114 protein-coding genes (2 of these 114 running past the window's edge) are annotated in these 115,343 nt (G+C 34.5%); 76 read left to right on the top strand and 38 right to left on the bottom strand.

What is annotated here, in order from left to right:
• From Q0845_RS14310 to Q0845_RS14300, 3 genes are all read right to left on the bottom strand, one after another.
• On the bottom strand, positions 1–1,069 hold the 5' portion of the coding sequence (locus Q0845_RS14310) for a glycoside hydrolase family 2 TIM barrel-domain containing protein (RefSeq protein WP_298514430.1). 749 nt of this gene lie to the left of the window's left edge; 1,069 of the gene's 1,818 nt are visible here — the first part of the coding sequence; its start codon is at positions 1,067–1,069; its stop codon lies beyond the left edge, outside the window.
• Between the two features lie 285 nt (positions 1,070–1,354).
• Positions 1,355–2,029 (bottom strand): hypothetical protein, encoded by a 675-nt coding sequence (locus Q0845_RS14305; protein WP_298514427.1) that lies wholly within the window; start codon positions 2,027–2,029, stop codon positions 1,355–1,357.
• A gap of 32 nt (positions 2,030–2,061) precedes the next feature.
• Complete coding sequence (locus Q0845_RS14300) at positions 2,062–2,520, bottom strand: hypothetical protein (RefSeq protein ID WP_298514425.1); 459 nt, start codon at positions 2,518–2,520, stop codon at positions 2,062–2,064.
• 250 nt (positions 2,521–2,770) lie between these two features.
• Here Q0845_RS14300 and murC point away from each other — a divergent pair, with 250 nt between their 5' ends.
• On the top strand, positions 2,771–4,126 hold the full coding sequence (gene murC, locus Q0845_RS14295; RefSeq protein WP_298514423.1) for a Mur ligase family protein: 1,356 nt from the start codon (positions 2,771–2,773) through the stop codon (positions 4,124–4,126).
• 98 nt (positions 4,127–4,224) lie between these two features.
• Positions 4,225–4,872, top strand: a complete 648-nt coding sequence (locus Q0845_RS14290) for a hypothetical protein (protein ID WP_298514421.1) — start codon at positions 4,225–4,227, stop codon at positions 4,870–4,872.
• Positions 4,873–4,913: 41 nt separating this feature from the next.
• Here Q0845_RS14290 and Q0845_RS14285 read toward each other — a convergent pair whose 3' ends face one another.
• Together Q0845_RS14285 and Q0845_RS14280 are read right to left on the bottom strand one after the other, a co-directional pair.
• Positions 4,914–5,519 carry an FMN-binding negative transcriptional regulator gene (locus Q0845_RS14285; RefSeq protein WP_298514418.1) on the bottom strand — a complete coding sequence of 202 codons (606 nt, stop codon included), beginning with the start codon at positions 5,517–5,519 and terminating at the stop codon, positions 4,914–4,916.
• 1 nt (position 5,520) lies between these two features.
• The gene (locus tag Q0845_RS14280; protein ID WP_298514415.1) at positions 5,521–5,976 is read right to left on the bottom strand and encodes a DUF1569 domain-containing protein; all 456 of its coding nucleotides are present in this window, start codon (positions 5,974–5,976) and stop codon (positions 5,521–5,523) included.
• A 179-nt stretch (positions 5,977–6,155) separates the two neighbouring features.
• Here Q0845_RS14280 and radC point away from each other — a divergent pair, with 179 nt between their 5' ends.
• The 7 genes from radC to Q0845_RS14245 all read left to right on the top strand — a co-directional run bounded on the left by radC (position 6,156) and on the right by Q0845_RS14245 (position 12,035).
• Entirely contained in the window at positions 6,156–6,857 is a 702-nt protein-coding gene (gene radC / locus Q0845_RS14275) for a DNA repair protein RadC (protein ID WP_298514412.1), read from the top strand.
• Positions 6,858–8,153 carry a polysaccharide deacetylase family protein gene (locus Q0845_RS14270; protein ID WP_298514409.1) on the top strand — a complete coding sequence of 432 codons (1,296 nt, stop codon included), beginning with the start codon at positions 6,858–6,860 and terminating at the stop codon, positions 8,151–8,153.
• On the top strand, positions 8,137–8,820 hold the full coding sequence (locus Q0845_RS14265) for a YjjG family noncanonical pyrimidine nucleotidase (protein ID WP_298514406.1): 684 nt from the start codon (positions 8,137–8,139) through the stop codon (positions 8,818–8,820). The genes Q0845_RS14270 and Q0845_RS14265 overlap by 17 nt, the downstream gene beginning before the upstream one ends.
• Before the next feature lie 193 nt (positions 8,821–9,013).
• A complete protein-coding gene (locus Q0845_RS14260; protein ID WP_298514403.1) occupies positions 9,014–9,568 on the top strand; it encodes a hypothetical protein in 555 nt (184 codons plus the stop codon).
• 15 nt (positions 9,569–9,583) lie between these two features.
• Positions 9,584–11,011 carry a DUF5723 family protein gene (locus Q0845_RS14255; protein ID WP_298514401.1) on the top strand — a complete coding sequence of 476 codons (1,428 nt, stop codon included), beginning with the start codon at positions 9,584–9,586 and terminating at the stop codon, positions 11,009–11,011.
• Between the two features lie 52 nt (positions 11,012–11,063).
• Positions 11,064–11,867, top strand: a complete 804-nt coding sequence (locus tag Q0845_RS14250) for a hypothetical protein (RefSeq protein ID WP_298514398.1) — start codon at positions 11,064–11,066, stop codon at positions 11,865–11,867.
• Positions 11,868–11,912: 45 nt separating this feature from the next.
• Entirely contained in the window at positions 11,913–12,035 is a 123-nt protein-coding gene (locus tag Q0845_RS14245) for a hypothetical protein (protein ID WP_298514395.1), read from the top strand.
• 442 nt (positions 12,036–12,477) lie between these two features.
• Here the strand turns inward: Q0845_RS14245 and Q0845_RS14240 are convergent, their stop codons facing one another.
• On the bottom strand, positions 12,478–13,755 hold the full coding sequence (locus Q0845_RS14240) for a replication-associated recombination protein A (RefSeq protein ID WP_298514392.1): 1,278 nt from the start codon (positions 13,753–13,755) through the stop codon (positions 12,478–12,480).
• A 107-nt stretch (positions 13,756–13,862) separates the two neighbouring features.
• A complete protein-coding gene (locus tag Q0845_RS14235) occupies positions 13,863–14,708 on the bottom strand; it encodes a hypothetical protein (RefSeq protein WP_298514389.1) in 846 nt (281 codons plus the stop codon).
• A gap of 179 nt (positions 14,709–14,887) precedes the next feature.
• On the opposite strand from Q0845_RS14235, the gene Q0845_RS14230 reads away from it, so the two are divergent.
• On the top strand, positions 14,888–15,643 hold the full coding sequence (locus tag Q0845_RS14230; RefSeq protein WP_298514386.1) for a rhomboid family intramembrane serine protease: 756 nt from the start codon (positions 14,888–14,890) through the stop codon (positions 15,641–15,643).
• 3 nt (positions 15,644–15,646) lie between these two features.
• On the opposite strand, the gene rlmB is transcribed toward Q0845_RS14230, so the two are convergent.
• From rlmB to Q0845_RS14180, 10 genes are all read right to left on the bottom strand, one after another.
• Positions 15,647–16,384 (bottom strand): 23S rRNA (guanosine(2251)-2'-O)-methyltransferase RlmB, encoded by a 738-nt coding sequence (gene rlmB / locus Q0845_RS14225; protein WP_298514383.1) that lies wholly within the window; start codon positions 16,382–16,384, stop codon positions 15,647–15,649.
• A 72-nt stretch (positions 16,385–16,456) separates the two neighbouring features.
• Positions 16,457–17,302 carry a hypothetical protein gene (locus Q0845_RS14220; protein ID WP_298514380.1) on the bottom strand — a complete coding sequence of 282 codons (846 nt, stop codon included), beginning with the start codon at positions 17,300–17,302 and terminating at the stop codon, positions 16,457–16,459.
• Between the two features lie 11 nt (positions 17,303–17,313).
• Positions 17,314–18,153: a hypothetical protein gene (locus Q0845_RS14215; RefSeq protein ID WP_298514377.1), complete on the bottom strand. Its 840-nt coding sequence runs from the start codon at positions 18,151–18,153 to the stop codon at positions 17,314–17,316.
• Positions 18,154–18,171: 18 nt separating this feature from the next.
• Positions 18,172–19,593, bottom strand: coding sequence for a RagB/SusD family nutrient uptake outer membrane protein (locus tag Q0845_RS14210; protein ID WP_298514374.1), 1,422 nt, complete (start codon positions 19,591–19,593; stop codon positions 18,172–18,174).
• Between the two features lie 15 nt (positions 19,594–19,608).
• Positions 19,609–22,722 carry a SusC/RagA family TonB-linked outer membrane protein gene (locus tag Q0845_RS14205; RefSeq protein ID WP_298514372.1) on the bottom strand — a complete coding sequence of 1,038 codons (3,114 nt, stop codon included), beginning with the start codon at positions 22,720–22,722 and terminating at the stop codon, positions 19,609–19,611.
• A gap of 360 nt (positions 22,723–23,082) precedes the next feature.
• Positions 23,083–24,714, bottom strand: coding sequence for an aryl-sulfate sulfotransferase (locus Q0845_RS14200; RefSeq protein ID WP_298514369.1), 1,632 nt, complete (start codon positions 24,712–24,714; stop codon positions 23,083–23,085).
• A gap of 139 nt (positions 24,715–24,853) precedes the next feature.
• Positions 24,854–25,756, bottom strand: coding sequence for a hypothetical protein (locus Q0845_RS14195; protein WP_298514366.1), 903 nt, complete (start codon positions 25,754–25,756; stop codon positions 24,854–24,856).
• A gap of 10 nt (positions 25,757–25,766) precedes the next feature.
• Positions 25,767–27,452 (bottom strand): SusD/RagB family nutrient-binding outer membrane lipoprotein, encoded by a 1,686-nt coding sequence (locus Q0845_RS14190; protein ID WP_298514364.1) that lies wholly within the window; start codon positions 27,450–27,452, stop codon positions 25,767–25,769.
• An 11-nt stretch (positions 27,453–27,463) separates the two neighbouring features.
• Positions 27,464–30,703, bottom strand: coding sequence for a SusC/RagA family TonB-linked outer membrane protein (locus tag Q0845_RS14185; protein WP_298514361.1), 3,240 nt, complete (start codon positions 30,701–30,703; stop codon positions 27,464–27,466).
• 113 nt (positions 30,704–30,816) lie between these two features.
• On the bottom strand, positions 30,817–32,502 hold the full coding sequence (locus tag Q0845_RS14180) for a BamA/TamA family outer membrane protein (RefSeq protein ID WP_298514359.1): 1,686 nt from the start codon (positions 32,500–32,502) through the stop codon (positions 30,817–30,819).
• Positions 32,503–32,685: 183 nt separating this feature from the next.
• Here Q0845_RS14180 and rpsL point away from each other — a divergent pair, with 183 nt between their 5' ends.
• From rpsL to Q0845_RS13985, 39 genes are all read left to right on the top strand, one after another.
• On the top strand, positions 32,686–33,060 hold the full coding sequence (rpsL, locus tag Q0845_RS14175; protein ID WP_007094992.1) for a 30S ribosomal protein S12: 375 nt from the start codon (positions 32,686–32,688) through the stop codon (positions 33,058–33,060).
• 23 nt (positions 33,061–33,083) lie between these two features.
• Positions 33,084–33,560, top strand: coding sequence for a 30S ribosomal protein S7 (gene rpsG / locus Q0845_RS14170; RefSeq protein WP_298514356.1), 477 nt, complete (start codon positions 33,084–33,086; stop codon positions 33,558–33,560).
• Between the two features lie 18 nt (positions 33,561–33,578).
• On the top strand, positions 33,579–35,711 hold the full coding sequence (fusA, locus tag Q0845_RS14165; RefSeq protein WP_298514354.1) for an elongation factor G: 2,133 nt from the start codon (positions 33,579–33,581) through the stop codon (positions 35,709–35,711).
• 10 nt (positions 35,712–35,721) lie between these two features.
• Positions 35,722–36,027 (top strand): 30S ribosomal protein S10, encoded by a 306-nt coding sequence (gene rpsJ / locus Q0845_RS14160; protein WP_007094989.1) that lies wholly within the window; start codon positions 35,722–35,724, stop codon positions 36,025–36,027.
• 135 nt (positions 36,028–36,162) lie between these two features.
• Positions 36,163–36,780, top strand: coding sequence for a 50S ribosomal protein L3 (rplC, locus tag Q0845_RS14155; RefSeq protein WP_298514351.1), 618 nt, complete (start codon positions 36,163–36,165; stop codon positions 36,778–36,780).
• Entirely contained in the window at positions 36,780–37,409 is a 630-nt protein-coding gene (gene rplD, locus Q0845_RS14150) for a 50S ribosomal protein L4 (protein ID WP_298514349.1), read from the top strand. Before rplC ends, rplD begins: the two co-directional genes overlap by 1 nt.
• An 8-nt stretch (positions 37,410–37,417) precedes the next feature.
• Positions 37,418–37,708: a 50S ribosomal protein L23 gene (gene rplW / locus Q0845_RS14145; RefSeq protein ID WP_007094986.1), complete on the top strand. Its 291-nt coding sequence runs from the start codon at positions 37,418–37,420 to the stop codon at positions 37,706–37,708.
• Positions 37,709–37,721: 13 nt separating this feature from the next.
• A complete protein-coding gene (rplB, locus tag Q0845_RS14140) occupies positions 37,722–38,546 on the top strand; it encodes a 50S ribosomal protein L2 (protein WP_298514346.1) in 825 nt (274 codons plus the stop codon).
• Positions 38,547–38,549: 3 nt separating this feature from the next.
• Positions 38,550–38,828: a 30S ribosomal protein S19 gene (rpsS, locus tag Q0845_RS14135; protein ID WP_072303192.1), complete on the top strand. Its 279-nt coding sequence runs from the start codon at positions 38,550–38,552 to the stop codon at positions 38,826–38,828.
• Between the two features lie 9 nt (positions 38,829–38,837).
• Positions 38,838–39,245 (top strand): 50S ribosomal protein L22, encoded by a 408-nt coding sequence (gene rplV / locus Q0845_RS14130; protein ID WP_298514342.1) that lies wholly within the window; start codon positions 38,838–38,840, stop codon positions 39,243–39,245.
• Between the two features lie 11 nt (positions 39,246–39,256).
• Positions 39,257–39,979, top strand: a complete 723-nt coding sequence (gene rpsC / locus Q0845_RS14125) for a 30S ribosomal protein S3 (protein WP_290683539.1) — start codon at positions 39,257–39,259, stop codon at positions 39,977–39,979.
• 19 nt (positions 39,980–39,998) lie between these two features.
• On the top strand, positions 39,999–40,418 hold the full coding sequence (gene rplP / locus Q0845_RS14120) for a 50S ribosomal protein L16 (RefSeq protein WP_298514338.1): 420 nt from the start codon (positions 39,999–40,001) through the stop codon (positions 40,416–40,418).
• 13 nt (positions 40,419–40,431) lie between these two features.
• A complete protein-coding gene (gene rpmC, locus Q0845_RS14115) occupies positions 40,432–40,623 on the top strand; it encodes a 50S ribosomal protein L29 (RefSeq protein ID WP_298514336.1) in 192 nt (63 codons plus the stop codon).
• 18 nt (positions 40,624–40,641) lie between these two features.
• Positions 40,642–40,899: a 30S ribosomal protein S17 gene (gene rpsQ / locus Q0845_RS14110; RefSeq protein ID WP_007094979.1), complete on the top strand. Its 258-nt coding sequence runs from the start codon at positions 40,642–40,644 to the stop codon at positions 40,897–40,899.
• A gap of 2 nt (positions 40,900–40,901) precedes the next feature.
• Positions 40,902–41,270 (top strand): 50S ribosomal protein L14, encoded by a 369-nt coding sequence (gene rplN, locus Q0845_RS14105; protein ID WP_161416048.1) that lies wholly within the window; start codon positions 40,902–40,904, stop codon positions 41,268–41,270.
• Positions 41,271–41,283: 13 nt separating this feature from the next.
• Positions 41,284–41,610 (top strand): 50S ribosomal protein L24, encoded by a 327-nt coding sequence (gene rplX, locus Q0845_RS14100; protein ID WP_298514332.1) that lies wholly within the window; start codon positions 41,284–41,286, stop codon positions 41,608–41,610.
• Positions 41,611–41,612: 2 nt separating this feature from the next.
• Positions 41,613–42,164, top strand: coding sequence for a 50S ribosomal protein L5 (gene rplE / locus Q0845_RS14095; protein ID WP_298514329.1), 552 nt, complete (start codon positions 41,613–41,615; stop codon positions 42,162–42,164).
• Between the two features lie 2 nt (positions 42,165–42,166).
• The gene (gene rpsN, locus Q0845_RS14090; RefSeq protein WP_076620346.1) at positions 42,167–42,436 is read left to right on the top strand and encodes a 30S ribosomal protein S14; all 270 of its coding nucleotides are present in this window, start codon (positions 42,167–42,169) and stop codon (positions 42,434–42,436) included.
• 60 nt (positions 42,437–42,496) lie between these two features.
• Positions 42,497–42,895, top strand: a complete 399-nt coding sequence (rpsH, locus tag Q0845_RS14085) for a 30S ribosomal protein S8 (protein ID WP_298514326.1) — start codon at positions 42,497–42,499, stop codon at positions 42,893–42,895.
• A gap of 19 nt (positions 42,896–42,914) precedes the next feature.
• A complete protein-coding gene (gene rplF / locus Q0845_RS14080; RefSeq protein ID WP_298514323.1) occupies positions 42,915–43,457 on the top strand; it encodes a 50S ribosomal protein L6 in 543 nt (180 codons plus the stop codon).
• A gap of 9 nt (positions 43,458–43,466) precedes the next feature.
• A complete protein-coding gene (gene rplR, locus Q0845_RS14075; RefSeq protein ID WP_298514320.1) occupies positions 43,467–43,820 on the top strand; it encodes a 50S ribosomal protein L18 in 354 nt (117 codons plus the stop codon).
• 6 nt (positions 43,821–43,826) lie between these two features.
• The gene (gene rpsE / locus Q0845_RS14070) at positions 43,827–44,351 is read left to right on the top strand and encodes a 30S ribosomal protein S5 (RefSeq protein ID WP_108115107.1); all 525 of its coding nucleotides are present in this window, start codon (positions 43,827–43,829) and stop codon (positions 44,349–44,351) included.
• A 12-nt stretch (positions 44,352–44,363) separates the two neighbouring features.
• Entirely contained in the window at positions 44,364–44,543 is a 180-nt protein-coding gene (gene rpmD / locus Q0845_RS14065) for a 50S ribosomal protein L30 (protein ID WP_290683561.1), read from the top strand.
• A gap of 15 nt (positions 44,544–44,558) precedes the next feature.
• On the top strand, positions 44,559–45,011 hold the full coding sequence (rplO, locus tag Q0845_RS14060) for a 50S ribosomal protein L15 (protein ID WP_290683563.1): 453 nt from the start codon (positions 44,559–44,561) through the stop codon (positions 45,009–45,011).
• A 15-nt stretch (positions 45,012–45,026) separates the two neighbouring features.
• Positions 45,027–46,367: a preprotein translocase subunit SecY gene (gene secY, locus Q0845_RS14055; RefSeq protein ID WP_298514317.1), complete on the top strand. Its 1,341-nt coding sequence runs from the start codon at positions 45,027–45,029 to the stop codon at positions 46,365–46,367.
• A gap of 2 nt (positions 46,368–46,369) precedes the next feature.
• On the top strand, positions 46,370–46,585 hold the full coding sequence (gene infA / locus Q0845_RS14050) for a translation initiation factor IF-1 (protein WP_007094967.1): 216 nt from the start codon (positions 46,370–46,372) through the stop codon (positions 46,583–46,585).
• A gap of 6 nt (positions 46,586–46,591) precedes the next feature.
• Positions 46,592–46,708, top strand: coding sequence for a type B 50S ribosomal protein L36 (gene ykgO / locus Q0845_RS14045; protein WP_007094966.1), 117 nt, complete (start codon positions 46,592–46,594; stop codon positions 46,706–46,708).
• A 2-nt stretch (positions 46,709–46,710) separates the two neighbouring features.
• Positions 46,711–47,085 carry a 30S ribosomal protein S13 gene (rpsM, locus tag Q0845_RS14040; protein ID WP_290683571.1) on the top strand — a complete coding sequence of 125 codons (375 nt, stop codon included), beginning with the start codon at positions 46,711–46,713 and terminating at the stop codon, positions 47,083–47,085.
• A gap of 11 nt (positions 47,086–47,096) precedes the next feature.
• Positions 47,097–47,486 carry a 30S ribosomal protein S11 gene (rpsK, locus tag Q0845_RS14035; RefSeq protein WP_108115112.1) on the top strand — a complete coding sequence of 130 codons (390 nt, stop codon included), beginning with the start codon at positions 47,097–47,099 and terminating at the stop codon, positions 47,484–47,486.
• A gap of 82 nt (positions 47,487–47,568) precedes the next feature.
• Positions 47,569–48,174: a 30S ribosomal protein S4 gene (gene rpsD, locus Q0845_RS14030; RefSeq protein ID WP_298514310.1), complete on the top strand. Its 606-nt coding sequence runs from the start codon at positions 47,569–47,571 to the stop codon at positions 48,172–48,174.
• A 25-nt stretch (positions 48,175–48,199) separates the two neighbouring features.
• Complete coding sequence (locus Q0845_RS14025) at positions 48,200–49,192, top strand: DNA-directed RNA polymerase subunit alpha (protein WP_007094962.1); 993 nt, start codon at positions 48,200–48,202, stop codon at positions 49,190–49,192.
• Positions 49,193–49,252: 60 nt separating this feature from the next.
• Positions 49,253–49,729 (top strand): 50S ribosomal protein L17, encoded by a 477-nt coding sequence (rplQ, locus tag Q0845_RS14020; RefSeq protein ID WP_298514306.1) that lies wholly within the window; start codon positions 49,253–49,255, stop codon positions 49,727–49,729.
• Positions 49,730–49,835: 106 nt separating this feature from the next.
• Complete coding sequence (locus Q0845_RS14015) at positions 49,836–50,666, top strand: FkbM family methyltransferase (protein WP_298514303.1); 831 nt, start codon at positions 49,836–49,838, stop codon at positions 50,664–50,666.
• Between the two features lie 9 nt (positions 50,667–50,675).
• Entirely contained in the window at positions 50,676–51,788 is a 1,113-nt protein-coding gene (gene carA, locus Q0845_RS14010) for a glutamine-hydrolyzing carbamoyl-phosphate synthase small subunit (protein WP_298514301.1), read from the top strand.
• Between the two features lie 17 nt (positions 51,789–51,805).
• The gene (locus Q0845_RS14005; protein ID WP_298514299.1) at positions 51,806–52,408 is read left to right on the top strand and encodes a hypothetical protein; all 603 of its coding nucleotides are present in this window, start codon (positions 51,806–51,808) and stop codon (positions 52,406–52,408) included.
• A gap of 342 nt (positions 52,409–52,750) precedes the next feature.
• Complete coding sequence (eno, locus tag Q0845_RS14000) at positions 52,751–54,040, top strand: phosphopyruvate hydratase (RefSeq protein ID WP_298514297.1); 1,290 nt, start codon at positions 52,751–52,753, stop codon at positions 54,038–54,040.
• A gap of 265 nt (positions 54,041–54,305) precedes the next feature.
• Positions 54,306–54,464, top strand: coding sequence for a hypothetical protein (locus tag Q0845_RS13995; protein ID WP_298514295.1), 159 nt, complete (start codon positions 54,306–54,308; stop codon positions 54,462–54,464).
• Between the two features lie 72 nt (positions 54,465–54,536).
• On the top strand, positions 54,537–54,725 hold the full coding sequence (locus Q0845_RS13990) for a hypothetical protein (protein ID WP_298514292.1): 189 nt from the start codon (positions 54,537–54,539) through the stop codon (positions 54,723–54,725).
• 37 nt (positions 54,726–54,762) lie between these two features.
• Entirely contained in the window at positions 54,763–54,978 is a 216-nt protein-coding gene (locus Q0845_RS13985; protein WP_298514291.1) for a hypothetical protein, read from the top strand.
• 87 nt (positions 54,979–55,065) lie between these two features.
• Here Q0845_RS13985 and Q0845_RS13980 read toward each other — a convergent pair whose 3' ends face one another.
• Both Q0845_RS13980 and Q0845_RS13975 read right to left on the bottom strand, forming a co-directional pair.
• Positions 55,066–55,332 carry a hypothetical protein gene (locus tag Q0845_RS13980; RefSeq protein WP_298514289.1) on the bottom strand — a complete coding sequence of 89 codons (267 nt, stop codon included), beginning with the start codon at positions 55,330–55,332 and terminating at the stop codon, positions 55,066–55,068.
• A 108-nt stretch (positions 55,333–55,440) separates the two neighbouring features.
• Complete coding sequence (locus Q0845_RS13975) at positions 55,441–56,640, bottom strand: hypothetical protein (RefSeq protein WP_298514287.1); 1,200 nt, start codon at positions 56,638–56,640, stop codon at positions 55,441–55,443.
• Positions 56,641–56,874: 234 nt separating this feature from the next.
• On the opposite strand from Q0845_RS13975, the gene Q0845_RS13970 reads away from it, so the two are divergent.
• The 14 genes from Q0845_RS13970 (at position 56,875) to Q0845_RS13905 (ending at position 80,832) form a co-directional block, all read left to right on the top strand.
• A complete protein-coding gene (locus Q0845_RS13970; protein ID WP_298514285.1) occupies positions 56,875–57,915 on the top strand; it encodes a hypothetical protein in 1,041 nt (346 codons plus the stop codon).
• Positions 57,916–57,927: 12 nt separating this feature from the next.
• Complete coding sequence (locus Q0845_RS13965) at positions 57,928–58,449, top strand: hypothetical protein (protein ID WP_298514283.1); 522 nt, start codon at positions 57,928–57,930, stop codon at positions 58,447–58,449.
• A 154-nt stretch (positions 58,450–58,603) separates the two neighbouring features.
• Complete coding sequence (locus Q0845_RS13960; RefSeq protein ID WP_298514281.1) at positions 58,604–61,234, top strand: glycoside hydrolase family 9 protein; 2,631 nt, start codon at positions 58,604–58,606, stop codon at positions 61,232–61,234.
• 278 nt (positions 61,235–61,512) lie between these two features.
• Positions 61,513–61,752, top strand: a complete 240-nt coding sequence (locus Q0845_RS13955) for a hypothetical protein (RefSeq protein WP_298514278.1) — start codon at positions 61,513–61,515, stop codon at positions 61,750–61,752.
• Positions 61,734–65,690: a hypothetical protein gene (locus Q0845_RS13950; protein WP_298514276.1), complete on the top strand. Its 3,957-nt coding sequence runs from the start codon at positions 61,734–61,736 to the stop codon at positions 65,688–65,690. Before Q0845_RS13955 ends, Q0845_RS13950 begins: the two co-directional genes overlap by 19 nt.
• A gap of 389 nt (positions 65,691–66,079) precedes the next feature.
• Complete coding sequence (locus tag Q0845_RS13945; protein ID WP_298514274.1) at positions 66,080–71,893, top strand: hypothetical protein; 5,814 nt, start codon at positions 66,080–66,082, stop codon at positions 71,891–71,893.
• Positions 71,894–72,226: 333 nt separating this feature from the next.
• A complete protein-coding gene (locus Q0845_RS13940) occupies positions 72,227–73,516 on the top strand; it encodes a citrate synthase (protein WP_298514272.1) in 1,290 nt (429 codons plus the stop codon).
• A gap of 78 nt (positions 73,517–73,594) precedes the next feature.
• Entirely contained in the window at positions 73,595–74,509 is a 915-nt protein-coding gene (locus tag Q0845_RS13935; RefSeq protein WP_298514269.1) for a dimethylarginine dimethylaminohydrolase family protein, read from the top strand.
• Positions 74,510–74,554: 45 nt separating this feature from the next.
• Positions 74,555–75,367: a hypothetical protein gene (locus Q0845_RS13930; RefSeq protein ID WP_298514267.1), complete on the top strand. Its 813-nt coding sequence runs from the start codon at positions 74,555–74,557 to the stop codon at positions 75,365–75,367.
• A gap of 211 nt (positions 75,368–75,578) precedes the next feature.
• Positions 75,579–76,514: a citrulline utilization hydrolase CtlX gene (gene ctlX / locus Q0845_RS13925; RefSeq protein WP_298514265.1), complete on the top strand. Its 936-nt coding sequence runs from the start codon at positions 75,579–75,581 to the stop codon at positions 76,512–76,514.
• Between the two features lie 113 nt (positions 76,515–76,627).
• Complete coding sequence (locus Q0845_RS13920; protein ID WP_298514263.1) at positions 76,628–76,771, top strand: hypothetical protein; 144 nt, start codon at positions 76,628–76,630, stop codon at positions 76,769–76,771.
• A gap of 436 nt (positions 76,772–77,207) precedes the next feature.
• The gene (locus Q0845_RS13915) at positions 77,208–77,621 is read left to right on the top strand and encodes an Rrf2 family transcriptional regulator (protein ID WP_298514260.1); all 414 of its coding nucleotides are present in this window, start codon (positions 77,208–77,210) and stop codon (positions 77,619–77,621) included.
• Positions 77,622–77,699: 78 nt separating this feature from the next.
• Positions 77,700–79,610 (top strand): arginine--tRNA ligase, encoded by a 1,911-nt coding sequence (gene argS / locus Q0845_RS13910; RefSeq protein ID WP_298514259.1) that lies wholly within the window; start codon positions 77,700–77,702, stop codon positions 79,608–79,610.
• Positions 79,611–79,719: 109 nt separating this feature from the next.
• Positions 79,720–80,832, top strand: coding sequence for a hypothetical protein (locus tag Q0845_RS13905; protein ID WP_298514257.1), 1,113 nt, complete (start codon positions 79,720–79,722; stop codon positions 80,830–80,832).
• Here the strand turns inward: Q0845_RS13905 and Q0845_RS13900 are convergent, their stop codons facing one another.
• From Q0845_RS13900 to Q0845_RS13880, 5 genes are all read right to left on the bottom strand, one after another.
• Entirely contained in the window at positions 80,833–81,330 is a 498-nt protein-coding gene (locus Q0845_RS13900; protein ID WP_298514255.1) for a hypothetical protein, read from the bottom strand. It abuts the gene before it with no gap.
• A gap of 224 nt (positions 81,331–81,554) precedes the next feature.
• On the bottom strand, positions 81,555–82,010 hold the full coding sequence (locus Q0845_RS13895; RefSeq protein WP_298514253.1) for a hypothetical protein: 456 nt from the start codon (positions 82,008–82,010) through the stop codon (positions 81,555–81,557).
• 121 nt (positions 82,011–82,131) lie between these two features.
• Positions 82,132–84,438, bottom strand: coding sequence for a TonB-dependent siderophore receptor (locus Q0845_RS13890; RefSeq protein ID WP_298514251.1), 2,307 nt, complete (start codon positions 84,436–84,438; stop codon positions 82,132–82,134).
• Complete coding sequence (locus Q0845_RS13885) at positions 84,431–85,327, bottom strand: FecR family protein (RefSeq protein WP_298514249.1); 897 nt, start codon at positions 85,325–85,327, stop codon at positions 84,431–84,433. Before Q0845_RS13885 ends, Q0845_RS13890 begins: the two co-directional genes overlap by 8 nt.
• A 133-nt stretch (positions 85,328–85,460) precedes the next feature.
• Positions 85,461–85,976 carry a sigma-70 family RNA polymerase sigma factor gene (locus Q0845_RS13880; RefSeq protein ID WP_298514247.1) on the bottom strand — a complete coding sequence of 172 codons (516 nt, stop codon included), beginning with the start codon at positions 85,974–85,976 and terminating at the stop codon, positions 85,461–85,463.
• Between the two features lie 128 nt (positions 85,977–86,104).
• Between Q0845_RS13880 and Q0845_RS13875 the strand changes: the two genes are divergently transcribed.
• On the top strand, positions 86,105–88,111 hold the full coding sequence (locus Q0845_RS13875) for a LamG domain-containing protein (RefSeq protein WP_298514245.1): 2,007 nt from the start codon (positions 86,105–86,107) through the stop codon (positions 88,109–88,111).
• A 149-nt stretch (positions 88,112–88,260) separates the two neighbouring features.
• Here the strand turns inward: Q0845_RS13875 and Q0845_RS13870 are convergent, their stop codons facing one another.
• Positions 88,261–88,920, bottom strand: a complete 660-nt coding sequence (locus Q0845_RS13870; protein ID WP_298514243.1) for a hypothetical protein — start codon at positions 88,918–88,920, stop codon at positions 88,261–88,263.
• A 454-nt stretch (positions 88,921–89,374) separates the two neighbouring features.
• Here Q0845_RS13870 and ffh point away from each other — a divergent pair, with 454 nt between their 5' ends.
• The 7 genes from ffh to Q0845_RS13835 all read left to right on the top strand — a co-directional run bounded on the left by ffh (position 89,375) and on the right by Q0845_RS13835 (position 96,418).
• Positions 89,375–90,706 carry a signal recognition particle protein gene (gene ffh / locus Q0845_RS13865; RefSeq protein WP_298514241.1) on the top strand — a complete coding sequence of 444 codons (1,332 nt, stop codon included), beginning with the start codon at positions 89,375–89,377 and terminating at the stop codon, positions 90,704–90,706.
• Between the two features lie 208 nt (positions 90,707–90,914).
• The gene (locus tag Q0845_RS13860) at positions 90,915–91,805 is read left to right on the top strand and encodes a bifunctional 5,10-methylenetetrahydrofolate dehydrogenase/5,10-methenyltetrahydrofolate cyclohydrolase (RefSeq protein WP_298514238.1); all 891 of its coding nucleotides are present in this window, start codon (positions 90,915–90,917) and stop codon (positions 91,803–91,805) included.
• Between the two features lie 134 nt (positions 91,806–91,939).
• Positions 91,940–92,380 carry an SRPBCC domain-containing protein gene (locus tag Q0845_RS13855; protein ID WP_298514236.1) on the top strand — a complete coding sequence of 147 codons (441 nt, stop codon included), beginning with the start codon at positions 91,940–91,942 and terminating at the stop codon, positions 92,378–92,380.
• 87 nt (positions 92,381–92,467) lie between these two features.
• Positions 92,468–92,893 (top strand): hypothetical protein, encoded by a 426-nt coding sequence (locus Q0845_RS13850; RefSeq protein WP_298514233.1) that lies wholly within the window; start codon positions 92,468–92,470, stop codon positions 92,891–92,893.
• Positions 92,894–92,897: 4 nt separating this feature from the next.
• The gene (locus Q0845_RS13845; RefSeq protein WP_298514229.1) at positions 92,898–93,398 is read left to right on the top strand and encodes a hypothetical protein; all 501 of its coding nucleotides are present in this window, start codon (positions 92,898–92,900) and stop codon (positions 93,396–93,398) included.
• Between the two features lie 219 nt (positions 93,399–93,617).
• Positions 93,618–94,391 (top strand): hypothetical protein, encoded by a 774-nt coding sequence (locus Q0845_RS13840; RefSeq protein WP_298514226.1) that lies wholly within the window; start codon positions 93,618–93,620, stop codon positions 94,389–94,391.
• Positions 94,391–96,418, top strand: coding sequence for a tetratricopeptide repeat protein (locus Q0845_RS13835; protein WP_298514224.1), 2,028 nt, complete (start codon positions 94,391–94,393; stop codon positions 96,416–96,418). Before Q0845_RS13840 ends, Q0845_RS13835 begins: the two co-directional genes overlap by 1 nt.
• A gap of 131 nt (positions 96,419–96,549) precedes the next feature.
• Here the strand turns inward: Q0845_RS13835 and Q0845_RS13830 are convergent, their stop codons facing one another.
• The 3 genes from Q0845_RS13830 to Q0845_RS13820 all read right to left on the bottom strand — a co-directional run bounded on the left by Q0845_RS13830 (position 96,550) and on the right by Q0845_RS13820 (position 100,638).
• Positions 96,550–99,258 (bottom strand): carboxypeptidase-like regulatory domain-containing protein, encoded by a 2,709-nt coding sequence (locus Q0845_RS13830; RefSeq protein ID WP_298514221.1) that lies wholly within the window; start codon positions 99,256–99,258, stop codon positions 96,550–96,552.
• Between the two features lie 69 nt (positions 99,259–99,327).
• Positions 99,328–100,146 carry a GLPGLI family protein gene (locus tag Q0845_RS13825; RefSeq protein WP_298514218.1) on the bottom strand — a complete coding sequence of 273 codons (819 nt, stop codon included), beginning with the start codon at positions 100,144–100,146 and terminating at the stop codon, positions 99,328–99,330.
• 105 nt (positions 100,147–100,251) lie between these two features.
• Entirely contained in the window at positions 100,252–100,638 is a 387-nt protein-coding gene (locus Q0845_RS13820) for an HU family DNA-binding protein (RefSeq protein ID WP_298514215.1), read from the bottom strand.
• A 382-nt stretch (positions 100,639–101,020) separates the two neighbouring features.
• On the opposite strand from Q0845_RS13820, the gene Q0845_RS13815 reads away from it, so the two are divergent.
• The 3 genes from Q0845_RS13815 to Q0845_RS13805 all read left to right on the top strand — a co-directional run bounded on the left by Q0845_RS13815 (position 101,021) and on the right by Q0845_RS13805 (position 103,073).
• Complete coding sequence (locus tag Q0845_RS13815) at positions 101,021–102,229, top strand: DUF4365 domain-containing protein (RefSeq protein ID WP_298514212.1); 1,209 nt, start codon at positions 101,021–101,023, stop codon at positions 102,227–102,229.
• A gap of 95 nt (positions 102,230–102,324) precedes the next feature.
• On the top strand, positions 102,325–102,552 hold the full coding sequence (locus Q0845_RS13810) for a hypothetical protein (RefSeq protein ID WP_298514209.1): 228 nt from the start codon (positions 102,325–102,327) through the stop codon (positions 102,550–102,552).
• 359 nt (positions 102,553–102,911) lie between these two features.
• Positions 102,912–103,073 carry a hypothetical protein gene (locus Q0845_RS13805; protein ID WP_298514207.1) on the top strand — a complete coding sequence of 54 codons (162 nt, stop codon included), beginning with the start codon at positions 102,912–102,914 and terminating at the stop codon, positions 103,071–103,073.
• Positions 103,074–103,166: 93 nt separating this feature from the next.
• Here the strand turns inward: Q0845_RS13805 and Q0845_RS13800 are convergent, their stop codons facing one another.
• From Q0845_RS13800 to Q0845_RS13770, 7 genes are all read right to left on the bottom strand, one after another.
• Positions 103,167–103,739, bottom strand: coding sequence for a hypothetical protein (locus tag Q0845_RS13800; RefSeq protein ID WP_298514204.1), 573 nt, complete (start codon positions 103,737–103,739; stop codon positions 103,167–103,169).
• Positions 103,740–103,929: 190 nt separating this feature from the next.
• Complete coding sequence (locus Q0845_RS13795; protein ID WP_298514200.1) at positions 103,930–104,106, bottom strand: hypothetical protein; 177 nt, start codon at positions 104,104–104,106, stop codon at positions 103,930–103,932.
• A 396-nt stretch (positions 104,107–104,502) separates the two neighbouring features.
• Complete coding sequence (locus Q0845_RS13790; RefSeq protein ID WP_298514197.1) at positions 104,503–105,255, bottom strand: LytTR family DNA-binding domain-containing protein; 753 nt, start codon at positions 105,253–105,255, stop codon at positions 104,503–104,505.
• An 81-nt stretch (positions 105,256–105,336) separates the two neighbouring features.
• On the bottom strand, positions 105,337–108,372 hold the full coding sequence (locus Q0845_RS13785; RefSeq protein ID WP_298514195.1) for a two-component regulator propeller domain-containing protein: 3,036 nt from the start codon (positions 108,370–108,372) through the stop codon (positions 105,337–105,339).
• A 24-nt stretch (positions 108,373–108,396) separates the two neighbouring features.
• The gene (locus Q0845_RS13780; protein ID WP_298514193.1) at positions 108,397–109,239 is read right to left on the bottom strand and encodes an SH3 domain-containing protein; all 843 of its coding nucleotides are present in this window, start codon (positions 109,237–109,239) and stop codon (positions 108,397–108,399) included.
• A 284-nt stretch (positions 109,240–109,523) separates the two neighbouring features.
• A complete protein-coding gene (locus tag Q0845_RS13775) occupies positions 109,524–110,573 on the bottom strand; it encodes a hypothetical protein (protein WP_298514191.1) in 1,050 nt (349 codons plus the stop codon).
• Between the two features lie 377 nt (positions 110,574–110,950).
• Positions 110,951–111,166 (bottom strand): hypothetical protein, encoded by a 216-nt coding sequence (locus Q0845_RS13770; RefSeq protein WP_298514189.1) that lies wholly within the window; start codon positions 111,164–111,166, stop codon positions 110,951–110,953.
• Positions 111,167–111,547: 381 nt separating this feature from the next.
• Here Q0845_RS13770 and Q0845_RS13765 point away from each other — a divergent pair, with 381 nt between their 5' ends.
• Positions 111,548–113,083: a hypothetical protein gene (locus tag Q0845_RS13765; protein WP_298514186.1), complete on the top strand. Its 1,536-nt coding sequence runs from the start codon at positions 111,548–111,550 to the stop codon at positions 113,081–113,083.
• Between the two features lie 175 nt (positions 113,084–113,258).
• On the top strand, positions 113,259–113,435 hold the full coding sequence (locus Q0845_RS13760; protein ID WP_298514183.1) for a hypothetical protein: 177 nt from the start codon (positions 113,259–113,261) through the stop codon (positions 113,433–113,435).
• A gap of 88 nt (positions 113,436–113,523) precedes the next feature.
• Here Q0845_RS13760 and Q0845_RS13755 read toward each other — a convergent pair whose 3' ends face one another.
• The 3 genes in view from Q0845_RS13755 to Q0845_RS13745 are tightly spaced (at most 23 nt apart) and all read right to left on the bottom strand, a layout consistent with a single transcriptional unit that may run on beyond the window.
• Positions 113,524–113,895, bottom strand: a complete 372-nt coding sequence (locus Q0845_RS13755; protein WP_298514180.1) for a cupin domain-containing protein — start codon at positions 113,893–113,895, stop codon at positions 113,524–113,526.
• A complete protein-coding gene (locus tag Q0845_RS13750) occupies positions 113,885–114,475 on the bottom strand; it encodes a hypothetical protein (RefSeq protein WP_298514177.1) in 591 nt (196 codons plus the stop codon). The genes Q0845_RS13755 and Q0845_RS13750 overlap by 11 nt, the downstream gene beginning before the upstream one ends.
• A 23-nt stretch (positions 114,476–114,498) precedes the next feature.
• Positions 114,499–115,343, bottom strand: the 3' portion of a protein-coding gene (locus tag Q0845_RS13745) for a helicase HerA-like domain-containing protein (RefSeq protein ID WP_298514174.1). 676 nt of this gene lie beyond the right edge of the window; the window shows 845 of its 1,521 coding nt (coding positions 677–1,521); its start codon lies off the right edge, out of view — the gene reads right to left on this strand; the stop codon is at positions 114,499–114,501.

Genomic DNA, 115,343 nt, shown 5'->3' with positions numbered 1-115,343 from the left:
CATCTGAAACCTCTAACGTAACTGGAATCCAAGTTGTACTTTGTAGTGTTGTATCTGGTAATTCAAAGCTGTTGATTTTAGGAATGGCATTCGTCGGTTCTTGTCCAGTATAAGCTTTGCGAATTCCCCAATAGGTTGGACGATACAAACCTCTGTGATGTGTAAATAACCAAGGAGATGCATATTCGTTGCCGTCGCCATAATGAAAGACGTATACACCTAAGCAATTCGATTTATTTTTAATCCAGTTATTGTAACCATCAACAATCGTAGTATATTTTTCTTCGTCAGAAGGTTCTACTTTAAAACCATTTTTGAAGTCCTTAATATCCCATTCGCCAGTGACATTAAACTCGGTTATAACATACGGTTTGTCAATATTTCGTTTTTGTAATTCTTCTTGAAGAAAATTAGCGCCAGCACCATAACAGTTGATACCATAAATATCGATTGATGGAACATGTTTTTCCCACCATTCCAAACCAAATGTCCATGCTTCCGTAGAAGAAATAAGATGGTTTGAATCTATTTTTTTGATGTGACTACATACACGTTCTAAAAACTTGGAATACGCTTCTTTTTCAGCATCTGTTGCCATATTAAGATAGACTTCATTTCCAATGCCCCAAGTTAACACGGCAGGATGATCTTTATACATTTCTACCACTTTGATGGAAGTTTTATACATTACTTCCATGCCTTCGGTATCTTTTAAATAATCGAAACTATCATCATCTTCCATGCCTGGTCGCCCATGTCGCATCCAAATACCAATCATAACTTTGATGTTGTATTTTTCGGCAGCATCTAAAAGTTTCTGAGTGTTTTCTCCAGTTGCCCAAGTACGAATTGTATTGACACCAAGTGCTTGTAAGTCCTTAAAATAGCGATCGTAATTTGCTACGTCGTTTTCGCTTCCAAACGTAACACCTTTTATGTCAAAAGACTTTCCGTCAACTACTAAATTCCAAATGGAATCTTTTTTTTCAATTGTTACTTGTGCATTCGCCATAAAACAACAAAAGTAGAGTAGGAGTATCGTAATGATAGAAGTATTTGTTGTTTTCATAGATCGAAAAGTTATAAAAGTTCGCTTCTATAAAAATACGACTTATTGCTGACTTTTCTTGGGAGGTTTCCCAAATCCCCACACAAAATATAAAGCGACAAAAAAATAGATGATAATACTCGAAACTTCGAATTTATATTCTAATACGAATTGCATGATTGTAAATATTAGCGTCATAAGACCAACAGTGCGCAAGGTCCAACTATTTTTAAGGAAGTTGATAATTTCTTTCATGGTAACGGTTTTAGTGTATAAATTAGTTGTTGTATAGTATCGTTTGTTACACTATTTCCAAAATTTCCAAAACGACTTTTTAGAAACTTCTTTTTTTTCAGGTGAATGCTCTTTTTGTATAATGGAAAATACACGATTGTAGTTATAGTCAATACCGTCGTATGCTTTTTGCCAATTGATGTTTAAAATTTTAATGCGCGTTTCAACAGAATTATTCCATGAGGTTTGAAAATTATTTTCTTGGAGTAATTCTATAATTCTATTGGCAATCTCAAGCGCAACTTCATCATTAAAATTTACACTGTCAAACCCTATGAATAAGACTTCTTCTTCCATAACGCGTTCTGCATCTTGCGTATGATAATAGCAATATCCTTTTGCCTGAATGCCCAAATTGCTGAGTTCATCTATAATTTCGCGACAATCACCTTCCGCATCTTGTCGTGTATAACCTGCTCTGTGAAGACTTACAATTTTTTCTTTGTTGAGTTGATCAAATACAGAGACAAGTCTGTCAAAATCTGTTGGCTTTTGCCATTGCTGACTTGTCTTTTGATGATGCGTAAACTGTTTTCTAATCTCTGCATTGAGCCAATCAGAATCAAAATTTTCTACATCATAAAATAAATCCTGAATAATTTCTGCAATGGTAGCTTCATCATAAAAACCCAAAAGAATTTCTTTTTGAATTTGTGCTAATGCTTCGTCTTTTATAGCTTGTGTCAAGAAAGTTTATTTTAAATTAATTTACAGATATATTATTCTTTAATTCTACTTTTTAAGTAATTCAAATATAAAAATAGACCTGCTAAAGCAAAAAACACAAATTTTAAAATGATTAAGAAGGTTTTCATTCCGCTTATGCTAGAAGAATGTTTAAAATAGTATAAAACAGATTCTATATCAATCCAAAATATACAAGCAATTAGAATGCTAATACCAATTTTTCCAAATAATAAATTTAGGTTTTCTGTATGTGTAAATGCTTTTCCTTCTCGTTTGGTTAAGAATGCTTTTTTGAAAAAGATCATTTCTAATAAAACTCCCAAAACCCATGAAACTGAAGTTACGATTAAAAATATAGTAAGACCTTGCCCTGTTGAAACACCTATAAATGTGCTCAGCACAAAGAAGAGAATTAATCCTGGTACAAAGTTAAGTATGAATTTATCGAGTAGGATGTCATTAAAAAATGAATTGATCTTATTATTGTCCATGATGGTATTATTAGTGGTTATTTTCTTAGTTAGAATTGATTCTCTTCTTTAAAAGTAAGAAATTACAATGTAAGTATGGAGATTAACTGTCGGTAATATGGAATGGTATAGAAAATAATCATGATATATTGTGATGAATTCAGTCTGAAGCTTTGATTTTATAAAACATATTAAAAATGGAGTTTCACAAATTAAAATTCCCAAAAAACAAAAAAGCGGTTTATCTTTACATTTTAGAATTCTACAAAACATGCGAATACATTTTATAGCAATTGGCGGAAGCGCAATGCACAATTTAGCACTAGCTTTACATGCCAAAGGATACCAAATTACAGGAAGTGATGATGTGATTTTTGAACCTTCAAAAGGACGATTGGAAGCAAAAGGATTGTTGCCAGAAACGTTTGGTTGGTTTCCAGAAAAAATTACCACCGATTTGGATGCTATTATTTTGGGAATGCACGCAAAGCCTGATAATGCTGAATTATTGAAAGCGCAAGAATTGGGCATTACTATTTATTCGTATCCAGAGTTTTTGTACGAGCAATCAAAATACAAAACACGTGTGGTTATTGGTGGAAGTCATGGAAAAACAACCATTACTTCGATGATTTTACATGTGTTAAATTACCACGATATTGCGGTCGATTATATGGTTGGAGCACAATTGGAAGGATTTGATACGATGGTGCATCTGACGGAAGAAAATGATTTTATTGTGTTGGAAGGTGACGAGTATTTATCATCTCCTATTGACCGTAGACCAAAATTTCATCTGTACAAACCAAATATAGCTTTGCTCAGCGGTATTGCTTGGGATCATATCAACGTGTTTCCAACCTATGAAAACTATGTAGAACAGTTTCAAATATTTGTAGATTCTATTACCAAAGGAGGAAGCATCAATTATAACGAAGAAGATGCAGAAGTTGTAAGAGTTGTAGAAGCTTCCGAGAATCCAATTCGTAAGCTAAGTTACAAAACACCAAAGTATACGATAGAAAACGGAGAAACCTTACTAGAAACTCCAGATGGTTTAATGCCAATAGAAGTATTTGGAAAACATAACCTCAACAATCTTGCAGGTGCCAAATGGATTTGCCAACATATAGGTGTTGATGAAGACGATTTTTATGAAGCTATTTCAACATTTAAAGGAGCTAGTAAACGTTTGGAAAAAATTGCAGAGAAAAATTCTACCGTAGTATATAAAGACTTTGCACATTCGCCAAGTAAAGTAAAAGCAACCACACAAGCTGTCAAAGAACAATATACAGATAGTACTGTATTTGCCTGTTTGGAATTACATACTTATAGTAGTTTGAATGCTGAGTTTTTAAAAGAATACAAAGGTGCTTTAGACGCAGCAGATAAAGCAGTTGTGTTTTATTCGCCACATGCGGTAAAAATCAAACAATTGGATGAGGTTTCAGAAGCGCAAATTGCAGCAGCTTTTCAACGTGATGACCTCATTATTTACACAGATCCAGCAAAATTTAAAGAATATTTATTCAGTCAAAACCTAGAGAACACGGCAGTATTACTCATGAGTTCTGGAAATTATGGCGGTTTAGATTTGAATGAATTTACAGAACAGATACACTAAAATAAAAAAAGCTACGTTTCCAATATATACGAACCATTAAAACCAACGCGCATATTTCATAATTACTTTTTTACTAAAACCAATAAAATCGACTAATTATGAAAAATCACCTTTTCTTAGCGTGTCTTGCGCTAACAATGTGCTTCATTTCCTGTTCCAATGATGATGAAATTCCTGTTGAACCCGAAGAAAGCTTTTATGGCTTACGTGTGGGGAATTCTTGGGTATATCAACACTTTCGTAGAGAAAACTCACAATCCGAAATCTTTAATGACACTGGAGTTATTGATTCTGTTCAAATTACAGGAACAGAAATCATAAACGGGAATGAGTTTTTTAAATATCGCATTCGCACTTCTGGAAATGAAAACAACATCGCTTTTTGTTCGCCAAATGGAGAACGCTTCGAGTATTTACGAGACTCTCTAGGCTTTTTGGTGAATGAATTTGGAAAAGTACAATTCTCCACCGAAAGCACCGAAGAGTTTCGATACAACAATAGCGATTCTTTCTTCATGTACACAGCGCGTGGCGAAGAAAATGAAATTATTGCAACGCCCGCAGGTGAGTTTGATAGTGAATATATGAAAGTATATGCACGTCCGCAACCTGGCGAAGTTCCACATCCGGGACTTGACAAATATTATTATGTACAAGGTGTTGGAAAAGTGTTTAATACACTGTCGTTCATCAGTACAACCATACATACCATGGAACGTCGTTTGATCTCTTACGATGTCCAATAAAATGATTTACTTTAAGTAACTTGTATAGAAGTTAGTGTTATCTATACGATGTTGTCGAGAAAAGCCGTAATATCCTTGCGGCTTTCTTGTATTAAAACCTCTTTGGCAAGCTTTGTATCTTTGGGCAATTTGTCTTGCGATAACTTAAACTTACCTTCCCAAGAAGTAATTTCTAATTTTACGCCAACAATATAGTCTAACAAGGCTTGAGCTCTCGGATTTTCCTTGTCTAATACATACGGATGCTCAGAAGTTTCCAAAACGGAAGTCATGTGTGCAATAGAAGCAATGACATCGTCATTATTTGAAATTCGTGTAGCTTTCGCCGAAATATGTACTTTCACATAATTCCACGTCGGAAACTGTGTTGTGCTATACGTATTTGGAGAAATATAGCAATTAGGCCCGTGAAATATCGCTTGCGCGGGAATGTGCTCTTGTAACAATTCAATATGCGGATTAAACTTATCTACATGGCCAATCAAAGTGCCAAATTCACCTTCTGAAGCATCGTATATCAGTGGAAGATGCGTGGTGAAAATTTCACTGTCTTTTGCCGAAATCAACGTCGCTAACGGATATCGTTTGATCGTTTCAACAATATTCTTAAAATCAGTTTCCTGATGGTGTTTTGGAGGATAGTTCATCTTATGCGCCAAATTGTGATAAATGATGGTGCAAATGCTTGTATTGCATTTTTCCCCATTGTTCATGTGTAAACTTTCCAAACATTGGATGTAATGGCCATTCCTTTGCTTCTTTATGTCCGTGGAAGCTAGTTACCAATGCTGCTAATTTTCCTTTTTCAGCAGTAAGTTCTCTTTCATCACTAATAATAAAATCACGTACTGTTGGTAAATTTTGACTCCACGCTTTATCATTATACATCAAAGGCTTGTAAATTTTAAAAACCAAACGTTTCATAAATCCCGGTTTCTTTCCACTGAGTTTCAAACTTCCCATGGCAACTTCTAAAGGTTTTTGACAATGTGTACACATTTGTGCAACGGACATTTTTCCCCAAGAAGGCGAAGATTCAACCGTTAAACTTTCAATTCGCTGCTGAATTTCTTCATGTGCGCTTTCGTCAAATAATGATTTCATGTTTGATGTTTTTTAATAAGATGAATACAAAAATAAGGTATGATATAAAGGTACTGCAATCACTGTACATCTAAAAATAATTCCTAAAAAATAACGCTTACATATTTTTTTCAACGCTTATAAACTTATATCGCCATTCAATACAAAAAAAGAGTAGCTTTAATGAAATTGTACGCAAAATGAAAGATAGGAATGCACACCTTCAATCTATAAAATACTGGTCTAAAGACGATCGTCCGCGAGAAAAATTGGAACTCAAAGGAAAGACTGCTTTAAGCGATGCAGAATTGTTAGCCATCTTGATTCGATTGGGAAACAAAGATGAAAGTGCCGTCTCACTTTCCAAACGAATTTTAGCATCAGTTGGCGGAAATTTGAACGAACTCGGGAAGTTATCTTCAGAACAACTCAAAAAGTTCAAAGGTGTTGGTTTGGTCAAAGCTATTACGATTATTGCAGCATTGGAATTAGGAAAACGCAGACAAATAGAAACTAAAGTAAAACGCGAAAAAATTACGTCAAGTAGAATGGTTTTTGAAATCATGCAACCGATTATTGGCGAACTGCCGCATGAAGAATTTTGGATTATCTATTTAAATAATTCCAATAAAGTGCTTAAAAAAATACGCTTAAGCAAAGGCGGAATTACAGGAACTTTGGTAGACATTCGTCTCGTTCTTAAAACTGCTTTGGAAGTTGGTGCCGTGGCCATTATTTTGGCGCACAATCATCCATCCGGAACTTTAAAAGCAAGTGCAGCCGACAAAGCGATTACCAAGAAATTGAGTTTAGGAGCCGAAAATTTAGATATAAAAGTATTAGATCATTTAATTATCACAGAAAAAGAGTATTTTAGTTTCGCTGATGAAAACTTACTCTAAATGCTGTTAGTATACACCAAAACTATTACGCCAAGATTACGGTATACATTCAAACATGTACTGACACGTATCTTAGGAATTCCAATTGATTTTACAACGAAAATCGAAACCTTTATTGCACATAATGAAGTGAAAATGTCGTATGTAAAACAACCATTGGGAGATGAGTTTTCGGTGAGAAGTCACGGTTTACTATTTGAACAAGGAATTGGAGAAGTAGATATTACCATTCAAAAATGGGACGATGTGCCGTGTTTTTTTCCTGCGGGAGAAAAAAGTTCAATTCCGTATGATATTTTTGCAGCAAGTTTCTACATGTTGAGTCGCTATGAAGAATATTTACCCTATGTAAAAGATGAACACGGACGGTATACGGCAGAAGAAAGTTTAGCATTTAAAAATAATTTTCTAACGATTCCTGTGGTAGATATTTGGGCGTATAAATTTTTGGAAATTATTTTAGAACGATTTCCTGATGTTGTGCCTGAAAAACGTGAATTTGTATACAAACCTATCATAAATGTTCCTGTGGCGTATGCGTATAAAAAACGTGGAATTCTTAGAACATTGGGCGGCTTTGCCACAGATATTGTACGATTTAAATTTTCACGTTTTATAGAACGTTTCGCCGTATTACTAGGAATGCGAGACGATCCTTTTGACAATTTCGAAGAATTTATCGCATTACACAAAACGTATCAGGCGAAAGCCTATTACTTCTTTCAAATTGGCGATTATGCAACCAACGATCACAACATATCTATTTATAAAAATGTCTTTGTTCGTTTGATCAAAAATGTAGCTGATTATAGCAAAGTTGGGCTGTTGTCGTCCTATGCTTCTTTTTCAGAAGTAGACAAACTGAAAATTGAAAAGAAACGATTGACGACTACCGTAAATAAACCTGTAAAACGCGTACGACAACATTTTAATATGCTGAGTGTACCGCAATTTTACAGAGCGCTCATTAATTTAGAATTTTCAGAAGATTATTCAATGGGTTATAGAGATGCCATCGGATTTCGCGCAGGAACTTGCAGTCCGTTTTACTTTTATGACATTGGTATGGAAATCCAAACACCTTTAAAAGTCAATCCATTTTGCATGCAATATACAGGCGCGATAGAATCGGAAATTTTTCCGAATGAAATCATGAAAATGGCAGCCGAAGTCCAAAAAGTAAATGGTACTTTTGCTGTAGTATTTCACAATGTAGTGCTTTCAGAACGCAATATGGAGTGGAAAGAATTGTATATCAATTTATTAAAAGCGTATAGCAATGCAGCACATCACTGATATTTTTTTTGATTTAGATCATACATTGTGGGATTTTGAAAAAAACTCTGGATTAACCTTCAAAAAAATACTTTCCGATAATAATGTTGACATAGAAATTGAACGCTTTTTAGCCGTATATGTGCCTGTAAATTTAGAATATTGGCGACTGTTTCGAGAAGAAAAAATCTCCAAAAAAGAATTGCGTTACCAACGTTTGTCCAAAACATTCAAAGCACTCGAATATGAAGCTTCCGATGATTTAATTGATCTTTTATCGGTACAGTATATTGAGTTTTTATCCACATTTAACCATCTTTTTGAGTACACAGAAACGTTGTTAGGAAACTTAAAAGAACGCTATAAACTTCATATCATTACCAATGGATTTCGAGAAGTACAACGAAAAAAAATAAAAGCTTCTGGTATTTTTGAGTATTTTGAACACATTGTTGATTCGGAAAGTGTAGATGTAAAAAAACCGAATCCTAAAATCTTTGAACATGCTTTAGAATTGGCAAATGTAGCACCCGAAAACGCACTAATGATAGGCGATAGCTTTGAAGCAGACATTTTAGGAGCCTTAAAAGTAAACATGAAAGTTATCCATGTTGATTTCGACAAAAAACACAAACATTTGCTTTGTCCAATAGTGCATCACTTGACAGAAATTGAAAAATTCCTGTAATAAAACTAAAAAAGCGTCGTTTTTTTAATAGAAAGTTGTTATAAAGAGGAAAAGTCGTATGCTTTTCTCCGTGTTGAAATAAGTTCAACATCCTGTCTTATATTGTATAGTTTTTTTTAGTGAATGAATCTGATTGAAAACTTTTCAATGTTATACACGTAGACATATCCTTAAATTTAAATCTTGATTGCAGATGTTACAAAAAATTGCGCCAATACTATTTGTACTTCTCTTCGCTTCATGCGTAAAAGATGTCGATTTTGAACAAGCAGAAGATATTGCTATTTCGCCTGTATTAGAAGCGAGCTTAATCTTTTTTGATTTTCAAGCTTCTCAGTTTTCAGAGCCTACAGGAACAGCCATTGTTGTAGAAGGAGACGATTTGGAATTAGATGTTTTTAACGATGAATTTTTTCGTGATAATCTAATTAAAGGAGAATTCTTTTTTGAAGTTACCAACACTATTGATCGCAACTTCAGAGCCGATATTATTATGTATGACGCCAATGATCAAGTAACACATGCATTTGCTATTGATGTTACTCCCGATGGAAATAATGAAGTTGTCACTACACATACGGAAGTGTTTGAAGATGTATTGTTAGATCAGTTGAAAAATACAACACGTCTCGAATTTATTTTAAGTATGTTTCCGAGTCCGACAGGAATTCCGCTGGATGAAAACAGTATCGGGAACATAAAAATGCGCTCTAAAGCTACTTTATTCTTTTTAATAGATAACGAATAATTAATTGCTCACTCTTTGAAAAAACTCAGTTTCATATTCTTACTTCTGACTAGTTTTGCGTTTGCTCAAAACAAGCAATTGCTGTATAACTATACTGATATCCCACAGTCACTGCTGCTCAATCCTGGTACAGAGGTAAATTATAAATGGCATGTTGGAGTTCCGTTATTATCGCACATTCATGCGAGTGCTGGAGCTTCTGGAGTAACCGCGTATGATTTGTTTGCAGATAATGGAGTGAATTTTAATGATAAATTGCGCCGTGTTGTCTATAACTTAGATCGAAATGACTATTTCACAATCAACCAACAATTGGAAATTTTGAGTGGCGGATTTGCCTTTGGAAATTCTTATGAACCAAACAAATACTTGTCTTTCGGATTGTATCAAGAATTAGATGTACATTTTTATTACCCAAGAGATTACGCCATTCTTGCCTTTGAAGGAAATCAGAATAATATTGGACGCAGGTTTGATCTCGGTGATTTAAATGGTAAAGGTGAGTTGATTTCAGTCTTGCATGTAGGTCTGACAACGAAAGTGAACAAAAAATTCACCTATGGTTTTCGTGGAAAAATTTATTCAAGTCTACTTAATTTTAAATCCACTAACAATAAAGGAAGTTTTATTACGGAAGAAGGAACCAATAACTTTTACAATCACAACTTTGATTTAGATCTACAGTTTCAAACGTCTGGCTATGCTTCTCTAATTGATTTGGATAATGATGGACAAAACGATTGGAATAAAAAAGCGATCAAAGAATTGCGCAAGCGTGTACTTTTTGGTGGAAATTTAGGTTTAGGACTCGATTTTGGTTTTACGTATCATCCAAAAGAACAATGGACTGTTACAGGAAGCGTTCAAGATTTAGGGTTTATTTACCATACCAAAGATGTAGAAACGTATACATTGAAAGGAGAATACAGCTTTGAAGGTGTCAATCCGTTATTTCCGAACAATGGTTCTGGACAAACGGCAGACGAATACTGGCAGGAAATCTCAGATACATTTGATGATTTATTTGAACTAGATACAATTTCGAAAAATTATATATCCTGGCGTTCACCAAAATTGAATGGTTCGGTTTCGTATCGTTATGGAAAGAAAACCATCAAAGAGTGCAATTGTACGGCAGATGAAGGCGATTATTTAAATGAAGCAGGATTGCAATTGTTTGCTATTGGAAGATCAAGACGTCCACAATTTTCGCTTTCTGCATTTTATCGCCGACAGTTATTTAATTTTTTAAGTGGAAAAGTAACGTATACTGTTGATGGATTTTCAAAGACCAATGTTGGTGTTGGACTGTCTACGCATGTTGGAAATATAAACTTCTATATTATGGCAGATAATCTACTGGAATATCAAAATCTGGCCAAATCCAATTACGCTTCGTTACAATTGGGCTTTAATTATATTTTTCCGATGGAGAAAAAGTAGTCAATTCCAATAAAATTCTTAATTTGGAAGCCTAACAGAAAAAAATATACAGATGAAACGTTTTTTGGCAAGTGTTGTTTTTCTTTTAATTGCATTTTCTTGTTTTTCGCAAGAACTAAATAATTACAAATACGTAGTTGTTCCTTATAAATTTGACTTTTTAAAGAAGCATGATAAATATCGTGTTAACACTTTAGTGCGCCATTTATTTAAAAAAGAAGGTTTCGTCGTATTATACGATACTGAAGATTTCCCAAAAGAATTAGGGGACGATCGTTGCATGGGAATGTATGTTGATATTAAAAACGATTCTAACATTTTTACAACAAAAATGTCTTTCATAATCCGCGATTGTTCGAATAAGATCATTCTAGAAACTCCTATTGGACGTTCAAAAATTAAAGCCTACGAGAAAGCGTATAATCAAGCATTGCGAAGCGCTTTTGAGAGTATTCAAGCTACAAATTATTCGTATGAACCTAAGAAAAAAGAAGTAGTGGAAGTTCCGCCACCGCCACCGCCTGTATCTGTTGTTGAGGAAGCACCTAAAAAAGTTGTGGAAACCAAGGCGAAAGTTGAGGAAACTGTAAAGGAAACTGTTGCTGAAAAACCAATGGTGAAGACAGTTACTGAATCTTCTGCTAAAACCGTTCTATATGCGCAACCAATTGAAAACGGATATCAATTGGTAGATACGACGCCTAAAGTAGTGATGATTCTACTGAAAACAGGTGTTCCAAATGTATATTTAGTCAAAGGACAAGACGCAACCGTGTATAAAGAAAACGGAAAGTGGATTTTGTCGAAATCTTCTGGAGAAGGAACAAAAAAGAAGGAATTAGATATTAAGTTTTAAGTTCATTTTTTTGAGTACGTTCTCTTGCCAAAAAATGAAACAAATATGAACGTAGGAAATAAGAAACATATCTCATTCGAATGGACAAAAAATGATCCATCACAAGAAGTGTTAGATTTAAATTTTTATTTGGGAAATAAGATGATTTCTAACGAATCAGTTTATTAGTCAACTTATATTTTATCTTTTCAGCGCCTAATTGACAATATAAAGAAAGAGCGATTTAAGAACATCAAGTTTAAAGGTGAATCAGTTGAAGAAGACTTTAAAACTCTACAGAATGAACGTGATTTAGATGAAGCACAATATTTCAAACATTTACTTTGTCTGGATGAAACGATAGATCAGTATACTATTTTTGTTTTTCAAATCAATGAACTAATACGTTTTGTTTGGACATGTCATGATGAACACCACTGTAATTCTGATCATGAATTTCTTGAAATTTACTCAGTTCAATTTCTAGCTGAAGAGCTAATTTCAACAGTAAATGTTTTAATAGATAGTATAAATATAAAAGTTAATAACTAATAGCTAAAAAAATCTAAAGACGAAGCAATCTAACGGCGAAGCGATCTAAATTCTAGTAGCAAAGCGGTCTAATATCTAATTAATACTCATATTTATCTTGCCAACGATTTTTTAGGAAATCACGGAGACTTTTTTCCCGTGGACTGCTTCCTGGATCGTAAATCTTTGTATTTGAAATTTCATCAGGCAGGTATTCTTGCGCTACAAAATTATGATTGTAATCGTGTGAATATTTATAATCTTCGCCATAACCCAAATCTTTCATCAGTTTGGTTGGTGCATTTCGCAAATGTAATGGCACTGACAAATCGCCTGTTTCACGGACAATAGCTTGTGCTTTTTTGATGGCCATATACGAAGCATTGCTTTTTGCAGAAGTTGCTAAATACACTGCGCATTGACTTAAAATGATACGTGCTTCTGGATAACCAATAATCGAAACTGCTTGAAACGTATTGGTTGCAATCACTAAAGCAGTTGGATTGGCAATTCCGATATCTTCACTGGCAGAAATTAGCATTCTACGCGCGATAAACTTAACATCTTCGCCACCTTCAATCATTCGGGCCAACCAATATACAGCACCATTGGGATCACTTCCGCGAATAGATTTGATGAATGCTGAAATGATATCGTAATGTTGCTCGCCAGTTTTGTCGTATAAAACCGTGTTTTTTTGCACGCGACTTAGTACTAAATCGTTTGTGATGACAACTTTTTCAGTTCCTTCAGAATTGATGAGCAATTCAAAAATATTGAGCAATTTTCGTGCATCGCCACCAGAAAGTTTGAGCAAGGCTTCCGTTTCCTTGAGTGTAATTTGCTTCTTGGAAAGCTCTGTATCTTCTTTGATGGCACGTTGTAATAACTTTACCAAATCATCTTTCCCGAAAGGATTCAATACATATACTTGACAACGCGACAGTAGTGCAGGAATTACTTCAAAGCTTGGATTCTCTGTGGTAGCGCCAATAAGTGTTACCCAACCTTTTTCAACGGCTCCTAATAATGAGTCTTGCTGTGATTTACTGAATCTGTGAATCTCATCAATAAATAAAATAGGGTTTTTCGTGGTAAACAAACCATTATCTTGTTTGGCACGTTGAATTACTTCACGTACTTCTTTTACTCCAGAACTAATTGCGCTAAGCGTATAAAAAGGTCTGTCGGAAGTAGTCGCAATAATATTTGCCAAGGTTGTTTTTCCTGTTCCTGGTGGTCCCCAAAGTAGGAGCGAAGGAATGATACTTTGCTGTATTTGGCGTGTAAGCACACCCGTTTCTCCAACCAAATGTTCTTGGCTGATATAGTCTTCTAATGTTTTTGGGCGAATGCGTTCGGCTAATGGTTCACTCATGCTGTAAAAATAAGGCAATTATACAAACTATACGTGAGAAGTTTGCATAAGATGCTGCAACTACAAAAGAAACTAGATACTGATGTGCTTATTTTTAAATTAGACTACTATCTGCGAACACCAGAAGATTTCTTTTTGGCATGTTTTATGGCGCAATCTAAATCTCTTCCGTCTAAAATGCCTCCGCAATCTCCACCAACTAAAAAACCGCCAGCATCAGCTCCAGCTCTTTTAATACCACGCCATATATCGCCAAAAAGACCTTTTTGAATTACTCCAGTTTTGTTGCCATTTCTATTGGCAGCATTTAATTGTGTTAAGCGATAGTTCCATGGGTGAGAATTATCAAGTGTGGCATTTACCCAATAGCTATAACTGCTTTTGGCAATGCTACATGCTCCTAAAATATTGGCGGCATAATTTCCTGTTTTAGTATTTGGATCATATACGATGGCGTTATTCGTCATGACAAAATTTTCAAAGGCTTCAATTTCGGCAGTAAACTGTTCAATGCTTTTATAGGAATTGTTTTCATAAGAAATAGCATTTTCAAAAATGGTAAAAAGCATATCTGTTAGTGGTACATCTTGTGGTGTAATCACGTTCATGCTTAAAAGTATGTTTGAAGTAGTAGTCATATCTTCATTCATTTGTTCTAACATGGTCATTTGCATCTCGTGAGTTTGCCAATCATTACATTGACAAGAATTATTCAAATAAGCGTCAGTGTAGGTATCTGCAAAATAGAAAATGTCTTCTAATGTAGCATTGTTAAAGTTCGGCATCGTAGCGATGTGGTCCATAGCAAGATTATGAGAGATACCATAATTGTCAAAATCGTATATAGATTTTAAGTTCGCTTCCTGAGTTATTTTATCAGGCATATTTTCTTCATGATTACAAGAAAAAAGTACTAAAATTAGTAAGACCGTAAGTGTTGATTTTTTTTTCATGGTGTTAGGTTTTATTGGTTACACTATAAGTTACTGCTTAAAAATCAGATAGTTATATGTGAATTCCATATTTTTTAAGAGGAAAAACCTTAATAATGAGTTACATGTTGCTAGCTATGACAATTTTTCATGTATGTACATCTTGGCTAATTTTTTGAATAGTTTGTATAAAATATGCTATGAATTCTAATAAGCAACCTTTTGTATTTACACCAGCAGTGATCTTACTTCCATTTCTGTTTATCTTTTCGATCTGGTTGGTATATTGGAGTGAAGTTCGTTTTGGATTTCGTTTCAATGACTATGGCGTGTATCCTAGGACACTAAAAGGATTGCGAGGAGTTGTATTGAGCCCTTTTATTCATGGAAGTATGCGTCACCTTTGGAATAATACTGTTCCGCTCTTTTTATTAAGTACTGCTGTCATTTATTTTTACCGATCGCAACGTTGGACCATTTTTATTGTCGGTTTGTTTGGTTCCGGAATTATTACATGGCTTATTGGTAGAGAAGCCAATCATATAGGCGCAAGTGGATTTATTTATGTGTTGATGAGTTTTATCTTTTTTAAAGGTGTAATTACTCGATATTACAGATTTATTGCACTTTCACTTATTGTCATGTTTATTTATGGAGGAATGCTGTGGTATTTATTTCCAATAGAACCTCATATTTCTTGGGAAGGGCATTTGGGAGGATTCATCACTGGATTTTTATTGGCTGTTTTTCTACCAGTTGTTTACAGCAAAGAAGTGTATGAATGGGAAAAGGAAGAATTTGTTCCTGAAGACGATCCATTCATGCGCCATTTTGATGAAAACGGAAACTTTATTGAAACATTGCCAGATGAAGTAGAGGAGAAGCCTATACTACCAACTAGGTTCAAAGTAAATTATATTTATGTAGGAAACCCTAAAACTTCTGAAGAAGAATAGTTTTTACAATCTTTGTCTCACAACTTCATATAAAAACGCTCCGCATGCTACAGAAACATTCAAAGAAGCAATTTCGCCATACATAGGAAGCTTTGCGTGATGATCTACTATCTTTAAAATAGAAGGAGAAACACCTTTTCCTTCGGATCCCATTACAATTGCCACTGGAACTGTGAAATCTATATCATAAACATTGTTTTCTGTTTTCTCTGTTGCCGCTACAATTTGTATCCCTGAACTTTGTAAATGGTAAATAGCATCTTTGATATGATCAACTTTACAGATAGGAATTTTAAAAATGGCACCAGCTGATGTTTTTACAGCATCTGCATTTACAGGAGCGCCACCTTTCTTTTGAATAATAATTCCATCGACTCCAGTACATTCAGCAGTTCTAATAATAGCTCCAAAATTACGAACATCGCTCAATTGATCTAAAATTAAAAACGTAGGAACTTTTCCAGATTCAATAACATTTAGGACTAAAGAATCTAAGTCGTAAAATTCAACAGGAGAAATTAATGCAATCACACCTTGATGATTCTTTTTGGTAAGTCGATTCAATTTTTCTGGTGGTACAAACGAAGTACTGATAGCATTTGCTCTTAAAAGGTGGTCTAATTCATTGAATAAATCGCCTCTAAGACCTTTTTGAATAAAAACCTTATCTATTGTGCTTCCGGAGTTAATAGCTTCTATAATAGCTCTTATACCAAAAATTTGTGTGTTATTGTTTTGCATGGGACAAATATAAAATAAAAAACCACCCAATTGGGTGGTTTTTACTATGTATTATTAATGTGATATTAATTACTATAGTGGTGTGTAAACAGATACTCCGTTTTCTCCGTATCCTTCACAGAACCAAGAGATAGTTACAACACCAGTTGCAATATCAACTTCGTTAACTCCTCCATCTAATGGAATAATAGCTCCCCAAGGGTCACTTTGTCCTTCCCATTGGATTTTGTTACAAGAGTTTCCGAATACTACATCCATACTAGTTGGACCAGTTCCATAAGCAGCACTATAAGGACCTCCATTGTAAAGACCTCCTGAGAAATCTTGTACGAAGAAAGTACCGTCACCGTTATCAACGATCTCCATTACTTCAGTATTTGGGTTGAAGCTTGGTAAGAAATCATGGTATCCATAGTTAGTAGTTACACTGTACATTCCACCTAAGTCTAATGTAAGGTCACATACTAAGTTTACTGTATGAACAGTTGTAGCAGAACCATCAGATAATCCAACTCCAATACCTCTTGTAGCACTTTGTAAAACGATATCAAAAGTGATATCAGAAGCTACTAATGCAACATCAGCACCTGGTACAATACTTAAGTCGATTGTCGCTGTATTTGTATTTGCAGCAATATTAACTGTTCCTGACGCTGAAATAGCATCACTTGAGTTACCTAATACATCTTGAATAGTATAAGAAACACTTACATTACTAAGATTAATTGGTGCTGTAAAATTAACAGGAATTGAAACAGTTTCTAATGAACTATTTACTGAAGTTGTAGTTGAAGCAGAAGGAAATTCAATCCATCCAGATTCTGGATTTGCTTGAAATCTGCTATCATCATCACTTACACAGCTATATGTAAGTACCAATACTAATGGTAGGATGAATAATTTTACGATTTTTTTCATAACAGGGTTGATTATAGTTTAGTTAATGTATATGAAGTTGTAGCTACAGAACCACAGATTTCAGCAGTGTCTTCTGCAAAAATAAGTGTCATGTTAGTGTCATCTCCAACTGTATAAGTACCTGGTGTAGATGGTCCAAATGCAATTGATCCTCCACATCCAACTCCTGATGCTTGTCCTTCAACAATACCATTAGCTACTGTAGTACCACAAACTAAGCTGAAAGAAAAATCAGCAGGAGGATTCGCGAATCCAAAGCTTGGGTAACATTTCACGTTAAAAATTCTTTCTGTAGAAGCAGTTCCTGGTGCTAAAGTAACAGTAACTCCTGTTCCTAATGCAGGTGCAAAACCTGCAGCTCCAATTCCACCAGATACAAAATTTAATGTATAATCACCAACTGCAAACGTAGCAGCAATTGGACAAATTTCTACGATAGATACTGAGTGTGTGATTGAACTTCCAACTCCACCATCATCGATTGAATCAATCTTTAATGATAATGTTTCTGGTGTTGTAGTTAATCCGTTATCTACAGCAGTTACAGTTAATGTTGTAAAGTACTCACCTGCAGGAATAGTTACTGTAGATGGGAAACTGTAGATGTCACTTGCAGCAGTAGTATTATCTGCATCAACAGAAATTGCAACAGATCTGTCAGATGTAGAAATAGTACTAGCTCCGATTTCAATATCAATAGTGTTACTATCATTGATTTCAACTTCTAAAGTCGAAGAGGTTCCATTAAAGTAAGCCAAAGTCTGGCTACCGTCGTATATAGGTGCTTCAGTCTCCTCACAAGAAGTTAACATGAATAATGCTCCTATAAAAAGTATTGCTATTTTTTTCATTACTTTTTTTTTTAGTTATTAGTATCCAGAGTTTTGAACCATATTAGGATTTGCGTTGATTTCAGCTTGAGGAACTGGGAATGTAAATTTCTCAGAAGAAACCGCTAAAGTACATGGTACTGTTTCACAATCAACAGGAAGTCTTTCGATTCCAGTGTTTAAGATGTTTCTATATCTCTTGATATCAACATATCTGAAACCTTCAAAACATAATTCAATTCTTCTTTCAGCTTTGATGTTTGTGATAGCTTCATTTAAAGAAGTATACGTAGCTACAGTTTGAGCAGAACCAAATCTAGCAGTTCTAAGTGCAGCAACATCAGCAGCAGCAGCAGCAAAATCAGGTGCAGCTTTTCTAGCGTGAGCTTCAGCTCTGATTAAATACATTTCAGAAAGTCTCATTGCTTTGTAGTCATTGATATAGTTAGTATCCGCGTTTGGTGGATACTTTCCAACAACTAATAATGTAGGGCTAGCCCCTGGATCACTAGTAGGATCAAGATTTACAGTACGACGAATATCACCTGCAGAAAATGAATTAAATAATCCATTAGACATTTCCATGAAACTACCACCTGTACCTGTAAAGATCCAGTTGAATGCGATAGCAGCATTGTTTCCTAAAACATTGTCAAACTTGAAGATTACTTCAGTTGTATCACCGTCTCCAGCAAACATTGAAGTATACTGAGCTTGGTTAGCAAGTGTATAGTTAGAAATGATAGTGTTAGCATTTGAAATTGCTGTAGTGTAATCACCAGTGTATAATGCTACTCTTGCTCTTAAGAATGTAATGAAGTCTTGAGTTGCAAAGTTTACATCAGTTGAACTAGCAGGCATTAAGCTTGCTGCTAATGTAAGATCATTTTCGATTTCAGTTAAAGCTTCTCCAACTGTATTTCTAGCTGGGAAACCTGAAGTAGCTACTACATTTTGGTAGTATACACCTAATGATGAAGGATTTAATAAATCTTCAGCATAGTATGTTAATAAATCAAAGTGTAAGTAAGCTCTAAAAGCATATGCTTGCGCTAAGATGTTATCATACGTGTCTTGTTCTCCTGCTTGAGGAGCGATAGTACTAGCAGCTGCTAAAAGACGGTTAAAGTTGTTGATAGCATTGTATCTGTCAGTCCAAGTTCCTTGGTCACCACCTTGAGAGTTTAATACTTGATTGATAAGCGCGATTTGCTGCCCACCGTTATCAACTCCTACTTTACAGTTATCAGTAAAGATAGAGTTAAATGCAATTAAACTTGCTAATCCACCTCCACGGTTGATACTGTTAATAGCTCCACGAAGTCCATTTTCTAAATCTGATACTTGTTGAAAGGCGGTTTCTTCAACTAATGTATCGACTGGAAAACGTTCTAATTGATCATCACAACTTACTGTGAAAAGTAAGGTAACAATAATTGGTATTAGAAAATATTTTTTCATTTTTTATTTTTTTATTTAAAAGTTTAAGTCAAATCCTAAAGAGAATGTTCTTGGAATAGGATAATCGAAGAAACCTCCAGATTGGTTACCTTCAGGATCAAATCCTCTCCACTTAGTCCAAGTTAATACGTTTGTACCTTGAACATAAACTCTCATTCCAGAAAAGATATTTGTTTTCTCTAAAACTTTAGAGTCAACTGTGTATGATAATGTAACATTTCTTAAACGCAAGAATGATGCATCTTCAATATAACGATCTCCAATTTCAGCACGACCTTGGAAACTCAATCTTGGAATATCTGTTACTTGACCTGGAGTAGTCCAAGCATTTAACATAGTGATAGATTGGTTAGCAAAACCAGCTAAAGAAGCATCTTCAATAATTGCTAAAGATCCATTACGTCTCCATCTGTCAGCTGCAAAAGAGAATAATGTATTTAAAGAGAATCCTTTGTAAGAAATGTCAGCTCCGAAACCTCCTGTATATGAAGGGTCAAAGTTTTTGTCTAAATAAACAGCATTATTAGGATCGTAATCGTTCGTAATGTTACCATTTATGTCATAGTATAGTGGTTGACCATTTGAAGGATCTACTCCCGCCCATCTTACATCATGCCATGTCAATGCTTGACGACCTTCTGTAGTACGTAACGTGTTTCCTGTAAATCCAACTGGTAATTCTTCAACTCTGTTTTTGTTGTAGTTACCATTTGCACGTACTGTAATAGCCCAAGGGTTAGTTTGAGACTTTCTTAATACATCATAAGCAATTTGTAAATCGAAACCAGAGTTTCTCATACTACCGATGTTTGTAATTACAGTATTGTATCCTGTTTGTGCAACAGATAATGGTGCATTGTTAGAGAATAACTCGTCTGTTAAGTTGTTATAGTAATCAAACTCTCCAGATAATCTATTATTCCAAAGTCCAAAACTTAAACCAATGTTTAACTGATTTGTTGTTTCCCATTTGATATCTTCATCTACTAATCCTCCTAAACCGTATCCAGTACCTAACTGGTAACTAGTTGGATTTGCAGCAACAGTTTGTAAACCTTGATAACGGCTACCAACTCCTTGGTTACCTACAACTCCATAACTAGCTCTAATTTTTAAAGCGTTGATGAAATCTACATCACTCATGAAGTCTTCGTTATCAATATTCCAACGACCTGCAACAGACCAGAATGTACCTGTTGAGTTCTTAGGGAAACGAGAAGTTTGGTCACGTCTGATTGTTCCAGAGAAACCGTACTTTCCATCATAATCTAAGTCTAACGTTGCGAATACAGAAGCTAAAGCAAGTTCGCTTTCAGAAGAAGCAACACCTGGAACATAGTTCAAAGCAAGTTCTGTTTCTGCATCTAAAATACCATCACCGTTTGTATCGTCTCCTTCTTGTGTGTTTCCACTAGTAAAACCAGCAGAAGAACCTGGTAAAGCAGGATTCAAACCAAATGCTGTAAATCCAGCAGATTGAGTGTTTGAATAGTTGTACTCACCATAAAGAGAAGCAGATAAACTTAATTTATCAGTAATGTCATTTTGATATCTTAAGAAAGCATTCAAGATAAAGTTAGCATCTCTAAAGAATGTTTCACTTTGAGACCCTTTAATCTCAGAACCTTGATTAGGAGTAATTAAACCTCTAATACTTCCTGGAGTAGTAATCTGTAATAATTCGATATTTGTATAGTCAATACCAACAGATCCACCAATAGTTAAATTCTTAGCAAAGTTGTAATCTGCATTAATACTACCTACTGCTTTAATTTCAGTTTCTTGGTCAGTATTAAATCTTGCAGTGTTTAATGCTAAGAATGGAGTGTTTAAGAATCCATTTGCATTCACTTGGTTTCCATTTGCATCAACTGCTCCACTTCGTACAGTACCGAAAGTATTTAAACTTCCATCAGGGTTATATCTGTTTAAGTAAGGAAGACCAATGTAAGGTACTAAGAACGGGTTATCTAACTGACCACCTGTATTTCCTCCTCTGGCAGCATCCACAATAAAGTTACTTACCGAGTGGTTTAATGTTAAAGTAGTACCATAGTTAAATTTCTTGCTCTCTGAACTTCCATTGAAGTTGTTTCTGAAAGAGAAACGCTTTAAATCACTACCAAGAGTGATACCTTCTTGCTTGTAGTATTGAGCAGATGTATATGAGCTTGTATTCTCATTACCTGTAGAAATACTAATCTCGTGAGAGAGAGTTGTTCCTTGTTGGAAAAACACATCTGACCAGTTTGTATTTGTTTGACCAGCAATAGCAGCGATCTGCGTATCAGATAATCCATCACCAAATTGTGTTCCTGGTAATAAATCTCTTTGGAAAGTTAAAAACTGGCTTGCATTCATAACCTCAAATCTAGTTTTAGGTTTTACAGCAACACCATAAAGCGTTCTGTACTGAATGTTTACTCCAGATCCTTTCTTACCTTTCTTAGTAGTTACGATTACAACACCACCGGCACCTCTGTTACCGTAGATAGCTGTTGCAGCCGCATCTTTTAATACTGATAAAGATTCGATGTCATTTTGGTTTAAACTTCTAAAGTTATCTTGATCTACTGGTACACCATCAATTACGAATAACGGCTCAATATCTCCTTGTAAAGATCCACGACCTCTAATGATAATTGTTGCAGATTGACCTGGTTGTCCAGAACCTGTGTTCACATTTACCCCGGCAGCAGCACCCTGAAGTACCTGGTCTAACGAGTTAATTGGAACTTGTTCGATTGTTGAACCATCAACCGTAGCAATTGCAGATGCTACCTTAGCACTGTTTACAGCTCCACCATAAGCGACAACTGTTACAGCTTCCAAAGCTTCACCTTGCTTTAATTGTACATTGATAGTTGCAGACGTAACCTTAATTTCTTGGTTTGTATATCCTACATAACTAAATACAAGCGTTTGCCCGTTATTAGCTTTAATAGAATAATTTCCATCGAAATCAGTAGTCTTACCTGTAGTAGTACCTTTAATCAAAACAGTTGCTCCTGGCAGCGGCATACCTGTGTCATCGGTAACCGTACCTGAGACAGTCTGTTGTTGTGCAAACAGAATTTGCACAAATAACGCTAGGAATAGCGTTAGAATTCCACTAAACTTTGTTCTCATTTTTTTAATTTATTTGAATTAGCTATCGCCAAAAATCCTAATTATATGTTAATAATCCAATTTTTTTTTCTTAAAAATGCTTTGATAGCGTAAGTTTTTTTGAAAAACGAGGTTTATTTTACACTAATTTATAAGGGTATAGGTGTAGAAATGAGGGTGATGCGGAGGTATTATTCTTAAAATTATCAAAGCGAGAAGCTTTTGTTAAATATTTTAACGGATTGATAAAAAACTGGTTAACAAGTCGATACTTTTCTGATTTTAGTATGAAATACAAAAAACTCAATAATTCAAAACAGATGAATTATTGAGTTTTAATGATGCAATTGACTAGAGTGTCAATTTTGTATAAAAGATTGTTTATTTTTTGATGATTTTTGAGGTCATTATTTTATTGTCTGAATAAATTTTGAGAATGTAAAGACCTGCACGTTGATTGCTAAAATCTATATTTCTTTTTTGGGTAGAATGTATTAGTTGACCTAAGGTAGAATAAATTTCTACTTTGTCTACAGAAATAGCACCTGTAATTGATATGGAGTTTTTTACTGGATTTGGAATGATGCTTAAGTCTGCAAGTTCTGATTCTGGAGTGCTTAGAATAGTACATCCTGTTAAATCAGGGTTTTGTTCAACAGCGGCTCCAGCTGTCAGTGTGCGTCCATCAAAAGCAGGATAGTCAGCAGCATATCGTAAAACTCTAAATGTTAAGTTTGGTGAAGCGGTTGAATCATCTCCTTGAGATAAAATTCCAGTTGGTGTAACGGGATTTATGTATTCCCATACAATTTCTTCATCTGGTGTGATTTCAAAAAAGTAGCCGTCATCTCCATCACAAATAAGTGTGTTTCCGTTTGGTAAACGTTGTGCACTAGATAGAATTCTTGAATAAAAATCTGTTTCAACGGCAGCTTTGTATGTATAATCAGTATTTATTGGGCCATAAGCTGTACCAGAAGTGTAGCTATAAACTCCTTCAGAATCTTCTGGCGGTGTAATAATATCTATTTGTGATACGCTTGGAATACGGTTAAAACCATTGTTAAACAAAATTATTTTTCGAGCATCGTCCAATCCATCTGGAATGAAATGAGGATAATGTTGACCGAATAGTTTTTGATCATCTGGAGTACCTCTTTTGTATGCTTGTGGATTTCCCCAACGATACAAAAAATCACCTCCTTTGCCGCGATCGCCGCCTGTATTGGTAGCAGCTTCAGCAGTTGTAGTGCTATGATCAATGATGTAAATTTCACTTAATAATCTTGAACTGATGACAATTTGATCTAGTCGTTCATCGTATTGAATCGAGTTATAATGGAGCCAATTGGCATTTCCTGCGGAATTCCCTAAAAAGTTTATATCTAATAATTGAGGATTATCTTCTACAACGCCATGATTATCTTTTGTTGGGTCATGATCTTGAATGAAATGATCGTTAACATTCCATTCCCAAACAATATTTGCACTGTCAGTTCCAACAGGTTCTAGTTCTAAAATTTGTTCATTGAATAATTTTCCTTGAGTAATATTAGCTGGATTTCTACCCGCTTGGATTGCCTCAGCTTCTGTCATTGTGGTTACCGCTAACATAAGAATATTGCCATTTGGCATAGGAAATACATCATGGTGTTGAGAGACTGTAGTGGTAGAGTAGGTGTATTCCCAAAGTAAATTACTGTCCCAATCAAATAGTTCAACTTTTCCACCAACACCTCCAAAGTTTATGTCAGGATTGCTGATTCTACCTGCTCTAAGTAGATTCCCGTTTTCAAGAAGATATACGGCATTTCCTGGAGCTACAGTACTTGTCCATTGATTGATAATTTCTCCACAATTGTTAATTAAGTAAGTTTCTGTATGACCTGCAGGTGCATAGAGTGTATATCCATTAAAAGTTCCTTGAGTATTTGTTATTGTGCCTATTGTATTCTGGGCTTTTGATGTAATAAAAAATAACAGGGAGCAACACAAAAAGAGTTTACTTTTCATTTGATTTTTCATAGCGTTTCATCTTGATAGAATCTAAGTCTTAGATTTTAGTCGCGAAAAGTAAAGAATAATAACTAAAAAAAAAACTGCCTTTGAATAAATTTCAAAGGCAGCTCTATTATATTAAAATCTATTGATTTTATTCATTACATAGGTTTAATGCAATAGGTCCAGCTCCTGAGCCAGCAGTTCCTGTAGCTACAGTACTACCACTTGGTCCATAGATTTGGAAAGACATTTCTCCCCAAAAATCACCATTAAATACCCAGTCACCACTTACTCCCGCAGGAATAGTAATAGTTGCAGTACCTGAACTAACTCCAGTTGTACATGGATATCCAGGTGGTTCATACGGAGTACAAAGTCCTATTTCAATAACAGTTCCGTCACTTAATGTAACAGTAATTCCAGGTCCACCACCATTACCGGTAGTTGGTTGCCATCCGTCACCATATGAATCTTGCATGTCAATTACCCAGTCACCAGCAGGCAACGTAGGAGAGTCACAAACTACAGTTGATGAAAAAGTATGATCAGCCGATTGGTTGTCAAAGTTAGCACTTACATCCGAAAATGTTCCTTGCGGATTTGTTAATGCTAATCTGTAATCGAAAGTATCACCACCTTCTAAATCTGCAGCATTAATTCCTAAAGCAGCAATTATAGAAGCTCCATCATACGCGATATTTACTTCAGGATATCCTCCGTCAGCATTTGTAAAGCTTGAAGATTCAAGAGTAGTTAATAAAGCTTCAGCCGCTGTAACATTTTGTCCAGCAATACTTACGTATACTTCAACTTTAGAAATATCAGTACCTCCAGCAGGAGAAATTAACTGATAATCTTTAGAGAAACCTGAGCTACCTGGGTCTAATTTATTTACGTTAGTAGAACCATTTGTTGTAATCTCCGAAGCAAAAGGGACTCCTGTATTGATCAAATCATCAAAATCAACAGGTAACGTATCGTCATCTTTACAGCTATAGAATGCTATGCAAACAGCACTCAAAGCTACGATTGTTTTTAAAAATTTATTTTTCATAATTTATTTTTTATTGAATAAATCCAGCAGGATTATTATCCCAAAATACTTGTACAGCAAGTCCTGGTTTTTGAGAAATATTTATGTTTCTATCAACTGTAACATTTGGATACAGGAATGATCTTGGGAATGTACTTGTACCTAATAAAGTAGGTTGTAAGTTTCCTGGAGCACCAGTTCTTCTGTATAAGTTATATCCTTCAACTCCATTACCATACATAGCAATCCAGTATTCTTTACCAATGATTTCCATTCTTTCAGCATTACTAGTAGCAGCCATATAAGCAGCCATTACAGTATTTACATAAGTGTCAATATCTGCAGCTGAAGCAGTATTTGTGAAATCTCCTGGGTTTGGTAAAAATGAAGTTACTGTTGCCATAGATGATCTGATTGCTTGCTCTAACATAGCAGAGTCACTATCAGAAGTTCCTAAGAATAATGCAGCTTCCGCTCTCATGAAGTATACAAATGAATCCATCATAATTGGCCAAATTCCAGCACCTTGTAATCCTTCATTGTCATCAATACCTTGTGCGTCATTGTCATCGAAACGACCTCCTACAGGGTAAACTCCAAAAGTAGTTCTTTTAGCGTTATCTGGTGGAATACCATCATTGTTACCATGATCTCTTCCCCAGTATCCATCACCTCGTGCAAATAAAGAACAATATGGTAATGGAACTGTTTGCATAGCATCAATAGCTGCGTAAGTTGCAGGTCTTGGGTTATTCCAACAATCGATTTCATTATTCAAAGTTGCCTCATCCGTAGGGAAAGAGTTAACTTGTCTGTATATGTAGTATCTTAATCTTGGATCATCAGCACCTTTTTCTTCAGTTAACGCCCATGATAAATAGTTAGGAATATATTCACCTGTATTTGCTGCAGAGTACTCTTCAACATAGTATGGGTGTCTACTTTGAGGATTTATTGATGTTCCAGAAGACCATTTAAAATCATCTGCACTTGTAGTGATAATATCTCCACCAGTTAATAAAGCATTGATTCCTGCAGTTGAACCTGTTGGGTCAATCAATCTTCTGTTTAAGTAGTACTTTAATTTTAAAGTATTTGCAAACTTTGTCCAGTTTGGCATCGTGTTACTTGCTCCTTCACTATAATATAAGTCATTAAAGTTAGGAGTGTTTCCATCAATATTTGCAAAATCAACTAAGGCTTGATCTAATTCAGCTAAAGCTGCATCGTATACATCAGAACCAGCATCTACTGCAGGGAATACTATTCCGCTGTCTCCTTGTAGTGCTTCTGTGTAAGGAACATCGCCAAAATAATCTACCATAGTCATCATGGTGTATGCTCTAATAATTCTAGCAACTCCAATATGTCTAAAACGTGATGAAGATGTCGCAATAGGAATTAATGCTCCTACTTCATTTAAAATGTTAGCATATGCAGTTGTCCACATTCCGCTGTTACTTGCGTTTGTGTTGTTAAAGTTTACGTCGTATTCATCAAACATATACTCTAAACGTACAGCTTCTGCTCCAGATTCAGTTGCATTTTCAAAGAATTCTGCAAGCTGAAATTGGATGAAATTCAAGTTTGTATCCGGATCCAGTGCTTCTGGACTTGGTACATTCGGATCAACTAGTAAATCTAATTCTGTTGTTTCACAAGAGAATACAAGTATTAGACCTAGCAACCAAAATAATTTATTACTTTTTATTTTCATTGTTAATTTTTTTAGAAAGTTACTTTTACGCTCATACCGTATCTTCTCGAGTTCCAAGAAGTTAAGTAGTCAAATCCTTGAGAGTTACCAACACCTAAACTGTTTAATTCAGGATCGTAGTTTACACTGTCAGGAGTGTTAAATGCTTTTACAAATAAGTTCTGACCTGAAAGTGTGAACGATACATTTCCAAATGGTGTTCTGTCTAACCATTTTCTTGGAAGTCTATAACTGATAGAAGCTTCTCTTAATCTTAAGTGTGAAGCATCGTAAATTAATACTTCGTCTACACCAAATCCAATATTGTTAAAGTATGCTTCAGTAGCAGTTACTTGAATATCATTTGGCTGTCCTGTAGATTGACGTACACCTGGTAATACAATACTTTGAGTTCTGTCAAAATCTGTATCTTCAACAAGTCCTCTACCTACTAAGGCACCAACTGTTGTAGCATAAATGTCTCCACCTTGTTGGTATTCCCATTGCATGTTTACAGACCAGTTTTTCCAAGTGATACCTGTGTTTACAGTAGTAAACCAGTCTGGATTAGGATCTCCAATAACACCGTTTTGAGGGTCTTGGATCCAATAACCGTTTTCATTTACTAAACGATTTCCTTCATCATCTCTTAAAATTCTACTTCCAACAATTACACCTAATGGTTGATCATTAATAGCGGCATTTGCAGGAGTAGCGAAGATACCTCCGTAAAGGATTTGTTCTCCATCATCAAGACCTCTTACAACACTTTCGTTTTGCGTGAAGCTACCAGAAATCTTTAGTTCAAAGTCTTCTGTCTTAATAGGAGTACCATCAAATGAGATTTCAAAACCTTCGTTAATTACATTACCAATGTTTGTAAATGTACTTGTATATCCTGTTTCAGGAGCTAAAGGTCTTTGGATAATCTGATCTTCTGTATCTCTGTTATAATATGTAAAGTCAATTCCTAATCTGTTATCTAACAATCTAGCTTCAAGACCAACTTCAAACTCTTTAGAAAGCTCAGGCTTTAAGTCTGGATTTGGTAAGAAGTTAGGAATACTTGTCGTAGTAGTTGAGTTTCCTCCAGGAGTTTGGAAGATGTTTGGTACTAATGAAATAACTCCTCTTGTATTGTAAGGACCAGGGAAACCTGGAGAAGTACCGTAACCAGCTCTTAACTTTAAGAAGTTTAATCCGTTCGTAGAACGCAATCCTTCAAAAGCAGAAGTTGGGATAAATGATAAACTCACACCAGGAGAGAATTGTGATCTGTTCTCTTGCTCTAATGTTGAATTCCATTCATTTCTTAAAGAAGTATTTAAATATAAGTAGTTCTTGTAAGAAAGTGTACCAGAAACATATGCTGCAACGTTGTTTTGTTCGCTAAATGTTTGGTATGTCTGATTGTTAGCAGCAAAAACTGTTCCTTCAATAATAGTACTTGAGTTGCTAAAGTTTAAGTGATTCCAAAGACCGTAGATAATTTGATCTCTACTCTCAGAACCATCACGTTCAAATACTTGACGCTTTGTTGTAGCACCAATAGTTCCTTGAATTGCAAAGTCTTCAGAAAGTTCTTTATCTAAACCAATTAATAAAGATTGATCCCAGATAGTAAATCTCTCAGAAGTTGTTTGTAAATATCCATTTGGATGTAAACCATCATTTGAACCTTTGTTAATTACACGTCTTGATCTTGTGTTTTGACTATCAATACCTAAACGGTAGCTAAGAGTCATCCAGTCAGCAGCTTCATAAGACGCTACAAAGTTTGTAAATACACGATCTGTACTATTCTTATCTTGTGTATTGTTAAGTACCCAAGCTGGGTTTGTACGGTCATTACCACCTCTATACCAAATACTTTCTCCAGTAATAGGATGCTGATTAGGTAATGTGATATCAACACTTCGTGGTAAGTAAAGAATGTTCCATACAGAAGCAATACCTCCAGTACCAGCAGTAGACGATGTTACGTCACTACCTGTAGAAGCATCTGTAAATGGACTTCTAATATCAGTTTTTGCTAAACTTATTTTACCAGATAAGGTAAACTTGTTTGACATTTTATAAGTTCCACCAACAGAGAAGTTATCTCTTCGTAAGCCGTTGTTAGGAATAAATGATTCATCATCAACATGTGCGTAAGATGCATTGAAGCTTCCTTTGTCTCCAAATGAACCTGCAACGTTTACAGAAGTACTAGCAATAGTACCAGTTTTAAAGAATTCTTTCTGGCTATCATACGCTCTGTATGTTACATTTTGAGCATCTAATCCAGGTCTGTCCGGGAATAAAACTGATGGCTCAACACCAAAGTTGTTTAAAAGTGACGTTCTAAATGCGTTGTCAATAGTCGCTTGGCTGTCAAAACGTGCTCCCCAGTTACTAAAGAAAGCTCCATATACGTTTTGGAAACCATTACCCCAAGTATTTTGGTAGTCTGGTAAAATAATACTGTTAAAGAAAATAGATTGGTTTATTGTAACCTCCATCTTCTTGTTAGCATCTTTTCCACTTTTTGTAGTAATTAAGATTACACCGTTACGTCCTTCACCACCATATAAAGCTGTTGCACTTAAACCTTTTAAGATACTTACACTTTCAATGTTGTTAGGGTCAATGTCGGCAAATCTACTTGCTACGTTACCTGATTGGAAAGCTCCTGAACTCGCAGATTGGTTTGCTCCACCTGAAGATCCATCAAATGGTACGCCATCCACAATGAATAACGGTTGGTTTCCACCTGTAATAGAAGACTGTCCTCTAATAATGATGTTAGAACCACTACCAGAAACACCTCCAGAACCAGTAATACGTACACCAGATGCTTTACCACGTAATATCTTACCGATATCAGTGTCAGCTTTCTGCTCTAAGTCTTTACTTTCAACCGTAGTTACGGCATAACCTAAAGCCTTCTTTTCCTTTTTAATACCCTGTGCAGTAATAATTACTTCTTCTAGTTGGTTATCTGGTTCTAAAGAAGCGTCGATAGTATTGCTTCCACCAACAACCACTTCTTTTGATTTGTAACCTACATAACTAAATACAAGTGTTTGTCCTTGATTTACATTGATGTTGTAATTTCCATCAAAATCAGTAGACGTACCTGCATTAGTTTCTTTAACGACTACGCTGGCCGCGGGAAGCGGAATTCCAGATTCGTCGGAAACAGTACCTTTGACTGTTTTTTCTTGTGCAAGCGCGAGCTGCACCATTAACGCCAGCAAAAGCGTCAACATTCCATTAAACTTTGTTCTCATTGTGTTAATTATTTGAATTAGCTATTCCAAAAATCATAATAATATGTTAATATTCCTATTTTTTTAAGGAAAAAAGTGACTGCTTTTCAAGAAAAGTAACGTGAAGCTTAATATTAGAAGGTGGTTGATAAACTTATATGAACCTTAGATTCAGATAGTTTAATGGTAGAATTGTCAGTTTTTCCAACAGCATAATTTATTTTCAAAAGTCCTGATTTAGATCGTATTCCTAGTCCAAAACCAAAACCATACAATTTTACGTCAGTTTGTGTTAAATCATCTTGAAGATACGTAAAATCTATGATGGAATGAACATATGAATTTCTGGATAAAATATATCGATATTCTGTATTGATTGTACTGTATAAAGTAGCTTCCAAGCTATTTTCGTTGAATCCTCTTATGGATTGAATTCCTCCCAAACGAAATTTTTCATTAGTTAAATATTGATCAGAAATTAGCGCTTCGGAAGTATTGTTAACATAAATAAAATTTCGATCGTTCAATTCCCATAAATAATTTCCGGTAAATGAAAACTTGGTCTGTTCATTCGTTTCGCTGTCATTTTTTCGAGTTCCAATCTGTGCTTCTGCGCTAGCAAAAATCTTAGTTGGAAAAATACTGTAATTATTATTCCTTTTGGAAAAAGTATATCCTGCGGTGGTAAAAAAACTTTTGTAGTCGTCAATAGAAGTGTTGGTATTGTCTTCTAAAAGATTATTGGATTCAATTTGTTGAATTCCTACATGAACTTGATTGTTTTGGTTGATTTGGTAAAACGTGTTCAATTTCGTGTTTACAACATTAAAAAGAGAATCGCGTCTAAAAATATCTAAACCTGCATTTATACCAAGAGGTGAATTGAAAATGTAGGGGATTTTTAAATCTGCCAAAAACTTGGTTTGCCCATTTCCGTCATTCTTCCATAAAATGTTAAACTGTTCACCTGCATTCAAATTATTGATAAGCTTCAAGTCTAAGTATCCGTTTAGTTTTAAATTTCCAGTGTCTTCATCAGAATTAAAACCTAAAAAGCCGTCAAAAAAATTACTCTTTACTTTTTCTATATATATATATAAGGTTGTGGAATCTTTCGAAAATAATATTTCTGGATCTTTTATTTGTCGTGCAAATGGTAATTGATCTAAACGTTTGGTTTGTTTTGTGATCTCTTCTTTATTGAAAACCTTAGAGGTGAGTCGTAAATAATGTTTGGTATATGATTTTGGAAACTTCTCGTATCCTTTTACAATGATTTTATCCAAACGGCGCTTTTCGGTAATAGTAATATCTAAGTTGGCAGTAATTGTTTGTTGTTTCTTGACGATATCTTTAAGTTGAACTTCCGCAAAGGGATTTCCTGTGTTTTGAAAATTCTCAACAATAGCTTCTAAAAAAGGAGTCAAATTTTCTGGAGTAATGGTAAAAGTGGTTTCTGTGTGAGATAAGTTAAATGCTTTTAAAAGACTTTCGTCTAATTTTTCGCTGTCGTAGTTAATTACTAAAGAAGTGTATTTTGCATTTAGGTTGAAAGTGCTTTGATAAATTGAATCACTAACCTTTTCTAATTTACTGTAGGAGGCGTCAAAATATCCAATAGTAAACAAAGCCTTTTGTAGAGAAGTTAGTTCGTCTACAATAGATTTTATATTTTCGTGCGATTTTTTATAATTCGTAGCATCAATAATTTGCTGCTCATTATCAGTAGTTCCATTAATTTGTAATGTTTGTCCATTGACAAGCCAAGAGCAAAAAACGGCAAAAAATAAAATTGAAATATGTGGAGTTGATTTTTTCAAGCTAAAAAATGAATACGATCATGCTTCAAAATAACGTAAAAAAACAGGAAATACTATGTGGAAACGCCTGAAAAAATTAATCTTATTGAAAATTAAGTTATTAAGATTTGAATTATAAGAAAAAAAACATACCTTTGCCGCCCTCAAAAGAGGGTTTTAAAACAAAATTATATTTAATAATAGATGCCAACAATTTCACAATTAGTAAGAAAAGGAAGAGCCAAAATAACTAAGAAGAGTAAATCGGCTGCTTTAGATTCTTGTCCTCAGAGACGTGGAGTTTGTACGCGTGTATACACAACAACACCGAAGAAACCGAATTCAGCAATGCGTAAAGTTGCAAGGGTTCGTTTGACAAACGGTAATGAAGTGAATGCTTACATTCCAGGAGAAGGACACAATCTGCAAGAGCACTCGATAGTATTAGTTAGAGGTGGAAGGGTAAAAGATTTACCAGGAGTTAGATATCATATCGTTCGTGGAGCTTTAGACACCGCAGGTGTTGAAGGTAGAACGCAACGTAGATCTAAGTATGGTGCAAAACGCCCAAAGAAGTAATTAAAAACTTTTAATGTAAAGACATGAGAAAAAGAAAGGCGAAAAAAAGACCTCTTTTACCGGATCCAAGATTTAATGATCAATTGGTAACACGTTTTGTGAATAACTTAATGTGGGATGGTAAGAAGTCTGTAGCATTCAAGATTTTCTATGATGCAATGGATATTGTAGATCAAAAGAAAACAGACGAAGAAAAAACAGCTTTAGAATTATGGAAAGAAGCATTATCTAATGTGATGCCGCATGTAGAAGTTCGCTCTCGTAGAGTAGGTGGAGCTACATTCCAAATTCCAATGCAAATTAGACCAGATAGAAAAGTATCTATGGCGATGAAATGGTTAATTAGCTACTCTCGTAAGAGAAATGAGAAATCAATGGCTTTAAAATTAGCTTCTGAAGTATTAGCCGCTGCAAAAGAAGAAGGTGCAGCAGTTAAGAAAAGAGTGGACACGCACAAGATGGCTGAGGCAAATAAAGCATTCTCACATTTTAGATTTTAATCAGATACAATTATAAAAATGGCTAGAGATTTAAAATATACTAGAAATATCGGTATCGCTGCTCACATTGATGCTGGTAAAACAACTACTACAGAACGTGTTTTATACTATACGGGTGTAAGTCACAAAATTGGAGAAGTGCATGATGGTGCTGCTACAATGGACTGGATGGAGCAAGAGCAAGAGCGTGGTATTACTATTACGTCTGCTGCTACAACTTGTACGTGGCAATTTCCAACTGAAAATGGTAAGCCAACTGCAGATGCTAAAGGATACCATTTTAATATTATTGATACTCCAGGTCACGTTGATTTTACGGTAGAAGTAAACCGTTCGTTGCGTGTATTAGATGGATTAGTTTTCTTGTTTAGTGCAGTTGATGGTGTTGAGCCGCAATCTGAAACTAACTGGAGGCTTGCAGATAATTACAAAGTTCCAAGAATTGGATTTGTAAACAAAATGGATCGTCAAGGTTCTAATTTTGCAATGGTTTGTGCTCAGGTGAAAGAAATGTTAGGTTCTAACGCTGTGCAAATTGTATTGCCGATTGGAGAAGAGATGGACTTTAAAGGTATTGTTGACTTAGTGAAAAACCGTGCTATTGTTTGGCATGATGAAACACAAGGAGCTACTTTTGATGTAATTGACATTCCAGAAGAATTAAAAGAAGAAGCGGCTGAAGCGCGTGCTCACTTAATTGAAGAGGTTGCAACGTATGATGAAAACTTGTTAGAGAAATTCATGGAAGATGAAAACTCTATCACAGAAGAAGAAATTCATGCTGCATTAAGAGCTGCTGTAATGGACATGGCAATCATTCCTATGATTTGTGGTTCTGCATTCAAAAACAAAGGAGTTCAGTTCCTTTTAGATGCAGTTTGTCGTTACTTGCCTTCACCAACAGATAAAGATGATATTAAAGGAACGGATCCAAATACTGGAGAAGAGGTTACTCGTAAGCCAGATGCAAAAGATCCTTTCGCTGCATTAGCATTTAAAATTGCTACAGATCCTTTCGTAGGACGTTTAGCATTCTTCCGTGCTTATTCAGGAAGATTAGATGCAGGTTCGTACGTATTGAATAATCGTTCAGGTAAAAAAGAACGTATTTCTCGTATTTACCAAATGCACTCTAACAAACAAAATGCAATTGATTTTATTGAAGCTGGAGATATTGGAGCTGCTGTAGGATTTAAAAGTATCAAAACAGGAGATACTTTATCTGATGAAAAGAATCCAATTATCTTAGAATCTATGGACTTCCCTGATCCAGTAATTGGTATCGCGGTTGAACCTAAGACGAAAGCAGATGTTGATAAATTAGGAATTGCTTTAGGTAAGTTGGCAGAAGAAGATCCAACATTTACAGTAAAAACTGATGAGGCTTCAGGTCAAACTATTATCTCAGGAATGGGAGAGCTTCACTTGGATATTATTGTTGACCGTTTAAGACGTGAGTTTAAGGTTGAAGTAAATCAAGGTGAGCCACAAGTAGAATACAAAGAAGCATTAACGAAATTAGCGCAACACAGAGAGACTTATAAAAAGCAATCTGGTGGACGTGGTAAGTTTGGAGATATTGTTTTCGAAATGAGTCCAGTGGATGAAGATTTCGAAGGTACAGGATTGCAGTTTGTTGATCAAATCAAAGGTGGTCGTATTCCAAAAGAATTTATTCCTTCAGTTGAAAAAGGATTTGCAACAGCAATGTTGAATGGTCCTTTAGCAGGATTCGAAATGGATTCTATGAAGATTGTCTTAAAGGATGGATCTTTCCACCCTGTAGATTCTGATGCATTATCATTTGAATTGGCAGCGAAAATGGGTTATAAAGCAGCGGCAAAAGCGGCTGGAGCTAAAATCCTTGAGCCAATTATGAAATTGGAAGTATTAACTCCAGAAGAAAACATGGGAGATATTGTAGGTGACTTAAACCGTCGTCGTGGACAAGTGTCTGATATGTCTGATAGAGCTGGTTCTAAAGTTGTAAAGGCAACAGTGCCATTATCTGAAATGTTTGGATATGTTACTTCATTAAGAACATTATCATCTGGTAGAGCAACTTCAACGATGGAATTCTCTCATTATGCAGAAACTCCTTCTAATATTTCTGAAGAAGTAATTGCGAAATCTAAAGGTGTAACTGCTTAAAACTAAGAAAATGAGTCAAAAAATTAGAATAAAATTAAAATCATACGATCATAACTTAGTTGACAAGTCAGCTGAGAAAATCGTAAAAACAGTAAAAACTACAGGTGCTGTTGTAACTGGACCAATTCCATTACCAACACACAAAAAAATCTTTACTGTATTACGTTCTCCACACGTAAATAAGAAGTCAAGAGAGCAATTTCAATTAAGTTCTTACAAGAGACTATTAGATATCTATAGTTCTTCTTCAAAGACAATTGATGCACTTATGAAACTTGAATTGCCAAGTGGAGTTGAAGTAGAGATCAAAGTGTGATAAAACACTTTTCGCTGAGCGAAAAATAAAATGTCCGGAGCTGCGAGCAAAGGAAAAACGGTAAAAATACAATTCAGGATGAAGCGTATTTTCATCCTGAATTTTTTTTAATAAATAAATTTTAAATTAATAAATATGTCTGGGTTAATCGGAAAAAAAATCGGCATGACTAGCATCTTTGACGAGAATGGAAAAAACATTCCATGTACAGTTATTGAAGCAGGTCCTTGTGTCGTTACCCAAGTCAGAACCAATGAGGTTGACGGGTATGAAGCTCTTCAACTTGGTTTCGATGACAAGGCAGAAAAACGTGCTTCTAAAGCGGCTAATGGTCACTTTAAAAAAGCAGGTACTTCGCCTAAATACAAAGTTGTTGAATTCCAAGGATTTGAAGGAGAGTATAATTTAGGAGACAGTATCACTGTAGATCACTTTGAAGAAGGTGAATTCGTTGATATTGCTGGAACATCAAAAGGTAAAGGTTTTCAAGGAGTTGTAAAGCGCCACGGATTTGCGGGTGTAGGACAAGCAACTCATGGTCAACACAACCGTTTGAGAGCGCCAGGTTCTATTGGAGCTGCATCTTACCCTGCACGTGTATTCAAAGGAATGCGCATGGCAGGAAGAATGGGTGGAGAAAAAGTGAAAGTTCAAAATTTAAGAGTGTTGAAAGTTGTTCCTGAGAAGAACTTATTAGTTGTCAAAGGGTGTGTTCCTGGGCATAAAAACGCTTATGTAATTGTTCAGAAGTAATGGAAGTAGCAGTTTTAGATATAAACGGAAAAGAAACAGGTAGAAAGGCAAACCTTTCTGATGCTGTTTTTGCTATTGAGCCTAATGATCATGCTGTATACTTGGATGTGAAGCAATATCTTGCGAATCAAAGACAAGGAACGCATAAGGCGAAAGAGAGAGCTGAAATCACGGGAAGTACTCGTAAGATTAAAAAGCAAAAAGGTACTGGTACTGCGAGAGCAGGTAGTATTAAAAACCCATTGTTTAAGGGTGGAGGTAGAGTTTTTGGTCCAAGACCGAGAAGTTACTCTCAAAAATTAAACAAAAATGTTAAGAAGTTGGCTAGAAAATCAGCACTTACATTAAAGGCAAAAAGTGAGTCAATTATCGTAATTGAAGATTTCAATTTTGAAGCTCCAAAAACTAAAAATTTCATCAATGTATTGAAAGCTTTAGGGTTAGATAGTAAAAAATCGCTATTTGTGTTGGGTGATTCAAATAATAATGTATATTTGTCGTCACGTAATTTGAAAACCTCTGAGGTTTTAACTAGCTCAGAATTAAGTACTTACAAAATTGTTAACGCAAATAGTATAGTTCTTTTCGAAGGCGCTTTAGAGGGAATTGAGTCAAACTTAAGTAAATAAGAAACCAAATGAGCATCTTAATTAAACCAGTTGTAACTGAAAAAGCTACTGCTGATAGTGAATTAAATAATCGTTATACTTTCTTAGTAAATGTAAAAGCTAACAAAGTTGAGATTAAGAAAACTATAGAGGCTACTTATGGGGTTTCTGTAGAGAAAGTTCGTACTATGAATTACGGACCTGATAGAAAAACACGTTACACCAAAACTGGAATCCAGCATGGTAAAACTAACGCTACAAAAAAAGCGATAGTTGATGTAGCGGAAGGAGATATTATTGATTTTTATAGCAATATATAAGTAAAGACAAAAAATGTCAGTAAGAAAATTAAAACCAATTACACCAGCTCAGCGTTTTAGAGTAGTCAATGGATTCGATGCCATCACTACTGATAAGCCGGAAAAGAGTTTACTTGCACCGAAAAAGAGGTCTGGTGGTAGAAACAATCAAGGTAAAATGACCATGCGTTACATCGGAGGTGGTCATAAGAAAAGATACCGTATTATCGACTTTAAAAGAGATAGAAAAGATGTTTCTGCAGAAGTGAAAACTATTGAGTATGATCCAAACAGAACTGCTTTTATCGCATTAGTACAGTATACTGATGGAGAAAAGCGCTACATCATCGCTCAAAATGGATTAAAAGTAGGTCAAACTGTTGTTTCAGGAGAGAAAGTTGCTCCAGAAATCGGAAATACAATGCCTTTAAGTAATATTCCATTAGGAACTATTGTTTCTTGTGTAGAGTTGCGTCCAGGACAAGGAGCTGTTATGGCTCGTAGTGCAGGAGCATTCGCGCAATTAATGGCTCGTGATGGAAAGTTTGCTACAATCAAACTTCCTTCAGGTGAAACTAGAATGGTGATGGCGAATTGTTTAGCGACAATTGGAGCGATCTCTAATTCAGATCATCAATTATTAGTATCTGGTAAAGCAGGTAGAGGAAGATGGTTAGGTAGAAGACCAAGAACAAGACCAGTAGTAATGAACCCTGTTGATCACCCAATGGGTGGTGGAGAAGGTAAATCTTCTGGAGGACACCCAAGGTCTAGAAATGGAATTCCAGCTAAAGGATACCGTACAAGATCTAAGACGAAAGCGAGTAATAAATACATTATAGAACGTAGAAAGAAATAAGACATGGCTAGATCATTAAAAAAAGGACCTTACGTTCACTATAGTTTAGATAAAAAAGTTCAGCAAAATGTTGAGTCAGGAAAGAAAGCTGTGATCAAAACTTGGTCAAGAGCATCTATGATTACTCCAGATTTCGTTGGGCAAACTATCGCTGTTCATAACGGTCGTCAGTTTGTTCCTGTGTATGTTACAGAAAACATGGTAGGACATAAGTTAGGAGAATTTTCACCAACAAGATCATTTAGAGGTCACGCTGGTGCGAAAAATAAAGGAAAAAAATAATAAGAAGCTATGGGAGTTCGTAAAAGAGAAAGAGCAGAGCAAATCAAAGAGGCTAAGAAGAGTATAGCTTTTGCAAAGTTGAATAACTGCCCTACTTCGCCAAGAAAAATGCGTTTAGTAGCGGATTTAGTAAGAGGTGAGAAAGTAGAAAAAGCGCTTCATATATTAAAATTCAGTCAAAAAGAAGCATCACGCCGTTTAGAAAAATTGTTATTGTCTGCAATCGCAAACTGGCAAGCGAAAAACGAAGATGCAAGTGTTGAAGATGCTGAATTGTTTGTAAAAGAAATCCGAGTGGATAGTGGAAGTATGTTGAAAAGACTTCGTCCAGCACCACAAGGTCGTGCACACAGAATTAGAAAACGTTCCAACCATGTTACATTGGTGTTAGGAGCTAATAATAACACACAAAGTTAAGATAAGTAAGTATGGGACAAAAGACAAATCCAATCGGAAATCGCCTTGGTATCATCAGAGGATGGGAATCTAACTGGTACGGAGGTAATGACTATGGAGATAAACTTGCTGAAGACGATAAAATCAGAAAGTATATCCATGCTCGTTTATCTAAAGCTAGTGTTTCTAGAGTAATTATTGAGCGCACACTTAAACTTGTAACCGTTACTATCACTACGGCACGTCCAGGTATCATTATTGGTAAAGGAGGTCAAGAGGTAGACAAGTTAAAAGAAGAGCTTAAGAAAATTACAGGTAAAGAAGTACAGATCAATATTTTTGAGATCAAGAGACCTGAACTTGACGCAAATCTAGTTGCTGCTAGTATTGCACGTCAAATCGAAAACAGAATTTCATACAGAAGAGCTATTAAAATGGCTATTGCGGCTGCAATGCGTATGAATGCTGAGGGAATCAAAGTGCAAATTTCTGGACGTTTAAACGGAGCAGAAATGGCACGTTCTGAATCATATAAAGATGGTCGTATTCCTTTATCAACTTTCAGAGCAGATATTGATTATGCATTACATGAAGCTCACACTACTTACGGTAGATTAGGAGTGAAAGTATGGGTAATGAAAGGTGAGGTTTATGGAAAGAGAGAATTATCTCCATTAGTAGGAATGTCTAAAAAGCAATCTGGAAAAGGTGGAAATAATCAAGGTGGAAAAGGAAAATCTCGTCGTAGAAAGTAATTTTTTAAAGTAAAGAAAAATGTTACAGCCAAAAAGAACAAAATATCGTAAAGTACAGAAAGGGCGTATGAAAGGGAACTCAGGAAGAGGTCACTTACTTTCTAACGGTATGTTTGGTATTAAATCATTAGATTCAAATTTCTTGACATCTCGTCAAATAGAGGCAGCCCGTGTTGCGGCAACTCGTTACATGAAAAGAGAAGGTCAATTATGGATTAAGATTTTTCCAGACAAGCCGATTACAAAAAAGCCACTTGAGGTACGTATGGGTAAAGGTAAAGGTGCTCCAGAATACTGGGCAGCTGTTGTAAAACCTGGAAGAATAATTTTTGAAGTAGGAGGAGTTCCTATTGAAGTAGCGAAAGAAGCATTGCGCTTAGCTGCTCAAAAATTACCAGTTAAAACTAAGTTTATTGTAGCTCGAGATTTCGAAGCTTAATTTTTAATAAGTTATGAAACAATCAGAAATTAAAGAATTATCTGTAGCTGAGTTACAAGAAAAACTAAAGGAGCTCAAAAAAAATCATTCAGATTTAAAAGTAGCGCATGCTATCTCTCCTTTAGATAATCCAATTCAGTTGCGTTCGGTAAGAAGAACAGTTGCGAGAGTAGCTACCGAACTAACTAAAAGAGAATTACAATAAATTGAATTCTACTGACAGATGGAAAAAAGAAATTTAAGAAAAGAGAGAATAGGTGTTGTTACCAGTAATAAAATGACGAAATCAATCGTGGTTTCTGAAGTTAAGCGTGTAAAACACCCTATGTACGGTAAGTTCGTGTTAAAAACAAAGAAATATGTTGCGCACGACGAAAAGAACGATTGTAACATTGGTGATACTGTGAAAATAATGGAAACACGTCCATTAAGTAAAACCAAATGTTGGAGATTAGTTGAAATCATTGAAAGAGCTAAATAATTATGTTACAACAAGAATCAAGATTAAAAGTTGCAGATAACACGGGAGCTAAAGAAGTTTTAACGATCCGTGTATTAGGAGGAACGAAAAGACGTTATGCTTCTGTTGGAGACAAAATTGTTGTTACTGTAAAAGACGCAACTCCTAACGGAAGTGTTAAGAAAGGACAAGTTTCTACAGCAGTTGTTGTACGTACTAAGAAAGAAGTAAGAAGACCAGACGGATCTTATATTAGATTTGACGATAATGCATGTGTTCTTTTAAACCCAACAGGGGAAATGAGAGGAACTCGTGTTTTCGGTCCGGTTGCTAGAGAACTTCGTGATAAACAATTCATGAAAATTGTATCATTAGCACCAGAGGTGCTTTAATACGTAGTTTAAGATGACAAAACTAAAGATAAAAACAGGAGATACCGTAAAAGTGATTGCTGGAGCTAACAAAAGTACTGCAGACAATCCTGTTACAGGTAAAGTATTAAAAATTCTTCGTGAAGATAATAAGGCAATTGTAGAAGGTGTGAATATCGTAAAGAAACACACAAAACCAAGTGCTCAAAATCCTCAAGGTGGAATTGTAGAGAAAGAAGCTCCAATTCATATATCAAACTTAGCGTTGATGACTTCTAAAGGAGAAGCAACAAGAGTTGGATATAGAGTAGAAGGAGACAAGAAAGTAAGGTTTTCTAAAAAATCTAATGAAGTACTATAGTTATGGGGTATGTTCCAAGATTAAAGCAAGAGTATAAGGATCGAGTAATCCAAGCTCTTACAGAAGAATTCAGTTATGCAAACGTAATGCAAGTTCCAAAACTTGAAAAAATAGTTTTAAGTAGAGGAGTTGGTGGTGCAGTAGCTGATAAGAAACTAATTGACCATGCTATTGAAGAGTTTGGGAAAATTACAGGACAAAAAGCAATCGCTACCATTTCTAAAAAGGATGTTGCAACTTTCAAATTACGTAAAGGAATGCCAATTGGTGCTAAAGTTACGTTAAGAGGAGAAAAGATGTACGAATTCCTAGATAGATTGGTTACTTCAGCCTTACCACGTGTAAGAGATTTTGGTGGAATCAAAGCAAATGGATTTGATGGAAGAGGTAATTATAACTTAGGAGTTACTGAGCAAATTATCTTTCCAGAAATAAATATCGATAAAGTGAATAGAATTGCTGGAATGGATATTACATTTGTAACTTCTGCATCGACAGATAAAGAAGCTAAATCATTATTAACTGAATTAGGGTTACCTTTTAAAAAGAATTAATTATGGCTAAAGAATCAATGAAAGCCCGTGAGGTTAAAAGAGCTAAAACGGTTGCTAAATATGCTGAGAAAAGAAAAGCTTTGAAAGAAGCTGGAGATTACGAAGCATTGCAAAAGTTGCCTAAAAATGCCTCTCCAATTCGTATGCACAATCGTTGCAAACTTACTGGAAGACCAAAAGGGTACATGCGTCAGTTTGGTATTTCTCGTGTAATGTTTAGAGAAATGGCAAATAAAGGATTAATTCCAGGAGTCAAAAAGGCAAGTTGGTAAAATTATAAACTGGTTTCAGGTTCGACTTTTGTCGAAAACCAAAACCGTAAATTCATACATATGTATACAGATCCAATAGCGGATTACTTAACAAGAATCAGAAACGCCAGTAGAGCGGGACACAGAGTTGTCGAGATTCCAGCTTCAAAGCTTAAAAAAGAGATGACCAAGATCTTATTCGATCAAGGATATATCTTAAGCTACAAGTTTGAAGACACAACTGTACAGGGAAGCATCAAAATCGCTTTAAAATACGATAAGATGACAAAAGAACCTGTAATCAAGAAAATTCAAAGAATCAGTACACCAGGTTTACGTCAGTACGCTGGAGCTAACGAACTTCCAAGAGTCTTAAACGGATTGGGAATTGCGATCGTATCTACTTCTCACGGAGTAATGACAGGAAAGCAAGCTCAACGTGAAAATGTAGGTGGAGAAGTTTTATGTTACGTTTACTAATTAATAAAGACTAGCAGAAATGTCAAGAATAGGTAAAAACCCAGTAAGTATTCCAGCAGGAGTTACTGTAGATATAAAAGATGGTCAGGTAACCGTAAAAGGTAAATTAGGAGAATTGACACAACAAGTTGACAGTATTACTGTTAAACAAGAAGAAGGTCGAATAGTACTAGAACGCCCATCAGACAGCAAAGATCATAGAGCAAAACACGGTCTATATAGAGCATTAATCAACAATATGATTGAAGGTGTCTCTAAAGGATTTACAAAAGAGTTACAATTAGTTGGAGTAGGTTACAGAGCAAGTAATCAAGGACAAAGACTAGAGTTAGCTTTAGGATTCTCACACAATATTGTTATGAACTTAGCTCCAGAAGTGAAAGTTGAAACAATATCTGAGAAAGGTAAAGATCCAATCATAAAATTAACTTCGCACGACAAACAATTGGTAGGACAAGTTGCGGCTAAAATCCGTGGGTTCCGTAAACCAGAACCTTATAAAGGAAAAGGAGTTAAGTTTGTAGGAGAGGTATTAAGAAGAAAAGCAGGTAAATCAGCTTAATAATTAATTATGGGATTATCAAAGACTGAAAGAAGACAAAGAATCAAAAACAGAATTAGAAAAATCGTTGGCGGTACAGAAGCTAGACCAAGATTATCTGTTTTTAGAAGTAATAAAGAAATTTATGCTCAAATTATCAATGATGTAGATGGTAAAACAATTGTTGCCGCTTCATCTAGAGATAAAGATATCAAAGCTGAAGGAACAAAATCAGAAGTAGCTGCCTTAGTAGGGAAGTCTATCGCTGAAAAAGCTTTAAAAGCTGGGATTGAAACAATCGCATTTGATAGAGGTGGATATTTATACCACGGAAGAGTAAAATCATTAGCAGAAGGTGCTAGAGAAGGAGGACTTAAATTCTAAGAAACTATGTATCAGAAATACAAAAACGCAGAATTAGTAAAGCCAGGTGGATTAGAATTAAAAGATCGTTTGGTAGGAGTACAACGTGTAACTAAAGTAACAAAAGGTGGTAGAGCCTTTGGATTTTCGGCGATCGTAGTTGTTGGAGATGAAAACGGTGTTGTAGGACACGGTTTAGGAAAATCTAAAGACGTTGCTACTGCAATTGCAAAAGCAATTGAAGATGCGAAGAAAAACTTAGTTCGTATTCCTTTGCAAAATGGTACATTACCACACGAGCAAAAAGGAAAATACGGAGGAGCTAGAGTATATATTCAACCAGCATCTTCGGGTACAGGAGTTATCGCAGGTGGAGCTGTACGTGCAGTATTAGAAGCTGTAGGAGTTCACAATGTATTATCGAAGTCTCAAGGATCATCTAACCCGCACAATGTAGTAAAAGCAACTTTTGATGCTTTATTACAATTAAGAGATGCAGGAATGGTTGCAAGACAAAGAGGAATTTCTTTAGAAAAAGTATTTAAAGGATAAATCAAGGATAAAATGGCAAAAATTAAAGTAACACAAGTAAGAAGCAAAATTAGTCGTCCTCAAAATCAAAAGAGAACGCTAGAAGCGCTTGGTCTTAAAAAGATCGGTCAGGTTGTAGAACATGAGGCTACACCAAACATCCTTGGAATGGTAAATAAAGTTAAACACTTAGTTTCTGTTGAAGAAGCTTAAAAATAACAACTGGTTATGGATTTAAGTAACTTAAAACCAGCTGAAGGTTCAGTTCAAAGTAATAACAAAAGAGTAGGTAGAGGACAAGGTTCTGGAAAAGGTGGTACCGCAACACGTGGTCACAAAGGAGCTAAATCTCGATCTGGTTATTCAAAGAAAATTGGATTCGAAGGTGGACAAATGCCGCTTCAGAGACGTGTTCCTAAGTTTGGTTTCACAAATATCAATCGTAAAGAATATCAAGGTGTAAATCTTGATAGACTTCAGGAATTAGTTGACGAAGGGAAAATCACAGATACTGTTGATTTAGACATATTAGTAGCTAACAGAGTAGCTAGAAAAACTGATTTAGTAAAAATCCTTGGAAGAGGTGAACTTAAATCAAAATTAAAAGTTACAGCTCACAAATTCACAGCTTCAGCAAAAGCAGCTATCGAAGCAGCAGGAGGAGAAGCAGTAACTTTATAATTTCTACATAGAAGCATGAAAAAATTTATTGACACAATAAAAAGTATTTGGAGTATTGAGGAACTAAAAAATAAAATTTTAGTAACTCTTGGACTATTACTAGTGTATCGTTTTGGTGCACAGGTGAGTCTTCCAGGTATGGACTATACAAAACTTGGTGAAGCATTTACTGGTAATTTTGATGACGGACTTGGTGGTCTATTAAACATGTTTACTGGAGGAGCTTTTGCTAAGGCTTCTGTATTTGCACTAGGAATTATGCCATATATATCTGCTTCTATTGTAGTTCAGTTGATGGGAATCGCAATTCCTTACCTACAAAAACTTCAAAAAGAAGGAGAAAGTGGTCGTAAAAAAATCACACAAATCACAAGATGGCTTACAATCCTTATCTGTTTGGTGCAAGCACCATTCTATTTATGGGGATTAGGAGCATTAGGTGTTCCAGACGCAGCATTTACAATTGGAAAAGGATTAGATTTCGTTATTCCTTCTGTAATTATCCTTGTAACAGGAACTATCTTTGCAATGTGGCTTGGTGAAAAAATTACTGATAAAGGAATTGGTAATGGTATCTCATTATTAATTATGGTTGGGATTATTGCACAAATGCCTACTGCATTCTTGCAAGAATTTGCTTCCAACTCAGGAAGACCAATGCTTATTCTTATAGAAATTGTAATATGGTTAGTAATTATACTTGCCAGCGTCATGTTGGTAATGGCAGTACGCCAAATACCTGTGCAATACGCTAGAAGAACAGCAACGGGAGGATATGAAAAGAACATGTTTGGAGCAAGACAGTTTATCCCATTAAAATTAAATGCATCTGGTGTAATGCCAATCATCTTCGCGCAAGCCTTAATGTTTGTGCCTACAGCAATAGGAAAAGGTTTAGGTACCGATTCAAGCTTAGGAGCATGGATGACAGCAAACTTTCAAGATGTATTTGGATTATGGTATAATGTCTTATTCGCATTCTTAATCATCATATTTACATACTTCTACACAGCTATCACAGTGCCTACGAATAAAATGGCCGATGACTTAAAAAGAAGTGGAGGATTTATTCCAGGAATTCGCCCTGGTGGAGAAACTGGAGAATACTTAGACAAAATAATGTCACAAATTACCTTGCCTGGATCAATCTTTTTAGCATTGATCGCAATTTTCCCTGCTATTGTAGGAACAATTATGGGAATACAACAAGGTTGGGCATTATTCTTTGGAGGAACATCGTTGCTAATTATGGTAGGAGTTGCCATAGATACCATGCAACAAATAAACTCATACTTGTTGAATAGACATTATGATGGTTTAATGAAAACTGGTAAAAACCGTAAAGTAGTTGCATAATTATGGCTAAACAAGCTGCAATAGAACAAGATGGAACAATTATAGAAGCATTATCAAATGCAATGTTCCGTGTAGAATTAGAAAATGGTCACATCGTAACGGCTCACATCTCTGGAAAAATGCGTATGCATTATATCAAATTATTACCTGGTGATAAAGTGAAACTAGAAATGAGTCCATACGATTTAACAAAAGCAAGAATTACTTATAGATACTAAAAAATCATGAAAGTAAGAGCATCAATAAAAAAGAGAAGCCCTGAGTGCAAAATTGTACGTCGTAAGGGAAGATTATACGTAATCAATAAAAAGAATCCTAGATTTAAACAAAGACAAGGATAGTTATGGCAAGAATCGCAGGAGTAGACATTCCAAAACACAAAAGAGGTGTTATCTCATTAACATACATCTTTGGAGTAGGTAGAAGCAGAGCAAAACAAATTTTAGCAACTGCTAACGTAAGTGAAGACACTAAAGTTTCTGATTGGACTGATGAAGAAATTGGTAAAATTCGTGAAGCAGTAGGAACTTACACAATTGAAGGTGAATTACGTACCGAAGTTCAGTTAAACATCAAACGTTTAATGGATATCGGTTGTTATAGAGGAATTCGTCATAGATCTGGACTTCCATTAAGAGGTCAAAGAACGAAGAACAACTCTAGAACAAGAAAAGGTAGAAGAAAAACTGTTGCTAACAAGAAAAAAGCAACTAAATAATATTTTGTAGTATGGCAAAGTCTAGCAAGAGTACAAAAAAACGTAAAGTAATAGTGGAGTCTGTTGGAGAAGCGCACGTAACAGCATCTTTTAACAACATCATTATTTCACTTACAAACAAAAAAGGAGATGTGATTTCTTGGTCATCTGCTGGTAAAATGGGCTTTAGAGGTTCTAAAAAGAACACACCTTACGCTGCGCAAACTGCAGCAGAAGATGCATCTAAAGTAGCTCATGAAGCAGGATTACGTAAAGTGAAAGTTTACGTAAAAGGTCCAGGTAATGGTAGAGAATCTGCTATCAGAACCATCCACAATGCAGGAATTGAAGTAACTGAAATTATCGATGTTACTCCATTACCACACAACGGATGTAGACCTCCAAAAAGAAGAAGAGTATAATTAATTTATTTTCACATTGAGAGATTAACGATTATCGAAGGACAGCCTTAATTCATAATCACTCTCATAATAACTATTAGAAATGGCAAGATATACTGGTCCAAAAACTAAAATTGCTCGTAAATTCGGAGAAGCAATTTTCGGAGATGATAAATCTTTTGATAAAAGAAATTATCCTCCAGGTCAACACGGAAACAACAGACGTAGAGGAAAAAAATCTGAATACGCAATCCAGTTGATGGAAAAACAAAAAGCAAAGTATACTTACGGTATCCTTGAACGTCAATTTAGAAATCTATTTGACAGAGCTAACAGAAGCAAAGGAATTACAGGTGAAGTATTACTACAATTATGTGAATCTCGTTTAGACAACGTGGTTTACAGAATGGGAATTTCTCCTACAAGAAGTGGTGCAAGACAATTAGTGTCTCACCGTCACATTACTGTAAACGGAGAAAAAGTGAATATTCCTTCTTACACATTAAAAGCTGGAGATGTAGTGGGTGTAAGAGAGAAATCAAAGTCTCTTGACGTAATTGATAGATCATTAGCAAATGCTAGCCACGTATATGAGTGGATTACATGGAATGGAGAAAAGAAGGAAGGTACTTATGTATCTATTCCGGAAAGACTTCAAATTCCTGAAAATATTAAAGAGCAATTAATCGTAGAATTATATTCTAAATAATAATAAATCAGAAAGTATTCTTAATATGGCATTATTAAACTTCCAAAAGCCCGACAAAGTTATCATGATTGACTCATCTGAGTTCGATGGCAAATTTGAATTTCGTCCTTTAGAACCTGGTTATGGGCTAACTATCGGGAACGCATTAAGAAGAGTACTTCTATCATCATTGGAAGGTTTTGCGATTACTTCTGTACGAATAGACAAAGTAGATCACGAATTTTCAACGATTTCTGGTGTTGTAGAAGATGTAACAGAGATTATTTTGAACTTAAAGCAAGTACGCTTTAAAAGACAAATAGATGATATCGATAATGAATCAGTATCTATTTCTGTTTCAGGTAAAGAACAACTTACTGCTGGTGATTTCCAAAAATTCATCTCTGGTTTCCAAGTGTTAAATCCAGATTTAGTTATCTGTAACATGGATGCTAGTGTGAACATTAACATGGAAATTACTATCGAAAAAGGTAGAGGGTATGTTCCAGCTGAAGAAAACAAAAAATCAAATGCTCCGTTAGGAACAATCTTTACAGATTCTATTTATACACCTGTAAAGAATGTTAAGTACAGCATAGAAAACTATCGTGTTGAGCAAAAAACTGACTACGAAAAGTTAGTTTTTGAAATCATCACTGATGGATCTATTCATCCTAAAGAAGCTTTAACAGAAGCTGCAAAAACATTAATTCACCACTTCATGTTATTCTCTGATGAGCGTATTACTCTTGAAGCGGACGAAATTGCACAAACAGAAACATATGATGAGGAATCATTACATATGCGTCAGTTACTAAAAACTAAATTAGTAGACATGGACCTTTCTGTAAGAGCATTAAACTGTTTAAAAGCAGCAGAAGTAGATACATTAGGAGACTTAGTATCTTACAACAAAAATGATTTAATGAAGTTTAGAAACTTTGGTAAAAAATCTTTAACTGAGCTAGAAGAACTAGTAAACGTAAAAGGATTAAGTTTCGGAATGGATTTATCAAAATACAAATTAGATAAAGATTAATTCCTTTGTAATTTGCTCCTCAAACGAGTTGCAGCAAGATAAAGGTAAAAAACAAATGTCATGAGACACGGAAAAAAAGTAAACCACTTAGGTAGAAAAACTGCTCACAGAAAAGCAATGTTAGCTAATATGGCTTGTTCTTTAATCGAGCACAAGCGTATCAACACTACTGTTGCAAAAGCGAAAGCATTAAAACAATTTGTTGAGCCATTAGTAACTAAGTCTAAAGAAGACACAACGCACAACCGTCGTTTAGTATTCAGTAAACTTAGAAACAAGTATGCAGTAACTGAGTTATTTAGAGATGTAGCTGTAAAAGTTGCAGACAGACCAGGTGGATACACTAGAATTATTAAGTTAGGAAATCGTTTAGGAGATAATGCTCAAATGGCATTAATCGAATTAGTGGACTACAATGAAACGTACAACACTGAGAAGAAAGCGAAAACAACTAGACGTAGTAGAAGAGGAAAAGGTGGTAATAAACCTGCAACTCCTGCTCCAGTTGAAACTAAAGCTTCTAACGAAGAAGAATAATGGAAATCAATTCATTACATATAAAAGGATAAACTTTATGAGTTTATCCTTTTTTTTATATTAGCGAAACTCAGTTTTATTAGTTTAGAAAACGAATTACCAAACAATGATCAAACTTGTAAAATCATTAGCTCCTAAAAAATTAAAGAAGTTTATTAAAAGAAAAGTCCTTAAGAAAGGATACGTTAGTAAACCTACTCATTTGACTTCTTTAACGAAGGATGAATTTACATTAGATTGTACAATTGCATACAATAAATACGGAGGGTATTGCACACCTTATGCGGTGCAAAAAGAATCTGTAGTGCAAGCAATTCTCAAAGGAGATGTATATGAGCCTCACACCATTCAATATATTATTGACCATTGTGGCGAAGGCGATGTAGTACAAGCAGGTGCATTTTTTGGAGACTTCCTACCAGGAATTGCTAAAAATATCTCCAAAAATGCCAAAGTATGGACATTTGAGCCAAGCTCAGAATACTACAGATGTTCAGAAATTACCATACTTATCAACAATCTAAAAAATGTAGAACTCTTTCAAGTTGGCTTGGGTGCTGAGAAATCAGAACAAAAGTTACAAGTTGCCACTGAAGATGGAAGACAATTAGGTGGCGCGAGTAGAATAATTGATTCAGAAAATGGTAAATTTGTACCGATTTTCATCGAAAGATTAGATAACATCATTCCAGAAGACAGAAATATCTCAATCCTTCAATTCGATTTAGAAGGTTTTGAAGTTCCTGCACTCAAAGGTGCTATCAACACAATCAAACGATGCAAGCCAATATTAATATTAGAAATATTATCACATAACGACATTTTAACCAATGATTGGTTTAAGGAAAACATTCTTTCTTTAGGTTATCAAATCACTGGAAAAGTACATAACAATACTATAATTACAACAAAACACAATACAACACAACTAAATTAGCATAGCGATATGAAATACCAAAATCGACAAAAAGCACTATTACTTTTGGAAGATGGAACAATCTTTTACGGAAAAGCAATTGGACAACCAGGAACGGCTTTCGGAGAAGTGTGTTTCAATACAGGAATGACAGGGTATCAAGAAATCTTTACAGATCCATCGTATTACGGACAACTAATGGTAACAGCAAATGTGCACATTGGAAACTACGGAACAGCCGAAGACGAAATGGAATCTGATAGTGTAAAAATTGCAGGGTTAATATGTAAAAACTTTAGTTACGAATTCTCAAGAGATGCAGCCGATAGTTCTTTAAAAGAATTCTTAGACAAAAACAATTTATTTGCAATCTCAGATGTAGATACCAGAGCTTTGGTAAGTTACATTAGAGATAATGGAGCAATGAATGCAGTAATTTCTACAGATGTTGACAATGTTGATGGCTTAAAAGCAAAACTAGCCGAAGTACCAAGTATGGCAGGATTGGAATTGGCTTCTAAAGTATCAACGAAAGAACCATACATCTACGGAGACGAAAATGCAACACATAAAATTGCAGCATTGGATATTGGCGTAAAGAAAAACATCTTACGAAACTTAGCAAAACGTGATGCCTGCATCAAAGTATTTCCATACAACGCTACTTTCGAAGAAATGAACGCATGGAATCCTGATGGATATTTCTTATCAAACGGACCTGGAGATCCAGAACCGTTAGAAGATGCTATCAAAGTAGCTCAAGAAGTTATCAAACGCGATTTACCATTATTCGGAATCTGTTTAGGACACCAAGTAATTGCTTTGGCAAATGGAATCTCAACGTACAAAATGCACAACGGACACCGAGGAATCAATCACCCTGTAAAAAACATGATTACTGGGAAAGGTGAAATTACTTCACAAAATCATGGTTTTGCCATCAATAGAGAAGAAACGGAAGCCAATGAAAATGTAGAAATTACACACGTACATTTAAATGATAATACTGTAGCCGGAATTCGTGTAAAAGATAAAAACTGTTTCTCAGTGCAATATCACCCAGAAGCAAGTCCTGGACCACACGATGGAGAATATCTATTTGATCAATTCATTGAGAACATTCAAAAAGTAAAAACCGTTTAAAATACAATCAACATAAAATGCAAAAAATCATCACATTCGTATTCGCAATACTATTGGTAGTTTCTTGTAAAAACGATCCAAAATCTGAAAAAGGAACAACTTCAAATTCTAGTACAACTAAAGTTGAAGAAGTAAAACTATCCACAGATCAAGATCAGTTTTTGTCTACAACAATTGCCTATTTTAAACAATGCAAAGCAGCGTCAACAAATAGAAACGATTGTAGAAACAGCATCACTAAAATGATCACAGAATTCTATAATATTGGCGATTTTCGAGCAACAGATGGTGGATTTGTCATTTATGATAGTATTCAACCAATAGTAAAAAAGTCAAATGCTTGGACGAAATTAGGAAATGCAAACGATCAAGAAGCATTAAACAAAGCACAACAAGCTGCAAATAATGGAAAAGCTACGATTGCGGTAGATGTGTCACAAACATACGGACAAGTAGCAATGGTCATTCCAGGGAAACTGACAAAATCAGGTTCATGGAAATTGAAAGTGCCAAATGCTGCAGCCTTGGTAAATTACAATGCAGAGAAGTCTTTTATGGACAAATCGCTATCGTATGCGTTCAAATCTGCCGAAAATATTGTGCTATATAGTAAAAAATAGTAGCTGAAATTCTCGAAGTATATCGTAACTGAGTTCATGATAGCGTGTCGAGACAAGCCTTTGGCATGATACATCTCGATTATCGAGTAAAAAATAGTTGCGGTATTTCTTGGGGAAAACGTTTTCGCATTTTTGAAAATCAAGCAAAACAAACACATTGCTAATATATCCGTAAAAGCAACGGCAAAGCCTATAAAACTTGGAAGAGTTTTGTAAATTAGCAACGAACTACTTCAAGGGAAATCCACGAAGTATTCAGAAAAACAGCTAAAAACATTTCGACGCTTTCGTCGGATCATTAAAATCTCGATTATCGAGTAAATGAGATAAAAAAGACAAAAAATGAGCAGAATTATTAACATTCACGCAAGACAAATATTAGATTCAAGAGGAAATCCAACAGTAGAAGTAGATGTAATTACAGAAACTGGAATATTAGGAAGAGCTGCAGTACCATCAGGAGCATCGACAGGTGAACACGAAGCAGTAGAATTGAGAGATGGCGGAAACGCTTATATGGGAAAAGGAGTGAGTAAAGCTGTTCAAAATGTAAATACAACCATTGCAGAAGAATTGATGGGAGTTTCTGTATTTGAGCAAAACCAAATTGACAAAGCTATGATCGATTTGGATGGAACACCAAACAAAGGAAACTTAGGAGCAAATGCAATCTTAGGAGTTTCGTTAGCCGTAGCAAAAGCAGCTGCAAACGAACTAGGAATGCCATTATATAGATATGTTGGTGGAGTTTCTGCCAATACGTTGCCAGTACCAATGATGAATATCATCAATGGAGGTTCGCACTCAGATGCGCCAATCGCGTTTCAAGAATTTATGGTAATGCCTGTAAAAGCGAAAAACTTTACGCACGCCATGCAAATTGGAACGGAAATTTTTCACAACCTTAAAAAAGTATTACACGACAGAGGTTTAAGTACAGCTGTTGGTGATGAAGGTGGTTTTGCACCAACTTTAGACGGAACGGAAGATGCTTTAGACACCATTTCATTAGCGGTAGCAAACGCAGGTTACAAACTTGGTGATGAAGTAATGATTGCATTAGATTGCGCTGCGGCGGAATTCTACGTAGATGGAAAATATAACTATGCTAAGTTTGAAGGAGAAACTGGAAAAATAAGAACATCGCAAGAGCAAGCAGATTACTTAGCGGAGTTAGCAGCAAATTATCCAATCATTTCTATTGAAGATGGAATGGATGAAAACGATTGGGAAGGTTGGAAATACCTAACAGAAAAAATCGGAGACAAAGTACAATTGGTGGGAGACGATTTATTTGTAACCAATGTAGAGCGTTTGTCAAGAGGAATTGAAAACAATACAGCAAATTCAATCTTAATCAAAGTAAACCAAATTGGTACATTGACAGAAACAATTGCTGCTGTAAACATGGCACACAATGCTGGATATACTTCGGTAATGTCGCACAGATCTGGAGAAACGGAAGACAATACGATTGCTGATTTAGCAGTTGCGTTGAATACGGGACAAATCAAAACAGGTTCGGCTTCGCGTTCCGACAGAATGGCTAAATACAATCAACTACTACGCATCGAAGAAGAACTAGGAGCAGTAGCGTACTATCCACAAGATAAAGCGTTCAAAATAAACTAATACTTCTTACATTCACATATGAAAAACGAGTTCCTGAAAAGGAGCTCGTTTTTTTTGTTTATGATAATTCACGGAATTGTAACAAATTTATTTTTGAGAGATTTTACAGGTTTTTGTTGCAAAAAAAACAGCTGGAATTCAAATTTTTAGGGTTTTCTATAATTCACGGAATTGTCGTTTGCTTTACTGTTTTCGTGTTGTGCTACGATATACATTTACATCAAAATTATTAATCACATCAACGTTTAACTTAAAGCTATACATTATGAAAAGACGCTCATTAAAATTATTGCATCTTAATAAGAACTCAGTTTCTAATCTAAATCTTGTTGGAGGCGCTTCTCCTTTACCACCTATACCTAGATCTCATGTACGTACAGGTTGTATGACATATCCACCTTCTTGTCATCCGTGTCGAGAGTAATGAGCAAATTAATATACGCTGGATAATAAGCTTAAAAACTATTAAAACTCAAAATAATCAAAACTATATATTATGAAAAAACGATCATTAAAATCATTAAATCTTAACAAGAAATCTGTTTCAAATCTAAATCTTACAGGTGGAGCTCTTCCAGCTTCAAGTAATACAAATGCTCGTACTGCTTGTATAAGTTGTACACGTTCTTGTCTTCCTTGTCCAATCACCTTAGCAGATGAAGATGGCTGTAAAAAAGAGGCTTAAATAGCAAATAATTAATATTAATCTAAAACTACACATTATGAAAAAACAAACATTAAAATCATTAAACCTTAACAAAAAATCTATTTCTAGTTTAAATCTTTTAGAAGTTACTGGAGGTCTTGCTTCAAGTAATTCTGATGCACGCACAAATTGTATGAGTTGTACTCGTTCTTGTCGTCCAGATTGTAAGATTACGTTAGCTGAAGAAACTTGTGAAGCACAAGGAGCAGGAGGACATCAACAACAAGGATAAAGAATCTTTGGGGGAAGATTCATATCCATGAATACCTGAAAAGGAAAACCGCTTACAAAAACGTAAGCGGTTTGTTGTTTTTTAATATTACGCGCAATTTACACACGTTAATTCTTCACATGCAGTTCTTACACACGTTAGTATACCTTCGGTCGGAGGTGGTATTGTCGGATCTGGACAACCACAACTTACATGCGGACAATATGAAAACACTCTTGTGTACTTCTCTGTAAAGTCTATAATAGTATCAATAATGCTTCCTACATCAATAGAACCATTGCCTCCGAATGTTTTATTCAAATTACTTACGGATTGTTTACGAAGCGATAAACTCTTCAAATTCTTTTTCTTCATAATGTTAAAGTTTTTGATTTACAGTAAGTTATAAAAAAATAGAATGATGGAGTTACGGTTTTTCCGTAAAATAGAAGTTTAAAAGTCGGTAAAACAGATGATTACATATTATGCGCCACCAGAAATTAAGCCAATCAAATCTTGTATACCACTACCCAATAAAGGTGCTAACATGGTTAAGATGACTTTGACATAATTGAAAAATCCAGCATGTTCTTTTAAATTTTCCTTGTCTTCAGGTGTAATGGAGTCATTTAATTGGATTCCTTTTTTGATACGACTAAAATTCGCTTGAATTCCAAAATAAATCAGCACTAAAAAGAAGGTTTGAATCAGTCCGTTGCTAAAAGCAAACTCTCTTGGGAACAATGTTGGTGCGTCAGGTCCTAATGCATTTAATGTGCTCAATAAAGTATCGGTACAAAAAATAGTAAATGCTAAAAAGAATGCAATCACTAAAAAATACCGTTCAACATCATCTTTAATCGCTTTGAATCTTGTGAGTAGTTTTTCTGAATTGGATGTATACAATTGAGAAATTTTAGAATTGACTGTAAAAATGAGAATCAGCCAAAAAATAGTACATACAAACGGAACGGTAGCGCCATACATGATGGCAAAACTTTCAAATCCTGTGTCAAAATAGATAGAAACATCGGTTGGTTTAATCAAAATGCCAGGAAATATAATCGAAGGCATGAACAAAGGAATAACTAAGAAGGCGAAAACAATCACAGCAAAAATGATATTACCTACGCGAATTCCTATGCTCAAATCTTTATTATACCTGCGAATTTCAGCATAAAAAAGCGGACTCAAGAAAAACGTAAATCCAACTGCAATAGAAATCAACAAAATCCAAAGTGCCATTTTAGGATTGCTATTCAAAAAATACGGATTAGGAATATCATTCTTTCCTAGCACTTTAGCGTACTTCAAATCTAAACCACTAATAGTAAAGTGTAAATAACTTTCATTTTCCGAAGAAAATAGGAGGTTTTCAAAAAGCCGTGACTTTTTATAAAAATGATTTGGACGCTCTATGTTATCAACCAAAATCACTTTCTCTGTATCTGCTTTATCTATGTTGGCTAAATCTTGTAAATAATGTTCTTTAAACGGTATACCAACGTTTGTATAAGTACTATCAACCATTAAATTAGCTTTTTCAATGGACTTGTATGCTGTATAAGTTGGTTTAATATTCGTATACATAATACCCGCAAAAACTAAGTAACTTACAATTCCTAATAAGATAGCAAACAAAATTCCTCTTTCGGCAAAAGGTCTATTCGATTTAAAAAACATGCTGTTGGTGTTAGTTTCTACAAGATACTAAAAATCCAAAACTCAAAAACAAACCCACAAACCCACAAATCAACGAATTAACAAAAAACCAAATCCACAAACAGATAAACAAACAAACAAATCAACAAACAGACAAACAAATCAACAAACAGACAACCAACCAACCAAATCCACAATCAAAAAAAAACAAATCCACAAAAAGATAAAAATCAAAAAAAATAATATCTTTAGCCTATGACCAACAACAAAAAACCAAACGGCTGTCTCGTGGGCTTTCAAAGGCTCTTTTCTGGACTCATGGCAGTTTTGGCGACTATATTTCTAATCATTGTACTGATACACCTAACGTATACGGTAAAAATACAAGGAATGACGCTCTTAGTGGTCACTGTAGCTGGTTTCTTTGTGTTGCGTTATCTTTGGAAAAAAGTAAAGCGAAAATCATCTTCAAACAAACAAGTAATAAAAGGTGTTTTTTCAGACTTCTTACGAACCGTTATTGTATTCGTAGTTTTCTCTGTTGTTATCATGATTCTGGGAGAAAATACAGGATATATCATAGATTCAGAGGACACAGAAGAAGACAAAGACAAAACCGAAATTGTCACCACCACAGAAGGTGGCAAAGAAACTCGATATATTGTAAACAAGCAATATTGGAAGGATTTTGATAGAAACTGGCATCGTATGGATTTCAAAATCGCCGAAAGCAGTGTCACAAAATCAAGAAACAATCGCCGTAGTTATAGATACACACGAAACTTTTCTTGGGGAAGTTTCTATAAACATATGGCAGATCACGATCGTACATTATTAGAACATTTATACACTTCGTTTAGTAAAATACAACAAGAGAAAAAGCTAAATCGTAGAAAATTTGCCGAATTAATTATTACCAGCATTCAAGACATTGAATACAATTACATAAAATCAACGCCGTGCAATGGAACTGAAGAATTTCCTTGTGTAGGTAATGTGCGACTCGGAATTTTTGCTCCTGCAGAATTCAGTGCCAACTTACAAGGCGATTGCGATTCGCGTACAGTATTGCTTTTTGTGCTTTTAAGAAAATTCAATTACAAAGTTGCCGTCCTAAACAGTGATGAATACAGACATTCGGTATTAGCAATCAACTTGCCATCACGCGGAACCTATAAAACATATAACAGAAGAAAATATTATTTCGTAGAAACTACTGCAAAAGGATGTCCAATCGGATATTTACCTCCAAAAGTGTCCAATGTAAATTATTGGGATTTTGTATTAGTCAATTAAAAACGTAAACTTATGAACACAGACGTATTCTATCTAGCATTAAGTCAACTAATACTATCCATCGTATTAGCGATCATTATATTTTTTATCTCGTATAAAATACTCATCAAAATCTTTAAGCTAAAAGAAGAAAACTTAAACGATTCCAATTTGGCATTAAGTATCTTCTTTTCAGGAATTATTTTTAGTACAGGATATTTACTAAGTGGCATCATTCCATCGATTATTAATTCGATAGGAATGCTAAAAATTCATGCAAAAGACACTTTATATGTTGAGGTGCTAAAATACTCTTCCATATCACTATTTGTCGGATTCTTATTAGCCGGAGTCATTCATTTTAGTGCGTTTATGCTTACCAAATCATTGACGAAACATGTAGATGAAGTTGGTGAATTAAAGAAGAACAATTTAGCTGTCGCGATTTTACTCACTACAATCATCATTTCAATTACAATTATAGCGAAAGACAGTTTGGTATTCTTGATCGAACTTTTCTTACCACAACCTGAAGCTGCAGAATCTATAGGCTGAAAGCACTAACATAGTCTAGATCATAAAAAATAATTATAATATTGATAGTCAGTATTATAGTATGCAAAACATAAATACATGTATTTTTGTTTAATCTTTTTGAAAATAAGTTAAACATTTAGTATATTTAAAGATACTAAACAACTTATTTGCCATGAAAAAAATTAACTTCTTCTTGAGTTGTCTACTCTGTATGAGTGCATTTGGGCAGCAACTTATCTCCATAACTCCTGTAAGTAGTAATACAATACTGCTACATTTTGATGAAGGAGAAAAAGACTTTACAAACTTTGACGAATTTTATTTCTACAGCGCGCCAAATGCTACGTATTACGGACAAATAAATGAAGCACAAGCGCTCATTCCTGCAAATTTCAACATTACAAGTGCCGACGATACTTTTTACACAACGGCACAACAAGCTACAGCAACATTTTTTAAAGCCAAAGAACAAGTTGCATTACTTGAATACTATGTCTATATCCGATTGCCCAACCCGATGGAAGCTGGTAAAACATATACAATAAATGTTGCCAATATAAATACACAACAAAACGCATACAATCTCACTTTTGATGCGTTTACAAATTTCTCTGAAAGTATTCATGTCAATCAAGTAGGAATGATAGCAAGTGCTACCGAAAAATTCGCCTATGTTTCTCAATGGCTTGGGAAAAATAATTTATCAAACAGTCATCATGAAGATTTTTCTAGTTTCATAGGCACAACTTGCCATATAGTACGCGTTTCAGACAATCAAATCATATACACAGGAACAGGAACCGACGGATTGCAATTTCGAGCTCCAAATACACTAGCAGATTATTCAGAAGATTTTGCAACCAAATATTGGTACAATTCTCCTATTTGGGAATTTGATTTCTCCGAAGTCGGAAACACGATTCCTGTAAGTGATTCAGAAGAATATAAAATTGTCATAGAGGGCATTGGAAGTTCGTTTCCATTCAAAATCTCTGATAAAGTCTATGATGACATTTACAAAACCATATCAAACAGTTTGCTATACCAACGAAGCGGATTTGATCGCGGAAGTGAATATGCACCATTTACAAAACCTGTAGATCATGTGCCAGGTGTAGATGGTTTTGAAATTACTTATTCCAATTACAGACGCATGGACAATGTCAATGGAGATGAAGAAAGTTTTGTGCAATTGCCAGCGCAAGCAACCTCATTTATCAATCCTACAAATGTACCTGTGTGGATGACTTCACCCGATGCAATGCCGTGGGGAAGTGGCGGACATTTTGATGCAGGCGATTTTGATGTGTACATTCAGCACTTAAACCTGCCAATTTATGCAAGTTTTCTATACAAACTAGCGCCAAACGGTTTCAAAGATGGAGACTTAAACATTCCTGAAAACAACAACGGAGTGCCAGATATATTAGATGAAGTACAATGGACACTAGATTTTTTTAAAAGAACCAAAGGACCAACTGGAGGAATTTGTGGCGGAAAAGAAACCGATGGTTATTACGGACCATCCTACAACGACGGTTCAGGGAATTCGTCATCAGAACAAATGTGGTATGTATACAAAGAAGATCCAACAGCATCGTATGTATATGCAATTGCGGCGGCTAACTTTTCGGAAGCTTTAAGTGTGGTTGGCGATCCAAACAACCAAGCGCAACTCTACAGAGATGAAGCTATCGCAGCGTACAATTGGGCAAATACGAATGAAACACTTGCCGATTTAGAACAACTATTTCAAGGAATAAGTTATGCAGGAAAAGTAAAAGATTTAAAATTAACAGCGGCGGCGGCATTGTATAGTTTGACAGGAATACAAGAATATTTAGACTTTTATAAAAACAATACCATCGTAACAACGCCCACAACTTTCTTATATCAATTTCAAATACATGATGAATCGTTGGCAAACTGGATATTTAGTGTCATCCCACAAGATAAATGGTCAAATTTTGATGCAGCAGCGATCAATTTGCAAAACATACAAATACAAGCCATCAACTATTGGAGTGATGTTTGGGGAACGGACGATATCAGTCTGAAACCAATTCGTTTCATAAAATCGCAATACCAACCACCAATCTTAGGAACTACAGGTTCAACACCGCAAATCATGCCGCAAATTATGTCGTACTATCACACACAAGACACCGATTTGCTCAACAAAATGTTGTCTAGCAACGATATGATGCTAGGCGGAAACCCAGAAAACAAAGTATATATTACCAGAGCCGATCTTTTTGGAGCAGAACGCTATGCAAGAGAAGTATTGCACGATGCTGCTTTTACAAATGCAGGAAATGCCATTCCGGGAATTCCGTTATACACACATCATTTAGACAGTCAAGAAAACTTTATTATGTCGCCACCAATTGCCGATTGGCCATATATGGAAATGAATTTAGATGCGCGTGTATACTTTTTACAATCAGAATTTACCATTCATCAAAATACCATTCAATCCATGATGTTTTACGGATACCTAAATTCACTATTCAATCCTGATTTAATTCTAAGTGTACCAGAAACAACATTAAATGATTCGCAAAAAATCACCATTTATCCAAATCCAAATAAAGGTATTTTTAGAATAAACTGGCAAAGCAATAGTACTTTTAAAGGTGCTTTATTATATGACATCAACGGACGAAAAATAGAAGTCAAACAAAATACTATATTTGGTGAAAACAGTATTAAAATCGAAACAGGTTTCTTGAGTGCAGGAATCTACATTCTAAAAATAAATTTAGATGATGACATCATCACACGAGAAATAAGCATTCAGTAATCATATGTAAAAGCGTCGTTTTATCTGTTGTGAAATGGCGCTTTTTATTATTTTAAGAGTCAATAATTTTGAAATAGTGACAGATTTAAGATATTTAATCTGCAAAATAAAATTCATTTAAGTACATTAGCTAAAGTAAATTTTTTCCCCATAGTTCGTATTTATTTAATACGTTATTATTACACAAGAAAAACAATAATCATTATTTGTTTCAAGGTATATTTATATATCGTCTTTTGTGCTATTTACGATTTAAAAAAATAACTAAATCCGTTCACATGAGATTAAAATTACTATTCGTATTCTTAACTGTTACTAGCATTCTTTTTGCAGCTTCAGAAGTTGCGTCACTTCCAAACAACAATTTTACCAATACACTTCCACTAATTAATGAAGATAACGATACTTCAAATACAGTAGAAGCAAGCACTGATGAAGTCAATGTCCCAGATACGGTCGAATTAGCCATACCAATTACGCCTTTACCAGAAGGAACAGGTTGTCAAACGATAACCTAATTGAACTCGATTTTGGAATGCCAGGTATAACTGATAGTGGTTTGGGCGGATGTAGATTTACTGGTTCTGGAACACTAGATCTATTTTTTACATGGACAGCAACAACCGATGGTTTAAAATTTGAGAGATTTGGAAGTAATGAACCTGTTGGAGTCATTGTTAGAAATGCAACGGCACCGTATGATATAATTGATTGTACAAGCCTAGGTTCAGGTAATTCCTCAGATATTATTTTTACAGGTTGGGAAGTAGGAGACAATCTCATCATTCAAGTAAATAGAACACGATTTCCTTCTGGTGGAACTATGATTTCACGTTTCTGTTTAGAAGAAAAAACAATTATTCCGCCACCGAACGATACAGCTGCTGGAGCAATTCCGATAACGCCAAGCGCTGTAGGAAGTGATTGTTCCATAACGAGTAATAACCTAACTGTACTTTTCGACACAGATACCTATACTACTACAGATAGCGGATTAGATAGTAGTTGTAGAGGTGAAAACACAGGTGCAGATCAATTCTTTACATGGACAACAACTTCTACAGGTTTGCTTTTTGGACCCAATACTGACTTAGTTGGAATTACAATTCGAAGTACTTCGGGGGTTGAATATGTATGTGCTGTAAGATCTTATGGAGATTCTGTGAGACTTAGTGGATGGCAACTTGGAGAAGAACTCATCATTCAAATACATTTATACAAATACACACATCATGATTCCCGTACATTCTGTTTGCAAGAATTCAATACTCCAGAAAATGATTTAATAACTGGAGCCATTCCAATTGTTCCTGATGATTTTGGGGAGTATTGTACTGAAAGAACCTTACCTTTTAGTACGGATGGAACTACCGATAGTGGACTAGACGGAACATGTAATGCTGGCAATACAGGATATGATCAATTTTTTACATGGACGGCAACAACCGATGCATTAATTTGGACAACACTTGGAGGTAATCCTGGGATTATTATAAGAAATGCTGTAGGAAATGAGATTATATGCACAAATGCTATTGGTGTTACTCCAGAAGATACTGTTTTAAGTGGTTGGGAAGTAGGTGATGAATTAATTATTCAAATTTATTCTTGGGTATTTCAAACGAGTATAGGTCCTTATCCATTGGATCTAACACCCGCGAGGGATGTGTCATTCTGTCTGCAAGAATATATGTTAATAGTACCTCCAGGACAAACATTTGTGCCAGACAATAACTTTGAGCAAGCATTAATCGATTTAGGTTATGATGATGTGTTAGATAATTATGTGCTTACGGCAAATATTAATTCAGTAACTTCTTTAAATATTACCAACAAGAACATTGTAAAACTTAAAGGAATTGAAGATTTTACAGCATTACAACAATTGGATTTTAGTGATAATATGGTTACTGTTTTAGATGTTAGTCAAAATGCACAATTGACAACATTGGTATTTCCTAACAATGCCCTAAGGGAGTTAGATGTTTCTCAAAATCCACTGTTAACAACGATACTTGCAGAAGGAAATTCATTATGGAGAATCGATGTTATTCAAAATCCATTATTAGAAAATTTGAATGTTGCTAACAATTCATTTAATAGTTTAATTTTAACTCAAAATCCAGCGTTAACAATCGTAAATGCAGCAAATAATTCATTAAGAAGAATCGATGTTACTCAAAATATCGCACTAACATCTTTAACAATAGACGGAAATAGTATTAGTGCCTTAGATGTTACAAACAATCCATCACTATCGTATGTGTCTGCGGCAGATAATGAATTGACCTCGGTTGATATCACTCAAAGTCCACTACTGTCAGCTGCACATTTTGAAAACAATCAATTAAACAGTATTAATGTATCACAAAACCCAACACTACAAACACTAAATATTGACGGATACAGTCAAATTTCAACTATAAATGTCACTGTAAATACTGCTTTGGAAGTTTTAAACATAAGCAATACACAAATTTCAGAAGTAGCTATTTCAGACAATATAAACTTAAAAAGTCTATCACTAGCAAACTGCCCTATCGCAGGAATTGATGTTACGGATAATGTCTTACTGCAAACGTTACATGCCGAAGGAAGCTCGCTATTTTATATAGATGTATCTCAAAATCCAGACTTAATAAATTTATCCTGTAATGATAGCGACATGCTTAATAGTATAAATATTCAAAATGGAAACAATGCAAATGTCTTAACTTTCAATACTACAAACACACCAAGTTTAAGCTGTGTTCAGGTAGATGATGCGGCATACAGTACTGCCAACTGGAACAATGTTGATCTCGGCACAAACTTCACTACGGATTGTAATTTTCCTGAAAATGATAATTGTGTAGATGCCATTGCTGTGCCAATTAGTACTGTTCTTTGCGAAAATGCTGTTGCCGGAACGCTAGCATTGGCTACAAACTCAAACACATTTCAATGTTTTGGAGACTCAGGTAGCTTTTCAGATGTTTGGTTCAGTTTTGTTGCCACAGAAACCACACATAACATCAAAATACTAAATTCATCAGGAGTTAATTCAGGAATATATATTACGGTCATTGATGCACAAACCTATAACTGCGGAAACATCACCGATGCAATCTATTGTTCAACTTCAAATGCGTTAGAAGATGAGGTAACAGGATTAATTATTGGAAATACTTACTATCTTCAAGTATATACAGATATAGCTGCTTCAACAGAAACATTTGATGTGTGTGTTGCCACAACAACGACACCAGGACTTACCTATGTGCCAGATGATAACTTTGAACAAGCACTCATCGATTTAAACTTTGACGATGTGTTGGACGATTATGTAGCAACAGCAAATATCAATACGGTAACTAACTTAAACATTCGCAATCTCGGTATTTCTGATCTTATAGGAATAGAAGACTTTGCAGCATTGGAAATCTTAGACTGTGGCGTAAACCTTTTAAGCATACTAGATTTAAGTAACAACAGCAACCTAAATGATGTAGCAGTAGACAATAATATGTTGACTAGCTTCAATATAAAAAACGGAAACAATACCAATATAATAGCATTTACCACGCTTGGAAACTTTGATTTATCCTGTATTCAAGTAGATGTTGCTGCATATAGTACAACCAATTGGTCAAATATTGAACCTACTACAAGCTTTAATGAACTTTGTAATACTTCGGTTCAAATAGCGGCAAAAGTATACTTGCAAGGCGCTATGCTACAAAGCACCAATGGTTTTATGCGAGCCGACTTAAAAGATAATAATTACATTGATAAAGCCGCCAGTCCTTATGGAGATGGAGCTAGTATATCTTATGAGGCTTTTACCGCTGTAGGTAATGATAAAATAGTCGATTGGATATGGATAGAACTTAGAGATGCCACAAATCCTACGACGATCATTGATGGAAAATCAGCAATACTACAAAGTGATGGCGATATTGTAGAAGCAACTGCAAACAATGTTTCTACTCCGATAAGCTTCAGTCAAGATGCGGGTGATTATTACATCGTCATAAAACACAGAAATCACTTTGGAATCATGTCAAATAGTACTTTTGCGCTGTCTGATACGGTCACTGCTGTAGATTTTACAAATAGTAACAATCCAATTACCTATGGAACACATGCGCAAACGACCTTTGGAATGCCAGAAAACACTCTAGGAATGTGGTGTGGTGATGTAAATGGAGATCATTTAATCCAATATTCGGGAAACAGTGCAGATACACCAGCGATTCTCTCAAAAGTACTAAATGATCCAGGAAACTTTCTAAACTTCCCTACCTATAGAGTTTTAGGTTATGATGCACACGATATCAATATGGATGGTCACACACAATATTCAGGTACAAGTCCTGATGCACCATTTTTATTGCAAAATGCATTGGCACATCCAGGGAACTTCTTAAACTTTCCTACTTTTCAAATTATAGAACAATTGCCAGAACATGAATAGAAGAATAAAAAAATCACTTTAATAATGTATTTGTTCAAGCTCAAGATGAGGTTTTAAAAGTTTTAAAATAATCACCATACAATTTTAACAATCGTTATTTATAAATATCGATGGATTTAAGATTTTTAAGTTTAAAAAAAGAATTCATTTAAGTACATTCGCGGAAGCAATTTTTCCCTCGTTCCATATTGATTAATAAGTCACTTTATTTAAAATCAGAGTAGTAGATGTATATGTCTTAAAATCCATGTACACTAGCTTTGTGCCATTTATAAATCTAAAATCTGAGAAGTCTGTTTTTAAAATAATTAAGATTTTCAGGTTACAAAGATTAAAAAATGACATAATAGATTACAGGTGCTAAAAAAATGCTTAATTAAACTCAAAACATGAAACAGAAATTACTATTTGTATTATTAATTTTTACAAACCTACTTTTAGCAACCACAGAAGTTGCGCCACCATCAAATGACGACTTTGCAAATGCTATTCCAATTACTTGTGGGAATACATATACCTCTAGCACGCTAGAAGCAACTTTAGACGAAGACAATGCTCCCGATGCTACCAGTCCGCAAGCAGTAGACTTAGATGCACCCAACATTTGGTATACGTACACAGGTTCGGGAATTCCAGAAGAGGTAACTTTAGATTTATGTGCTTCCGGATATGACACATCATACTTAGTATACACAGGGACTTCTGGGAATTTATCGCTCGTAGCAGCAAATGATTTCAATACACCTGTATGCGGATCAGGATTTCGATCGTATGGAACTTTTGAGTCAGACGGAACAACAACGTATTATATCACGATAACTGGATATAATTCTGGAGATGTTGGTGCAGTTAATTTAAATGTATCCTGTATTCCTGTGGGAGCAGAAGAAATTCCTGATGCTAACTTTGAACAAGCGTTGATCGATTTAGGATTAGATACGGGACCTGTAGATGGATTTATTTTTCCAGCGGCACTCGATCAAGTAACAGCTTTAAACATTAGCAATAAAAACATAAGTGACCTAACAGGAATTGAATTCTTTACGTCATTACAAACATTAAACTGTAGCAATAACAACTTAACAACATTAGATGTATCGGCAAATACGAGTTTAATGACACTCAACTGTTCTTTTAATGCATTGACGACATTGAATCTAAGAGATTTACCTAGCTTAAACCTTTTAATTTGTAATAACAATCTACTCACAAAGTTAAATGTGAAAAATGGAAACAATGCAAATTTTATAGCGTTTATTGCTAGTAGTAATCCAAACTTGACTTGTATAGAAGTTGACAGTCCAGCATATAGTACGTCCAATTGGGGAAGTGTAGATACGGGAGTTACTTTTGCCGTATTTTGTGATCCTGTAACGTACATTCCAGACAATAATTTTGAGCAAAACCTAATTGATAGAGGCTTGGATGATGTATTAGATGATTATGTGCTAACGGCTAATATTAATACGGTCACTGCTGTAGATCTTGCCAATAGCAATGTTGCTGATTTAACAGGAATAGAAGATTTTACAGCATTACAAACGTTATATGCAAATGGAAACCAATTAACAAGCGTAGATCTAACTCAAAACACTTCTTTACAGACATTAGAAATCAACGGCAATACAATAAGTACTATTGATCTTACACAGAATACCGCTTTAGTTAATCTAGATATTTGGAGTAATCCAATAACAACAATTGACTTAACACAAAATGTAGCATTGGAAAGAGCAAACTTTCAGTTTTGTCAACTAACTTCTATTGATGTATCTCAGAATATTGCATTAAAGAAGTTAAGTGTTAATAATAATAGTCAAATAACAACTATTGACGTTTCTACAAATACAAACCTAGAAGATTTAGCACTTACATCTACACAAATATCAATATTAGATGTCTCTAATAATCCAAATTTAAAAGAGTTATTTTTAGGAAACTGTCCAATTTCAGACTTGGAAATTTCTACAAATTTAGCGTTGGTGTTTTTAAATATTTCAGGAACGTTAATTCAAGATATAAATCTATCGAATCATCCAGCTTTTGATGCACTATTTGCTGAAAATACAACAGCATTAACAAACATAAATGTTCAAAACGGAAACAATACAAACTTTAGATTTTTCTATACCAACAACACTCCAAATTTAGAATGTGTGCAAGTAGACGATGTTACTTATAGTACTGGTGCTTGGACCAATGTAGACACTGGAACAAACTTCAGTCTACTTTGTGCTGCTATAAATGACGAATGTGTAGACGCTATAAATATTCCTGTAAGTGATTTTGCTTGTGGAAATACCACTACAGCAACCATGCTAGATGCAACAGATTCAAATTCATTACAATGTTTTGGTGATAATGCGAACTTTTCAGATGTATGGTTCAGCTTTACCGCAACTGACACAAGTCATGTGATCAAATTACAAAACCTAACAGGCGCACCAGACTTTTTATGGCACGCACTGATTGATGCACAAACCTATAACTGTGGAAACATTACAGATGCTATTTATTGCACCGATGCATTAGAAGGTATGGCAACAAATTTAACGGTTGGTAATACTTATTACATTCAAGTATATTCGCATGTAGCCAACGCAAATACGGTATTTGACATTTGTGTGGCACCTGTCATTCCGCCAACGCAAGTATATGTGCCAGATGACAATTTTGAGCAAGCATTGATCGATTTAGGATACGACACTGTATTAGATGATTTGGTATTGCGTGCCAATGTAAGTACGGTGACAACATTAGACGTTATCAATAAAAATATTGCAGACCTAACAGGAATTGAAGCATTTGTTGCTTTAGAGGAATTACATATTGATAACAACAATATCTCTACAACAGTAAATCTAACGCAAAACCCTTTCCTAGAAACGTTCTTTGCTGAAGGGAATACTATGACATCACTAGATTTGACGCAAAACTCACTTTTAGAAACTGTATTCATTGCAGGCAATTCACTAACAACATTAGATGTTTCACAAAATCCACAATTACGATTCTTATTTGCAGAAAACAATTCTCTTTCGTCATTAGATGTAACACAAAACCCTGCCTTAAGAAATATGGGAGTTGGCGGAAACAACCTTACAGCATTAAATATTACGCAAAATCCATTACTAACGTATATTTCCGCAACAAACAATTCGTTAACCACCATCGATATATCACAAAACCCTGCATTAACACAGGCTTACTTTTCAAACAATCAACTCACGTCCATCAATGTATTGCAAAATTTATTATTAGAAGACTTAGGAGTTTTTAGCAATCCTCAAATACCTAGTATCAATGTCTCTGCAAATACAAACTTAAAAACACTAAACGTGAGCTTTACACAAGTTTCATCTATCGACGTATCAAACAACTTAGCTTTAGAGCAACTATCATTTGTAAACTGTCCAGTAACTGAAATAGATGTCTCTGCAAATTTGGCTTTAAAAACATTAAGTGTCGCACAAAGTTTAGTGTCAACAGTAGATGTATCTGGGAATCCAATGTTAGAATGGCTTTCTTGTAGAAATACGCCAACGCTTGCAAACTTAAACATGCAAAACGGAAACAATATGAATGTTACATTTTTCTTAGCTACAGATACGCCAAACCTAAGTTGTATTCAAGTAGATGATGTAGCCTTCAGTACTGCCAATTGGACTGATGATGTCGATCCAGGTGTTACCTTTAGTACCAATTGTCCAACACTCGTATATGTGCCAGATGATAACTTTGAGCAAGCGCTGATCGATTTAGGATACGATACTGTACTAGATGATTATGTGTTAGAAAGCAATATCAATACGGTTACATCTTTAGATGTGAGTAATAAAAATATAGCTGACTTAACAGGAATTCAAGGATTTGCCGCTTTAGAAATTCTATATGCATTTGACAATCAATTGACAAACATTAATGTGGCTCAAAATACAGCCTTAGAGATTTTAGAGCTAAAAAATAATACTATTTTGTTTATTGATTTAACACAAAATGCTGCATTAAAGGTTGTAAATATCGGAAGTAATGGATTAGCAGAAATAGACCTTACTCAAAACTTATTACTAGAAAAAGCTAATTTACGACTCAATCAATTGGTCAATATCGATGTATCACAAAATGTTGCGCTTGAAGATTTAACTCTTGAAGGAAATACGTCGATGTCGTCTGTAGATGTCACAACAAACACAAATTTAGTTTTGCTATCACTAAGTGATACACAAATATCAACGATAGATGTTACTAACAGTCCAAACCTAGAACAATTATATCTTGGGAATTGCCCAGTTTCAGTACTAGACATATCAGCTAATTTAGCCTTGCAAATCTTGAGTGTCTCAGGAACTCTTATCACAAAAATTGACGTATCTGATCATCCAGCTTTTGATGCGCTATTTGCAGAAAACAGTAATTTCTTAACAGGTATAAATGTTCAAAATGGAAACAATATGAACTTTAGGTTTTTCTTCACTAGAAACACACCAAATCTAGCCTGTGTTCAAGTAGATGATGTAGCATACAGTACTGCCAATTGGGACGATGTAGATACAGGAACAAACTTCAGTACAGATTGCGGTTTCCTTGAAAATGATGAATGTGTAGATGCAATCGACATTCCAATAAGTAATGGTACTTGTAATATGACAGTTTCAGGAACCTTAGTAGGAGCAACCGATTCAAATTCCTTGCATTGTTTTGGAGACTCGCCAAACTTTACAGATGTTTGGTTTAGTTTCGTTGCTACAGAAACTACGCATAACATATCAATCTTAAATACAACAGGCCCGTCAAATACGGTATTTCATGCTGTTATTGATGCGCAAACATACAATTGCGGAAACATCACAAATGCACTATACTGTGCAGATGAATTACAAAGTCAAGCAACTGGTTTAACGGTTGGAAACACATATTACGTTCAAGTATATTCTGATTTAGCAAACTCAACAGAAACCTTTGATATTTGTGTGGCTACAACGACAATTCCTGGGTTGACATACGTGCCAGACGATAACTTTGAGCAAGCGCTTATTGATTTAGGCTTAGATACAACCTTAGACGATTATGTAACTACGGCAAACATCAACACGGTAAACGACTTAAACATTCGTAACCTTGGTATTTTTGATCTTACAGGAATTGAAGATTTTGCAGCATTAGAAATTTTAAACTGTGGACTCAATATCCTTGGAGAAGTAGACCTGAGTAATAATAGCAACCTAACCAGTTTAATAGCAGATAACGCTGCATTAATTGCCTTAAATGTTCAAAATGGAAACAATGGCAACGTAACAACGTTCATTACGCTTGGAAATGTAGATTTATTTTGTATTCAAGTCGATGATGCCGCATATAGTACGAGCAATTGGTCACTTGTAGAACCGACCACAAGTTTCAGTGAATTCTGTGGAAATCCTATTCAAATAGCAGCAAAAGTATATTTGCAAGGTGCCATGCTTCAAAACACAGATGGCTTTATGCGAACAGATTTAAAAGACAATAATTATATTTCTGATAATGCAAGTCCTTATGCAGATGCTATTGGCATGTCTAATGAAGTATTTTCGGCTACTGGACAAGACAAAATAGTTGATTGGGTTTGGATAGAACTCAGAGATGCTACAAATCCTGCAACAATCATTGATGGAAAATCTGCGGTATTAAAACGTGATGGTAACATTGTAGAAGCAACTGCAAATAATACAACGACTCCAGTAAGTTTTAGTCAAGCACCTGGCGATTATTATATTGTTATCAAACACCGAAATCACTTAGGAATCATGTCAGATGGCGCGCTTACCTTGTCTAATATTACGCTCACTTCCGTAGATTTTACCGATAGTAACAATCAGCTTACTTATGGCTCAAATGCACAAACAACCTTTGGAATGCCTGCGAATACGGTAGGAATGTGGTCTGGAAATGTAAATGGAGATAACTTAGTGCAGTACTCTGGAACCAATCCAGATGCACCAGCAATTCTTTCAAAAGTACTCAATGATGTTGGAAACTTCCTCAACTTTCCAACCTATGTGGTTACGGGTTATGAAGCAAACGATGTCAACATGGACGGAAGCACACAATACACAGGAACCAATCCAGATACGCCGTTCATATTGCAAAATGTACTAGCGCATCCAGGAAACTTTTTAAACTTTAGTACGTATCAAATCACAGAACAATTGCCAGAAAACGAATAAAAGAACGTAAAACGGCATACAAAACATTCAAAAAGCGATTATTGCACCTGTAATAATCGCTTTTTCTTTCTATAAAAATGAACATAACAAAACCAATCAAACGCTATTGAAAATTCATAAAATAGTTAACTTCATTACCACAAGAGCTTTTCATCTCTAAAAATAGATTCTCGTCATAGGTTTATAGTTTTTTTAGTATTAGCATCATTTATTTTTATCATAAGTTTTACTGATATCTTAATTGTTAAATCATTTGTAAAGTATTTTCGTAAATCGCGACAGATTTCGTAATTTAGCAGACCAGATAAAAACAAAAAAATTCTTATAGAAAATATGTCAGATAACATAGCTACGTTAGAAATTAATGGCGAAAAATATGAGTTCCCTGTAATTGAAGGAACAGAAAATGAAATCGCTATTGATATTAAAAAATTGAGAGGCGCAACAGGAGGCGTTATTACCATTGATCCAGGATATAAAAACACAGGTTCTTGCCAAAGTGGAATCACGTTTTTAGATGGAGAAAAAGGTATTCTTCGCTACCGAGGTTATGCCATCGAAGACTTAGCTGAAAAAGCAGACTTTCTTGAAGTTGCGTATTCATTAATTTTTGGAGAATTGCCAACTTCAGATCAATTGGCAAAATTTCACAAAGACATCAAAGCGCAATCTATAGTTGATGACGATATAAAGAAAATTTTAGATGCTTTTCCAAAAAGCGCACATCCAATGGGCGTATTAGCATCACTTACAAATGCATTAACTGCGTTCAACCCTTCCTCTGTAAATGTAGATTCAGAAGAAGATATGTACAAAGCCATTGTAAAAATGCTTGGAAAATTCCCAGTATTAGTTGCTTGGACAATGCGTAAGAAACAAGGATTACCTTTAGATTATGGTGATGCATCATTAGGATACGTAGAAAACGTATTGAAAATGATGTTCAAACAACCAAATGAAGAATATAAGCTAAACCCAATCGTAGTAAATGCATTAGACAAACTATTAATCTTACATGCAGATCATGAGCAAAACTGTTCTACATCTACAGTACGTATCGTAGGTTCGTCTCACGCAGGATTATTTGCTTCACTTGCGGCTGGAATTTCTGCACTTTGGGGTCCATTACACGGAGGTGCAAACCAAGCTGTATTAGAAATGTTAGAAGCTATTCGTCAAGATGGTGGAGACACTAAAAAATACATGGCAAAAGCAAAAGACAAAAGCGATCCTTTCCGCTTAATGGGATTCGGACACAGAGTATATAAAAACTTCGATCCAAGAGCTACCATTATTAAAGTCGCTGCCGATGAGGTATTAGGAGACTTAGGAGTTGAAGATCCAATCTTAGATATTGCTAAAGGACTTGAAAAAGAAGCTTTAGAAGATCCGTACTTTGTAGATAGAAAACTATATCCGAATGTAGATTTTTACTCTGGAATTATTTACAGAGCTATGGGAATTCCAACAGAAATGTTTACCGTAATGTTTGCTTTAGGTCGTTTGCCAGGATGGATTGCTCAATGGAGAGAAATGCGCTTACGCAAAGAACCAATTGGACGTCCACGCCAAATATACACTGGAGAAAATTATAGAGATTTCAAAGAAATTTCAAAAAGATAATATATAACAAAACATTACTAAGCTTCACGGGCTCAAAACCTGTGAAGCTTTTTTACTATATACAGCCCCGAAATAGACATGTTAGAATTATACGTAAACGACGAAACCGCCCGATTAAAAGCAGTTGTACTTGGAACTGCTGAAAGCTGTGGACCTACACCAAAAGCAGAAGACTGTTACGATCCAAAATCAAAACAGCATGTACTTGCCGGAACGTATCCGCTGGAAAAAGATATGATTCCTGAAATGGAAGCTGTCGCTGCGATCTTCGAAAAATATGATATAAAAGTATTCAGACCTAAAATCATTCAAGATTACAATCAAATTTTTTCAAGAGACATCGCTTTTGTCATAGAAGACAAATTTATCAAGTCGAACATATTACCAGATCGTGACCGTGAAATAGATGCCATTCAACATGTAATTGACCAAATAGATCCAGCAAATGTCATAAGCTTACCAGAAGAAGTACACGTAGAAGGTGGCGATGTAATGCCTTGGGGCGATTATATTTTTGTGGGAACCTATTCAGGTGAAGACTATCCAGATTATATTACGGCACGTACCAATACGGATGCAGTCATCGCATTGCAAGAATTATTTCCAAACAAAACAGTAAAATCATTCGAACTTCGTAAATCAAATACAGAACCAAAAGAAAATGCACTGCATTTAGATTGTTGTTTTCAGCCTATAGGAAAGGATAAAGCAATTTTACACAAAAATGGTTTTTTGGTTGAAGAAGAATATGAATGGTTGGTAAATTTCTTTGGGAAAGAAAACATCTTCGAAATTACAAAAGACGAAATGTATAATATGAATAGTAATATATTTTCCATTTCGCCAGAAGTAATTGTCTCTGAACAAAACTTTACACGTTTAAACGATTGGTTAGCATCACAAGGATTTACGGTAGAAAAAGTTCCGTATGCTGAAATTGCCAAGCAAGAAGGATTATTGCGTTGTAGTACAATGCCGTTAATCAGAGCATAGTAAGGTTTTTTGTTTTCTATTGACTAACATGCTAAATGAGTCCATATGCGAAAACGTATCCTGAAAATCTGTATTTTTATAAGCATTCTGAGTTGTTCCTATCACGGAATGGCACAAGGCGCAATTAGCGGATTCTACAATAAAAAAGGAGACGCAACACTCGTACTTGGTGCAGGTTTTGAAGACTCCAAAAACTATTTTATTGGGAGAGAAAAAAGTGATCTTAGTCGAAACTTATACAGCATTTCTATATTTGGAATTTACGGAATCAATGACCGATTCAATGTACAAGCTTCGTTGCCATACTTATCAAGCAATCAGCAAAATGGATTGCAAGATGCACAAGTTTTTGTAAAGTATAAAGCTACAGAAACCCAATATAAAACAGGAACACTAGCACTATCATTCGCAGCAGGATTTTCAACAAATGTGAGCAATTATCGCTTAGGCGGATTGAATGATTTGGGACAGCAAGCCAAGATTTTAGACACACGTGTACTATTGCATTACCAACAACAATCAGGTTGGTTTGCCAATATACAAAGTGGTTTCTCTTTCAAATTTGAAGAAGTGCCAAACAGCTTTCCATTCACATTCAAAATAGGAAAAGCAAGTGCCAAAAGTTACTTCGATTTTTGGTATGACTTTCAACATGCTTTTGGCGGAATAGACTATCGCGGCACGCCAAGACCGCAAAATTTCAAAGAATTTGGAGTTAGTTACCATAAAATAGGAGGAACCTATCACTTTCCAATATCCAACAAAGCCGGAATTTACATTGCGCCATCATATACCATTTCAGGAAGAAATGTATTTCAAGGGTTTGCCTATCATTTAGGTCTTACCTATCAATTATAAAATAAAAATCTGAATTTCAGTATTTTAAAAATAACTGAGAAGATTTACTTCAAAATGATGAAGGCTGAATTCACTTAAAATTAATACTATAATTGAAAGGTTCATAATTTTTGCATCTTCCCATTGAAAAAAGTGAAATTAAACTAGCATTATTTTAGTTTTTACGTAATTTTACAATCTTAAAAAAACAACGTAAAAGTAACTATACATAATGCAGCAGATTACCAACACGATCCTTATGGTACGTCCGGTTGCGTTTCGAATGAACGAACAAACCGCCGTAAATAATTACTATCAAAAAGTATTAGAAGATTTATTGCCCGAAACAGTGCAAGCCAAAGCAGCCAAAGAATTTGACGAATATGTTGAAAAACTTAGAGCTATTGGTGTCAATGTAGTGGTAATTCAAGATACCAAAGAACCTGATACACCAGATTCAATTTTTCCAAACAACTGGATTTCATTTCACGAAAACGGAAACGTAGGATTGTATCCAATGTACGCCGAAAATCGACGTCAAGAACGTAGAGAAGATGTATTGGTTGAACTAGAAAATAAAGGTTTTCATATTGAAAATGTTGTTGACTATACTTCTGCGGAAGATGAAGACGTTTTCTTAGAAGGAACAGGAAGCATATTATTAGATAGAGTAAACAGAAAAGCTTATTGTGCGTTGTCACCAAGAGCCGATGAAGAATTATTCATTGAATTCTGTGAAGACTTTGAATATTCTCCAGTAATCTTCACGGCAAATCAAACGGTAAATGGTGAACGAAAAGCGATTTATCATACGAATGTAATGATGTGTTTAGCGGAAAAATTCTCTGTAATTTGCTTGGAATGTATTGATGATAAAAAAGAACGTGAAAACGTAAAAAAACATCTGAAACAAGATGGCAAAGAAATCATTGCTATCACAGAAGCACAAGTCAACAACTTTGCAGGAAATATGTTGCAAGTCAAAGGCGCAAATGATGAACCTTTCTTAATCATGAGTGCTGCGGCACATCAATCATTAACCAAAGGTCAAATAGAAGCCATAGAAAAGCACTGTAAAATTGTATCAAGTTCATTAGATACAATTGAAGTTTGTGGCGGTGGAAGTGCACGTTGCATGATGGCTGAGGTTTTCTTGCCGAAGAAATAATATTTCGATTCCGCTCAATATTCTCAATCGAGAAGAAAAATGAGTAACAACTAAAAAGTACATTGAGCGGAGTCGAAATGTACTTTTTTTTTATAAAAATAAAATACCTACCATTGAATACTCAGTCTACCAATCAAAAAACACGTATTGAACTCTTAGACGTGTATCGCGGATTGGTCATTCTTGGAATTTTTGTTGTCAACATTGTCATTATGAATTCAATGTTCTTGAATCAGGACAACTTTGCATTGCAATGAACAATTATGGTTGATACAATAGCTATAGTTATTGGGCAAACATTTCTCAAGAAACTCTGGCTCACCTATTTTAAATTTGGACCGTTGGAATGAATTTGACGTTGCTTAACGTACAAAAAATTACTGCCAATAAAGAAGAAATAAATGATGCAATAACTGTCAAAGTGATGATAGTTTTTCATTATATTATTTCAATAAAATCAAAGTGTAAGCATGTCATAGGTTCATCAATACTTCAAATTCGAGTAAGAGTAATGTTATAAAAAATGACAAAAAATGTTTAAAAAAGTGGAAAATGTATTGAAAATTGGCAATATCTCCATAAAAATGGTAGATAATTAATGAATACTTTTGTTTTTAACAAACAACCAATTACTTTTATGCACTAGATTGGAATGCCTCGAAACAAGTTCCCTTACATCAGAAAAATAGTATCATGCTATCTAAAAAAACAAAATACGGGCTCAAAGCATTAACATACATTGCCAGAAAAGGCGATGATGCTCCTGTATTAATATCTGAAATTGCAACAGAAGAAAACATCTCTAAAAAGTTTTTAGAAGCCATCCTTTTACAATTGAAAAATAACGGTTTGCTAGGTTCCAAAAAAGGAAAAGGCGGTGGTTATTATCTTATAAAAACACCAAGCGAAATTAAAATAGCTTCGCTTATCCGAATTCTAGAAGGACCTATTGCCATGCTGCCTTGCGTAAGCTTAAACTTTTATGAAAAATGTGACGACTGTATTGATGAAACCACATGCGGATTGCACCATTTAATGTTAGAAGTACGCGATAATATGTTGGCAGTTTTGGACAATAAAACCCTAGAAGACCTTACAAGTTTATAAATCTTACATTATCTGCATCAACTTTTCGTTATTCATAGTCAATAATTGATATCTTTGCATCTTAAATTTTTTGAGATCATGAATATTCAAGAAGTATTAACGGAAAAAGTCAAAGAAGCATTTGAAACCTTGTACAGTGCTACATTAGAAAATGTAGAATTTCAAGCGACAAGAAAAGATTTTGAAGGAGATATCACAGTCGTGGTATTCCCAATGCTACGCGTCAAAAAAATGAATCCTGCTCAACTTGGAGAAGAGTTAGGACAATATTTGGTAGCGAACGTGGCGGAAATCAGCAGGTTCAATGTGGTAAAAGGATTTTTAAATCTTGTAGTAGACGATTCGTATTACTTAAATTTCTTCGCGAATATTACTAAGAATGATACTTTCGGACATGCAACTCCAACAGAAGGTGATACTGCGGTTATGGTTGAATATTCTTCGCCAAATACAAACAAGCCGTTGCACTTAGGACATATCCGTAACAACTTATTGGGATACAGTGTTGCCGAAATCATTAAAGCAGCAGGGAAAAAAGTCTATAAAACGCAAATCATCAACGATCGTGGAATTCATATCTGTAAATCGATGTTGGCTTGGAAACTTTTTGGAAATGGAGAAACACCAGAATCTACAGGATTAAAAGGTGATAAGTTGGTTGGAAACTATTATGTAGAGTTTGAAAAAGTATTTCAAATGGAATTCTCAGAATGGATCAACACAACAGCAGGAATTGATAAAGTTGAAGAGTTTGCCAAGAAACCTGAAACGCAAAAAATGCTAGAAGAAAAGTTTCCTGAGAAATATGAAAATGGAGACGATCTTTCGGAAGAAATCATCAAAGCATTTAAGAAATCATTCAAGAATGAATATTTCAAAAACATAAGTACTATTGGTGGAGAAGCACAAGATATGTTACTTAAGTGGGAAGCTGGCGATGCAGAAGTCGTAGCACTTTGGAAACAAATGAACCAATGGGTGTATGATGGTTTTGCAACTACCTATACAAATTTAGGTGTCGATTTTGATGCATTGTATTATGAAAGTGACACCTATCTTTTAGGAAAAGACTTTGTAAAAGAAGGTTTGGAAAGTGGCGTTTTCTATAAAAAAGAAGATGGTTCAGTTTGGTGCGATTTAACGGATGAAGGCTTAGATGAAAAAATTGTATTGCGTGCCGACGGAACTGCAGTATACATGACACAAGATATCGGAACGGCAATTCAGCGTGTAAAAGACTATCCAGACATTGGCGGAATGATTTATACGGTTGGAAACGAGCAAGATTATCACTTTAAAGTACTGTTTTTAATCTTGAAAAAACTTGGATTCAATTGGTCTAAAAACTTACATCACTTATCCTACGGAATGGTAGATTTACCTAGCGGAAAAATGAAAAGTCGTGAAGGAACTGTGGTTGATGCAGATGATTTAATGTTAGAAATGGCAGCGACAGCCAAAGAAATTTCACAAGAACTAGGGAAATTAGATGGCTATTCTGATGAAGAAAAAGAAGCACTTTATAAAACCATCGGAATGGGCGCATTAAAGTATTTCATTCTTAAAGTAGATCCAAAAAAACGTATTCTATTTGATCCGAAAGAATCCATTGATTTTGCTGGAAATACCGGACCATTCATCCAATATACGTATGCGCGTATACAGTCAATTTTACGTAAAGCAAATTTTGACTATTCAGCAGAAATCAGTGATATTGATATTGATATTCGTGAAAAAGAAATCGTAAAACAATTGCAAGGATATCCTACGGCGGTTGAATTAGCAGCCAACAATCAAAGTCCGGCTGTCATTGCAAACTACACATACGATTTGGTAAAATTATACAACTCATTCTTCCAAAATATTTACATTTTAGGAGAAGAAAACGAAGCTAAAAAAGTATTCAGAGTACAACTCTCTAAAAAAGTAGGAGATACCATTAAAAATGCATTTGCATTGTTAGGAATTCAAGTTCCTGAGCGTATGTAAAACGATGAAGATTTCAACATAATTAAAGTAACATAAGTTGAAATTGCACATTCTAACTTAAGCACGAAGATAAAATCAGTATATTTAGACACATTAATATACCGATTTTATGAAAAAATACATACTCTGCTTTCTTATTTGCGTTGGCTTTAACGTAAATGGGTTCTCTCAAAATGATGCGCAAACTTCTAGTGCTGCCGTACAAGATGTCTACTTTATGAAAGGTTCCGACGGATTTCATTATATAAATGATAAGGACTTTTATACCATGAAATTTCTAGGTAAAAATGTAGACTACTTAGAAAATGGTGCGTTTAAAATACAAGATCATATTATTACATTAATAGAAACTGAGTACGATACTTCCATTTATAATAATAGCAAAGGAATAGAAGAACAAAAGCAGGTTTTACAGGCTTATAAAGATGTAGAGCTCAAATATTTTGAGGAATTTAGTGAGCAAAAATTGAAAGTAGAAGAGAAGTTCTTCAACAATAAAGATGGTAAATTGTTTTACTTATTTAGCATCGATATTCCACTTGACAAAGTCAAAACAGATGAAGACTATTTAACGCGTATGAATATTTTGTGCTTTGTGGTGAATGATAAATTATCTACCATTAGTTTTCCACTTTTTAATTCGGAAGATGAAGCCGAAAAAGCTGCGTATATCAAAGCACTTACGGAATCAGTGGCGATTTATCCATCAAACATAGATATCGATTTTTTAAGAAGACGTGTCTTAAATACTGAAAATGAAGATTTGGTAGTCGATTTTGAAAGTGGAGATTTTTCATTTGTAGTTCCCGATTATTTAAATGTTATAAGATCGAATGATAAAACATTGTGGACTGCAAGTTTTCCAGATGTAAATAATATTAAGAATGCTGTTGTGATTAGAACTATAAAAAAGGAAAAATACGATTCTTTTGAAGCGTTTAATAAAGAAGTATTACCACAAGGAAAACTCGGAGATGACGATGGTCGTATGACATTACTTTTAAAAGAAGAACTTGAAAATATAGGAGACTTTAACGGAGGAAGCATGCGATTTCAATACATGCCAAGTGGAACAATGCGCACGTATCTTGCAAAAAAAGTAACCTTTGAAACTAAAACACATTATGGTTTAGTCATGTTCAATGCCACTCCAGATACGTATAAAGGTAATATTACGCGCTTTGATGAATTTCTAAAGACTTTTAAAATTCAAAAGGAATAATTAAAATAGCGAATCAGCATCAATATGAGCCAGTTTCACTAACGTTTTATATGCACTCATATAATCGTTCAACTTTCTTTTTTCAGTATTGTCCGTTGGAGTCCAAATATCATATACATTCATGATGGTATTTTTATTTTTCTCATAAAAAGTAATTGAAGTTGATATTCCATCAAGTCCCATGGTTTGTGATTCTTTTTCAATATTTGATCGGTCAATTTTTAAGATACTTTCTGTGATTTTTTCAAATTGAATGGAATCAATCGAATAGGACTTAAAACTAAACTCATCAGCATTACAGCCTTTGTGAGGCGTATATTTATAACGAACATCTATATTGCCTTTCGGGTATTTTTCAATATGAACAATTAAAGATTTACAACTCATTAAATGCTTGAAAGAAAGACTTATTCTTTTAAACTCAGTGAAGTCTTCTTTTTTCTCTACAGTCTGACAAGAGTAAAAAATAACTAGTAATAAAAAAACGATTCTTTTCATAAGTATGACAGCTTTCGAATGCTAGAAATCCCCATAATTTCTATCCAAGTTAAAAACCTGTTTTGTTGTATATAAGTTTAATGAATTTTATCACTAAAAAGAAGCAAACAATTTTTAACGACACTATAACGAAAACTATGGTGTGTATATTTTAATGATGTGAAATGAAGTGAAATGATGTGAAGCTCAGAGTGATGAATAGTTCTAAAAATTCACACAAAAACCTAAGTTTGACGCAGTGTTCGATTTTGACTTTTTATAAGCGCTAATTTTGTTGAATATCGCTCATTTATTAACTCCATTTTAGTTTTCATTTGCAGTAAAGCGGAAAACTGGAACTCAAGACTTTTAATGATGAAGACAGTATTACTTTGAGTTAATTCTAAACTACTCAATCTTTCATATAAACTTTCAGACAAATTTTCATTGTGAGTTTTTCTCATGTGAGCTAAATAATTACTGAATGTCATATCTTTAAATAAAAGCTGATCAGCAGCATTAGCTTTTAAAATATAATTTTCTATGTCTAGTTGGACTTCTTCTGACAGCTTTTGAGTTGCTTTAAATTGTGCTTCTAAAGGATCGGTCTCTTCTTCTTTTGGTTTAGAAAAGAGACGGTATTCAAAAGCAATAATAGCGATGATAAGTATAAGTGCTAAAACTCCAATAGTTATTTCCATGTATGCTTAAAACTATGATAATATAATTAAAAATCAAAGCTGCTTATAATTTTTTTAACATGAATTCTTACACTTTATTTTTGTGGAAAGTCTAAGAATTAAATCTAGCATAATGTCTAGTTTAAAAATCTACACGAAAACTCAAGTTTGGTGTAATGCCTAAGGCGCGATTTTGAATCTGAGAAACGACTTCATTGTCTAGATTGTAATACTCATTCAATATATTTTGCTGATCGAACACATTCCAAACCGAAACGCCAATTTTGGAGTAAATTTTCTTCTTTTTCGAAAGTGTCAAACGATAGGTAGAAGAAAAATCGGTTCTAAAATAATCTTCTAAATTCTCAGCATTTGGCGAATTATAATTGATTTCACCATTGTCTACACTTGGATTTCCAATACTTGTTGTAGGTCTTCCTGTGCGGTAATACGTTCCTAAAGAAAATTCAAAATCATTCCAAGAGTACGTGGCGCCAAGTGTAATATTATGCGTAATATCTATATTATTTGGAAACGGATTTCCATTGTTAAGCGAAGTAAATGTATACTCATTTTTACTTAAAGAATAGCTCAGCCAAGTATTAAAATCGTGCCATTTCTTATTCAGCAACAAATCGATTCCATACGTTTCATAGCCGCCAATAGCATTGACAAATTGAAACTGATTTTGGAAACCTTGACTTCGCGTAGTAATTCCGTTCACATCTTTAATATAGGCTTCGGCAGTAATTAGTAAGTTGTTTTTAGTGTATTGTATGCCAACCGAAGCTTGCTTGCTTTCAATCAAAGGCACCGAAGTTCCATTGGCCAATGTCCAACGACGTTTTTCAACACCTAAAAAATCATTTTGCAAATCAATGACTTGTGAAATGGCCTGACTTTTATATTCACCCAAAACCAGCACACTAAAATAATCGGAAAATTGCTGTCTAAAATTCAAACGTGGTTCAAAACGAAACGTATCAATCTTTCCATAACGATTTCCGCGAATTCCGAACGTTAACATCGTGCGATAACTGTCTGAAAAATAATGAACTTCCGAATACAAAGCATGATTTCGCATGACATCTTTGCGTTCGCTACGAAATTGCGGATTGCTTACATCTTGAATATTGGTGATTCCGATCTCTGAAAACTGATAACCGCCTTCTATGGTGAAATTTTCATTGATACGATATTTAGTATGGAATTTGAGAGCGCTGTCTGCCAAATCGTTTTCTTGAAACAAACGCTGATTATTAGTGATATTGAAATTCGTAGCTTCTAAATTATAATTAGAAGTATACAATTGTACTTGTGTGCTAAATGCAGGATTCCATTCGCGATTATACGTCAAACCTGTAGCGAGATTTCGTTGGGTAATTCCACTATTCACCGAACGTTGTCTGTTGTTTAAAACAGCATTTTCGGTATAGCTCAAATCATTAAAAATATTCAAAAAGCTAAACTGTAAATTGTCTGTTTTTGAAATATCATAAATGAATTTTGTGCTCATATCATAAAAGTAGAAATCTCTATTCGTTGTCGTTGTATTGTTGATTTCTTGAGTGTTATTGGTAATGTCGGTATCTTGAAAAATACGATCAAAATAGATGGCGTATGTTGGCGTTTCTACCAAATCGGTAATAGAACGACGCGCTGAAACTTGCACTTCCATCTTTTTATTGAGTTGTACTTTGGCAAAACCATCTACATGAATCAAATTCATTCCTGCGCCAGCAATCAAAGAATCGTTTACATGTTCATCTAATTCCATTTGAATCATTCCAGAAACACCGTCACCATGTTTTGCACTAGTTCCGTTTTTAGTAACGGTTACTTTCTTTAAGAAATAAGGATTAAATGCAGAAATCAACCCAAAAAAGTGTCCCGATTGATACATTTTAATATCATCCCAAACTAAGATATTTTGATCGTTTGTTCCACCGCGAATATTAATATTGGATACGGTTTCGTTGATGCTTGAAATTCCCGGTAAAGCTTGAATGGTAAGTAATACATCGGGTTCAGTAACGCCCGGAAGAATGCCGAAGTTTTTAGGTTTTATGGTAATTTGACCAGTTCTATTGGTAGAAATTCCAGAGGCAATATATTCGGTCAAATACACTTCATCCAATTCCTGAATCTGATCAACAAATACGGTAATCGCAATATAACGTCCGTTAATAATTGTAAATCGTAAATTCGTTTCTAGCTCAAAACCTTCTAATAGTTTTTTCAGCGGAATACTTTTTTCTCTTGGCGTGACTAAAACGGTATCCAAGGTCGTATCTACATACGAAAAAACAACATCAAATTGTTTTTGGATTTCGGGTAATAATTTAGACAGTAAAATTTTATTCCCTTGATTTCCTTGTGCGATAATGCATTGAAAACTAAGAAAGAAGCAAATGAAAGTGAAAAAAGTGAGTACGCGTTTTTTAATCACGTTTTAGAATAATCGAGTTTTGTTTCTTTTGATACTTCAAATTCAACGGCAGTGTAATAGATTGTAAAGCCATATCAATATCGGTATGTGTGAAACTTCCCGTAACTATTTGGGATATATCAATATTTTGGGCTTTAACCGTTACATCATACTGTCGTTCAAATTCTTCAATAACTTCTTGTAAAGGTAAACTTTTAAAAGAACTTTCGTTGTGTATCCACATAGGTTCTTTTAGGTTTTCTTCTTCATTGCGAAACTCTTTCCCATCAAGTATCAAATAACGTTGTCCTGGTTGTAAGACAACACTCGTATCATTGTGTGTAACTTTTACAGAGCCTTCATAGCAAAACACTTCAAACAAGTCGTTACGTTGCTTTACATTAAATTCAGTTCCAAGTACCGTTACAACTCCATCATTAGTAATCACGCTAAAAGTTTTTCCTTTGGCAACTTTAAAATACGCTTCACCTTCTAAGTTTACTTCGCGTTTTTCTTCCCAAGCATCTTCGTCAAATGACAAACTAGAAACAGCATTTAGTGCTACTTCAGAAGTATCAGGTAATTTGACTAAGGTTTTATTTGCCGCAACCGTATCGTGCATTGTTAGTGTTGGTAATGTCGCGTATAAGTATGTACCGAATCCGATAACTAAAATTGCGGCAATTTTTAGCAATGGCTTAAACCACGAAGTAGGTTTTGATGTATCTTTTTGTGTAGTGGTTACAGTATTATATGCAGCATCCACATCAACTTCAGGCGCTTTAAAATACTGTAAAGCAGTTTGCATCTTGGTCAATTCCTCATAATCTTCAAGCTGTGTGAAAGCTTCAAATTCCTCAGGAGTTAACGCATGATCCAACCATTTTTGTATTAAATCTTCTCGTTTCATAATCGTTACTTATCTATATAACAACTCACTATTTAAAATTCCCACCCTTTTTTTTATTAAATATACTTTTTTTCAATTTTTGACGTTAAGTGCTGATTTCCCAACACCTAAAACCTAAAACCTAACACCCAAATCACAACTCCTCAATCTCTTGTCGCAACTTACTCAACGCTCTATAAATTCGTTTCTCCACAGCTTTGGTCGAAATCTCCAAAATAGCAGCAATCTCTTTATGGCGTTTTCCTTCCACACGATTCATTAAAAATGCCGTACGTTCTGATTCTGTCAAATTGCCAATAGCACGTTGCAACTTCTGCAAATACTCTTGCTCTTGCATCAAAAATTCAGGACTCTCGTTGGTATGTGATTTAGGCTTAATCTTTTGGTGTTGCAACACAACTTTATGATGTTTTACTTCATTCAACATCATGTTATTACCAATTGTAAAAACGTAGCTTTTTGCTTTTTCAGGCTTTACCTTTCCGCAGTTTTGCCAAAGTTTGGTAAATGCTTCCTGTGTTTTATCTTCAGGATTCAAATAATCGCCAAACTTATAATACAAATACGAATACAAACTCTGGTAATGTTTCTTAAAAAAACTAGAAAACATTACTTCGTTACATATATTATCTTGTAAAGATTTTGGCATTGGTCTTGGCTAAATAATTCGCTAAAAGTAAACATAAATTTTTTATAAATAAAGGTGGGAATTTTGTCGTTTGAGTTGTTTTAGTAATAGCATACTAAAAGAGTAGAGTATGTAAACTTGCTGAATTTATGAATAGAATTGCCCTAATGAATGCTGTAAAAATAATATTTTCGCTTTGCGTGATATGTCTTTGTTTCCAAGCTTGCCAAGAGGAAAGTGCACAAACTACAGAAACCGATACGCAAGCAACTTTGGTCGCCAATACAACCTTGCCACGTTTAATGGAACGTGTATCTTTGTTAGATGGCTCTACCGATAATTTTATAGACAATGCAAATTGTTTTGTGGTAGATTTACCGGTAACGGTTACTATTAATGGAGTGACAACTGTTGTAAATAGTACAAATGACTATCCGGCAATTCTTGAAATATTAAATCAGTCCAATGACAATTCGGTCACAATTACATATCCAATTACAATTATTCTAAGCGATTATACAGAAGTTGTCATCGAAAATCAAGAGGAACTCATTGCTCAGATTTCAAATTGTACAGGACCCAATCAGCCAGACATTGATATAGAATGTATTGATTTTCAATATCCGTTTAGCATTGCCATTTTTGATGTAAATTTTGAAGTCATTGAAACGGTAAACATCACACATGATGAAGAATTATTCTATTTTCTAGAAACACTTTCTGATGGAGTAGTAGCGAGTATCAATTATCCGATCAATTTAATCAAAGCAGACGGAACGGTAATTTCGGTAAATAGCAATGACGAATTGGAAGCGGCAATCGCTGCAGCGGAAAATGCTTGCGACGAAGACGATGATAACAATTACAACGATGCCAATTGTACACAAGAACAAGTAACGGCGAGTTTATTAAACTGCTTTTGGAGAATTACCGATTTTGCTGGAAATACGGAATTGGAATACGAATTTTATTTCAATGATGATGGTTCGTTTACGTTTTCTACAGAACCTAGTAGCAGTGTTGCCTATACAGGAAATTGGGAAGTTGCAGTTTCGCAAGGAAGTTTGGTGCTCAATGTCAGTAATATAGATTCAGAACTAATCACATTCAATGATTCATGGATCATAGACGAATGCAGCGATGAGCAATTACTATTGCATAGCGGAAATCAAGAAATAACATTACAGAAAGTTTGTGAAAATGCCACACCTTTTGAATGTTTTGAGAACATACAAACCACTGTTTGTGATGAAGAAAATCCGTTTGATGGTTTTGTAGAAATGGACTTAGATGCTTTATTCATTAACAATGTAAGTTGTACGCAAGAATATACATATTCGTTTCACCTTTCTCAAGCGGATGCGGAATCAAGTGCAAATCAATTGGCAATTCCATATACAAATATATCACAAGTAGAAACATTGTACTTGCGAATTCAAAACTTAACAGGAGAATTTCAAGTCTACACAATTACCATTTCTGTAGAAGACTGTTGTACGAATAATACAGTGTTAACAGACGATTTAATTCTGTACATGCCATTTGCCAATGAAACCAAAGATTTGGTGAGCAATTGGGAAGCTTCCGGAAGTTACAATTATGTATCCGACAGAGCAGGAAATACTTCGTGTGCCATTGCTTTTGATGGTAGTGAAACGGTAGAAATTCCAATTACAACCGCAAATCAAATAGTACAAGGCGATGCATTTACGGTAAGTCTGTGGTTTAAAATGCAAAACACTGATCCTTCCAACTATGAAATTTTATTTCAAAAAGGGAATGCGGTTAGTGAAGGTTTTCAAGTCAGTGTGTTTGATTTAAATACGCCTGTATTCAGTGATGCAGATTCTGGATATGGTTTATGGGACGATCCGTGGAATGTAGATCCAGATTTACCAACGGACACAACCAATTGGCATCATTTAGTAGTAACGGTCGATAGTAACAATACCGTGCGTTTATACCGTGATGGTGTACAACGAAACGTAGATGAAAATGCGGCTATTGATATTGGAAGTATGCCATTAATGAATTACATGTTAGGAAATGGCTTTGAAGGTCATTTAGATGATATACGCGTATACAAAGTTGCGTTAAGTCCAAACCAAGTGAGCACCTTGTTCAACTTGGAAGCCGATTGCAACAACTGTTTATAAGAAATAAAGATTAAGTGTTTATTTAAGTTAGTTTAGTGACTAATTTTAAAAGCTGCCTTTTGTTGAATTAGGGCAGCTTTTTTTGTTTTATTACCTTCTTCATTCAAAGTAGAACAAAATGTAGAAGTTGATTCCTGAGATTTATTAATTTATAAGTTGCCACTTAGTTTCGCTTTTTCTTTCAAATCTATAATCTTAAGATCAATTTCATCCATTAACTTTTTTGTGACTTCTGAGTCTAGATTTTCATGATGTGCACCTATTTTTTTCATTTCATTTTTATAGGCTTCTAAATGTCTAAGCTGAATATTTTCATTTTCCAGTACTTTAACTATTTTTAAATTAAAGCGACTGATTTCTGGTGTCATTTTTATGAAAGTAGGAGAAAAAAACTTTTCTTTAACGGCTTCCCAGTAAGCAATAGGATTCATGGCATGTTCTGAAAAATCTATTCTTTCTGAACCTAAGTTATTCAAACGTTTCTTTTCTCTCTTGTATGTATAAAACATCATGAGCCCTACAAAAAAAGCAAAGATCCCAAAAGTAACGCCAATTCCAGACCATTTGTATGTGGCATAGGTAAAAATAAAAGGAATCGGAATGCTTAAAATCCACATAGGAATAAAAAAGAGTCTTCCATCTATTTTTTTAGCTTTTCCAATAAAAGAAGCGACTAAAATCATCCAACTGGCACAAATGACCAACATTTTTTCGTTCATGCCACCAAGTGCATAAATAATAATAATAGGAATGCATAATAGTGCAGCAATTAATACAACTAAAATGGCAGCGAGGTTAAAAACAATCATGGGAATACAGTTTCATTTAATTTTTCTAAAAATAAAAGTTAATCTAATATTGTGCAATGATTTTAGTTTTTCTTTAATAAACGTTAAGGATAGAAGCATTTCAACTGCGCTCAATGCAGACAATGTGTAAGCTTTTTTTGATTTGAAATTTAGCTTATACAGGAATGACAAAACAGAAAACGAGTGCGGATAGCCAAACCATTTCCAGAAACACCTTTATAAACATCAAATGAAAAATCTTGAATTTTAATTCTAAAAGCGCACTTTCAGTTACATGTTTTGCAGTGGAAGCGTAATTTTTTTAAGTTTTTGAAATAAAAAACACCAGAAAATCATAAATCCATAAAAAGACAAAAAACAAATCCATATTCATAGTGTAACCACTGCGTTTATACTTTCAAAAGTTAGAAGTTTCCACTATCTTTGCCACTTCTCAAAAAAAGAATTCAAACGTATGTTTAATAATTTAAGTGAAAAGCTAGATAAAGCAATGCATGTTCTTAAAGGACATGGAAGTATAACGGAAGTAAATGTTGCAGAAACTTTAAAAGAAGTGCGTAGAGCATTACTTGATGCCGATGTAAACTTTAAAATTGCAAAAGATTTTACCAAAAGAGTAAAAGAAAAAGCTTTAGGACAAAACGTATTGACGACGTTACAGCCAGGACAGTTAATGGTAAAAATCGTAAAAGATGAATTGACTGAATTAATGGGTGGAGACGCAGCAGGAATCAACTTATCTGGAAAACCATCCATCATTTTAATGTCTGGTTTACAAGGTTCGGGTAAAACGACGTTTTCGGGAAAACTTGCCAATTATTTAAAAAACAAAAAGACAAAGAAACCTTTATTAGTTGCCTGTGATGTATATCGTCCGGCGGCAATTGATCAGTTGCATGTAGTAGGTGATCAAATCAAGGTTGATGTTTATTCCGATAAAGGAAATAATGATCCAGTTGCTATTGCACAAGCAGGTATTGCACATGCAAAGCAAAACGGACACAATGTGGTTATTATTGATACCGCAGGTCGTTTGGCTGTTGATGAAGCCATGATGACCGAAATCGCAAATATTCACAAAGCGATTGAACCACAAGAAACTTTATTTGTGGTAGATTCTATGACAGGTCAGGATGCCGTAAATACAGCAAAAGCCTTCAACGATATCTTAAACTTTGACGGAGTTATCTTAACGAAGTTAGATGGTGATACACGTGGTGGAGCTGCCATTTCTATTAAATCTGTAGTAAACAAACCAATCAAATTTATTGGTACTGGTGAAAAGATGGAAGCTATTGATGTATTCTATCCTTCACGTATGGCAGATCGTATTCTTGGAATGGGAGATGTTGTTTCGTTAGTAGAAAGAGCACAAGAGCAGTTTGATGAAGAAGAAGCTAGAAAGTTACAAAAGAAAATTGCGAAGAATCAGTTTGGTTTTGACGATTTCTTAAAGCAAATACAGCAAGTGAAGAAAATGGGGAACATGAAAGACTTAGTCGGAATGATTCCTGGAGCTTCCAAAGCTATGAAAGGAATGGAGATTGAAGATGATGCTTTCAAACATATTGAAGCGTTAATTCACTCTATGACGCCAGCAGAACGTTCAAAACCAGCAATGATCAATGCTAGCCGTAAAAAGCGTATTGCCAAAGGTGCTGGACGCTCAGTACAAGAAATGAATCAATTGTTAAAGCAATTTGATCAAATGAGCAAGATGATGAAAATGATGCAAGGCGGCGGCGGAAGAAAGCTGATGCAGATGATGAAAGGAATGGGACGCTAAGCTTCGACTCCGCTCAGCTTACTGTTTGAAATTGCAAATTTGTAGTAAATAGCTTTTTTGTTATGAGTTAACAAATTGACGAATTAACAAAAAACAAATCAACAAATAAGAAGCATAAGAGTCTATAGATTTAGGAGTTTATGTTTTGATTTCAAAATTACAGTAAGCATTCAGCTAACAACTAAAAACAACACAACAACAACAATACATGGTTTTATTAGATGGAAAAAAGGTATCGAATGATATCAAGGACGAAATAGCACAGGAAGTCCAAAAAATGAAAGATCGCGGAGAAAAAGTTCCGCATTTAGCGGCCGTTTTGGTTGGAGATGATGGTGCAAGTTTAACCTACGTAGGAAGTAAAGTGCGTTCTTGTGAACGTGTGGGATTTGAATCGACTTTGGTACGTATGTCAAATACAACTTCTGAACTTGAATTACTAAAAAAGATTCATGAGTTAAATGAAGATGATAATATTGACGGATTCATCATTCAGTTGCCATTACCACCACAAATCAATACGCAAAAAGTATTAATGGCAGTAAATCCAGACAAAGATGTTGACGGTTTCCATCCAGAGAACTTTGGAAAAATGGCCTTAGACATGTCTACATTTATTCCTGCAACACCATTTGGGATTTTAGAATTGCTAGAACGTTACGATGTTGAAACCAAAGGAAAACATACTGTAGTTATTGGAAGAAGTCACATTGTTGGAAGACCAATGAGTATTTTAATGGGAAGACGTGGTTTCCCTGGAAACTCAACAGTTACCTTAACACACAGTCATACCAAAAACATTACACAAATTACTTGTCAAGCAGACATCATCATTACGGCTTTAGGACGACCAAATTTCTTAAAAGCAGAAATGGTAAAAGATGATGCTATTGTCATTGATGTAGGAATCACACGTGTTCCAGACGAAACTAGAAAACGCGGATATCGCATTACAGGTGATGTAGACTTTGAAAACGTAAGCAAAAAAACAAGTCACATTACGCCAGTACCTGGTGGAGTAGGACCGATGACCATTGCGATGTTATTAAAAAATACTTTATTAGCAAGAGAACGTCACAGAATGGCAAACAGAAAATAGACACATACACTATGTACTATATGAAGCGATCTTGAAAAAGGTCGCTTTTTTTATACTCAATTTTGAAATTATAAAAAATAACTACTTTTACCTAACACCTAACACCTAACACCTAACACCTAACACCTAACACCATGAAAACTTCCGAACCATCAGTAATCGTCTCACAAAACTTTACACAATCAGTGGAATCCGTTTGGAAAGCCATTACAGATGTTTCACAAATGCGACAATGGTTTTTTGATAATATTCCCGATTTTAAAGCGGAAGTTGGTTTTCAAACACAATTCAATGTAAAAGCACCTTCACGAGATTTTATGCACTTATGGACAGTTACAGAAGTGATTCCGCAGCAAAAACTCGTTTACAATTGGAAATACGAAGATTTAGCAGGCGATTCTTTTGTAACGTTTGAATTGGAAGAGATTCATAACGAAACCAAACTTACGCTTACAACAACTGTTATAGCAGACTTTCCCGATGAAATTCCTGAGTTTGCTCATGAAAGCTGTGTGGCTGGTTGGACGTATTTTATCAAACAACAATTAGTAGCATTTTTACAAAACACATACTAATTACAAGAAACCACGTTTTGTATAGTATAAAGGATTGTTTCAGAAAAGTACAGTGCTTCCATTAAAACCGACTAAAAATATACTATTATGAAATTAAAGCTTCTACTATCGTGTTTGGTAATATTCACCAGTTGTAAAGACGTTACAAAAGCCAAAGAAAGTGATAATAATGCAATCACTTTTGGAAACCTAGTTGATCTGTCAAAGCTAGAAAAAGCAACGATGTACAACAACTCTGGAAAGTTTGAATTGACAGCTGCTCAAATAGGTAAATTGAAAAAAGAGCTTTCTGGAATGGAATATGAAAAGAGTATTTCAGTTAAATTAGGTACCATTTATGTTGAATTGATAATTGATGGAAAAAAATGCGGAATTACCTCAGGAACGCATGCTGATTATATTGAAGTACATAAAAATTCATTGACCATTACAAAAGGCTTGCCTGAATCCCGCGGCTGGCTTTACTTTAAAACGAACGGCGTTAATTTTGATAATTACAAACCCAAAAACTAGAAATATGATAAAGGGGTTCAAAAGTATTGCCTTCTTCGGAATATGTGTTTTTTTACTCATACAATCCTGTGATACGACTAATTATCAATTTACACCTAAACACTACACAGTCATCAAAGACAGTTTAGGAAAACAACTAGTGCATCAATGTTCGCGACCTTCTCCAAGAGGCGCTACACAATTTTTTGATCTTACAGAAAATGATGTCCTCACCTTACACACAAACTTTAAAAAAGTATACGAATTAGAACCTGCAGAAGATTTCTTTATAGATTATGCAATTACAAACTTAGAAGCGTATGCCTATCAATATGTAGGATTTATATATAAAGGAACAAGATATGTATACATCAATGCTTTCACTATAGAAAACGCAACAATTACTAGACATGACTGGAAAAACATACCTATGGTTGTTTGTGATGGTGGTCCACAGCTTTGGGGCGTTGTATTTGATATGGATAAGAAACGTTTTTATAATTTGTATTTGAATGGACCAATGTAATTGTTTAGGAGAGTGAATATATCTATTTATAATAAAAAAGTACTATTCTTTGCTTCAAAAGTAGAATTAGAAGTTTGTTGATTTTTTTTCAATGTATACTTTTTAACTCATAAGGGCTATTAATATAATATAGAATGCTGTATTTTCTGTTTTTCTTACGGGAAACCTCATTGTGAAGTTGTAATTTTTATTTTATATTTAAAGAATATAATTTATTTCATGAAGTTTTTTAAAGAGGCATTAGGAGATGGTAATACAAGTTTGAAAATTCTTCCAATTTTACATTCTTGTGAAGCTTTTGATTTTTTAAGTATACTAGAGTCACGTCAATTAAAACCATATAAATGTGATGTTTTTAAAAAAGACTATTTGTATGCTTTTTATGGAATACCATCTTACAGAAAGTTAATACAAGGATCTAAAGGTAATGCAAGTTATTTTCCAGTCTGTTTTATAATGGATTATGATAAAATACCTGATATGAGTAGATTACATCCATTTGATACAGGAGCATTTTCAAAATTATCTAATATTAAAGAAGATCATTTTCATGAAAAAGTAGGAATTACACACTTAGAACTTGATCCAAGTATAGAGGAAGCAAAAAAAGTCATAAAAAAATTTTATAAAACTAACGAAAATTATGTTTTACATAAGCCGAAATTATCTTTAGATGATGTAAGTCTTCTTAATCAACCAGCTTACGGATATACGTCATTGATTAACGATAAGTCTAGCACAAAATATGATAATAGAGTTGCAACTATTGAATTGATATATAGTGAAAATATAGAATTAGACAGCTCCTCTCTATTACAAGTCATAGCGCCTAAAAGTTATCTTGCAGAAGATGAAATAAAAGAAATCTTGACAAATGACTTTGGTATTATAGACCCCATTGGTTATAGAACAATAAAAGGTAATCCTTTGGAGTATTTTGGTGCTATTTATGATAAATATTTAGATTTTACTGAGCAAAATAACTTGATTTGATGAAATTGATAGGATACATAAAGCCCTATAAACAGAATTCGTTTACTATCCCGATATATTCGGATGGAAAAAAAGTTTATCATCATATATTGGATGATGAATTTTGTATTTGTTCATTTTCTGAAGTTGTAGATGATGATTGGATAATAAAAAAAAGGTTTAATGATAAATTTAAAGAAGGAGATCAAGGGGCATTAATGTTTTCAGGCAATAAAAAAATTATTTATAATAAAAACTTGAAAATAGCTTTTGTTGAAATATGTAAATATTTAGAAAAATTAAAAAAACCAAAACTATATTTATTTGAAGAAATTTTTGATCAAGCTAAAGATTTAAATATAGATTTAGAACAATATTCAATAAAATTACAACTAAGAATTTTGTTACAGAATAAGTTTAATATTACTAATCTTTCTGTTATAAGTTTAGTAGAAAAAGAATCTATTTTATACTTAAAAGCTCGTAGTCGTAAGTCTTCATTCAAATCGTGGAATAAATTACAAATACGAAGAAAACTTTTTTTTAAAAAGGAAATGGCTAATACTGATAAGATTGAAAATTATAAAGAATATATTATTTCAAATGTTTTAAATAAAAATTATTCAAAAGCTATAAATGAACTTGAAGAATTAATTATCTATCAAATAAAAGTTAGCCCTTTAAAGTTTTTAATTAAATCCTTAACAAATATATCAAGTAGCTTACTTTCATTAAACGAAAACAGTTTTGCTAAATTAGTTATAATGATAGCAAAATTAACACCTATTGAAGATGCGATTTTAGATACTCAATATGCGGAAGTTTTAAAATCAGAAGGAGATTTACAAGGCGCGAAGAAATTATATGAAGAAATTCAGCGATTTTATCCAAATGATATTGTTGCCAAGACTGGTTATGCAGAGGTTTTAAAATTAGAAGGAGATTTACAAGGCGCTAAGAAGTTATATGAAGAAATTCAGCTATTGTATCCAAATGATATTTTTGCTAAGACTGGTTATGCAGGGGTTTTAAAATCAGAAGGAGATTTACAAGGCGCAAAGAAATTATATAAAGAAATTCAGCTATTGTATCCAAATGATATTTTTGCCAAGACTGGTTATGCAGAGGTTTTAAAATTAGAAGGAGATTTGCAAGGCGCGAAGAAGTTATATGAAGAAATTCAACTATTGTATCCAAATGATATTTTTGCTAAGACTGGTTATGCAGAGGTTTTAAAATCAGAAGGAGATTTAAAAGGCGCAAAGAAATTATACGAAGAAATTCAGTTATTGTATCCAAATAATATTTTTGCCAAGACTGGTTATGCAGAGGCTTTAAAATCAGAAGGAAATTTACAAGGTGCTAAGAGATTATATGAAGAAATTCAGCAATTGTATCCAAACAATATTGTTGTAAAGAATGGTTATGCAGGGATTTTAAAATCGGAAGGAAATTTACAAGGTGCGAAGAAATTATACGAAGAAATTCAGCAATTGTATCCCAATGATTTATATTCAAAACACGCTTTATTAAATTGTAACTTAATATTAAAACAAAATATTAAATTTGATTTATCAATGTTTCAAAAACTAAAAACTGTCTCAGACTATTACTTTTATCATTCATGGATTTTATATCATATAAGAGAAGAAAGAAAAGAGAAAGCTTACAATTTAATTCTAGAAGTTATAAGTGATGTACCATATTTTAAGATTAAAAAGGTTTATGAATCTACATTAAAGTTTTTGAAAATTCTTAATAATGATTTAAGTAAAGAAATGGTGCCTATAAATGAAATAAATATAGTAGATCCAATAGATAATATTTTGAACACTCACATTTTAAGTGAAATAGGTTTAAAAGAAAATGCCCTTAAGTTTTTTAACGAAATAAAAAAATACCCAAGGAATAGTATTGTATTTGAAAGTGCTTGTTTATTAAGTGAATTATATAGCCTTAATGGTTTGCCAAAAAAAGGATACACTAGAGATAAAATAAATGAAATATTGATAAATACAGAGGTAAAGGCGCTAGCAATTTGTATTTAACTTTACTTGGTAAATTAACCTTAAAGTAAATATATCAAAAACAACTAAAAACCAAACAACAATACGACAACTGTTGCTCGGTTTTTTTACTAACAATAATAACAAATTAGAGTTATTATATTTTTGAAATTTTATAAAGTATACACAAATCTAAACGTAATAAAACGCGGCTGAATAAAGGTTTCTGAACTGAATACCGATAAGTTATTGGCGCTGTTTCGTACACGTGCATCTATGTCTAAAATATTAGTAGCTTTAATTTCATATTCCCATTTGGCATCTCTGTCTTTTCTATAAGATAAAGTTGCATTCCATGTTTGGAACGATTGCGATTCGCCATTTCCTAAACCTTGATTGGTATAGGTATAATCGGTACGGAAAGTAATTCGTTTCCAGATATAGGCGTCAAAATCAAAGGTAGTGGCATTGGTGGTAAACTGTGTGCTTCTTCCACCTTGCGTATTGTCCGTAACACTGTAACGGTGACGTAATTGTACATTTGGCGCAATTCTAAAATTCGTTCGAATTCCAGGCGTATACGTCTGTGTAAATCCTTCGTTTACAGAACGACGTTGCTGAATAAACTGATTGATCTTACTGTAATTAAAACTAGCGTTCAGGGTAGCACGAATCTTTCCAAACGTACGTTGTACACGACCAAAAACATTTACATTTTCATCGGCAAAACTCGAATTAAAGAAGGTACTTGTACGAATAACACTTTCAAAATCTGTCAAACCACGAATTTGATCAATATTACTAGAATAGGCCGCTCTAGCAAATACATTGGTATAATTGAAGAGGTTGAAACTTGTATAAATCAAACTTACATTGTGCGACAATGCATTTTGCAATTCTGGCGCTCCAAACTGATAACTATTAAAGTTATTCATGACCAAACCTTCAGCCAAACGTGTAACGTCTGTAAACTGATTTTGCATTTGGTAGCGTAAAGTCAAAGCTTCACTCTTTTTAAACTGAATGCGTGTTTCAAAGTCTGGTAACAATCTAAAGAAATTATCTTTATATTCTACTCCAAACTGACTGTTCTTATTGCCATACGAGTGTACTGAAAATCCTGGCGTAAAGGTGAACTTACCACTTTTTAAACGGTAATGGAAACCTAAATAAATATCACTAAAATTATATTCAGTATCGTTGGTAGCGCGTCCATCATTGAAAGTTGGAATCGGATTCAACGTCAAGCCTGGACCCAAAAACTGAAACAGATTTGAGTTGAATTGCTGACGACTCAATATCGTTCCAAAAGTGATGTTAATATTGCTTCGTGCATTCAAAATATTGTAATAATCCAACTTTGCGTCTACTTGATTGGATTTGATACGTCTGTTTTGTCTCAAATTAAATTCATCTACCGTAGTATCCAAACCTAAAGCATCTGCCGTAGTATCAAAAGCACTATTGGTATCATTGTCTAAAATTGCATTGTAAAAAGGATCTTCATTCTTAATCAAATGCTGCGCTTCTAAGGCAAAAATATTGTTCTCATTCAGCGTATAATAATAGTTTAAGTTCTGATTGAAACTATAAGGAGTTACTTCATCAATTTGATTGGTACTTCCAATAACAGACGAGAATACACCTTGATTTTGCGTGTCATTTGAAACACGTCCAATCACGTCATAATCCAATTGATTGTTGAGGTTTGGTTGATACTTAGCACTTAGCTTTGCAACGACTTGATCGGAACGTTCTCTGCTTCGTTGTTCGGTCGCTTCATCAGGAATGCCCAATTCAGGATCGGTGTACTGTACAAAACTGGTTTCTTTCGATAAAATTCGGCTACTGCTGTAGATTAAAAATCCACTTAAGTCCAACGCTTTATTTGGCGAATAACTAAAGTTTCCGGTTGCCAATTTACTTTCTATCTCCAAAGCATTGTTCTGATTGGTCAAAAAGTTTAAACTGTTATCACCGAGATTAATATTAGTTCCGCTGCTTCTACTTGGCGGACGAAAACCACCAGTAAATCCTCGAATGTCACGTCGCGATAAGGCAACTTCGCCGATATTATTTAAATCGCCAATAAAATTTAAGCTATACTTCGGACTGTAATAAAATAGTTTGGGTTGAAACAAATAGAGTTCATTATCGGGCGACGATCCGCTTCCTGCAGTAACATTTCCAAACCAAAAGTTTTCCTTTCCTTCTTTCAGTTTAATATTAATGGCAACACTATCTTGGTTGTTCGTCACACTTCGCAATTGTCCAACTTCTGAATAATTACGCAATACTTGAATCTTATCAACTGCTTTTGAAGGAATGTTTTTTGTCGCTAATTTGGTATCACCATCAAAGAAATCTTTTCCGTTTACCATTAACTTGTTCACCACTTTTCCTTCAACTTCTATCTGACCATCTTCGTTAATTTCTACGCCGGGCAGTTTTTCAAGGACATCTTCCAATTTCCGTTCGGTACCATTCTTAAACGAATCTGCATTGTATACAAGTGTATCTCCTTTAATCGTTACGGGCATTTCATACGTCAACTCCACCGCTTCAAGTGAGTTGCTGCTTTTCATCACGAAGTCTTTTGTAATATCACTTTCTTTGGTAGAAAGGTCTTGCTCCAAGTTCTTTAAGCCAATATAGCTTACTTGTATTTTGTAGTTTTTATTCTTAGTTAATTTAAGTCTGTATTTTCCAAACTTATCGGTAATACCGTACGATTCTAGCGTACCAGATTCCTTATTCAGCGCAATCACATTTGCCAATTCTAGCGGTTTATTCAAGCTGTCTTTAACAACTCCTTCCATTTTAATTTGAGCAAAAGTGCAGTTTACTGCAAAGAGTAGGATAATACAAAGTATTTGTTTCATTGGTGTTTATAGTTAGTTTTTTATTTAGACTATATATTAACGTAAAAGTTTAATACTAAACTAAAAAAATTAACCTCTTCTTCTACCTCGATTGCTCATCATTTCTTGCATTTTCTCTTTGATGGTTTCTTGGTACTTCCCTTTTGTAATTTCTTTTCCTCCAGTTGGAGCTTTAATTTTGATTTCTTCGTCTGGATTAATGACAATTTTAGAACACAACATCGTCGTATCGCCAGCGCTTACTTCTAAGATCAATCCTGGTAATCCCCAATATTCTGCAGGTCCATGACTTACAGGAACTTGCAGACTGTACCAAGCTTCCACTTCTACCATAGGAACATCTGGTTTTCCGTCACCATCTTCGTCTTTTCTACGCAAGTCACTCCATGAAAAATTGTACCAAGCCAAGTCGTCTTGAGAGATGGAAGCTGTTGCCTTAAAACAAGTATATTGTCCAATTTGCTTCGTTTCTTTCCCCATTTTCCATTCAATTGTGTGGAGTTTATCTTTTACTAAAAACTTCTTTCCGTAAAACTCTTGACTTTGTACCAAAGCCACATCTTTAACATTCTTATATTGATATCCTCTGGTAAAGTTTGCGCCCCAAGAATCGGTAGCTCCAGAAATGGCATCTAATTTATCTTCTTCTCTAAAAACAGATTCTTCTTTATTGAAGCTCAATACATACGATTTCTCCAATCGGTTCTTCAAACGCGCCGCTACATCTTTCTTTTGTGCTTCACTCAATCGTGCGCCCCAACTTCCCAATTGCATTTTAGATTTTGAAATATAATAGGCTTTTCCTTTAAACTCTTGTGTGTCATTTGCTTTAAAAGAAAGCAATGCTATCAAGGAAAGGGATAGGAATTTTAGTAAAAATGATTTCATGATTGCGCGATTTAATTTATTCTGTTTAACGAAGATAATGAAACATTAAACAAATAACTTTAAATCTTAAAAAAATTAACATTTATTTAAGTGTGGAGGCAACGCTTAGCTATGCTTTTTAAACTTCACAGCTTTCATACGTTTTTTGAACTCTACACTTGGTCGAAAGGTAACATTTACATCTTTAATAGATTGCGCATTGACAGCTTCGGGTGTTTCTTTTCCTTCACTGCGAATATGCACTGTAAACGTACCAAAATCGCCCAAAGAAATGCTACTGCCTTGACACAAATATTCTGGTAATAAATGGACCAAACCTTGTAATACCGCAATCGTATCGATCTCTGTGACTGTGGAAATAGAAGCGAGTCGTTCACTCAATTGTTTTAAATCAATCTTTTCACGTGCAGTAGTAGAAGCATAATACTTCTTGGTGCCACCACCTTTTACACCGGGCGTTCCGCGTTCTACTACTTTATATTTTATGGCCATGCTCTTTTGGTTTTATTATTTTCATCAAGTTCTTTCTATCAAAACCTTTTGAGGTTTTTAATGAATCCTAAAGATAAAAATAATTTTTACTAGGTAGTAAACTTGTTTTTAGTAGGTAGTAAAGTAGTTTTTGCTATGTAGTAAAGTTTAGGAAGTACTTGATGTTTTGATTGTGATTTGAAGAGGGAGTGTTTGGGAGTAGTTGTGAGGGATGTAAGTTTACTTTGAGGAATTGGAAAGTTTGTTTGGGAATTTTGATAGTAATTAAGGGAAACCACATTGTGTAGTTGTATATAATGGTATATATTTAAGTAAAAGTTTTTAAGATAGACTTTGTTGAATTGAGTTAGTTGATAAGTGTTTTAATTTTTAGCAAGAAGTCATGAGTGTTTTTAATCCTATAGAGAGAATTGGAATCCATAGAAGTGCTTTAATATTTTTAGAGGAATTTGGTTGGATTGAAAGAGAACAACCTATCTCAGATTTTGGGATTGATATGCATGTTGAAATAGTTAATAACGGTATTCCTACAGGACAGATTTTTGCTATACAAGTAAAAAGCGGGAAAAGCTATTTCAAAGAAGAAACTACAAAAGCCTATATATTTAGAGGAGAGAATAAACATTTAGAGTATTGGCTTAGTCAATCACTACCAGTAATAATTTTAATTTATGAACCAACATTTAATAGTATTTTTTGGCAACTTGTTACTTCTGAAAAAATAATAAGAACTGAAAAAGCTTGGAAGATAGAAATTCCAAAAATTAATTTATTAGATAAGGCAAAAGAAGAACTCAAAAAAATATACTATAATCCTAATCACTATGTTGCTTTACAAGTGAGTGATATATCACATAATGATGCAAGAAGAATAGAAGCCAAGATTCTTGTAGAAAGTACTCACGCTAAAAGTTTAACTACTATGAGAAAAATGATACCCGAAATTGTGGAGAAGTTTAAAAATAGTGATTATCATAGAAATAAATTGACTGAAAATAAATATGCTAATAAAGAAGCAGAAGTTGTGTTGTTATTTTTTTATGATAGCATTCAACAAGTAAATAAAGGTCTTCCTTTCTGTAGAGTAATATGGAATAATGAAAATTGTCAATATAAATTAAACCCTTTTGAGCCAGATGAAATTATTGACAAGATTAAAATAAAATGGGAGTCACTATATTCTTCACTTTCAACATTTATATCAAATAATGAGTTTTCTAAAGGGCACTATCTAAGTGAAGCAAGTAAATTGTTTAATACAATTAATCAACTTTACATGGATATTAGAACTAATTTTGAGCTTTATAATCAAAGTTTAAACCTAACTAGTTTAAAAAAATCAATTTTAGCTAAAAAAAATGAGTTTGACTATTTGATCAATAACCCTTTAGAAGATGGTTTCCCTCCTTTAGAATGTGAAAGTTTAGATGATTTGATTAGAGAAGCTTCAGCTTTAATCTATAATGTTTGGATTGTGAATTCTGATAAAAACAGGAATGAAAAAAATTTAATATCAATGATAGACTATTATCTGAATTTGGTTCAATCTAAAATTAAGTATTATGACTACGAGAGAAAAAAAATAAAGTAATATTTTACTAAATTGTAATCTTTCAAAAAATAATTCAATGCAATCTTAATAATTATTACTTTTGAGTAAATAGAGTAAAAACTAATAAAGCTACAATGGATAAGGACTTGTTACATTTAATCAAAGAAATTAAAGGGGCTGAAAATATAGACCAACTTCAAAATATAAAAGAACTAAGTAGTGCTATTTTACGAAATAAGAAAAGAGAAGCCATGATGACTATTCTTGAAATTTCAGAAGAAATGGGCAAGGAAGAAATTTTAAATTCTATTAAAGATTTGTCTGCTTATCTGGAAAGTATCACTGATCAAGGAAAGAAATAAAAACCAAAAACCCAAACAATACATTCTCACAAATATTGTTTGGGATATGAAAGCTAACTTTTTATAACACTTACTTACGTACTTGCATACACTACTCTTATATATTGTATGCTTAGTTTCTAACTTTATACTACAAATATCAAGAATAAAGCTTATTTATTTTTATTTATGTTTTATATGATATGTATAAACTTTATTTATGTATAGCGTGAACATCATATATACCTAGGCTTCAAGAACTGTTAACTGCGTTTAAAAGAATTAATTTTCTATAAATAAAAGTAGATTGTGTGAGAATTATGATTTGTCTACCTTTAAAAGATAACAAGGGATTGTAATTTAAAATAAAACATCTTATCATGAAAAAAAGACAATTAGAAGCGTTGCGCTTGCGCAAAGAAGTAATTTCTAAATTAAGACAGATTGAGCTTAATGGAGGTAAATTAGATCTTAAAACAGATGAAACACAAGGAGATTATTGCACAAGATCTTGCACAGGAGTAGGTTCTTGCAATCAATAACAATACTTTGTTTTCTTAGAAAGCATTACACGGCAGAAAATACAAGATGTGTTTTCTGCTTTTTTTTGATAATTAGTATGGAGTTCGTAAATATTACTCTTCGCGTTTTACACAGGAAATTTTCCAAAAAGGAAAACTAACAGTCTCTTTTGGATCTACCCATTCGCCAATCCATTTGTAACCTTTGTCGGTAATATCGTAAAATGTCAAACGTGAAAAACCATCCATGCCATTTGGTGCTTTTTGTGGTTTGTATAGCACAATTTTGCCATCTTCCGTTTTCTTTCCTTTCCAAGAACCTAAGGTTGGAGTAGGCGAGGCAGAGGCATAATAATGTACGTACCAGCTTAGACTATCTTTGCTAAACTGTCGGATGCTTCCCGAATGCTTTCCATCGGCTTTTAAAGTCTCATCCTGAATGGCCATTCCATTCATAATATATTTGTACTTCCAAGTCATTTTTACAGCGTTTGCCCAACTTCCATCCGGATTTCTACGTTCCGAATCGCAATCGCAAATGCCAATCATCGGTTTAAAATCGTCTAATTGTTTGGGTGCTTTTGGATTTTTCATGCCATACGGATCAAGGGCAGTTGGTTCGTATTCGCTTTGTGCAACGGTTGTAGAAGTCACACATAAAAAAAGGAGCATCGCTAGTATTTTCATCAATAAGGGTTTTAATCTTTTGGAAGATAGTAAAATCTTATTATATAAAGGTTTTAAGTCTTGGGTTTTTGGTATTTACCTATAAACAGATTGCTTCGTCATACTTCCTCGCAATGACGTATCTAATATGTCTAATATCTAATAGCGTTCACACTAAGCAAATAAAAAAGCGAGCCGAAGCCCGCTTTTTTTATAAACATACTCTAGGATGTGATGGACATATGACTCTGCATTGCGTGAATTTCGTTTTTCGTTCAATTGGTTGCGCGGGTGGTTTTCCTGGGATTCCACCTAAAATATTTTGATGATCAATTTTTGAAATGATTTGCTTTTTGAGTCGTAAATTTTTTAAATTATGCTTCTTCATGATAATAAATTTTAACGTTTATATCTATATGGGTGAAAAAAGAAGAATCATTACCCAAGTAGAGGAAAGAGTGCATTAAAAATAGGTAGATTGCTTCGTCATACTTCCTCGCAATTACAGATCAAACATATCTAAAATCTAGTAGCGAAGCGATCTAATATCTAATAACAAAGCAAGTCTAAAAACAGAAGCCAGTCTGAATAGGAAAAGAAAAGCTCAAAATCATAGTACTTCTCGATACAAATTTGTTTTACAAATTCACTCGAAGTGACGTTTGTATACCTAAGAAAATCTAACAGCAAAGCAGTCTAAGTAAGTCTAAGAACAGAGTAAGTCTAACAGCAAAGCAGTCTAAGTAAGTCTAAGAACAGAGTAAGTCTAAAAGCAAAGTCAAAGCTACTTCCGATGAATACTACTCAAAATATCCATGACTTCTACTTTTTTACGAACCGAAACAGGCACAGTACTTTTATCTTTCAACAATAAATAACCACCATCCGTTTTAATAAAAGCTTTGATGAATTGCAGATTGACCAAATGACTTTGATGTACGCGTAAAAACTGATAATTGCTCAACATATCAGAAAAGTATTTTAAGGTTTTGGTCACGAAAATCTTCTGTCCGTCTTGTAAATAGAAAATAGTATTGTTACTATCCGATTCGCAACGAATAATTTCATCCAAACTCACAATAATAATCTTATCTAAGGTGTGTAACGATATTTTGGTTGGCTTTTCGTTCGGAGCTTCTAAGGTATCTTTTAAAATATCCAAACGTTCTTTGTTTGGGTGAATCTGACCTTTGGCTTTTTCAATCGCAGCCGATAGCTCTTCTTCCGCATACGGTTTCAAAACATAATCAATGGCAGCGAATTTGAATGCTCTAATAGCAAACTCGTCACTTGCGGTAACAAAAATGATTTTTGATGTCAGATCTGGAAAAATCTCCAACACATCAAATCCAGAACCATCACCTAACATAATGTCTAAGAATAAAATATCGGGCTGTTGCTTTCGTAAAAGTTTTGCCGTTTCTACAACGCTTTGTGCTGTTCCAATAATTTTTAATTCAGGATGTAAGCGCTCAATATCACCTTTCAGCATTTGCAACGCCGCAGGAATATCATCAACAATAACAGTAGTAAGCATATGTTTTGGTATTAGGTATTAGGTTTTTGGTGTTAGTACCGAGATATTTACATTTAAAATTTATCATTCAATATTTAACATTTAATAATCCGTTTCCAAAGGAATTTTAAACGATATCTTGGTTCCTGCTAAGGTAGCATCTTTTTCAGAGATATCTTCAATTTTTAGTGTATTACGACCTGCTAACGATTCAATACGTTCCTTGGTTACTTGCAATGCCATCGATTGATGATCCGTTTTAGGTTTGTTCTTTTTAGATTGCTGAATGCCAACTCCGTTATCGGTAACTGTAGCATATAAAAAGTCATTGTCCGTTTTAAAAACGATCTGTAAATCGCCAGCACGTTGCAAAGGCATGATTCCATGACGAATGGCATTTTCTACAAATGGCTGAATTAACATTGGCGGAATGAGTACTTCTTCAGGATCTAAATCAGAATTCAAATCAATATTGTATGTAAAATCTCTGCTTGCCATCAAGCGTTCGACTTCAATATAATTTTTTAAAGTTTTAATTTCTTGTGCCAGTGTAATAGTGTCCTTGCGGGAATTTGTCAAAGTTTCACGAAGCAACACTGCAAAGGTATTGATGGTTTTGTCCATCTTGCTGATGTCGTTTCGACTCATACCTTTGATTCCATTCAATACATTGAAAATAAAATGCGGATTCATTTGCAAACGCAAGGCTTTCTGTTCTAATGAAAGTAAATGGTTTTCCAATTGCAAACGCTCGCGAATGGCACGGTTTTTTGCTTTTACACGCTTGATGTAATCATAAATAACATAGGCGACAATCAAAGCAAGAATTGTCCATAGCAAGCTTTTAAACCATGTTTTTTTGTATAGAGGTTGAATGACATGAAATTTGAAACCAATCGGATCACTTTCAAGCCAATCTTTATTGCGTGATTGTGCCAAAAAGGTATGATCGCCATAATCCAAACCGCCAAAAGTAATTTTACTTTCTTGGGTCCACGGACTCCATTTTTCATCATTAAATTTATGGCGATATAATATGGCTTCAGGATTATCCAAATCAATAGAACGAAACTCAAAAGCCATCTTGTTTTTATCTTCCGGAAGTTGCAATTGTTTGTCTGAATTGGTCCATTCGTGCAAGTCAATAGAATCGAGACTTTGATAGGCAACTTCAATATTTTCAAAATGTAGCTGCGGTTTAGAGGCTTCTTGTTCTGTGGTAGAAGGCGCGTATTTGGTCAATCCGTCAATAGTTCCAAACCAAAGATTTCCTTCCGTATCCTTTGTAGTTGCGTTATGACAAGTTTCAATTCCTAAAAAACCATCATTGCGACCGTAATGAATTACATTTTGAATTTCATTTTTTTTATCGAGTGTAATCTGATCAACGCCGCCTTCACTTCCTGCCCAAAGCACACCATTATCATCAAAAATTAATTGATAAATATTGTCGGAATACAAATCTTTTTTTCCTTTCAATCGCTCAAATTTTAAGTCTTTTGATAAGGTAGAAACCCAAATTCCTTTTCCAAAAGTTCCCAAATACATATCGTAATTATGAAAGCGAATGGTTCCAATAGTGACTTCGCTTCCAGTAACTTGTTCCTTTGTTAAGTGTGTGACTTCATCATTTTTGATATAGCCCAAATGACCTTTGCTTGTGGAGTACCAAACACGACCTGTTTCATCACGAGCTAAATCGCGAATTCCTAAATCTTTGATGCCTTCGTCAAAACCAAATGATTTGAGATTGTATATTTTTTTCTTTTCATGATCGTATTGAAAACGAGCAATTCCATCAGCATACGTAGCAATCCAAACTTGCGAACCATATATTTTAATATTGCTAATCCAATCGGAAGGCAAACCAATATCTGTGGTAATAGTGGCTTCGTAAATATCTTCTAATTGTTTGGTTTTATAGATAAGTCCGTCAGTAGCCAAACTGTCAAACACAACTGTATCGAGTAGTTTCTTTTGATAAATATAAATTCCTTTCCCTACGGTTCCAGCCCAAATTCTTCCTTCGTTATCGTGGGTGAGCGTTTTTACTTTTTTATCCAGATAAACGCTGGTTTCTTTTACTTGATGAATTCCTGTAGAATCAATTTTGGACAAGCCAGATTCTGCAGTAGAAATCCATAAAGCATTGTCGATATGGTGAAGCGCATAAATTCTGTTGGCCACCAAACCATTATTTTTTGTGAAATGTCTGAAGTTATTCTTTTCATACTTAAATAATCCGCCGCCAGAAGAACCAATCCATACATTGTTTTGGCGATCTTTAAATGCTTTTCGAACATTGTAAACAGACAACCCATCGCGTTTTGAGATCGATTTCTCAGGAATATTATCGGTTAAGTTAATCCGTTTGATACCTGCATTTGTGGTATTGATCCACAATTCGTCAGTATTGATTAAATCAATACTATTAATTTGTCGTACCTCTGAAACTTCTTGAAAACCTTGTTCTCTATCTTTGAATGCATACACGCCATCTACAAAACTTGCCGCTATCACTCTATCTTTAAAACGTACAATAGATTTAAAATCACTGTCAAATACCTTTTGAAAGTTTCCGTCTTTTGACAAACGATCTGTTTTCCACAAACCGCGACGTGAGGCAATCCAGTAGTATGTTCCATCAAACAAAATATCATTAATCTGCGTTCCATTGAGTGTTGTATTGCAATCTAACTTTTGGACTCCGTCAATAACATTGTATTTGTAAATTCCTTTTTGTGTTGATAAAAACGCATCTTTATCCACAATTTCAATATCATATACACGTGGTGTTTTGTGTTTTTCAAAAGTGTTTTTTACGCGTACAGAAAGCCCTTGACGTGTTCCAATCAATAATACATTTTTATGAAAGGCAAGTGCTTGAATAAAGTTAGAACCCAATCCGTTTTTTTCATTCCAAACAGTAAAAGAAGCGCCATCAAAACGAGCAATTCCGCCACCTTGTGTTCCAATCCATAAATAACCTAACTGATCTTGCGCAATGGCATTTACTTGCGATTGTGGCAAACCATCTTTGAGTGTATATGCACGTAACTGATCGTTTTGCGCTGTAGAAAACCAAGTTCCTACGGCAAGAAAAAGAATAAAAAATGATACGCTAGAAGCGATTTTCATATGGAATTCATTTAAGTGGGTTTATTAATTTGATTTTTCGGGTCTGTAAAACTTTTTTGAGAATTCAGGTACCAATTTCGTGCCATCCCATTCATATTGACGCGTCATTGTTTTCGATTCTACCCAATTTGTATCTTCATCGATCGTTTCACCAGCTTCTTTTGTAAATAGGATTATTGGTTGTCCATTATGCTCATTTGTGGTAAATGTAAAGGTTTCTGAGTCAAAAAAGCCAACATCTCCACTTACAGAAAGGTGTGCTATATGAGCCACTTTATAATCATCTTTTACAAAAAAATAGGTGATTCCGTTTTCTGCTCCACAGGATTCTCCATGATACTGAATTTTTAGAATATATTGTACGTTTTTTAGATCATGATTGCTTTCAGTAGATGCACTAATTAAAGAACCTCTAAGGTCTGAAAATGTTTCTTGATAGTTGCTGTAGTCATTTCTAACAAGCACTCGAATTGCGAGTCGATCTCCATATTTTTGAGAGATATCCTTAGAAAAGAAAATACTATGTGAACTTGCGTGAATTGCTTTATGAGCGATAAATTTCCCCGGGATAAAACCTATATAATTTTTGTATCGAACTTTATACCAATAGGTTTTAAAGTTACCACTTCCAAAAGTATAATCAGTTTTAGCAAGTACTTTTACTTCAAAGCCAATACGTAAACGCGTGAGTTCTTTGGAAGTTGTATTTGGCTTTTCTCTTAAATTTACATTGTCGCCAAATAACGAATAGGTTTCTTTAATTTTTAAATCGTTATCCAAATATATATAATCGGATTCCTGTGCCGTAAGTTGTGTAGCACATAAGAATAAGAAGAAAAACAATGTTGGTATTGTGAGCGTTTTCATAAAGCAAATATAGTTTAAAAATTAGTTGTTTTTTAGATTTATAAATCGTCAGATCGAGTGTTTTGAACTTGTTTCAAAATGTATTGAGAGCTATTATGAAGTATAATTTCATTTTATAAAATCACTCGAAGCAACGATTGAAAGTTAAAATACAGTCTCATGTTTACTCCGTATTATAAACATGTAGACTGTATTTTGATGATGTTCATGATGAACATTTTAAGGTGACATTTTGATGAATAGTGTATGTAATGCGAGCGTGATATGATTCACCAAAATGTCGATTAAAGCTGTGTATAGTATCGTTGATTGTCAAACTCTGTACGAACGTATGATAATGGATTGTTTCGTTGCATCATAGGTTTTAAAATACAAACTGCAGTTGTTTTTCCTTTGATGACTACTTTTTGCCCTGATTTGTAAGCGTTCCATCTAAATCTTTCTATTTTGATTCCCATATCTTTAATGATATTGCTGTACTCTTCATTGTCTTCAATCCAATCCATAATTTCGTAAGCATCTGTTAAAGAAGGTACATCTTCGTCGTCTGAGAATTCAATTTCCCAACGAATAGGAATGTTGAATTTGTATGAGAATGCTTCTCCTGGTTCTCCTTCTTCTTTCGTTCTGATAGCATTTAACCAATGGATATCTTCTAGTGGATATTTACGAATAAACTGCTTTGACAAATCGATATTTCCTGGCGATTGTGCTGTAGGATAGTATCCGTAAAATACTTTGGCTAAGAAATGCTTTTGAAACTGTCCGCTAAAAAGCGTAGCATGTGGCGTTGCAAATACTTTTGGCTGATGATTTGCCGTAAACGTTTGCTTTAATACTTGTAATAATTGCTTGTTTTTGCCTAATTCCGATGTATGGAACACAAGCTTGCTGTCTTCTGCCAATACGCTTCCTAGTTTTGGAAGTTTGTTTTCTTTTAAACAGTTTAGTAAAGATTCTTGCGATAATAATTCTCCATGAATGGTCGTTTCGAGCGATAATCCTTTTTTAGAGTTTCCTTTATTAACGATGTGAATTTCGCTGTAATCTTGTTCGTTGTGATTTTTATTCAACCAAGAAATAATTTCCTGTAATGAATAGGCGTCGTCAACAATTTTATAATGCAAACCTTCAAAGTGTTTTTTGGCGTTTTTATAATAGGTGCTTTCTCCTTTGTCATAGCCTGCAATAAATACAACGGCTTGTTTCGTAATTAGTGTTTCGCTTTCGTTAACGGCAGTTAAGTCGTCTGTGTTTACTTTTGGGGAACATGCAAAAACCAATGTTAATACAAGTCCCATGAATCCTGTCATTTTAAATGTTCTTGTGTTCATAGTGTATCCTGTTTATTATTCGTATTTAATCTTTTAATTTTTATATTTTTTGGATGATTATTTAAAAATCAGCTTGAATGATTACAATCTACTTTCGGATTGAAACTACTATCTGTATAGCCATTGAAAACCCACTCTTCAATACGTTTGATAGTACTTTTTGACAGCCATCAAAAAGATCCAAGCTGATTTTTCCCAACTAACCAACCTAATACCGTTTATATCTTGAAATTACGATTAGAAAATTCCCTTTTTTCCTTTCTTCTTCATCATAAAAAGAAACCGTAACTAAGGCTATGCTTTATTTTTCTGATTCGTATAAAGAAAAAAATCATTCTTTTCTTTAATCAGAATCTCAAAACATAAATGGTATGAAATTATCTTTTTAGTGTAATAGATGCTTCTTGTCGTACTGGCAAAGCAATATGTTGCAAGCGCATTTGTTTTGCCAATGTTGGACTTGAAATCCATCTTCCTTCTTGAAACAAAGCAACGGTGTTTACTTTTCCTTCCGTATCAAATTGCATTTTGATTTGTGAATAGATATTCAAATACTTTTGAATCATTTTTGTTGCTGTTATATCGTACCACATTTGTTCTTTGTTTTTAAAATGTTATCTTTTTTGTTGTGATTAAGATGACTTTGTTTCTTAATTACATTTCAAATGTAGGCCCAACTTGATGCTTTTTTGGAGTGCTTCTAGAATTCGTTAGCGTTAAACTAGAATTCGTAATGAATGCAGGAAATCTGTAGTGTATTTTGCTTTTATGAAGTTGTTCACCAATATGAGTAGTAGGTTTTCTTTGAAGTCAAATCGAATGCTTTAGGGGGAAAATTTCAGTGTTTTTACTTTTTTACCTGTACGTGGATAGTCTTTTTCCTATTTGGAATTAGTTTTTCAACTCTTACACAACTTATCGGACTAAAATAATTTTGCCACAGAAATAATTTAATAAACCTAAAAAAATTAATCATGGCAAAAATTGAGAAAGCAAAATTTAAAATTGATCCAAAAACCATCTTAAAAAGACCAGATTGGTGGCGACAATTTAGAGGTATTCGTGCTGTTTGGGCAGATACACCAATTACCTTAGATGAAGAGATTACTGATGATGTTTGGTCAGGTGCTCATGAAGCACAACGCAAGTTTGGCGAAGTGTATATGATGGCAAAGAATGATGCAAAATACTTGTATGTCATTTTAGATGTAGTAACCGATACACATAATGATCCGGGAACAGGTGATTATTTTTCGTTTTCTTTTGATGTAAATAGAAATAGAGCGATTACACCAAATAAAGATATTGATTATTCATGTTTCCGCGAGCGCCCAAATACCATGGGAAGACAATATTACATCAGAGCAGGTGCGCAAACAGGAATGATGGCTGAAGAACGTTCGGAATGTAGAACTTCTTTTGGAACGTCACCAAACTCAGATACTCCGCATCGTATATGGAAATTAAAATTCCGTATTTCAGATATTAGTAAGTCTGTATTGCCTTGGATTACTCCATCGTCAGCACGTTTTGGGTTCTCCATTGGTTCTACACGTCCTAGAATACGTAGACATACGCCAGATAATTATTTGTATGATTTTTCAAATCTGCATACCGTATATTTTTCTAAAAAACCGCAAATTCCTGTAGCTGATTTAGGACCTGTAATTGGAAATGTAGGATACATTCCAACTACAAAAATCAATGCTACTACTGGAAGAGCTACTACGGATGCTGGTTATATTTTAGATATTGAGAATGCTGCTTTTGCAGGAATTCCAGATGTCGTAGGAAATAGCGAACGTATGGAAGCTTTGACACGATCAGGAGCAAAAAAGTATAAGATTTATCATAAGTTTGGAGCTGGTAGTTTTGCGGAGTTTGAAACTTCTTGGAGAAATTACAAGTGGAATGGCTTTGATTATGTGTTGGAAAATTTTGGTCCAGACGGAAGTAATTTCTATAAAATGCCAAATCAAAATGTAGATTATATCATTGACGATTTATTGTTCCAATTTGATTCTAGAAACTTACAAACAGGATTGCACAGTTTTAAAGTGAAGTTCTTTAATAATGCAGGTGTAGAAGTGCCAACAGGAACTGCAGAGCAAGTAGTAAAAATGTATATTGATAACAATGTGCCAGAAGTAAGTATCAAATCTATTAAATATAATAATGTAGAAATTGGAGCCTGTGGCATTGTAAATTTACAACAGCCAACAGACGAATTGGATATTGAGTTTGAAGCGTATGACAAAGAAGGAAATTTAGAAAATTATAGTTTGGCAGCGCGTTGGGGAAATAATCAATCGAAACGAATTGTGAAAAAAGTATATGGTTCGGCAGGTGCTTCAGGAAACTGGAAAGGAAGCAGAACAATTACAGCGAGTTTTAATCCGCAAACAACTTGTGCGCACTCATTTAATGTAGTTGCGTATTCAAGAGCAACCAATGGACGCAAATTTGTGGGAAGAAATACTGCGTATAGATATTTGACAATTATTAAATAGTATTACATACCATTGAACTATATAAAAAGTCTGACCAAAATATCAATTAAGATATTGGTTGGACTTTTTTGTTGCGACAAATATGAATTGAATTGCTACGGATTTACAAACAGTATTGCGTTATTAGTTGATTTTGAGGAGCTTTGATTTGTAATTGAATTAAAATCAATGAGATATGAAAAAACAAAGCATTAAGAAATTAAGATTAAGCAAAGATTTAGTGTCTAATTTAGCAACTAAAGTGACAGGTGGATTTGCAAAGGGAATCACGGGACATGTGTGTCCTACATTAGCGGCAGACAGGCCAGGATGTCCTAGTTTTAAAGGAATTACTTGTGAACCTACTCGTTAATAATAGTATCGTTTATGGTTATACAGAAATAGAAAAGCAGGCAAATGCCTGCTTTTTTTATGTAAACTTACGTCTGTGAGTTTGATTTTTACGATTCTTCTCGGTGTACCAAATCCATGGAGAATGCAGGCAAACAAATCGCAATATATTCGCAATCCTCGTCAAACGGATTGGAATATTGAACACGTGTGTTTTTTTCTATTTTAATTGATTGTCCAGCTTCCAATACAATCGTTTCACCTTCAATGATAAATTGTTTTTTTCCTTTGATGATGTATGTATATTCATCAAATTCGGGTGTTTGAAACGGTTCGCTCCATTTTGGTGGCGCAATCATATGTGCAATGCTAATTCCAGAATTTCCATCGGTAGCATTGCCAAAATGTTCTTCTATTAGTTTTCCGTCTGTCGTTGGTACAACAAAAGGACTTTTTTGAATATGATATTTTTTACTGCTCATCTTTTTCGTCGGTATCTACAGTTTCTTTATGTTTCCAATTGATCATGAATTGTTTGATTTTGGCAATATCAGGAATCTGAATCGCTTCAATTGTTAAACTCATGTCGTAGCGTAAATCTTCTGGCAACTCTTTTTTATCAATCGTAAAAAATTCTTCTCCATTTACAGTAATGACAAGATTTTTCATTGTATTGTAAATGTTCTTGATTTTATAGTTTTCACGAATATCTTTAAAAGTACTATTCAGTGAAATGCCTTTTGCTGTTTTATAACGTGAATCGTGAATTTGAATGGTTTTAATCTTTTCATTTTCATCGTGTTGTTGTCTTGGAGTCAGCGTAAATACGTGTCTTCCTTTTTTTTCAAAAACTAAATATCGATCTTTTCCAGCTTCTATATAATCACCTTCGCCAATACGTTTTACCAACGAATCATTTGCAAAAATTGAATCCAATTGCTTTACGGTAACATCTTTGGAAAGTTGTCCAATACGGTCTTTTTGAATTAAAAATGGATCTTCTTTTTTGGCACAGCTTGTCAGACAAGCAACGATAAGTCCAAGGAATAAGGATTTTTTCACGCGGTTGTAATTTATGTATTTTATTATTTAATAACTTTTTTTAGAATTCCGAAGATACTTCTGATGAAGGTTGCACTCGTTAATACTTTAATAATCGGATTTTGACGTGTGCTTTTTCTACTAGAACTTCGAGCATATTTTTTTTCTTCTTTTACTCTTTCGGCTCTTTCTTCTTCTTCAAGTGCTTCTGCTTTTTTGATTTTTTCATTCAGCATTTCATAAGCACTTTCACGATCTATTTCTTCGTTGTACTTTCCAATTAATCTTGAATTGTCAATGACTTGCCTTAATTCTTTTGGAGTTAATACATCCATTCGACTCATAGGCGCACGTAACATTGTTGCTGCAAGTGGAGTAGGGCGTCCTTTTTCATCTAAGGCAGATATTAATGCTTCTCCAATTCCTAAAGAAGTCAATACTTCGGTAGTATCGTAATATTCTGAATCTGGATAATTTTCGGCAGTCAATTTAATCGCTTTTCTATCTTTTGCAGTAAACGCACGGAGCGCATGTTGTATTTTAAGACCTAATTGACCTAAAACAGCTTCTGGAATATCTGTTGGATTTTGTGTTACAAAGTATAAACCAATTCCTTTAGAACGGATCAATTTTACAATGCTTTCTATCTGATCTAATAAAGCTCTAGATGCTTGTTTGAAAATTAAATGCGCTTCGTCAATAAACAACACCAATTCTGGTCGTCCGCTATCGCCTTGCTCAGGAAATGTCTCATAAATTTCAGCCAATAGACTTAACATAAAGGTTGAAAATAATTTTGGTCTGTCTTGAATATCTGTCAAACGAATAATGTTGATATATCCACGACCATTTTCATCAATACGTGTTAAATCGTCTACTTCAAACGAAG

This window comes from uncultured Kordia sp. (assembly GCF_947489565.1).
In the GTDB taxonomy this organism is placed as follows: Bacteria; Bacteroidota; Bacteroidia; order Flavobacteriales; family Flavobacteriaceae; genus Kordia.
The sequence above is the reverse complement of the archived record's forward strand: the minus strand, read 5'-3'. Positions and strand labels throughout refer to the sequence as shown.

What these genes read in the sequence shown, in the direction of transcription:
- Q0845_RS14300 (WP_298514425.1), bottom strand. Translation starts at nt 2,520, where the DNA reads ATGGACAATAATAAGATCAATTCATTTTTTAATGACATCCTACTCGAT.
- murC (WP_298514423.1), top strand. Translation starts at nt 2,771, where the DNA reads ATGCGAATACATTTTATAGCAATTGGCGGAAGCGCAATGCACAATTTA.
- Q0845_RS14290 (WP_298514421.1), top strand. Translation starts at nt 4,225, where the DNA reads ATGAAAAATCACCTTTTCTTAGCGTGTCTTGCGCTAACAATGTGCTTC.
- Q0845_RS14285 (WP_298514418.1), bottom strand. Translation starts at nt 5,519, where the DNA reads ATGAACTATCCTCCAAAACACCATCAGGAAACTGATTTTAAGAATATT.
- Q0845_RS14280 (WP_298514415.1), bottom strand. Translation starts at nt 5,976, where the DNA reads ATGAAATCATTATTTGACGAAAGCGCACATGAAGAAATTCAGCAGCGA.
- radC (WP_298514412.1), top strand. Translation starts at nt 6,156, where the DNA reads ATGAAAGATAGGAATGCACACCTTCAATCTATAAAATACTGGTCTAAA.
- Q0845_RS14270 (WP_298514409.1), top strand. Translation starts at nt 6,858, where the DNA reads ATGCTGTTAGTATACACCAAAACTATTACGCCAAGATTACGGTATACA.
- Q0845_RS14265 (WP_298514406.1), top strand. Translation starts at nt 8,137, where the DNA reads ATGCAGCACATCACTGATATTTTTTTTGATTTAGATCATACATTGTGG.
- Q0845_RS14260 (WP_298514403.1), top strand. Translation starts at nt 9,014, where the DNA reads ATGTTACAAAAAATTGCGCCAATACTATTTGTACTTCTCTTCGCTTCA.
- Q0845_RS14250 (WP_298514398.1), top strand. Translation starts at nt 11,064, where the DNA reads ATGAAACGTTTTTTGGCAAGTGTTGTTTTTCTTTTAATTGCATTTTCT.
- Q0845_RS14245 (WP_298514395.1), top strand. Translation starts at nt 11,913, where the DNA reads ATGAACGTAGGAAATAAGAAACATATCTCATTCGAATGGACAAAAAAT.
- Q0845_RS14240 (WP_298514392.1), bottom strand. Translation starts at nt 13,755, where the DNA reads ATGAGTGAACCATTAGCCGAACGCATTCGCCCAAAAACATTAGAAGAC.
- Q0845_RS14235 (WP_298514389.1), bottom strand. Translation starts at nt 14,708, where the DNA reads ATGAAAAAAAAATCAACACTTACGGTCTTACTAATTTTAGTACTTTTT.
- Q0845_RS14230 (WP_298514386.1), top strand. Translation starts at nt 14,888, where the DNA reads ATGAATTCTAATAAGCAACCTTTTGTATTTACACCAGCAGTGATCTTA.
- rlmB (WP_298514383.1), bottom strand. Translation starts at nt 16,384, where the DNA reads ATGCAAAACAATAACACACAAATTTTTGGTATAAGAGCTATTATAGAA.
- Q0845_RS14220 (WP_298514380.1), bottom strand. Translation starts at nt 17,302, where the DNA reads ATGAAAAAAATCGTAAAATTATTCATCCTACCATTAGTATTGGTACTT.
- Q0845_RS14215 (WP_298514377.1), bottom strand. Translation starts at nt 18,153, where the DNA reads ATGAAAAAAATAGCAATACTTTTTATAGGAGCATTATTCATGTTAACT.
- Q0845_RS14210 (WP_298514374.1), bottom strand. Translation starts at nt 19,593, where the DNA reads ATGAAAAAATATTTTCTAATACCAATTATTGTTACCTTACTTTTCACA.
- Q0845_RS14205 (WP_298514372.1), bottom strand. Translation starts at nt 22,722, where the DNA reads ATGAGAACAAAGTTTAGTGGAATTCTAACGCTATTCCTAGCGTTATTT.
- Q0845_RS14200 (WP_298514369.1), bottom strand. Translation starts at nt 24,714, where the DNA reads ATGAAAAGTAAACTCTTTTTGTGTTGCTCCCTGTTATTTTTTATTACA.
- Q0845_RS14195 (WP_298514366.1), bottom strand. Translation starts at nt 25,756, where the DNA reads ATGAAAAATAAATTTTTAAAAACAATCGTAGCTTTGAGTGCTGTTTGC.
- Q0845_RS14190 (WP_298514364.1), bottom strand. Translation starts at nt 27,452, where the DNA reads ATGAAAATAAAAAGTAATAAATTATTTTGGTTGCTAGGTCTAATACTT.
- Q0845_RS14185 (WP_298514361.1), bottom strand. Translation starts at nt 30,703, where the DNA reads ATGAGAACAAAGTTTAATGGAATGTTGACGCTTTTGCTGGCGTTAATG.
- rpsL (WP_007094992.1), top strand. Translation starts at nt 32,686, where the DNA reads ATGCCAACAATTTCACAATTAGTAAGAAAAGGAAGAGCCAAAATAACT.
- rpsG (WP_298514356.1), top strand. Translation starts at nt 33,084, where the DNA reads ATGAGAAAAAGAAAGGCGAAAAAAAGACCTCTTTTACCGGATCCAAGA.
- fusA (WP_298514354.1), top strand. Translation starts at nt 33,579, where the DNA reads ATGGCTAGAGATTTAAAATATACTAGAAATATCGGTATCGCTGCTCAC.
- rpsJ (WP_007094989.1), top strand. Translation starts at nt 35,722, where the DNA reads ATGAGTCAAAAAATTAGAATAAAATTAAAATCATACGATCATAACTTA.
- rplC (WP_298514351.1), top strand. Translation starts at nt 36,163, where the DNA reads ATGTCTGGGTTAATCGGAAAAAAAATCGGCATGACTAGCATCTTTGAC.
- rplD (WP_298514349.1), top strand. Translation starts at nt 36,780, where the DNA reads ATGGAAGTAGCAGTTTTAGATATAAACGGAAAAGAAACAGGTAGAAAG.
- rplW (WP_007094986.1), top strand. Translation starts at nt 37,418, where the DNA reads ATGAGCATCTTAATTAAACCAGTTGTAACTGAAAAAGCTACTGCTGAT.
- rplB (WP_298514346.1), top strand. Translation starts at nt 37,722, where the DNA reads ATGTCAGTAAGAAAATTAAAACCAATTACACCAGCTCAGCGTTTTAGA.
- rpsS (WP_072303192.1), top strand. Translation starts at nt 38,550, where the DNA reads ATGGCTAGATCATTAAAAAAAGGACCTTACGTTCACTATAGTTTAGAT.
- rplV (WP_298514342.1), top strand. Translation starts at nt 38,838, where the DNA reads ATGGGAGTTCGTAAAAGAGAAAGAGCAGAGCAAATCAAAGAGGCTAAG.
- rpsC (WP_290683539.1), top strand. Translation starts at nt 39,257, where the DNA reads ATGGGACAAAAGACAAATCCAATCGGAAATCGCCTTGGTATCATCAGA.
- rplP (WP_298514338.1), top strand. Translation starts at nt 39,999, where the DNA reads ATGTTACAGCCAAAAAGAACAAAATATCGTAAAGTACAGAAAGGGCGT.
- rpmC (WP_298514336.1), top strand. Translation starts at nt 40,432, where the DNA reads ATGAAACAATCAGAAATTAAAGAATTATCTGTAGCTGAGTTACAAGAA.
- rpsQ (WP_007094979.1), top strand. Translation starts at nt 40,642, where the DNA reads ATGGAAAAAAGAAATTTAAGAAAAGAGAGAATAGGTGTTGTTACCAGT.
- rplN (WP_161416048.1), top strand. Translation starts at nt 40,902, where the DNA reads ATGTTACAACAAGAATCAAGATTAAAAGTTGCAGATAACACGGGAGCT.
- rplX (WP_298514332.1), top strand. Translation starts at nt 41,284, where the DNA reads ATGACAAAACTAAAGATAAAAACAGGAGATACCGTAAAAGTGATTGCT.
- rplE (WP_298514329.1), top strand. Translation starts at nt 41,613, where the DNA reads ATGGGGTATGTTCCAAGATTAAAGCAAGAGTATAAGGATCGAGTAATC.
- rpsN (WP_076620346.1), top strand. Translation starts at nt 42,167, where the DNA reads ATGGCTAAAGAATCAATGAAAGCCCGTGAGGTTAAAAGAGCTAAAACG.
- rpsH (WP_298514326.1), top strand. Translation starts at nt 42,497, where the DNA reads ATGTATACAGATCCAATAGCGGATTACTTAACAAGAATCAGAAACGCC.
- rplF (WP_298514323.1), top strand. Translation starts at nt 42,915, where the DNA reads ATGTCAAGAATAGGTAAAAACCCAGTAAGTATTCCAGCAGGAGTTACT.
- rplR (WP_298514320.1), top strand. Translation starts at nt 43,467, where the DNA reads ATGGGATTATCAAAGACTGAAAGAAGACAAAGAATCAAAAACAGAATT.
- rpsE (WP_108115107.1), top strand. Translation starts at nt 43,827, where the DNA reads ATGTATCAGAAATACAAAAACGCAGAATTAGTAAAGCCAGGTGGATTA.
- rpmD (WP_290683561.1), top strand. Translation starts at nt 44,364, where the DNA reads ATGGCAAAAATTAAAGTAACACAAGTAAGAAGCAAAATTAGTCGTCCT.
- rplO (WP_290683563.1), top strand. Translation starts at nt 44,559, where the DNA reads ATGGATTTAAGTAACTTAAAACCAGCTGAAGGTTCAGTTCAAAGTAAT.
- secY (WP_298514317.1), top strand. Translation starts at nt 45,027, where the DNA reads ATGAAAAAATTTATTGACACAATAAAAAGTATTTGGAGTATTGAGGAA.
- infA (WP_007094967.1), top strand. Translation starts at nt 46,370, where the DNA reads ATGGCTAAACAAGCTGCAATAGAACAAGATGGAACAATTATAGAAGCA.
- ykgO (WP_007094966.1), top strand. Translation starts at nt 46,592, where the DNA reads ATGAAAGTAAGAGCATCAATAAAAAAGAGAAGCCCTGAGTGCAAAATT.
- rpsM (WP_290683571.1), top strand. Translation starts at nt 46,711, where the DNA reads ATGGCAAGAATCGCAGGAGTAGACATTCCAAAACACAAAAGAGGTGTT.
- rpsK (WP_108115112.1), top strand. Translation starts at nt 47,097, where the DNA reads ATGGCAAAGTCTAGCAAGAGTACAAAAAAACGTAAAGTAATAGTGGAG.
- rpsD (WP_298514310.1), top strand. Translation starts at nt 47,569, where the DNA reads ATGGCAAGATATACTGGTCCAAAAACTAAAATTGCTCGTAAATTCGGA.
- Q0845_RS14025 (WP_007094962.1), top strand. Translation starts at nt 48,200, where the DNA reads ATGGCATTATTAAACTTCCAAAAGCCCGACAAAGTTATCATGATTGAC.
- rplQ (WP_298514306.1), top strand. Translation starts at nt 49,253, where the DNA reads ATGAGACACGGAAAAAAAGTAAACCACTTAGGTAGAAAAACTGCTCAC.
- Q0845_RS14015 (WP_298514303.1), top strand. Translation starts at nt 49,836, where the DNA reads ATGATCAAACTTGTAAAATCATTAGCTCCTAAAAAATTAAAGAAGTTT.
- carA (WP_298514301.1), top strand. Translation starts at nt 50,676, where the DNA reads ATGAAATACCAAAATCGACAAAAAGCACTATTACTTTTGGAAGATGGA.
- Q0845_RS14005 (WP_298514299.1), top strand. Translation starts at nt 51,806, where the DNA reads ATGCAAAAAATCATCACATTCGTATTCGCAATACTATTGGTAGTTTCT.
- eno (WP_298514297.1), top strand. Translation starts at nt 52,751, where the DNA reads ATGAGCAGAATTATTAACATTCACGCAAGACAAATATTAGATTCAAGA.
- Q0845_RS13995 (WP_298514295.1), top strand. Translation starts at nt 54,306, where the DNA reads ATGAAAAGACGCTCATTAAAATTATTGCATCTTAATAAGAACTCAGTT.
- Q0845_RS13990 (WP_298514292.1), top strand. Translation starts at nt 54,537, where the DNA reads ATGAAAAAACGATCATTAAAATCATTAAATCTTAACAAGAAATCTGTT.
- Q0845_RS13985 (WP_298514291.1), top strand. Translation starts at nt 54,763, where the DNA reads ATGAAAAAACAAACATTAAAATCATTAAACCTTAACAAAAAATCTATT.
- Q0845_RS13980 (WP_298514289.1), bottom strand. Translation starts at nt 55,332, where the DNA reads ATGAAGAAAAAGAATTTGAAGAGTTTATCGCTTCGTAAACAATCCGTA.
- Q0845_RS13975 (WP_298514287.1), bottom strand. Translation starts at nt 56,640, where the DNA reads ATGTTTTTTAAATCGAATAGACCTTTTGCCGAAAGAGGAATTTTGTTT.
- Q0845_RS13970 (WP_298514285.1), top strand. Translation starts at nt 56,875, where the DNA reads ATGACCAACAACAAAAAACCAAACGGCTGTCTCGTGGGCTTTCAAAGG.
- Q0845_RS13965 (WP_298514283.1), top strand. Translation starts at nt 57,928, where the DNA reads ATGAACACAGACGTATTCTATCTAGCATTAAGTCAACTAATACTATCC.
- Q0845_RS13960 (WP_298514281.1), top strand. Translation starts at nt 58,604, where the DNA reads ATGAAAAAAATTAACTTCTTCTTGAGTTGTCTACTCTGTATGAGTGCA.
- Q0845_RS13955 (WP_298514278.1), top strand. Translation starts at nt 61,513, where the DNA reads ATGAGATTAAAATTACTATTCGTATTCTTAACTGTTACTAGCATTCTT.
- Q0845_RS13945 (WP_298514274.1), top strand. Translation starts at nt 66,080, where the DNA reads ATGAAACAGAAATTACTATTTGTATTATTAATTTTTACAAACCTACTT.
- Q0845_RS13940 (WP_298514272.1), top strand. Translation starts at nt 72,227, where the DNA reads ATGTCAGATAACATAGCTACGTTAGAAATTAATGGCGAAAAATATGAG.
- Q0845_RS13935 (WP_298514269.1), top strand. Translation starts at nt 73,595, where the DNA reads ATGTTAGAATTATACGTAAACGACGAAACCGCCCGATTAAAAGCAGTT.
- Q0845_RS13930 (WP_298514267.1), top strand. Translation starts at nt 74,555, where the DNA reads ATGCGAAAACGTATCCTGAAAATCTGTATTTTTATAAGCATTCTGAGT.
- ctlX (WP_298514265.1), top strand. Translation starts at nt 75,579, where the DNA reads ATGCAGCAGATTACCAACACGATCCTTATGGTACGTCCGGTTGCGTTT.
- Q0845_RS13915 (WP_298514260.1), top strand. Translation starts at nt 77,208, where the DNA reads ATGCTATCTAAAAAAACAAAATACGGGCTCAAAGCATTAACATACATT.
- argS (WP_298514259.1), top strand. Translation starts at nt 77,700, where the DNA reads ATGAATATTCAAGAAGTATTAACGGAAAAAGTCAAAGAAGCATTTGAA.
- Q0845_RS13905 (WP_298514257.1), top strand. Translation starts at nt 79,720, where the DNA reads ATGAAAAAATACATACTCTGCTTTCTTATTTGCGTTGGCTTTAACGTA.
- Q0845_RS13900 (WP_298514255.1), bottom strand. Translation starts at nt 81,330, where the DNA reads ATGAAAAGAATCGTTTTTTTATTACTAGTTATTTTTTACTCTTGTCAG.
- Q0845_RS13895 (WP_298514253.1), bottom strand. Translation starts at nt 82,010, where the DNA reads ATGGAAATAACTATTGGAGTTTTAGCACTTATACTTATCATCGCTATT.
- Q0845_RS13885 (WP_298514249.1), bottom strand. Translation starts at nt 85,327, where the DNA reads ATGAAACGAGAAGATTTAATACAAAAATGGTTGGATCATGCGTTAACT.
- Q0845_RS13880 (WP_298514247.1), bottom strand. Translation starts at nt 85,976, where the DNA reads ATGCCAAAATCTTTACAAGATAATATATGTAACGAAGTAATGTTTTCT.
- Q0845_RS13875 (WP_298514245.1), top strand. Translation starts at nt 86,105, where the DNA reads ATGAATAGAATTGCCCTAATGAATGCTGTAAAAATAATATTTTCGCTT.
- Q0845_RS13870 (WP_298514243.1), bottom strand. Translation starts at nt 88,920, where the DNA reads ATGATTGTTTTTAACCTCGCTGCCATTTTAGTTGTATTAATTGCTGCA.
- ffh (WP_298514241.1), top strand. Translation starts at nt 89,375, where the DNA reads ATGTTTAATAATTTAAGTGAAAAGCTAGATAAAGCAATGCATGTTCTT.
- Q0845_RS13860 (WP_298514238.1), top strand. Translation starts at nt 90,915, where the DNA reads ATGGTTTTATTAGATGGAAAAAAGGTATCGAATGATATCAAGGACGAA.
- Q0845_RS13855 (WP_298514236.1), top strand. Translation starts at nt 91,940, where the DNA reads ATGAAAACTTCCGAACCATCAGTAATCGTCTCACAAAACTTTACACAA.
- Q0845_RS13850 (WP_298514233.1), top strand. Translation starts at nt 92,468, where the DNA reads ATGAAATTAAAGCTTCTACTATCGTGTTTGGTAATATTCACCAGTTGT.
- Q0845_RS13845 (WP_298514229.1), top strand. Translation starts at nt 92,898, where the DNA reads ATGATAAAGGGGTTCAAAAGTATTGCCTTCTTCGGAATATGTGTTTTT.
- Q0845_RS13840 (WP_298514226.1), top strand. Translation starts at nt 93,618, where the DNA reads ATGAAGTTTTTTAAAGAGGCATTAGGAGATGGTAATACAAGTTTGAAA.
- Q0845_RS13835 (WP_298514224.1), top strand. Translation starts at nt 94,391, where the DNA reads ATGAAATTGATAGGATACATAAAGCCCTATAAACAGAATTCGTTTACT.
- Q0845_RS13830 (WP_298514221.1), bottom strand. Translation starts at nt 99,258, where the DNA reads ATGAAACAAATACTTTGTATTATCCTACTCTTTGCAGTAAACTGCACT.
- Q0845_RS13825 (WP_298514218.1), bottom strand. Translation starts at nt 100,146, where the DNA reads ATGAAATCATTTTTACTAAAATTCCTATCCCTTTCCTTGATAGCATTG.
- Q0845_RS13820 (WP_298514215.1), bottom strand. Translation starts at nt 100,638, where the DNA reads ATGGCCATAAAATATAAAGTAGTAGAACGCGGAACGCCCGGTGTAAAA.
- Q0845_RS13815 (WP_298514212.1), top strand. Translation starts at nt 101,021, where the DNA reads ATGAGTGTTTTTAATCCTATAGAGAGAATTGGAATCCATAGAAGTGCT.
- Q0845_RS13810 (WP_298514209.1), top strand. Translation starts at nt 102,325, where the DNA reads ATGGATAAGGACTTGTTACATTTAATCAAAGAAATTAAAGGGGCTGAA.
- Q0845_RS13805 (WP_298514207.1), top strand. Translation starts at nt 102,912, where the DNA reads ATGAAAAAAAGACAATTAGAAGCGTTGCGCTTGCGCAAAGAAGTAATT.
- Q0845_RS13800 (WP_298514204.1), bottom strand. Translation starts at nt 103,739, where the DNA reads ATGAAAATACTAGCGATGCTCCTTTTTTTATGTGTGACTTCTACAACC.
- Q0845_RS13795 (WP_298514200.1), bottom strand. Translation starts at nt 104,106, where the DNA reads ATGAAGAAGCATAATTTAAAAAATTTACGACTCAAAAAGCAAATCATT.
- Q0845_RS13790 (WP_298514197.1), bottom strand. Translation starts at nt 105,255, where the DNA reads ATGCTTACTACTGTTATTGTTGATGATATTCCTGCGGCGTTGCAAATG.
- Q0845_RS13785 (WP_298514195.1), bottom strand. Translation starts at nt 108,372, where the DNA reads ATGAAAATCGCTTCTAGCGTATCATTTTTTATTCTTTTTCTTGCCGTA.
- Q0845_RS13780 (WP_298514193.1), bottom strand. Translation starts at nt 109,239, where the DNA reads ATGAAAACGCTCACAATACCAACATTGTTTTTCTTCTTATTCTTATGT.
- Q0845_RS13775 (WP_298514191.1), bottom strand. Translation starts at nt 110,573, where the DNA reads ATGAACACAAGAACATTTAAAATGACAGGATTCATGGGACTTGTATTA.
- Q0845_RS13770 (WP_298514189.1), bottom strand. Translation starts at nt 111,166, where the DNA reads ATGTGGTACGATATAACAGCAACAAAAATGATTCAAAAGTATTTGAAT.
- Q0845_RS13765 (WP_298514186.1), top strand. Translation starts at nt 111,548, where the DNA reads ATGGCAAAAATTGAGAAAGCAAAATTTAAAATTGATCCAAAAACCATC.
- Q0845_RS13760 (WP_298514183.1), top strand. Translation starts at nt 113,259, where the DNA reads ATGAAAAAACAAAGCATTAAGAAATTAAGATTAAGCAAAGATTTAGTG.
- Q0845_RS13755 (WP_298514180.1), bottom strand. Translation starts at nt 113,895, where the DNA reads ATGAGCAGTAAAAAATATCATATTCAAAAAAGTCCTTTTGTTGTACCA.